At 73.2% G+C, this 111,967-nt stretch carries 103 protein-coding genes and 1 tRNA gene (1 of these 104 cut by a window edge); 49 read left to right on the top strand and 55 right to left on the bottom strand.

Translation table 11 applies throughout. The annotated features are described in order from the left end of the window. From glpK to ACFVVO_RS19450, 3 genes are all read left to right on the top strand, one after another. Window positions 1–1,188, top strand: the 3' portion of a protein-coding gene (gene glpK, locus ACFVVO_RS19460; RefSeq protein WP_390056441.1) for a glycerol kinase GlpK. The gene continues 351 nt to the left of window position 1, outside the view; only the last 1,188 of its 1,539 coding nucleotides appear in the window; the start codon falls outside the window, past its left edge; its stop codon occupies window positions 1,186–1,188. Between the two features lie 40 nt (window positions 1,189–1,228). After that, the gene (locus ACFVVO_RS19455; RefSeq protein ID WP_390056439.1) at window positions 1,229–2,845 is read left to right on the top strand and encodes an FAD-dependent oxidoreductase; all 1,617 of its coding nucleotides are present in this window, start codon (window positions 1,229–1,231) and stop codon (window positions 2,843–2,845) included. A gap of 376 nt (window positions 2,846–3,221) precedes the next feature. Continuing rightward, window positions 3,222–4,232, top strand: coding sequence for a PAC2 family protein (locus tag ACFVVO_RS19450; RefSeq protein WP_390056437.1), 1,011 nt, complete (start codon window positions 3,222–3,224; stop codon window positions 4,230–4,232). Between the two features lie 74 nt (window positions 4,233–4,306). On the opposite strand, the gene mshC is transcribed toward ACFVVO_RS19450, so the two are convergent. From mshC to ACFVVO_RS19430, 4 genes are all read right to left on the bottom strand, one after another. Further along, complete coding sequence (mshC, locus tag ACFVVO_RS19445) at window positions 4,307–5,536, bottom strand: cysteine--1-D-myo-inosityl 2-amino-2-deoxy-alpha-D-glucopyranoside ligase (RefSeq protein WP_390056435.1); 1,230 nt, start codon at window positions 5,534–5,536, stop codon at window positions 4,307–4,309. 93 nt (window positions 5,537–5,629) lie between these two features. Then, window positions 5,630–6,463: an SCO1664 family protein gene (locus tag ACFVVO_RS19440; RefSeq protein WP_390056433.1), complete on the bottom strand. Its 834-nt coding sequence runs from the start codon at window positions 6,461–6,463 to the stop codon at window positions 5,630–5,632. Continuing rightward, window positions 6,427–7,017 carry a DUF3090 domain-containing protein gene (locus ACFVVO_RS19435; RefSeq protein ID WP_390056432.1) on the bottom strand — a complete coding sequence of 197 codons (591 nt, stop codon included), beginning with the start codon at window positions 7,015–7,017 and terminating at the stop codon, window positions 6,427–6,429. Before ACFVVO_RS19435 ends, ACFVVO_RS19440 begins: the two co-directional genes overlap by 37 nt. A 91-nt stretch (window positions 7,018–7,108) precedes the next feature. Beyond that, window positions 7,109–7,795: a histidine phosphatase family protein gene (locus ACFVVO_RS19430; RefSeq protein WP_390056430.1), complete on the bottom strand. Its 687-nt coding sequence runs from the start codon at window positions 7,793–7,795 to the stop codon at window positions 7,109–7,111. Between the two features lie 62 nt (window positions 7,796–7,857). Between ACFVVO_RS19430 and ACFVVO_RS19425 the strand changes: the two genes are divergently transcribed. Then, on the top strand, window positions 7,858–8,859 hold the full coding sequence (locus ACFVVO_RS19425; protein WP_390056428.1) for a magnesium and cobalt transport protein CorA: 1,002 nt from the start codon (window positions 7,858–7,860) through the stop codon (window positions 8,857–8,859). Between the two features lie 155 nt (window positions 8,860–9,014). Here the strand turns inward: ACFVVO_RS19425 and ACFVVO_RS19420 are convergent, their stop codons facing one another. Continuing rightward, window positions 9,015–10,070: an LLM class F420-dependent oxidoreductase gene (locus ACFVVO_RS19420; RefSeq protein ID WP_390056426.1), complete on the bottom strand. Its 1,056-nt coding sequence runs from the start codon at window positions 10,068–10,070 to the stop codon at window positions 9,015–9,017. Between the two features lie 195 nt (window positions 10,071–10,265). Here ACFVVO_RS19420 and ACFVVO_RS19415 point away from each other — a divergent pair, with 195 nt between their 5' ends. Then, window positions 10,266–11,246: an aldo/keto reductase gene (locus tag ACFVVO_RS19415; protein WP_390056424.1), complete on the top strand. Its 981-nt coding sequence runs from the start codon at window positions 10,266–10,268 to the stop codon at window positions 11,244–11,246. Beyond that, window positions 11,243–13,411 (top strand): helix-hairpin-helix domain-containing protein, encoded by a 2,169-nt coding sequence (locus ACFVVO_RS19410; protein WP_390056423.1) that lies wholly within the window; start codon window positions 11,243–11,245, stop codon window positions 13,409–13,411. The genes ACFVVO_RS19415 and ACFVVO_RS19410 overlap by 4 nt, the downstream gene beginning before the upstream one ends. 185 nt (window positions 13,412–13,596) lie before the next feature. Here ACFVVO_RS19410 and ACFVVO_RS19405 read toward each other — a convergent pair whose 3' ends face one another. Next, a complete protein-coding gene (locus ACFVVO_RS19405) occupies window positions 13,597–14,331 on the bottom strand; it encodes a hypothetical protein (protein WP_390056422.1) in 735 nt (244 codons plus the stop codon). Between the two features lie 47 nt (window positions 14,332–14,378). On the opposite strand from ACFVVO_RS19405, the gene ACFVVO_RS19400 reads away from it, so the two are divergent. Then, window positions 14,379–14,567 (top strand): DUF5703 family protein, encoded by a 189-nt coding sequence (locus ACFVVO_RS19400; RefSeq protein WP_043407302.1) that lies wholly within the window; start codon window positions 14,379–14,381, stop codon window positions 14,565–14,567. A gap of 87 nt (window positions 14,568–14,654) precedes the next feature. On the opposite strand, the gene ACFVVO_RS19395 is transcribed toward ACFVVO_RS19400, so the two are convergent. The 3 genes from ACFVVO_RS19395 to ACFVVO_RS19385 form a co-directional block, all read right to left on the bottom strand. Beyond that, window positions 14,655–15,455: a chaplin family protein gene (locus ACFVVO_RS19395; RefSeq protein ID WP_390056421.1), complete on the bottom strand. Its 801-nt coding sequence runs from the start codon at window positions 15,453–15,455 to the stop codon at window positions 14,655–14,657. 143 nt (window positions 15,456–15,598) lie between these two features. Further along, window positions 15,599–15,832, bottom strand: a complete 234-nt coding sequence (gene chpH, locus ACFVVO_RS19390) for a chaplin ChpH (protein ID WP_390056420.1) — start codon at window positions 15,830–15,832, stop codon at window positions 15,599–15,601. 148 nt (window positions 15,833–15,980) lie between these two features. Continuing rightward, complete coding sequence (locus tag ACFVVO_RS19385; protein WP_390056418.1) at window positions 15,981–17,306, bottom strand: M20/M25/M40 family metallo-hydrolase; 1,326 nt, start codon at window positions 17,304–17,306, stop codon at window positions 15,981–15,983. Window positions 17,307–17,505: 199 nt separating this feature from the next. On the opposite strand from ACFVVO_RS19385, the gene ACFVVO_RS19380 reads away from it, so the two are divergent. Next, window positions 17,506–17,593 (top strand) — tRNA-Leu (locus ACFVVO_RS19380). A gap of 92 nt (window positions 17,594–17,685) precedes the next feature. Here ACFVVO_RS19380 and ACFVVO_RS19375 read toward each other — a convergent pair. From ACFVVO_RS19375 to ACFVVO_RS19365, 3 genes are read right to left on the bottom strand one after another with little or no spacing between them, the layout of a single operon-like run. Continuing rightward, window positions 17,686–18,816: a CapA family protein gene (locus ACFVVO_RS19375; protein ID WP_390056416.1), complete on the bottom strand. Its 1,131-nt coding sequence runs from the start codon at window positions 18,814–18,816 to the stop codon at window positions 17,686–17,688. A 9-nt stretch (window positions 18,817–18,825) separates the two neighbouring features. Next, window positions 18,826–20,130, bottom strand: a complete 1,305-nt coding sequence (locus ACFVVO_RS19370) for a phosphoribosyltransferase family protein (RefSeq protein ID WP_390056414.1) — start codon at window positions 20,128–20,130, stop codon at window positions 18,826–18,828. Window positions 20,131–20,141: 11 nt separating this feature from the next. Next, window positions 20,142–20,453, bottom strand: coding sequence for a dsRBD fold-containing protein (locus ACFVVO_RS19365; protein ID WP_390056412.1), 312 nt, complete (start codon window positions 20,451–20,453; stop codon window positions 20,142–20,144). A 134-nt stretch (window positions 20,454–20,587) separates the two neighbouring features. Here ACFVVO_RS19365 and ACFVVO_RS19360 point away from each other — a divergent pair, with 134 nt between their 5' ends. Next, a complete protein-coding gene (locus ACFVVO_RS19360) occupies window positions 20,588–20,962 on the top strand; it encodes a YchJ family protein (RefSeq protein ID WP_390056411.1) in 375 nt (124 codons plus the stop codon). Between the two features lie 40 nt (window positions 20,963–21,002). Here the strand turns inward: ACFVVO_RS19360 and ACFVVO_RS19355 are convergent, their stop codons facing one another. After that, on the bottom strand, window positions 21,003–21,704 hold the full coding sequence (locus tag ACFVVO_RS19355; protein ID WP_390056409.1) for a FadR/GntR family transcriptional regulator: 702 nt from the start codon (window positions 21,702–21,704) through the stop codon (window positions 21,003–21,005). Window positions 21,705–21,844: 140 nt separating this feature from the next. Here ACFVVO_RS19355 and ACFVVO_RS19350 point away from each other — a divergent pair, with 140 nt between their 5' ends. Both ACFVVO_RS19350 and ACFVVO_RS19345 read left to right on the top strand, forming a co-directional pair. Next, a complete protein-coding gene (locus tag ACFVVO_RS19350) occupies window positions 21,845–22,363 on the top strand; it encodes a gluconokinase (protein WP_390056407.1) in 519 nt (172 codons plus the stop codon). A 39-nt stretch (window positions 22,364–22,402) separates the two neighbouring features. Continuing rightward, the gene (locus tag ACFVVO_RS19345; protein WP_390056405.1) at window positions 22,403–23,800 is read left to right on the top strand and encodes a GntP family permease; all 1,398 of its coding nucleotides are present in this window, start codon (window positions 22,403–22,405) and stop codon (window positions 23,798–23,800) included. Between the two features lie 86 nt (window positions 23,801–23,886). Here ACFVVO_RS19345 and ACFVVO_RS19340 read toward each other — a convergent pair whose 3' ends face one another. The 3 genes from ACFVVO_RS19340 to ACFVVO_RS19330 are packed head-to-tail and all read right to left on the bottom strand — an operon-like array spanning window position 23,887 to window position 26,319. Beyond that, on the bottom strand, window positions 23,887–24,513 hold the full coding sequence (locus ACFVVO_RS19340; protein ID WP_390056403.1) for a cytochrome b/b6 domain-containing protein: 627 nt from the start codon (window positions 24,511–24,513) through the stop codon (window positions 23,887–23,889). Continuing rightward, entirely contained in the window at window positions 24,497–25,231 is a 735-nt protein-coding gene (locus ACFVVO_RS19335) for a molybdopterin-dependent oxidoreductase (protein WP_390056401.1), read from the bottom strand. Before ACFVVO_RS19335 ends, ACFVVO_RS19340 begins: the two co-directional genes overlap by 17 nt. Before the next feature lie 53 nt (window positions 25,232–25,284). Then, window positions 25,285–26,319: a hypothetical protein gene (locus tag ACFVVO_RS19330; protein ID WP_390056400.1), complete on the bottom strand. Its 1,035-nt coding sequence runs from the start codon at window positions 26,317–26,319 to the stop codon at window positions 25,285–25,287. Between the two features lie 387 nt (window positions 26,320–26,706). Between ACFVVO_RS19330 and ACFVVO_RS19325 the strand changes: the two genes are divergently transcribed. Genes ACFVVO_RS19325 through ACFVVO_RS19310 form a run of 4 tightly spaced genes read left to right on the top strand, consistent with a single transcriptional unit; the run spans window position 26,707 to window position 28,892 of the window. After that, a complete protein-coding gene (locus ACFVVO_RS19325) occupies window positions 26,707–27,618 on the top strand; it encodes a DMT family transporter (RefSeq protein ID WP_390056878.1) in 912 nt (303 codons plus the stop codon). Between the two features lie 33 nt (window positions 27,619–27,651). Further along, entirely contained in the window at window positions 27,652–28,167 is a 516-nt protein-coding gene (locus tag ACFVVO_RS19320; RefSeq protein ID WP_390056398.1) for an NUDIX hydrolase, read from the top strand. Between the two features lie 21 nt (window positions 28,168–28,188). Beyond that, entirely contained in the window at window positions 28,189–28,581 is a 393-nt protein-coding gene (locus tag ACFVVO_RS19315) for a DUF202 domain-containing protein (protein WP_199209958.1), read from the top strand. Further along, window positions 28,569–28,892 (top strand): DUF202 domain-containing protein, encoded by a 324-nt coding sequence (locus tag ACFVVO_RS19310; protein ID WP_390056396.1) that lies wholly within the window; start codon window positions 28,569–28,571, stop codon window positions 28,890–28,892. Before ACFVVO_RS19315 ends, ACFVVO_RS19310 begins: the two co-directional genes overlap by 13 nt. Before the next feature lie 51 nt (window positions 28,893–28,943). On the opposite strand, the gene ACFVVO_RS19305 is transcribed toward ACFVVO_RS19310, so the two are convergent. Continuing rightward, window positions 28,944–29,891, bottom strand: a complete 948-nt coding sequence (locus tag ACFVVO_RS19305) for an NADP-dependent oxidoreductase (protein ID WP_390056394.1) — start codon at window positions 29,889–29,891, stop codon at window positions 28,944–28,946. Window positions 29,892–30,146: 255 nt separating this feature from the next. Between ACFVVO_RS19305 and ACFVVO_RS19300 the strand changes: the two genes are divergently transcribed. Then, window positions 30,147–31,169 carry a phosphotransferase family protein gene (locus ACFVVO_RS19300; protein WP_390056392.1) on the top strand — a complete coding sequence of 341 codons (1,023 nt, stop codon included), beginning with the start codon at window positions 30,147–30,149 and terminating at the stop codon, window positions 31,167–31,169. A gap of 6 nt (window positions 31,170–31,175) precedes the next feature. Continuing rightward, complete coding sequence (locus ACFVVO_RS19295) at window positions 31,176–32,387, top strand: acyl-CoA dehydrogenase family protein (RefSeq protein ID WP_390056390.1); 1,212 nt, start codon at window positions 31,176–31,178, stop codon at window positions 32,385–32,387. Window positions 32,388–32,441: 54 nt separating this feature from the next. On the opposite strand, the gene ACFVVO_RS19290 is transcribed toward ACFVVO_RS19295, so the two are convergent. The 3 genes from ACFVVO_RS19290 to ACFVVO_RS19280 are packed head-to-tail and all read right to left on the bottom strand — an operon-like array spanning window position 32,442 to window position 35,511. Beyond that, window positions 32,442–33,035, bottom strand: coding sequence for a TetR/AcrR family transcriptional regulator (locus tag ACFVVO_RS19290; protein ID WP_390056389.1), 594 nt, complete (start codon window positions 33,033–33,035; stop codon window positions 32,442–32,444). Between the two features lie 26 nt (window positions 33,036–33,061). Then, the gene (locus ACFVVO_RS19285; protein WP_390056388.1) at window positions 33,062–34,741 is read right to left on the bottom strand and encodes a class I adenylate-forming enzyme family protein; all 1,680 of its coding nucleotides are present in this window, start codon (window positions 34,739–34,741) and stop codon (window positions 33,062–33,064) included. After that, window positions 34,738–35,511: an SDR family oxidoreductase gene (locus ACFVVO_RS19280; RefSeq protein ID WP_390056386.1), complete on the bottom strand. Its 774-nt coding sequence runs from the start codon at window positions 35,509–35,511 to the stop codon at window positions 34,738–34,740. The genes ACFVVO_RS19285 and ACFVVO_RS19280 overlap by 4 nt, the downstream gene beginning before the upstream one ends. A gap of 181 nt (window positions 35,512–35,692) precedes the next feature. On the opposite strand from ACFVVO_RS19280, the gene ACFVVO_RS19275 reads away from it, so the two are divergent. Both ACFVVO_RS19275 and ACFVVO_RS19270 read left to right on the top strand, forming a co-directional pair. Beyond that, the gene (locus tag ACFVVO_RS19275) at window positions 35,693–36,919 is read left to right on the top strand and encodes an exo-beta-N-acetylmuramidase NamZ domain-containing protein (RefSeq protein WP_390056384.1); all 1,227 of its coding nucleotides are present in this window, start codon (window positions 35,693–35,695) and stop codon (window positions 36,917–36,919) included. 80 nt (window positions 36,920–36,999) lie between these two features. Then, window positions 37,000–38,295: a serine-threonine protein kinase gene (locus tag ACFVVO_RS19270; protein WP_390056382.1), complete on the top strand. Its 1,296-nt coding sequence runs from the start codon at window positions 37,000–37,002 to the stop codon at window positions 38,293–38,295. A 49-nt stretch (window positions 38,296–38,344) separates the two neighbouring features. On the opposite strand, the gene ACFVVO_RS19265 is transcribed toward ACFVVO_RS19270, so the two are convergent. Then, window positions 38,345–41,134: a penicillin acylase family protein gene (locus ACFVVO_RS19265; protein WP_390056381.1), complete on the bottom strand. Its 2,790-nt coding sequence runs from the start codon at window positions 41,132–41,134 to the stop codon at window positions 38,345–38,347. A gap of 255 nt (window positions 41,135–41,389) precedes the next feature. Between ACFVVO_RS19265 and ACFVVO_RS19260 the strand changes: the two genes are divergently transcribed. Next, window positions 41,390–41,992, top strand: coding sequence for a hypothetical protein (locus tag ACFVVO_RS19260; protein ID WP_390056379.1), 603 nt, complete (start codon window positions 41,390–41,392; stop codon window positions 41,990–41,992). 531 nt (window positions 41,993–42,523) lie between these two features. Here the strand turns inward: ACFVVO_RS19260 and soxR are convergent. Continuing rightward, entirely contained in the window at window positions 42,524–42,982 is a 459-nt protein-coding gene (soxR, locus tag ACFVVO_RS19255) for a redox-sensitive transcriptional activator SoxR (RefSeq protein WP_390056377.1), read from the bottom strand. A 104-nt stretch (window positions 42,983–43,086) separates the two neighbouring features. Between soxR and ACFVVO_RS19250 the strand changes: the two genes are divergently transcribed. Then, complete coding sequence (locus ACFVVO_RS19250) at window positions 43,087–43,548, top strand: MaoC family dehydratase (RefSeq protein WP_390056376.1); 462 nt, start codon at window positions 43,087–43,089, stop codon at window positions 43,546–43,548. Here ACFVVO_RS19250 and ACFVVO_RS19245 read toward each other — a convergent pair. From ACFVVO_RS19245 to ACFVVO_RS19235, 3 genes are all read right to left on the bottom strand, one after another. Continuing rightward, on the bottom strand, window positions 43,539–44,183 hold the full coding sequence (locus tag ACFVVO_RS19245; RefSeq protein ID WP_390056374.1) for a TetR/AcrR family transcriptional regulator: 645 nt from the start codon (window positions 44,181–44,183) through the stop codon (window positions 43,539–43,541). The two genes, ACFVVO_RS19250 and ACFVVO_RS19245, sit on opposite strands and share 10 nt — an antisense overlap. Window positions 44,184–44,286: 103 nt before the next feature. After that, window positions 44,287–44,574, bottom strand: coding sequence for a YiaA/YiaB family inner membrane protein (locus ACFVVO_RS19240; RefSeq protein ID WP_390056372.1), 288 nt, complete (start codon window positions 44,572–44,574; stop codon window positions 44,287–44,289). 84 nt (window positions 44,575–44,658) lie between these two features. Beyond that, window positions 44,659–45,810, bottom strand: coding sequence for an acyl-CoA dehydrogenase family protein (locus ACFVVO_RS19235; protein WP_390056877.1), 1,152 nt, complete (start codon window positions 45,808–45,810; stop codon window positions 44,659–44,661). Window positions 45,811–45,901: 91 nt separating this feature from the next. Here ACFVVO_RS19235 and ACFVVO_RS19230 point away from each other — a divergent pair, with 91 nt between their 5' ends. The 3 genes from ACFVVO_RS19230 (at window position 45,902) to ACFVVO_RS19220 (ending at window position 48,392) form a co-directional block, all read left to right on the top strand. Further along, entirely contained in the window at window positions 45,902–46,543 is a 642-nt protein-coding gene (locus ACFVVO_RS19230) for a TetR/AcrR family transcriptional regulator (protein ID WP_390056371.1), read from the top strand. Between the two features lie 54 nt (window positions 46,544–46,597). Beyond that, window positions 46,598–47,308, top strand: coding sequence for an ArsR/SmtB family transcription factor (locus ACFVVO_RS19225; protein ID WP_390056370.1), 711 nt, complete (start codon window positions 46,598–46,600; stop codon window positions 47,306–47,308). A 148-nt stretch (window positions 47,309–47,456) separates the two neighbouring features. Then, window positions 47,457–48,392, top strand: a complete 936-nt coding sequence (locus ACFVVO_RS19220) for a DMT family transporter (protein ID WP_390056369.1) — start codon at window positions 47,457–47,459, stop codon at window positions 48,390–48,392. Window positions 48,393–48,411: 19 nt separating this feature from the next. Here the strand turns inward: ACFVVO_RS19220 and ACFVVO_RS19215 are convergent, their stop codons facing one another. From ACFVVO_RS19215 to ACFVVO_RS19170, 10 genes are all read right to left on the bottom strand, one after another. Beyond that, window positions 48,412–49,494 carry a Zn-dependent alcohol dehydrogenase gene (locus tag ACFVVO_RS19215; RefSeq protein WP_390056368.1) on the bottom strand — a complete coding sequence of 361 codons (1,083 nt, stop codon included), beginning with the start codon at window positions 49,492–49,494 and terminating at the stop codon, window positions 48,412–48,414. Between the two features lie 14 nt (window positions 49,495–49,508). Then, complete coding sequence (locus ACFVVO_RS19210; protein ID WP_390056366.1) at window positions 49,509–50,897, bottom strand: aldehyde dehydrogenase family protein; 1,389 nt, start codon at window positions 50,895–50,897, stop codon at window positions 49,509–49,511. Between the two features lie 138 nt (window positions 50,898–51,035). Next, window positions 51,036–52,376, bottom strand: coding sequence for an ABC transporter ATP-binding protein (locus ACFVVO_RS19205; RefSeq protein WP_390056364.1), 1,341 nt, complete (start codon window positions 52,374–52,376; stop codon window positions 51,036–51,038). A 278-nt stretch (window positions 52,377–52,654) separates the two neighbouring features. Next, window positions 52,655–53,317 (bottom strand): class F sortase, encoded by a 663-nt coding sequence (locus ACFVVO_RS19200; protein ID WP_390056363.1) that lies wholly within the window; start codon window positions 53,315–53,317, stop codon window positions 52,655–52,657. Next, window positions 53,304–54,032: a hypothetical protein gene (locus tag ACFVVO_RS19195; protein ID WP_390056361.1), complete on the bottom strand. Its 729-nt coding sequence runs from the start codon at window positions 54,030–54,032 to the stop codon at window positions 53,304–53,306. The genes ACFVVO_RS19200 and ACFVVO_RS19195 overlap by 14 nt, the downstream gene beginning before the upstream one ends. A 99-nt stretch (window positions 54,033–54,131) precedes the next feature. After that, the gene (locus ACFVVO_RS19190; RefSeq protein ID WP_390056359.1) at window positions 54,132–55,376 is read right to left on the bottom strand and encodes an MFS transporter; all 1,245 of its coding nucleotides are present in this window, start codon (window positions 55,374–55,376) and stop codon (window positions 54,132–54,134) included. Window positions 55,377–55,434: 58 nt separating this feature from the next. Beyond that, a complete protein-coding gene (locus ACFVVO_RS19185) occupies window positions 55,435–56,829 on the bottom strand; it encodes a CitMHS family transporter (RefSeq protein ID WP_390056357.1) in 1,395 nt (464 codons plus the stop codon). A gap of 133 nt (window positions 56,830–56,962) precedes the next feature. After that, on the bottom strand, window positions 56,963–59,215 hold the full coding sequence (locus ACFVVO_RS19180; protein ID WP_390056356.1) for a molybdopterin oxidoreductase family protein: 2,253 nt from the start codon (window positions 59,213–59,215) through the stop codon (window positions 56,963–56,965). Window positions 59,216–59,353: 138 nt separating this feature from the next. Next, entirely contained in the window at window positions 59,354–59,971 is a 618-nt protein-coding gene (locus ACFVVO_RS19175; protein ID WP_390056354.1) for a TetR family transcriptional regulator, read from the bottom strand. Between the two features lie 218 nt (window positions 59,972–60,189). Further along, complete coding sequence (locus ACFVVO_RS19170; protein ID WP_390056352.1) at window positions 60,190–60,738, bottom strand: hypothetical protein; 549 nt, start codon at window positions 60,736–60,738, stop codon at window positions 60,190–60,192. Window positions 60,739–60,904: 166 nt separating this feature from the next. Between ACFVVO_RS19170 and hmgA the strand changes: the two genes are divergently transcribed. The 3 genes from hmgA to ACFVVO_RS19155 are packed head-to-tail and all read left to right on the top strand — an operon-like array spanning window position 60,905 to window position 64,215. Next, on the top strand, window positions 60,905–62,242 hold the full coding sequence (hmgA, locus tag ACFVVO_RS19165; protein WP_390056350.1) for a homogentisate 1,2-dioxygenase: 1,338 nt from the start codon (window positions 60,905–60,907) through the stop codon (window positions 62,240–62,242). Between the two features lie 46 nt (window positions 62,243–62,288). Next, the gene (locus ACFVVO_RS19160) at window positions 62,289–63,038 is read left to right on the top strand and encodes a GntR family transcriptional regulator (RefSeq protein WP_390056348.1); all 750 of its coding nucleotides are present in this window, start codon (window positions 62,289–62,291) and stop codon (window positions 63,036–63,038) included. A 25-nt stretch (window positions 63,039–63,063) separates the two neighbouring features. Continuing rightward, window positions 63,064–64,215: a type ISP restriction/modification enzyme gene (locus ACFVVO_RS19155; protein ID WP_390056346.1), complete on the top strand. Its 1,152-nt coding sequence runs from the start codon at window positions 63,064–63,066 to the stop codon at window positions 64,213–64,215. Between the two features lie 192 nt (window positions 64,216–64,407). Here ACFVVO_RS19155 and ACFVVO_RS19150 read toward each other — a convergent pair whose 3' ends face one another. Next, window positions 64,408–64,674 carry a hypothetical protein gene (locus ACFVVO_RS19150; protein ID WP_390056344.1) on the bottom strand — a complete coding sequence of 89 codons (267 nt, stop codon included), beginning with the start codon at window positions 64,672–64,674 and terminating at the stop codon, window positions 64,408–64,410. Between the two features lie 171 nt (window positions 64,675–64,845). On the opposite strand from ACFVVO_RS19150, the gene ACFVVO_RS19145 reads away from it, so the two are divergent. Then, entirely contained in the window at window positions 64,846–66,042 is a 1,197-nt protein-coding gene (locus ACFVVO_RS19145) for a CaiB/BaiF CoA transferase family protein (protein WP_390056342.1), read from the top strand. A gap of 93 nt (window positions 66,043–66,135) precedes the next feature. Here the strand turns inward: ACFVVO_RS19145 and ACFVVO_RS19140 are convergent, their stop codons facing one another. From ACFVVO_RS19140 to ACFVVO_RS19130, 3 genes are all read right to left on the bottom strand, one after another. Next, complete coding sequence (locus ACFVVO_RS19140) at window positions 66,136–66,405, bottom strand: hypothetical protein (RefSeq protein ID WP_351671069.1); 270 nt, start codon at window positions 66,403–66,405, stop codon at window positions 66,136–66,138. Window positions 66,406–66,531: 126 nt separating this feature from the next. Beyond that, the gene (locus tag ACFVVO_RS19135; protein WP_390056340.1) at window positions 66,532–67,344 is read right to left on the bottom strand and encodes an anti-sigma factor domain-containing protein; all 813 of its coding nucleotides are present in this window, start codon (window positions 67,342–67,344) and stop codon (window positions 66,532–66,534) included. Further along, window positions 67,341–67,883 (bottom strand): sigma-70 family RNA polymerase sigma factor, encoded by a 543-nt coding sequence (locus tag ACFVVO_RS19130; RefSeq protein ID WP_390056338.1) that lies wholly within the window; start codon window positions 67,881–67,883, stop codon window positions 67,341–67,343. The genes ACFVVO_RS19135 and ACFVVO_RS19130 overlap by 4 nt, the downstream gene beginning before the upstream one ends. Before the next feature lie 215 nt (window positions 67,884–68,098). Between ACFVVO_RS19130 and ACFVVO_RS19125 the strand changes: the two genes are divergently transcribed. From ACFVVO_RS19125 to ACFVVO_RS19110, 4 genes are all read left to right on the top strand, one after another. Further along, window positions 68,099–69,640, top strand: coding sequence for a DUF4331 domain-containing protein (locus tag ACFVVO_RS19125; protein ID WP_390056336.1), 1,542 nt, complete (start codon window positions 68,099–68,101; stop codon window positions 69,638–69,640). Window positions 69,641–69,733: 93 nt separating this feature from the next. Next, window positions 69,734–71,242 carry a tetratricopeptide repeat protein gene (locus ACFVVO_RS19120; protein WP_390056335.1) on the top strand — a complete coding sequence of 503 codons (1,509 nt, stop codon included), beginning with the start codon at window positions 69,734–69,736 and terminating at the stop codon, window positions 71,240–71,242. After that, window positions 71,239–72,834, top strand: coding sequence for a nickel transporter (locus tag ACFVVO_RS19115; RefSeq protein WP_390056333.1), 1,596 nt, complete (start codon window positions 71,239–71,241; stop codon window positions 72,832–72,834). The genes ACFVVO_RS19120 and ACFVVO_RS19115 overlap by 4 nt, the downstream gene beginning before the upstream one ends. A gap of 46 nt (window positions 72,835–72,880) precedes the next feature. Continuing rightward, window positions 72,881–74,479, top strand: a complete 1,599-nt coding sequence (locus ACFVVO_RS19110) for a serine/threonine-protein kinase (RefSeq protein ID WP_390056332.1) — start codon at window positions 72,881–72,883, stop codon at window positions 74,477–74,479. Window positions 74,480–74,539: 60 nt separating this feature from the next. Here the strand turns inward: ACFVVO_RS19110 and ACFVVO_RS19105 are convergent, their stop codons facing one another. After that, window positions 74,540–75,346: an SGNH/GDSL hydrolase family protein gene (locus tag ACFVVO_RS19105; RefSeq protein ID WP_390056330.1), complete on the bottom strand. Its 807-nt coding sequence runs from the start codon at window positions 75,344–75,346 to the stop codon at window positions 74,540–74,542. A 326-nt stretch (window positions 75,347–75,672) separates the two neighbouring features. Here ACFVVO_RS19105 and ACFVVO_RS19100 point away from each other — a divergent pair, with 326 nt between their 5' ends. From ACFVVO_RS19100 to pelG, 5 genes are all read left to right on the top strand, one after another. Then, entirely contained in the window at window positions 75,673–76,119 is a 447-nt protein-coding gene (locus ACFVVO_RS19100) for a hypothetical protein (RefSeq protein WP_390056329.1), read from the top strand. Window positions 76,120–76,492: 373 nt separating this feature from the next. Then, on the top strand, window positions 76,493–77,314 hold the full coding sequence (locus ACFVVO_RS19095) for a glycosyltransferase family 2 protein (protein WP_390056327.1): 822 nt from the start codon (window positions 76,493–76,495) through the stop codon (window positions 77,312–77,314). Next, window positions 77,311–78,300: a glycosyltransferase gene (locus ACFVVO_RS19090; protein ID WP_390056325.1), complete on the top strand. Its 990-nt coding sequence runs from the start codon at window positions 77,311–77,313 to the stop codon at window positions 78,298–78,300. The genes ACFVVO_RS19095 and ACFVVO_RS19090 overlap by 4 nt, the downstream gene beginning before the upstream one ends. After that, window positions 78,293–79,093 (top strand): polysaccharide deacetylase family protein, encoded by an 801-nt coding sequence (locus ACFVVO_RS19085; RefSeq protein ID WP_390056323.1) that lies wholly within the window; start codon window positions 78,293–78,295, stop codon window positions 79,091–79,093. The genes ACFVVO_RS19090 and ACFVVO_RS19085 overlap by 8 nt, the downstream gene beginning before the upstream one ends. Continuing rightward, entirely contained in the window at window positions 79,086–82,850 is a 3,765-nt protein-coding gene (pelG, locus tag ACFVVO_RS19080; protein WP_390056321.1) for an exopolysaccharide Pel transporter PelG, read from the top strand. The genes ACFVVO_RS19085 and pelG overlap by 8 nt, the downstream gene beginning before the upstream one ends. An 18-nt stretch (window positions 82,851–82,868) precedes the next feature. Here pelG and ACFVVO_RS19075 read toward each other — a convergent pair whose 3' ends face one another. Continuing rightward, entirely contained in the window at window positions 82,869–84,371 is a 1,503-nt protein-coding gene (locus ACFVVO_RS19075; protein ID WP_390056319.1) for a xylan 1,4-beta-xylosidase, read from the bottom strand. A 109-nt stretch (window positions 84,372–84,480) separates the two neighbouring features. Here ACFVVO_RS19075 and ACFVVO_RS19070 point away from each other — a divergent pair, with 109 nt between their 5' ends. Together ACFVVO_RS19070 and ACFVVO_RS19065 are read left to right on the top strand one after the other, a co-directional pair. Next, window positions 84,481–85,575, top strand: coding sequence for a DUF5925 domain-containing protein (locus ACFVVO_RS19070; RefSeq protein ID WP_390056318.1), 1,095 nt, complete (start codon window positions 84,481–84,483; stop codon window positions 85,573–85,575). A gap of 58 nt (window positions 85,576–85,633) precedes the next feature. Next, window positions 85,634–86,404 (top strand): DUF72 domain-containing protein, encoded by a 771-nt coding sequence (locus ACFVVO_RS19065; protein ID WP_390056316.1) that lies wholly within the window; start codon window positions 85,634–85,636, stop codon window positions 86,402–86,404. A 168-nt stretch (window positions 86,405–86,572) separates the two neighbouring features. Here the strand turns inward: ACFVVO_RS19065 and ACFVVO_RS19060 are convergent, their stop codons facing one another. Next, entirely contained in the window at window positions 86,573–86,941 is a 369-nt protein-coding gene (locus tag ACFVVO_RS19060) for a GntR family transcriptional regulator (RefSeq protein WP_390056315.1), read from the bottom strand. 72 nt (window positions 86,942–87,013) lie between these two features. On the opposite strand from ACFVVO_RS19060, the gene ACFVVO_RS19055 reads away from it, so the two are divergent. Continuing rightward, the gene (locus tag ACFVVO_RS19055; protein WP_390056313.1) at window positions 87,014–87,943 is read left to right on the top strand and encodes a GNAT family N-acetyltransferase; all 930 of its coding nucleotides are present in this window, start codon (window positions 87,014–87,016) and stop codon (window positions 87,941–87,943) included. Further along, window positions 87,924–88,424, top strand: a complete 501-nt coding sequence (locus tag ACFVVO_RS19050) for a DUF402 domain-containing protein (RefSeq protein ID WP_390056311.1) — start codon at window positions 87,924–87,926, stop codon at window positions 88,422–88,424. Before ACFVVO_RS19055 ends, ACFVVO_RS19050 begins: the two co-directional genes overlap by 20 nt. 40 nt (window positions 88,425–88,464) lie before the next feature. On the opposite strand, the gene ACFVVO_RS19045 is transcribed toward ACFVVO_RS19050, so the two are convergent. Further along, complete coding sequence (locus tag ACFVVO_RS19045) at window positions 88,465–89,082, bottom strand: class I SAM-dependent methyltransferase (RefSeq protein WP_390056309.1); 618 nt, start codon at window positions 89,080–89,082, stop codon at window positions 88,465–88,467. A gap of 113 nt (window positions 89,083–89,195) precedes the next feature. Here ACFVVO_RS19045 and ACFVVO_RS19040 point away from each other — a divergent pair, with 113 nt between their 5' ends. Further along, window positions 89,196–89,330 carry a hypothetical protein gene (locus ACFVVO_RS19040; protein WP_390056307.1) on the top strand — a complete coding sequence of 45 codons (135 nt, stop codon included), beginning with the start codon at window positions 89,196–89,198 and terminating at the stop codon, window positions 89,328–89,330. Between the two features lie 201 nt (window positions 89,331–89,531). Continuing rightward, complete coding sequence (locus ACFVVO_RS19035) at window positions 89,532–90,527, top strand: lytic polysaccharide monooxygenase (RefSeq protein ID WP_390056305.1); 996 nt, start codon at window positions 89,532–89,534, stop codon at window positions 90,525–90,527. 59 nt (window positions 90,528–90,586) lie between these two features. On the opposite strand, the gene ACFVVO_RS19030 is transcribed toward ACFVVO_RS19035, so the two are convergent. Further along, entirely contained in the window at window positions 90,587–91,447 is an 861-nt protein-coding gene (locus ACFVVO_RS19030; protein ID WP_390056303.1) for an esterase/lipase family protein, read from the bottom strand. 175 nt (window positions 91,448–91,622) lie between these two features. Continuing rightward, on the bottom strand, window positions 91,623–92,069 hold the full coding sequence (locus ACFVVO_RS19025; protein WP_390056301.1) for a MarR family winged helix-turn-helix transcriptional regulator: 447 nt from the start codon (window positions 92,067–92,069) through the stop codon (window positions 91,623–91,625). Between the two features lie 84 nt (window positions 92,070–92,153). Between ACFVVO_RS19025 and ACFVVO_RS19020 the strand changes: the two genes are divergently transcribed. Continuing rightward, window positions 92,154–92,528 (top strand): cupin domain-containing protein, encoded by a 375-nt coding sequence (locus tag ACFVVO_RS19020; protein WP_390056875.1) that lies wholly within the window; start codon window positions 92,154–92,156, stop codon window positions 92,526–92,528. 17 nt (window positions 92,529–92,545) lie between these two features. On the opposite strand, the gene ACFVVO_RS19015 is transcribed toward ACFVVO_RS19020, so the two are convergent. The 5 genes from ACFVVO_RS19015 to ACFVVO_RS18995 all read right to left on the bottom strand — a co-directional run bounded on the left by ACFVVO_RS19015 (window position 92,546) and on the right by ACFVVO_RS18995 (window position 101,239). Continuing rightward, a complete protein-coding gene (locus ACFVVO_RS19015) occupies window positions 92,546–93,520 on the bottom strand; it encodes a hypothetical protein (protein WP_390056299.1) in 975 nt (324 codons plus the stop codon). Continuing rightward, window positions 93,517–97,053 carry a DNA polymerase III subunit alpha gene (locus tag ACFVVO_RS19010; RefSeq protein ID WP_390056298.1) on the bottom strand — a complete coding sequence of 1,179 codons (3,537 nt, stop codon included), beginning with the start codon at window positions 97,051–97,053 and terminating at the stop codon, window positions 93,517–93,519. The genes ACFVVO_RS19015 and ACFVVO_RS19010 overlap by 4 nt, the downstream gene beginning before the upstream one ends. A 218-nt stretch (window positions 97,054–97,271) precedes the next feature. Continuing rightward, window positions 97,272–98,354, bottom strand: a complete 1,083-nt coding sequence (locus tag ACFVVO_RS19005) for a S1 family peptidase (protein WP_390056296.1) — start codon at window positions 98,352–98,354, stop codon at window positions 97,272–97,274. Between the two features lie 384 nt (window positions 98,355–98,738). Next, window positions 98,739–99,641 (bottom strand): S1 family peptidase, encoded by a 903-nt coding sequence (locus ACFVVO_RS19000; RefSeq protein WP_390056294.1) that lies wholly within the window; start codon window positions 99,639–99,641, stop codon window positions 98,739–98,741. Between the two features lie 434 nt (window positions 99,642–100,075). Next, window positions 100,076–101,239, bottom strand: coding sequence for a DUF5685 family protein (locus ACFVVO_RS18995; protein ID WP_390056293.1), 1,164 nt, complete (start codon window positions 101,237–101,239; stop codon window positions 100,076–100,078). A 311-nt stretch (window positions 101,240–101,550) separates the two neighbouring features. Between ACFVVO_RS18995 and ACFVVO_RS18990 the strand changes: the two genes are divergently transcribed. Further along, window positions 101,551–101,988 (top strand): cell division protein SepF, encoded by a 438-nt coding sequence (locus tag ACFVVO_RS18990; RefSeq protein ID WP_390056291.1) that lies wholly within the window; start codon window positions 101,551–101,553, stop codon window positions 101,986–101,988. 37 nt (window positions 101,989–102,025) lie between these two features. Here the strand turns inward: ACFVVO_RS18990 and ACFVVO_RS18985 are convergent, their stop codons facing one another. Together ACFVVO_RS18985 and ACFVVO_RS18980 are read right to left on the bottom strand one after the other, a co-directional pair. After that, a complete protein-coding gene (locus tag ACFVVO_RS18985) occupies window positions 102,026–103,216 on the bottom strand; it encodes an acyl-CoA dehydrogenase family protein (RefSeq protein ID WP_390056290.1) in 1,191 nt (396 codons plus the stop codon). Window positions 103,217–103,319: 103 nt separating this feature from the next. Further along, window positions 103,320–104,942: an MFS transporter gene (locus ACFVVO_RS18980; protein ID WP_390056288.1), complete on the bottom strand. Its 1,623-nt coding sequence runs from the start codon at window positions 104,940–104,942 to the stop codon at window positions 103,320–103,322. Between the two features lie 259 nt (window positions 104,943–105,201). Here ACFVVO_RS18980 and ACFVVO_RS18975 point away from each other — a divergent pair, with 259 nt between their 5' ends. After that, entirely contained in the window at window positions 105,202–106,518 is a 1,317-nt protein-coding gene (locus ACFVVO_RS18975) for a hypothetical protein (RefSeq protein WP_390056286.1), read from the top strand. A 236-nt stretch (window positions 106,519–106,754) separates the two neighbouring features. Further along, a complete protein-coding gene (locus ACFVVO_RS18970) occupies window positions 106,755–107,777 on the top strand; it encodes a phosphatase PAP2 family protein (protein ID WP_390056284.1) in 1,023 nt (340 codons plus the stop codon). A gap of 109 nt (window positions 107,778–107,886) precedes the next feature. Here the strand turns inward: ACFVVO_RS18970 and ACFVVO_RS18965 are convergent, their stop codons facing one another. From ACFVVO_RS18965 to ACFVVO_RS18955, 3 genes are all read right to left on the bottom strand, one after another. Further along, window positions 107,887–108,102: an I78 family peptidase inhibitor gene (locus ACFVVO_RS18965; RefSeq protein WP_390056282.1), complete on the bottom strand. Its 216-nt coding sequence runs from the start codon at window positions 108,100–108,102 to the stop codon at window positions 107,887–107,889. A 297-nt stretch (window positions 108,103–108,399) separates the two neighbouring features. Beyond that, complete coding sequence (locus tag ACFVVO_RS18960; RefSeq protein ID WP_390056281.1) at window positions 108,400–109,401, bottom strand: helix-turn-helix transcriptional regulator; 1,002 nt, start codon at window positions 109,399–109,401, stop codon at window positions 108,400–108,402. Between the two features lie 72 nt (window positions 109,402–109,473). Continuing rightward, window positions 109,474–110,127: a transglycosylase family protein gene (locus tag ACFVVO_RS18955; RefSeq protein WP_390056279.1), complete on the bottom strand. Its 654-nt coding sequence runs from the start codon at window positions 110,125–110,127 to the stop codon at window positions 109,474–109,476. 538 nt (window positions 110,128–110,665) lie between these two features. On the opposite strand from ACFVVO_RS18955, the gene ACFVVO_RS18950 reads away from it, so the two are divergent. Together ACFVVO_RS18950 and ACFVVO_RS18945 are read left to right on the top strand one after the other, a co-directional pair. Beyond that, a complete protein-coding gene (locus ACFVVO_RS18950; RefSeq protein ID WP_390056278.1) occupies window positions 110,666–111,451 on the top strand; it encodes a hypothetical protein in 786 nt (261 codons plus the stop codon). A gap of 79 nt (window positions 111,452–111,530) precedes the next feature. Beyond that, window positions 111,531–111,920: a hypothetical protein gene (locus tag ACFVVO_RS18945; RefSeq protein WP_390056276.1), complete on the top strand. Its 390-nt coding sequence runs from the start codon at window positions 111,531–111,533 to the stop codon at window positions 111,918–111,920. Window positions 111,921–111,967 lie beyond the last annotated feature (47 nt).

Here is a 111,967-nt window from a genome sequence, read left to right as displayed (position 1 = left end):
CGGGATCTGGGCCGCAATGTCGGCCAGGACCGCTTCCGCCGCGAGACCGGCCTGCCGCTGGCCGCCTACTTCGCCGGGCCCAAGGCCCGCTGGCTGCTCGACAACGTCGAGGGCCTCAAGGAGCGCGCCGAGGCGGGCGACATCCTCTTCGGCACCATGGACAGCTGGGTCATCTGGAACCTGACCGGCGGTACCAACGGCGGCCGGCACGTCACCGACGTCACCAACGCCTCCCGCACCCTCCTCATGAACCTGCACACCATGCGGTGGGACGAGAAGATCGCCGAGTCCATCGGCGTCCCGCTGGCGATGCTGCCCGAGATCCGCCCCTCCGCCGAGGTGTACGGCGAGGTCACCGGCGGCAAGCTCGGCGATCTGCTCGGTGGCATCCCGGTCGCCTCGGCGCTCGGCGACCAGCAGGCGGCCCTGTTCGGCCAGACCTGTTTCTCCGAGGGCGAGACCAAGTCCACCTACGGCACCGGCACCTTCATGGTGATGAACACCGGTGACAAGATCATCAACTCCTACGCCGGTCTGCTGACCACCGTCGGCTACAAGATCGGCGAGCAGCCGACGGTCTACGCCCTCGAGGGCTCGATCGCCGTCACGGGCTCCCTGGTGCAGTGGATGCGCGACCAGATGGGCCTGATCTCCACCGCGGCCGAGATCGAGACGCTCGCGCTCTCGGTCGAGGACAACGGCGGCGCCTACTTCGTACCGGCCTTCTCCGGCCTGTTCGCCCCGCACTGGCGTTCCGACGCCCGCGGCGTGATCGCCGGGCTGACCCGCTACGTCACCAAGGCGCACCTCGCCCGCGCGGTCCTGGAGGCCACCGCCTGGCAGACGCGGGAGATCGCCGACGCCATGGTCAAGGACTCCGGCGACGAACTGGTGACCCTCAAGGTCGACGGCGGCATGACCTCCAACAACCTGCTGATGCAGACCCTCTCGGACGTCCTGGACGCACCCGTGGTGCGCCCGATGGTCGCCGAGACCACCTGCCTCGGCGCCGCCTACGCCGCCGGCCTCGCCGTCGGCTTCTGGTCCAGCACCGACGAACTGCGCGCCAACTGGCGCCGGGCCGCCGAATGGACCCCCCACATGGACGCGGAGACCCGCGACCGTGAGTACAAGAACTGGCTCAAGGCCGTCGACCGGACCATGGGCTGGATCGAGGACGAGAGCTGAGCTGAGTTCCGACAGCTCTGACGAGGAGTAAGTACCCGACATGACCAGTCAGTCCACCCTGCAGTCCGTGCCTGCCCTGGGGAAGCACCCGGCCTCCGGCTCCAACCCGAGCCGAGCCGAGACCAGGGAGCAACTCTCCAAGGCGTCGTACGACCTTCTTGTGATCGGCGGCGGCATCCTGGGCATCTCCACCGCCTGGCACGCCGCGCAGTCCGGACTCAGGGTGGCGCTGGTCGACGCCGGCGACTTCGCCGGTGCCACCTCCTCCGCCTCCTCCAAGCTGCTCCACGGCGGTCTGCGCTACCTGCAGACCGGCGCGGTGAAGCTGGTGGCGGAGAACCACTTCGAGCGCCGTGCGGTCTCCCGCCAGGTGGCCCCCCACCTGGCGAACCCGCTCACGTTCTACCTCCCCGTGTACAAGGGCGGGCCGCACGGCGCGGCGAAGCTCGGCGCGGGCGTCTTCGCCTACTCGGCGCTCTCCGCGTTCGGCGACGGCGTCGGCCACCTGCTCTCCCCCGCCAAGGCGGCGCAGGACGTGCCCGAGCTGCGCACCGACAACCTCAAGGCCGTGGCCGTGTACGGCGACGACCAGATGAACGACGCGCGCATGGCGCTGATGACGGTCCGGGCGGCCGTCGAGGCGGGCGCGGTCGTGCTCAACCACGCCGAGGTCACCGGGCTGCGCTTCACCAAGGGCCGGGTCACCGGCGCCGAGCTCAGGGACCGGATATCCGGCTCCGAGTTCGGGGTCAACGCCCGCCTGGTGCTGAACGCGACCGGCCCCTGGGTCGACCACCTGCGCCGGCTGGAGGACGCGAACGCGGCGCCCTCGATCCGCCTGTCCAAGGGTGCGCACCTGGTGCTGAAGCGCACCGCCCCCTGGAAGGCCGCGCTCGCCACCCCGATCGACAAGTACCGCATCACCTTCGCCCTCCCCTGGGAGGACATGCTGCTCCTCGGCACCACCGACGAGGAGTACGAGGGCGACCCGGCGGACGTCTCGGTCACCGAGAAGGACATAGCCCAGATCCTGGACGAGGCCGCGTTCTCCGTCCGGGACCAGCAGCTCCAGCGCGACCTGATGACCTACGCCTTCGCCGGTCTGCGGGTGCTGCCGGGCGGTCCCGGCAGCACCGCCAAGGCCAAGCGCGAGACGGTCGTGACCGAGGGCAAGGGCGGCATGCTGTCCGTCGCGGGCGGCAAGTGGACGACCTTCCGGCACATCGGCCGCACCGTGATGCAGAAGCTGGAGGAGCTGCCGGGTCACCCGCTCGGCGACGACTTCGAGCCGATCTCCTCGCTGCCGAAGAAGCTTCCGCTGCCCGGCGTCGCCAACCCGCGCGCGGTCGCCCACCGCCTGCTGGTGGACAACCCGGCGCCCGGCCCGCGCATGGCCGCCGACACGGCCAGGCACCTGGCCACCCACTACGGCTCCCTGGCCTTCGACATCGCCCGGCTGGCGAACGAGCACCCGGAACTGGCCGCGCGCGTCCACCCGGACGCCCCGGAGATCTGGGCGCAGGTCGTCTGGGCCCGCGACCACGAATGGGCCGAGACGCCGGACGACGTGCTGCGCCGCCGCACCACGCTGACCATCCGCGGCCTCGCGACCGACGAGGTCCGCGCCAAGGTCCAGGACCTGCTCGACGGGAAGTAGGCCCGGACGGCGGCCGGCCCCCTCCCTGACCAGGGCCGGCCGCCGTTGCCGCGCCGGAACCCGCCGCACCGGGTCCGGAAGGGCGGGAGGGGCGGCTCCACGCCGATGGAGCCGCCCCTTCCGGCTGCCCCTTCCGCCTGTCCGCCCGGCCGCCGCGGCAGCAACCCGGCGTGCCCCGGGCCACGTTGGGCACGGCCCCGTCGCGGGCCGGGCCGCCGGCGCAGCGGTGCCGTCCGGCGGGAGCGCGCCGGGTGTTCCGGCATGGCGAACGGGGCAGTGATCCGGGCAGCCCCCCGGTCAAGGGGGTCGCGGGCGCTCCCGCCGGACGCCGTAAGGTTGGGTGGTCAGGCGAGAGCACGTCGGAAGGAGGCACTGGGTGATCGAGCTGGAGGGGGTTCCCGAGCTGATCGACCCAGTCATGGTGGCCGCGTTCGAGGGCTGGAACGATGCAGGTGACGCCGCCTCCACGGCGGTCGCGCACCTGGAACGCGAGTGGAAGGGCGAGGTGTTCGCGGCGCTGGACGCCGAGGACTACTACGACTTCCAGGTGAACCGCCCCACGGTGTTCATGGACGGCGGGGTGCGAAAGATCACATGGCCGACGACCAGACTGTCGGTGGTGCGGGTCGGCGGGGAGAAGCCGCGCGACCTGGTGCTGGTCCGGGGCATCGAACCGTCCATGCGCTGGCGGTCGTTCTGCAACGAACTGCTCGGCTTCGCGCACGAGCTGGGCGTGGAGCTGGTGGTCGTCCTGGGCGCCCTGCTCGGCGACACCCCGCACACGCGTCCGGTGCCGGTCAGCGGGGTCACCTCCGACCCCGATCTGGCGCGCCGCATGGACCTGGAGGAGACCAAGTACGAGGGCCCGACGGGCATCGTCGGTGTCCTGCAGGAGGCCTGCACGCACGCGGGCGTGCCGGCGGTGTCGCTGTGGGCGGCGGTGCCGCACTACGTCTCCCAGCCGCCCAACCCCAAGGCCACGCTGGCCCTGCTCAACCGGCTGGAGGACCTGTTGGACCTGCGCATCCCGCAGGGCGAGCTGCCCGAGGACGCGCGCGCCTGGCAGGTGGGCGTGGACCAGCTGGCCGCCGAGGACAGTGAGGTCGCCGAGTACGTGCAGACGCTGGAGGAGGCCCGGGACACCGCCGAGCTGCCGGAGGCGTCCGGCGAGGCGATCGCCCGCGAGTTCGAGCGGTATCTGCGGCGCCGGGACGTCGGCCCGCCGGGCGGGCACGCCACGGCGGAGGGCGGTGAGGGCGGCTCCTTCCGGCGGGACACGTCCCGTGACACGCCCGGCGGGCGCAGCCGCCCGCCGAGGCCGGCCAAGCCCGACACGGACACCCCCGGCGACGCCGAGGGCGACGACGAGGACGGCGCCGAGGACTGAGCAGGGGCGGTACGCGAGTCGCGTACCGCCCCTTCGCCGTCAGGCCGGGTTCGCCCCCGGACCGGGCGGGTGCGTCACAGGGCCACGCCGAGCAGCGCGTCCACGGCCCGGGTGACCACACCGGAGGCACCGGTGTCGGTGCCGCCCTCCCGCTGCTGAAGGTCGGCCCAGCGGTCGACGGCGGCGAGCGCGGCGGGCGCGTCGAGGTCGTCGGCGAGGGCCGCGCGGATCTCCTCGACGAGCGCGTCGGCGGAGGGGCCGTCGGGCCGGGAGACGGCGGCCCGCCAGCGGCCGAGCCGGTCCTTCGCGTCGCGCAGGACCTGGTCGGTCCACTCCCAGTCGGAGCGGTAGTGGTGGGCGAGCAGGGTCAGCCGGATCGCGGCCGGGTCGACGCCGTCGCGGCGCAGCCCGGAGACGAAGACCAGGTTGCCCTTGGACTTCGACATCTTCTCGCCGTGCAGGGCGACCATCCCGGCGTGCACGTAGGCCTTGGCCATGGGGAACTCGCCGGTGAGCACCTGGGCGTGCGAGGCGCCCATCTCGTGGTGCGGGAAGGCCAGGTCGGAGCCGCCGCCCTGGACGTCGAAGCCCATGCCCAGGTGGTCGAGGGCGATCGCCACGCACTCGATGTGCCAGCCGGGGCGGCCGCGGCCGAGGGTGCCGCCGTCCCAGCTCGGCTCGCCCTCGCGGGCGGCCATCCACAGCATCGGGTCCAGCGGGTTCTTCTTGCCCGGCCGGTCCGGGTCGCCGCCGCGCTCGGCGGACAGCAGCCGCATCGCGGCCGCGTCCAGGTTCGAGACCTGCCCGAAGTGCGGGTCGGACTCGACGGAGAAGTAGACGTCGCCGTCGAGCTCGTAGGCCGCGCCGAGTTCACGCAGCCGCTCCACGAGCGGGACGATGCCGGGTATGGCCTCGACGGCGCCTATGTAGTGCTTGGGCGGGAGCATCCTGAGGGCGGTCATGTCCTCGCGGAAGAGGGTGGTCTCCTTCTCGGCGAGGGCGACCCAGTCGACGCCGTCCCGCTCCGCGCGCTCCAGCAGCGGATCGTCGACGTCGGTGACGTTCTGGACGTAGTGGACCTGCCGCTTGGTGTCGAGCCACACGCGCTGGACGAGGTCGAACGCGTTGTAGGTCGCCGCGTGACCCATGTGGGTCGCGTCGTACGGCGTGATGCCGCAGACGTAGATACGGGCGACGGGACCGGGGTCGAGGGTGACGAGGCCGCCGGTCGCGGTGTCGTGGATCCTCAGGTCGCGGCCCTGACCAGGCAGGGCGGGGACCTCGGAAGCGGGCCAGGCATGCATGTACATGAGCCTAACCGGCCGCGAGCTGCGGATACGAACGGGATCGGCCCGGATGGCCGGTTGTGCGTTCTTGCGCTTCAGGCCGTGATGTGCTCACACGGGCGGCCAGGGGATCGCCGGCCACTCCCCGCCCGGCTCCGGGTGGAGCCCGGTTCCGAGCAGCGCGTCGACACGCGCGCGCGTGGCGTCGATCTCGGCCGGGGTGATCAGCGGGGCCAGGCGCCCGGCCAGCTCACCGCCGCCGGCGAGGGACCCGCGCAGCGCCCGCAGCACCTCCACGGCCTCGGCCGTGAGCGGTTCCCCGGCCCAGCCCCACAGCAGGGTGCGCAGCTTGTCCTCGGTGTTGAAGGTGACCCCGTGGTCGATGCCGTAGAGCCGGCCGGCCACGGTGGGCAGCAGGTGGCCGCCCTTGCGGTCGGCGTTGTTGATCACGGCGTCGAGGACGGCCATGCGGCGCAGCCGCTCGTCGTCGGCGTGGACGAGCAGCGCGGTACGGCCCTCGCCGACGTCGGCGAGCCCGATCGCCTTCCAGCCGGGTTCCGGTTCCTCGGTGTCCACCAGGGCGAGCAGGTCCGCCTCGGCGGCGGCGTCGATCCACAGCTGGCACATGCCCTCGCCGTACGGGCCGTCGCGCAGCACGGTCGGCGGGACCAGTCCCCAGCCGGTGGCCACGGAGACCTCGTAGGCGGCCACCTCACGGCCGGCCAGGGTGCCGTCGGGGAAGTCCCACAGCGGGCGCTCCCCGGCCACCGGTTTGTATATGCAGGAGGCTTCCCGGCCGTCCAGGGCGACCGTGCAGAACAGCGCCGCGTTGGACGCCTCGCGGATGCGTCCGCGCACGGACAGCTCACCGCGCGCGAGCAGCTCGGCGGCGCCGTCGTCCGCGGCCGTCACGCTCCGCGGCGGTATCCGTTCTGGCGCGGACATACGTGTCCTTCCGGGTCGAGTGGGAGGCTGCACAGCGGGCACGGCGGCCGCCCGGCGTTGACGACGTCCAGGGCGCGCTTGGCGAAGGCCCTGGCCTGCGCGCCGGTCAGCCGGACCCGCAGCATCGGGGGCCCGTTCTCCTCGTCCTGGAGCAGCCGCTCCTCGGCCTCGGCGAGGTCCTCCTCGGTGTCGGCGTCCAGCTCCACCAGCGCCTGCGCCTCCACGATCATGCGCTGTTCCTCGCCGTCCCAGGCCAGGGCCATGGTGCCGACCCGGAACTCCTCCTCGATGGGGGTGTCCAGCGGGCCGGAGTCGGCGACCTCCGTGGGCGCCACGGCGGGGACGGCGGCGCTGCCGCCGCTGCGCCGTACGACCTCGTCCAGCAGCTCGTCCATGCGCTCGGCGAGCGCGGCGACCTGGGTCTTCTCCAGGGCCACGCTGGTCACCCGGGAGCCCGCGATGGCTTGGAGGAAGAACGTACGGCGTCCGGGCAGCCCGACCGTGCCCGCGACGAAGCGGTCCGGCGGGTCGAAGAGGAACACCTGACGTGACACGTCCTGTCTCCATTTGGATTCGGGGATTGCTGCGGTGCGGGCCATTGCGGGTGCGACGGGGTGGGTCGCTTCACCCTACTGCGGCCGACGATCACGGTGCGCCCGCACCACCACCGACCGGTGCGTCGCCCTCCCCGGGCTCCTCGCGCGGGGCGAGCGAAGCGAGGTCCCCGGTGTCGCCGAGGCGGACGAGGAACGGCCTGAGGCGGGTGTAACGGATCGCGGTGATGGAACACGGTTCCACGGAGATCCGCTGGAAGAGGTCGAGATGGAGTCCGAGGGCGTCGGCGACGAGCGACTTGATGATGTCGCCGTGCGAGCACATGAGGTAGACGGCGTCGGCGCCGTGGTCGCGCTCCACGCGCGCGTTCCACTCGCGTACGGCCTCGGCTGCGCGGGTCTGCATGGCCCGCATGGACTCGCCGCCCGGGAAGGCGGCGGCCGACGGGTGGGCCTGGACGACCTCCATCAGCGGCTCGTCCTTCAGTTCGGCGAGCTTGCGTCCGGACCAGTCGCCGTAGTGGCACTCACCGATGCGTTCGTCGGTGTGGGCGCGCAGTCCGGGCCGGGCGTCGAGCAGCGGCCGTACGGTCTCCTGGCAGCGTTGCAGGGGGCTCGCGACGACCTCGGCGAGCGGCAGCTCCGCAAGCCGTCCGGGCAGCGCGGCGGCCTGTGCGGCGCCGCGCTCGTCGAGGGCGACGCCTGGCGTCCACCCGGCGAGCACACCCGAGGTGTTGGCGGTCGACCGTCCGTGCCTGACGAGGATCAGCGTGGGCATGCGGCCCAGGGTAAGCGCATCAGTACATGCACTGGTGAACGGGCGAAGGGAGAATGCGCTCCGTGATCGTGGACTGCGCCGTGTACCGGCACGGGCTCCGTACCGAGGGCCCCGAGGACCTGTCCGACGCGCTGGACGAGGCGCGGGCGGCGGGCGGCTTCGTGTGGATCGGGCTGCACGAGCCGTCGGAACGGGAGTTCGACCTGGTCACCCGGGAGTTCGGACTGCATCCGCTGGCGGTCGAGGACGCCCTCAAGGCCCATCAGCGGCCCAAGCTGGAGGTGTACGACGACTCGCTCTTCATGGTCCTCAAGCCGGTGGTGTACGAGCCGGAGGGCGACACCGTCTCGGCCGGGGAGGTCATGGTGTTCGTCGGCGACGGCTTCGTGGTGACGGTCCGGCACGGGGTGGGGGCGCCGCTGGCGGCCGTACGGCGCCGTCTGGAGGAGGACCCGGAGATGCTCGGCACGGGCCCCACCTCGGTGCTGTACGCGATCTCCGACGCCGTCGTGGACCACTACCTGGAGGTGGCGACGGAGCTGCAGACCGACCTGGAGGAGCTGGAGGCGGAGGTGTTCGAGCCGGTGAGCGGCGGTTCGCGGCACACCGCGTCGCGGATCTACGGGTTCAAGCGGCAGGTCCTGGAGTTCCGCCGGGCGACCGGGCCGCTCGCGGTGCCGCTGACCCGGCTGGCCGGCACCGGACCGCTCGGCGGGGGCGGCGGGGTGCGGTTCGTGGACGACAAGGCACGGCCCTTCTTCCGGGACGTGAGCGACCACCTCACGCGCGTGAACGAGTCCGTGGAAAGCCTGGACCGGCTGGTGTCGGACATCCTGTCGGCGCACCTGGCGCAGACGAGCGTGCGGCAGAACGACGACATGCGGAAGATCTCCGCCTGGGCGGCGATGGCCGCGGTGCCGACGATGATCGCGGGCGTGTACGGCATGAACTTCGACCACATGCCCGAGCTGCACTGGCTGTGGTCGTATCCGGTGGTGGTCGTGCTGATGGCCGTGCTGGAGGTGCTGCTGTACCGGCAGTTCAAGCGGCGCGGCTGGCTGTGAGCGGGCCGTCGGAGGGCCGGGAGCGGGCCGACCTCAAGAAGGAGCGCCGGGGGTCGTAACCACCCGGCGTCCGGTGCGTTGTTCTGCGTGACGGCCGTGGCGGGGAAGACCCCCGAGCCCCCACCACGGCCGCAGAACTTCCCGCGCGGCGAGTGCTAGCCGAGGCCGGCGCGCTCCAGGGCCTCGCTGCCGGCCCGCAGCGAGGCGATCCGCTCGTCGAGCGTGAAGCCCGCGGGGGCCAGGGAGAGGGTGGTGACGCCGGCGGCGGCGTAGGCCTTCATCCGCTCGGCGATGCGGTCCACGGACCCCAGCAGCGTCGTCTTGTCGATCAGGTCCTGCGGGACCGCGGCCGCGGCGCCCTGCTTGTCGCCGGACAGGTACTTCTCCTGGATCTCGGCGGCCTCCTTCTCGTATCCCATGCGCTGAGCGAGCCGGTTGTAGAAGTTCTGCTTGAAGCTGCCCATGCCGCCGACGTACAGCGCGGTGTAGGGCCGGAAGGTGTCCGCGAGCCGGGACACGTCCTTGTCGTCGCCGACGGCCAGCGGCAGGGTCGGGCAGATGTCGAACCCGTCGAGGGTCTTGCCGGCCTTCTCCCGTCCGGCGCGCAGATGCGTGATCGTGGTGTCCTCGAGGTGCTCGGCGGACGGGAAGATGAGCAGGGCGCCGTCGGCGATCTCGCCGGTCTGCTCGAGATTCTTCGGGCCGATGGCGGCGATGTACAGCGGGATGTGCTCGCGCTGCGGGTGCACGGTCAGCTTGATCGGCTTGCCCGGGCCGCCGGGCAGCGGCAGCGTCCAGTGCGCGCCCTCGAACGACAGCCGCTCGCGGGTCATCGCCCTCCGTACGATCTCCACGTACTCGCGGGTGCGGGAGAGCGGCTTGTCGAACCTGACGCCGTACCAGCCCTCGGAGACCTGCGGGCCGGAGACGCCGAGGCCGAGCCGGAAGCGGCCCTTGGACAGCGAGTCCAGGGTCGCCGCGGTCATCGCGGTCATGGCCGGCTGCCGGGCCGGGATCTGGAAGATCGCCGAGCCGACGTCGATGCGCTCGGTCTGGGCGGCGACCCAGCTGAGCACGGTGGCCGCGTCCGAGCCGTACGCCTCGGCGGCCCAGCACACGGCGTAGCCCAGCCGCTCGGCCTCCTGCGCGACGGCCAGATTGTCCGCGTCCATCCCGGCACCCCAGTAGCCGAGGTTGATCCCGAGCTGCATGGCCACATCCCCTTACCCATGAGTAACGTCGTTGGCCGCGACCTTAGCGAGCCGGGGCCGTCCCCGCACAGCCCCCGCCCGCCGCTCCCGCCGGTACCGGTGCCGGTGCGGCCCGGGAATCCGGGCGTCCACCGGGGCGGATCCGGTTGTCCACAGGCACCCACGGCACCAGTTCTGGCCAGTAATCTCGCGCACATGGAGCAGAGGCATCTCGGCCGTACCGGCCTGCGCGTGTCCCGGATCGGACTCGGCACCCTCACCTGGGGGCGGGACACCGACGAGCACGACGCCGCGGACATGCTGAAGACGTTCTGGGAGGCCGGCGGCACCCTCGTCGACACCGCGGACGTGTACGGCGACGGTGAGGCGGAGTACCTGCTCGGGCGGCTCATGGAGGGTCTGGTGCCCCGGCGGGACCTGGTGATCTCCACCAAGGCGGGCAGCGTCCCCGACCCGGACCGCCGCGTCGACGGCTCCCGCGGCCATCTGCTCGCCGCTCTCGACGCCTCCCTCGCCCGCCTCGGCACCGACCACGTCGACCTGTGGCAGATCCACGCCCACGATCCCGGCACCCCGCTGGAGGAGACCCTCCAGGCCCTCGACCTGGCGGTGAGCAGCGGCCGGGCCCGGTACGTGGGCGTCGCCAACTTCTGCGGCTGGCAGCTCGCCAAGGCGGCCACCTGGCAGCTCGCCGCGCCGGGGCGCACCCCGCTGGCCGGCACGCAGCTCGAGTACTCGCTGCTCCAGCGCGGCGCCGAGCGCGAGGTGCTGCCCGCCGCGCTCGACCTGGGCGTCGGTCTGCTGCCCTCCTCCCCGCTGGGCCGCGGTGTGCTCACCGGCAAGTACCGGCACACCACTCCGGTGGACTCGCGCGGTGCCTCCGAGCACCTCGCGCCGTTCGTCGAGCCGTACCTCGACGACACCGCCTCCCACATCGTCGACGCCGTCACGACGGCCGCGGACGGGCTCGCGGTCACCCCGCTCCAGGTGGCCCTCGCCTGGGTCAGGGACCGGCCCGGGGTCGCCGCCCCGATCGTCGGCGCGCGCAACGCGCAGCAGCTCACGGCGGCACTGTCAGTGGAGGCGCTTAGTCTTCCTGACGAGATCTGCCGGGCGCTGGACGATGTGTCGGCGCCCGTGCACCGCTATCCCGATCACGACTGGAGCACGCTGTGAGCACGGAGCCGGAGACCACGGAGGACACCGCGCCCGAGGCCCCGGACACCCCGGAGAGCCCGGACACTGAGCGGACCCCGGAGCAGGGCACGGCGACCGGGGACGACCCGGGGAGCACGGGTGCGCAGCCAGCGGGCGACGCGGGCGGGCCCGAGCCGTCCGAGGCGGAGGCCGAGCTGGCCGCGCAGCGGCTGGAGCGGGAACGGATCGAGCGGCGCAAGTCCGAGCGGAAGACGCCCATCGCGAGCGGCACCGCCCTCAGCGGGAAGGCGGCCGACCTGCTCGCCGCGGTCCGGGCGGTGGAGAGCGGCGAGCAGCCGACCGCCGCGGTCTTCGCCGAACCCGCGCCGGTCCCCCGCCGCCCGGCCCCCGAGCCGGTCCGGCGGCCGCAGCAGCCCGCCCCCGCCGCGGCGCCCGCCGCCCACGCGCCCGGGTCCGAGACCGTCGAGGCCGTGCGGCGGGTGCTCGCCGAGGGCGGGGCGCCCGAGGCCCTGGCCGTCCAGGCCGCAACGGGACTCGGCGAGGGCGCCGACACCGTGCTGCGCGAGGACCCCTGGCAGCTGCTGCGGATCGGCGGGGTGCGGCCGGAGCAGGCCGACGGGTTCGCGCGGGCGCTGCTCGGCGCGGAGTGCCGCCCGGACGACGAACGGCGGGGCCGCGCGGTGACCGTCTGGCTCCTGGAGCAGGCGGCGCTCGCCGGGCACACCGCGCTCGAACTGACGGCGCTCACCGCGGCCCTGGCGCAGCGCGGCGTGCCGGACCCGGACGCGGCGGTGCAGAGCACGATCGCCGAGGCGGAGGCGCTGGTCTTCCAGGACGCCCTGGAGGAGCCGGGCGCCCCGGCCCCGCGGGAGGAGGACGGCGAGGAGGAGGAGCGCCCGGTCCGGGTCCTCGCCGGTCTGGAGCGGTACGCGCTCGCCGAGGAGAGCCTCGCCGACGGCCTGGCCCGGCTGGTCAGCTCGTTGCCGAAGGAGACCACCGGGCCGTGGGAGGCGGTCACCGCCCGGGCGTCCGGCGGCGCGGTCGAACTGGCCCGCGCGGTCGCCGGGCACGCTCTGGTGCTGCACACCGGCGGCGAGGCGGCCCGCGCCGAACCGGCCGCGCTGCTCGGTGCGGCCCGGGCCGCCGGGCTGCGTGCCTTCGCCGTCTGCCACACCCCGGGCGGCAGCCGCCGCCTCGCCGCGCTGCTCGGTGACGCAGAGGGCGCCCCGGCTGTCGGCACGGTCGCCGGTGTCCTCTCCGGGACCGAGGGGCCCGGCCGGGACGCGGAGGGCGCGCTGGACATGGATCTGCTGATCGTGCTGGACGCGCCCCAACTCGACGTGGAGAGCGGCGCGATGCTGGTGGAGTCGCTGCCCGACGGGGCCCGGCTGGTGCTCAGCGGCGACCCCGCGGTGCTGTGGTCGGCCGGGCCCGGCCGGGTCTTCGCCGATCTGCTGGCCGCCCGCGCCTGCCCGCAGCTCGCCTCCCGCACTCCCGACCCCGGCCCGCTGGGCGAGCTGGTCTCCGGCATCGGGGCCGGCGAGCTGAACCAGGTGGAGGCGCCCGGCAAGGAGATCGTCATCGTTCCGGTGCGGGACGCGGGCGAGGCAGTGCACCGGACGGTGCAACTGGTCGCGGACTCGGTGCCGCGGGCGATCGGGGTGCCGCCCGAGCAGACGGTGGTGATCACCCCGGGTCACGGCGGCGCCGCCGGCACCCGGGCCCTGAACGCCGCTCTGAAGGAACGCCTCAACCCGGGGCCCGGCCGCTTCGGCGGCTTCGACCCCGGCGACCGGATCGCCTACTCCCCCGCCCCGGGCCGTACGGTGCCGGGCCGCGTGGTGAACGCCGACGCCGACGGGCTGCGTCTGGAGTGCGCGGGCGAGCCCGTCGTCGTGCCCCGGGAGCGGGTGGAGCAGTCGGTGCGGCACGGCTGGGCGCTGACCGCGCATCAGGCGGTGGGCGGCCGCTGGCCGGCCGCGGTGGTGGTACTGCCCGGGGACGCCGCGCAGACCCTCACCAGACCCTGGGTGTACACGGCCTTCGGCCGGGCCGAGCGCCATGTGTCAGTGGTGCACGGTGTGGAACAGGCACTGCCGAGGGCCGTGGCGGAGGTCCCGGCCAAGCCCCGGACGACCCGTCTGCAGACGTTGCTGCGCGCCCAGGTCCCCGCGGCGGGCTGACCGGGCCGCCGGCTTCGCACCCGGCGGAGGCCGGCGGTGGGGGGGGGGGCCGGGGGCGGGGGGGGCCCCCCCCCCGCGGGGCCCCCGCGGCGCCGGGGGGGGGGGCCGGGGCCCGGGGGCCCCCCCCGGGGGGGGGGGGGGGGGCCCCCCCGGCCCCGGCCCCCGGCCCCCACCGCCGGACCGGGTCACCGCTCGGCGTCCAGCGGCTCCAGATCGTCGTCGCCGTCCAGTTCGTCGTCCGCGTCCAGCTCGTCGAGGCCCTCGTCGTCGTCCTCGGGGTCCTCGTGGTCCTCGTCGTCGTCCTCGTGGTCCTCGTCGAACACCGCGCTGACGTCGAACCGGCACAGCACCCGCTCCGGGTCGACCTGGTCGAAGGGGGCCTCCAGCCACTCACCGGGTTCGGCCGGCTCGTCAACGGCGGTGACCCAGAGCGTGGAGTCGCCCTCCTCCAGGCCGAACTCCTTGTGCCGGGAGGCGATCTCGTCCGGTTCGAACTCGCCGAAGAGGACACCGAGCGCCCCGGGGACGGTGGCGGCGGCATCGTCGTTCGCGCCCTCGCCGTCCTCGTACTCCGCCGCCTCGACCCGCTGGGCCTGGGCCAGCAGCCGCTGTGGCTCCGCCACGGAGTAGTCGCGGCGGATCAGCACGCTGACGGCGTTCGGTTCCCCGGGGCCCGCGTACGGCGGCAGCGAGTCCTCCGCACCTGGGATCTCGAACGGCGTGACCTCGTCGTAGCGGTCGTAGAGCAGCTCGTCGTACGTCTCGGCGGCCGACGCCAGCTCGTTGAACGCCTCGTAGACGGCCTGGTCGTCCTCCCCCGTCCTGCGTTCGACCGCGGCCAGGTGACGGTCGAGCGCGGTCTTGACCGCCTCGACGGCGGCGCGTACCTCGGCAGCGGTGGGCTGCGCAGCATCAGACATAGTGCAGACGCTATCCGTACCGGGCACCAGCCCGCACAATAGATGCGATGCCGGAATACGAATTTGTCGACGTGTACGTGCCTCGCGGGGTGTCCCGCAAGGAGGCCACACGCCTGCTGACGGACCATGCCGAGTACGGACACTGGGAGTTGGACCGACTGAGCCTGCTGCGTGACGGCAGCCGCAAGGTGCGGTTGCGCCGACGGATCATCCGCCAGGTGCGGGCCACGTGGTGAGGCAGTCCGCGTGAACAGCGGAGCGGGCCCCGCCGGGACGGCGGGGCCCGCTCCGCTGTTCACGGCCTTCCGGCCACGGCGTTCCGGCTAGGCGGAGGCCCGGGCCTTGCGGTACAGCACCGCGCCCGCGAGCAGCGCGCCCGCGCCGGCCGGCAGCGCGAGCCCGAGCGGCACCTCGCTTCCGGTGTGGGCGAGCTGACCGCCGCCCAGGGACCGCTCCGAGCCGCCGTCCTGCGTCCTGACCTGGGACGAACCGTGCGGCGTCCGGCCGGTGTCGGCGGGCGGAGTGGCCGGCGTTCCCGGGTGACCGGGAGTGCCCGGGGTGCCAGGGTGGCCCGGAGTACCCGGGTGACCAGGCGTTCCGGGATGGCCCGGAGTACCGGGGTGACCCGGAGTGCCCGGGTTCCCGGGGTGGCCCCGGTGTCCGGGGTTGCCGGGCGGGTTGTGGTGCCCGCCGCCGTTGGCGCAGTCGTTGCCCTTGGCGGCGTTGCCGGCGCCCACGACGTTCACGCTGTTGCCGCACACGTTCACCGGGACGTCGACCGGCACCTGGACGGTGTTGCCGGAGCCGACGCCGGGCGAGTGGTCGCTGCGGCCGCTCGCGTGGGAGCCGCCGGACCTGCCGTGGCCGCCCGAGCGGCTGCCGCCGTGGTTGGCGCACGCGTTGCCCATGGCCGGGTTGAGGAGCCCGACCACGTTCACGGTGTTGCCGCAGACGTTCACCGGCACGTGCACCGGCGCCTGCACGGTGTTGCCGGACAGCACGCCGGGCGAACCGGTGGCGGATCCGGCCGCGCCGGCGTCGGCGTGCGCGTAGCCGCTCGCGGCGGCGATCACGCCGGTGGCGGCGGCCATGGTCATCAGACCCTTGCGGGTACTCTGTCGCATTGCGGAATTCCCCCCTGCCTTCGATGATTTCTGCACCATCCGCGAAAAAGGAATTCCGCGGAGAAAGGCCGGTCGGCCCCGGAGCGCATGGCGCGCGCTCCGGGGCCGACGGCTCGTAAAAGACGCCCCTCGGGGAGCCGGCGTCAGTCGTTGACGCAGCCGTTGCCGAAGGCGGGGTTCAGGAGCCCGATCACGTCGACCGTGTTGCCGCAGACGTTCACCGGAACGTGGACGGGTACCTCGATGACGTTGCCGGAGACGACACCCGGCGAGTGCGCGGCGGCACCCTGGGCACCCGAGTCGGCGACGGCCAGGCCCGCGCCCGCGAGAACCAGACCACCGGTGGCGGCCGCGGCAGCGACGACCTTCTTGATCATTTATTCCTCCTAGTTGGCAATGCGATCCCAAGGTGCGGGGATCACATCACCTGTAACGAGGAGGGGGTAATGGGGCTACGAGCTTATCGTCGCATTCACTCTTCTCAGTCGACCTCGCACAGTCGCCCTATTACCTCGGCCCAAGGCGTCACGACGCGTCGATGAACCGGTCGAGCACCCGGACACCGAACTTCAGCCCGTCCACCGGCACCCGCTCGTCCACGCCGTGGAACATGCCGGCGAAGTCCAGCTCCGGGGGCAGCTTCAGCGGCGCGAAGCCGAAGCCCCGGATGCCGAGGTCGTCGAAGGACTTGGCGTCGGTGCCGCCGGAGAGCATGTAGGGGATCGCCTTGGCGGTGGGGTCCTCGGCGAGCAGCGCGGACTGCATGGCCTCGACCAGCGCGCCGTCGAAGGTGGTCTCGACCGCCTTGTCGGCGTGCACGTCCTCGCGGCGGACGTGGGGCCCGAGGAGCCGGTCGAGGTCGCCGAGGAACTCCTCCTCGTGCCCCGGCAGGAACCGTCCGTCGATGTGCGCGGTGGCCTCCCCGGGGATGACGTTGACCTTGTAACCGGCGTTGAGCTGGGTGGGGTTGGCGGTGTTGGAGAGGGTCGCGCCGATGAGCTTGGCGATGCCGCCGAGCTTGGCGAGGGTGGCCTCCATGTTCTCCGGGTCCAGCTCGGTGCCGAGCGCGTCGCCCAGCTCGTCCAGGAAGGCCCGGGTGGTCTTGGTGACCCGGACCGGGAACCGGTGCCGGCCGACCCGGGCGACGGCCTCGGAGAGCTCGGTGATGGCGTTGTCCCGGTGGATCATCGACCCGTGCCCGGCGGTGCCGGCCACGGTCAGCTTCATCCAGTGCATGCCCTTCTCGGCCGTCTGGATCAGATAGAGCCGCCGCTGCTCGTTCACCGTGAACGAGAAACCGCCCACCTCGCTGATCGCCTCGGTGACGCCCTCGAACAGGCCGGGGTGGTTGTCGACGAGGTGGCGCGCGCCGTACGTGCCGCCCGCCTCCTCGTCGGCGAGGAAGGCGACCACGATGTCGCGCGGGGGCCGGCGTCCGCTCCTGAGCCGGTCGCGCACGACCGCGAGGGTCATCGCGTCCATGTCCTTCATGTCGACGGCCCCGCGCCCCCACACACACCCGTCGGCGACCTCGCCGGAGAAGGGGTCGTGGGTCCAGTCGTGGGCGTTGGCCGGTACGACGTCCAGGTGGCCGTGGATCAGCAGCGCGGGCCGGGACGGGTCCTCACCCTCGATGCGGGCCACGGTGGAGGCGCGTCCGGGGTGCGACTCGAAGATCTCCGGCTCCAGCCCGACCTCGGCGAGCTTCCCGGCGACGTACTCGGCGGCCGCCCGTTCGCCGGGCCCCGAGTGGTCGCCGTAGTTGCTGGTGTCGAACCGGATCAGCTCGCGGCAGAGGTCCACGACCTCGTCCTCGCCGGTGACGCCCCTGGCCGTGTCCGTCTCGCTCACGCTGATTCCTCCCACTGTCACTGCTGGTGGTCCTGTCCATCCTCCCCCCGGCCCCTCCCCGCGCCCAAGACCGGACCCGGCCCGTCACGCGCCGTTCACGCCGGACGGGTTCCGTGGACGGGGCGTGATCGGCCGCCCGCGAAAGCCTGGTAGTCTTTCCTTCGTCGCCGCGGGGGAAACCCCGCACGACAGACACCTTGTCCGGGTGGCGGAATGGCAGACGCGCTAGCTTGAGGTGCTAGTGCCCTTTATCGGGCGTGGGGGTTCAAGTCCCCCCTCGGACACCAGCGAGGCCCCTGCTCTGCGGGGGCCTTTTGCATGCCCTGCTTTCGCGTGCCCTGAGGGGCGGACGCCGTCCGGGCCGCGAGACGGACGCTTCTCAGCGGGGCGCGGTGGCGCGCAGGGGCCGTGCGGTGAGGGTGCCGTCGTCGCTCCGCTCGACACGGGTGCCGAGGTCGCGGGCGCACCGGTCGAGCACGGTGCTCAGCCAGGCGGTGTCCTCGGCCGAGGCGTGTTCCAGGCGCATCCGGCGGGCCCGCAGGGGCACCATCCGCAGGCGGGTCAGCCGGCCGGTGCCCTCCTCGAGGGTCACCAGGTACAGCAGGCGCAGGTCGTCACGGTAGCGCTCGTAGCCGCTGATGCCCTCGTAGTCGTCGACGAGGTCGCCGCAGCCGTACAGGACGAGCCGGCCCCGGTACACCTCGGGGGCGCGCGCGTGGTGGGAGGAGTGGCCGTGGACGACGTCCACACCGGCGTCGACCAGGGCGTGGGCGAAGCGGACCTCGCCGCCGGGGACGCCGTATCCCCAGTTGGGGCCCCAGTGGACGGAGGCGACGACGAGGTCGGCGGGCCGCCGGAGCTGGCGCAGGCAGTCGGTGAAGGCGGCCGCGCCGGCCGGGGTCGGCGCCGCGATCAGGGCCACCCCGGAGCGGTCGGCGGTGGCGGCCCAGCCGTGCGGGATACCGCTGGAGGGCATCCCGAAGGAGAAGACGAGGACGCGCCCGCCCGACTTCAGGGGCACGGCGGCGGGCCGCCAGGCCGCGACCGCGTCGAGGCCCGCTCCGGCCGTGCGCAGCCCTGCTCCCGCCAGGCTGTCCAGCGTCTCCGCCAGGCCGGGCGGCCCGAAGTCGAGCACGTGGTTGTTGGCGAGGACGCAGACGTCGGGGCGGGCCGCGGCGAGACAGGAGAGGTTCGCCGGGTTCATGCGGTAGTGGACGGCCTTGCCCGGGGCGAAGTCGCCGTCCTGGGTGACGGCGGTCTCCAGGTTGATCACCCGTACCTCGGGCGCGGCCCGGTCCAGGCAGGGCAGTGCCTCGCCCCAGGGCCAGCCCGGGTCCACCGGTCGGGGTATCGGGCCGTTCACGGCCTCGGCGAGGGCCACGTAGTCCCGGGCGTCGTGCACGTAGTCCTCCCGCAGGGCGGGGTCGCCGGGGTGCGGGAGGATCTGGTCTACGCCCCGGCCGAGCATGACGTCACCGGCGAGGAACAGGGTGACGGCGCCCTCGCGCATGGTCCCGGCCTACACGTGCGCCGGGGCCATGTGGTCGGCGAACCAGTCGCGGGCCAGTTCGGTCACCCTCTCCAGCGTGCCGGGCTCCTCGAAGAGATGGGTGGCGCCGGGCACCACCTCGAGCCGGCTCTCGCAGCGCAGCGCGGCCTGCGCCTCCCGGTTGAGTTCGAGCACCTGCCGGTCGGCGCCGCCCACGATGAGCAGGGTGGGCGCGGTCACTTCGGGCAGCCGGGCTCCGGCGAGGTCGGGGCGGCCCCCGCGGGAGACGACGGCGGCGGGGCGGGCCGACGGTTCGGCGGCGGCCCACAGGGCGGCGGCCGCGCCGGTGCTGGCGCCGAAGTAGCCCACCGCGAGCCCTTCGGTGTCGGGCTCCTCGCGCAGCCACCGGGTGACGTCGGAGAGCCGGCCGGCCAGCAGTCCGATGTCGAAGACGTTGGCCCGGTCGTGTTCCTCGTCCTCGGTGAGCAGGTCGAACAGCAGGGTGCCGAGTCCGGCCCGGTTCAGTCCGCCGGCTACGAACCGGTTGCGGGGGCTGTGCCGGCCGCTGCCGCTGCCGTGGGCGAAGGCCACGACTCCCGTCGCGCCCGCGGGCAGCGTGAGCCGCCCGCGCAGCCGGACGGCTCCGGCGGCGATCTCGACCTCCCGGTCCCCGGGGCCGGTGCCGGCGAAGCGTTCGTGGCGGTGGGCCGCCTGCCGCAGCCAGGCGGTGACCTCGTCGTCGGCGACCTGGGTGAAGTCGCCGTAGAACTGGCCGATCGCGTAGAAGTCCGCCGGGGTGGCCAGGCAGACCAGGTCGTCGGCCTCCCCGGCGAGCCGGTGCGGGAAGTCCCAGGGTGCGACGGGCACCGCGAGCACGATCCGGGCGGCGCCGCGGGCCCGGGCGATCCGGCAGGCGACCCGCGCGGTGGAGCCGGTGGCGACGCCGTCGTCGACGATGACGGCGGTCCGGCCGGCGACGTCGGCCGGCCGGCGGTCGCCGCGGTAGCGGGCGGCGCGCTGCGCCAGGACGGCGCGCTCGTGCGCCTCGACCCGTTCCAGGTCGGCTTCGGATGCCCCGCTGCCGCGCAGCACCTCCTGGTTGATGACGCGGACGCCGTCCTCGCCGATCGCGCCCATGCCCAGCTCCGGCTGGTGGGGCACGCCCAGCTTGCGGACCAGGCAGACGTCCAGCGGGGCGTCGAGGGCCTCGGCGACCTGCGCGCCGACCGGGATCCCGCCACGGGGCAGTCCGAGCACCACGACGTCCTGGCCTCTGAGGTACTCGAGGCGGGCGCCCAGTCGCCGTCCCGCCTCGAGCCGGTCGGTGAAGAGCACGATGGGCTCCCTCATTCCCGGGACAGCCAGAGGGGCACGGGAGCCTCCCGGTCGGTCGCGCCCATGTCCTTCATGTCGCCAGCGGCCGCGCGCAGCAGCACCCGGCCCATGGCGATCAGCGCGCGTCCGGCGGCGAGTTCGTCGCCGATGTCGGGCACCGCCGTGTCGTAGGGGTTGCGGCGGGCCTCGGCGTGGCTCTCCAGGACGTTGTCTCCGGTGTCCAGGACGATCCGGGCGGTGGTGTCCGGGTCGTGTTCGGACAGGTACAGGTTCAGCCGCCATTCCTTGACGGACGGAGGACGGCTGCTCAGGGGTCGACTCATCGTCCGCCTCTCCTCACTGCGCTGCGAGGCCAACGGGACGCACCGCGCGCGCGTCACCCCTTCCACTGTGCACCGGCCGGGCGTCCGCCGCACCGGCGGCGGACCGGCGCGGCGGCTTGGGCAGAATGAGGGGCATGACCACGCGCGCCTGCTTCTGCGGACTTCCCCTGCCCTACGACGCCTGCTGCGGCCGTTTCCACTCCGGGGCGGCCGCAGCTCCGACCGCCGAGGCGCTGATGCGGTCGCGGTACAGCGCGTTCGTCCGGGGGGACGCGGCGTATCTGCTGCGGACGTGGCATCCCCGCACCCGCCCCGAGCGGCTGGAGCTGGATCCCCGGATGAAGTGGACGGGGCTGGAGATCCTGGAGACCGGGGAGGGTTCGGCGTTCCACCGCGCGGGGACGGTGACCTTCCGGGCCTCCTACCGGGGCGGTTCGCTGCATGAGCGGAGCCGGTTCGAGCGGGTGGACGGGGCGTGGGTGTACGTCGACGGGGACTTCCTCGACTGATCCCGGCCGCGGACGTCCGGACCACCGCGGTTCCGGGACGTCAGGGCGCCAGGATGTCCAGTTCCTGGAGGGCGCCCTCGGTGATCTCCCTGGTGAGCCGTTCGGCGCGGGTGCGGTCGCCTTCGCGGACCGCCTCGGCGACCTGGACGTGCAGGGTGACGGCCGCCGGGTCGGGGTCCTCGAACATGACCTCGTGGTGGGTGCGCCCGGCCAGCACCTCCGCGACGACGTCGCCGAGGCGGGCGAACATCTCGTTGCCGGAGGCGGTGAGGATGACCCGGTGGAAGGCGATGTCGTGGACCAGGTAGTCCTGCAGCCGGTGTCCGCGTGAGTTGGCCACCATCCCGAGGGCGCACTCGGTGAGTTCGGCGCACTGCTCGGGCGTGGCGTGGGTGGCGGCGAGGCCGGCGGCCACCGGTTCGACCGCGGAGCGCAGCACGGTCAGGGAGCGCAGCTGGTGCGGGCGGTCGGCGCCCGCCAGACGCCACCGGATGACCTGCGGGTCGTAGACGTTCCACTCGCACTTGGGGCGGACGGTGACGCCGACCCGGCGGCGGGACTCGACCAGGTGCATGGACTCCAGCACCCGGACGGCCTCGCGCATCACGGAGCGTGAGACCTCGAAGTGCTGTGCCAGCTCGTCGGTGCGCAGCACGCTGCCCGGCGGGTAGTCACCCGCGGTGATCGCGGGACCGAGGGTGTCCAGTACGTGGCCGTGCAGCCCCCGGCCCGGTGTGCTCATGGAGTCAGCGTACGGCCTGGATCACGGCGACAAAAAGTCAGACTTATATGTCACACACTCTTGAATTCGTCGTACCTAATAGGTTTCAGTGTGGCGACGCCGAAGTGGCGTCGGATGTCGAGGAAGACAGCGAGGCAGTCATGCGCACCCCCCAGGTCGTCGTCGTGATGGGCGTCGCCGGGACGGGCAAGACCACGATCGGTCCGTTGCTCGCCGCCCGGCTGGGTGTCCCGTACGCCGAGGGCGACGACTTCCACCCGCGGGCCAACATCGAGAAGATGACGGCCGGCGTTCCGCTCGAGGACGCCGACCGGTGGCCGTGGCTGGAAGCCATCGGGCACTGGGCGGACGGGCGGTCCGGGCTCGGCGGGGTGGTCAGCAGCTCGGCGCTGAAGCGGTCGTACCGCGACCGGCTCAGGGCCGTCGCTCCGGGAGTGGTGTTCCTCCACCTCACGGGCGACCGCGAGCTGATCGAGGACCGGATGTCGCACCGGCAGGGTCACTTCATGCCGACCGCGCTGCTGGACTCCCAGTTCGCCACGCTGCAGCCGCTGGAACCGGACGAGGCCGGAGTGGCCGTGGACGTCAGCGGCAGCCCCGAGGAGATCACCGCACGCGCCGTGCGGGCCCTCGACGCGTTTTCCGACACCTCCGAGTAACACCTCACCCCCGTCCCCCGTACCTGCAAGGGAACCCCCGTGACCAGACTCAGCGTCGAGATGCTGGCAGCGGACGCACCTCCGCCGATCACCTCCGCCGGCCATGCCCAGCTCGGCATCGCCGTCCTGGTGGGCATCGCCGTCATCGTGCTGCTCATCACCAAGTTCAAGCTCCATGCCTTCCTCTCGCTGACCATCGGGTCACTGGCGCTCGGCGCGGTCGCCGGGGCCCCGCTGGACAAGGCCATCGTCAGTTTCACCACCGGGCTCGGCAGCACCGTGGCCGGCGTGGGCGTCCTGATCGCGCTCGGGGCGATCCTGGGCAAGCTCCTCGCCGACTCCGGCGGCGCCGACCAACTCGTCGACACGATCCTCGCCAAGGCCGGCGGGCGGTCGATGCCGTGGGCGATGGTGCTGATCGCGTCCGTGATCGGTCTGCCGCTGTTCTTCGAGGTCGGCATCGTGCTGCTGATCCCCGTCGTGCTGATGGTCGCCAAGCGCGGCAACTACTCCCTGATGCGCATCGGCATCCCGGCGCTCGCCGGTCTGTCCGTGATGCACGGCCTGATCCCGCCGCACCCCGGCCCGCTCGTCGCGATCGACGCGGTCAAGGCCAACCTGGGTGTCACGCTGGCGCTCGGCATCCTGGTCGCCATCCCCACGGTGATCATCGCCGGTCCGGTGTTCTCGCGCTTCGCCGCCCGCTGGGTGGACGTCCCGGCTCCCGAGCGGATGCTCCCGCAGCGCCCGTCCGAGGAGCTGAAGCACCGTCCGGGCTTCGGCCCGACGCTGGCCACCGTGCTGCTCCCGGTGGTGCTGATGCTGGCCAAGGCGCTGGTGGACATCGTGGTGGACGACACCGCGAACATGACCCAGCGGGTCTTCGACGTGGTGGGTTCCCCGCTGATCGCGCTGCTCGCCGCCGTCATCGTCGGCTTCTTCACGCTGGGCCGACCCGCCGGGTTCAGCAAGGAGCGCCTGCAGCAGACGGTCGAGAAGGGCCTGATGCCGATCGCCGGCATCCTGCTGATCGTGGGCGCCGGCGGCGGCTTCAAGCAGACGCTGATCGACTGCGGAGTGGGCCAGATGATCCTGGACATCTCCAAGGACTGGTCGATCCCGGCCCTGCTGCTGGCCTGGCTGATCGCGGTCGTGATCCGGCTGGCCACCGGCTCGGCGACGGTGGCGACGGTCTCGGCGGCCGGTCTGGTCGCGCCGCTCGCGGCCGACATGTCGACCACCCACTCCGCTCTGCTGGTCCTCGCCATCGGCGCCGGCTCGCTCTTCTTCAGCCATGTCAACGACGCCGGTTTCTGGCTGGTGAAGGAGTACTTCGGGCTGAGCGTCGGGCAGACCGTGAAGACCTGGTCGGTGATGGAGACGATCATCTCGGTGGTCGCGGGCGGGCTGGTCCTGCTGCTGTCACTCGTCATATAGGCGCGGTACACATAGGCGCTGCACACGTAGGCGCGCAGACACCGCTCACCCCCTCCTCGGCGGCCGAGGAGGGGGTGAGTCCCGTTTCAGGGGCGCCACAGCGGGTGTTCCCGCTCGGCCCACCGTCTGCTCACCGTGCCGGTCCGCAGCCCGCGCCGCGCCTCCGGGTCTCCGAGCGCCATGCCGATGTGGCCGGCCAGCACCACGCCGATGGTCAGGGCCAGCCAGTCGTGCACGAAGGTCGCCGAGGTCCGCCAGACCAGCGGGGTGAGATGGGTGAACCACATCATCAGGCCGGTGCCGAGCATGACCAGCGTGGCACCGGCGATCCAGGCGGCGTAGACCTTCTGGCCTGCGTTGAACTTGGCCGCCGGCCGCGAGGAGCGGCGCTTGTCCCGGCTGAGCGCGGCCCACAGCCAGACGCGGTCGTGCGGGCCGAAGCGGTTGAGGAAGCGCAGGTCGGCTCGGAAGGCGCGGGAGGCGAGGCCCAGCAGCACGGGGACGGGCAGGGCGAGCCCGGCCCACTCGTGGACCCGGACGACCAGTTCGCGGCGGCCGACGAGCACGGCGAGCTGCGGGATATATAGGCAGGCCGCGGTGAGCACGCACACGCCCATCAGCGCGGCCGTGCCGCGGTGCACCCAGCGCTGGGCCGGCCCGAAGCGGCGGACGCGGGAGTCCGGCGGTGCCGGGGTGTCAGCTCGTAGGCTCATCGGTCCGTCCGTTCGACCGGCCGACCCAGGCGTCGACGTCGTAGCCGAGCCGCTCCCAGTAGCCGGGCCGGACGTGGTCGGTCACGGTGATGCCGGAGAGCCATTTCGCGGACTTGTAGAAGTACATGGGCGCGACGTAGAGGCGGACGGGGCCGCCGTGGTCGTGGCCGATGTCCTTGTCCTGCATGCGCAGGGCGACCAGGACGTCCCGGCGGCGGGCCTGGTCGAGGGTGAGGCTCTCGGTGTAGGTGCCGTCGAAGCAGGTGAAGCGGACCGCCCGGCCGGCGGCCCGTACTCCGGCCGCGTCCAGCAGCAGGGAGAGCGTCACGCCCTGGAAGGGGGTGCCCGGGACCCGCCAGCCGGTGACGCACTGGACGTCCCTGACCAGCCGGGTCTGCGGCAGCGCGCGCAGGTCGGCGAGGGTGTAGGTGCGCGGGTGGTCGACCAGGCCGTCGACGGTGAGCCGGTAGTCCGCGGGGCTCTTGTGCGGGACGGACGCGGCCACCGAGTAGTAGCGGAAGCCGCCGCCGTTGGGCAGCAGGCCGGTCAGGCCCGTCGGATCGTCGCCGGAGAGGCCGCCGAGGAAGCCCTCGAGGCCGCGTTGCACCACCGGAGCGGTGGCGACGCCCAGCGCTCCCAGGGCGAGGGTGCCGAGGAAGACGCGTCGGCCGACGGGCCGGCCCTGGGCGCCGGGGTCCTCGGGCGGTTCGGGGTTCACGTGTTCATTCGAGCACTTCCGGCCGGGGCGGGGCCAGCGTGTGCGGGCATCGGTCAGAGTTCCGTAAGGACTTCCCGCCCGGGTGCGGGAGCGCTCCCGCCGCGCGGGTACGGGCGTCCGCCCAGCGCACGGGCGCGGGCCGCGCGGAAGGCCGGCCACGGCTCGCGGTGCGGGTACGACCAGGGGACGGGGGTGGCGTGCCGGCCGATGCGCCGGAACAGGGCCGCCGCCTCGGCCGGGCGGCCGGCGCAGGACACGGCGAAGGCGAGGTGGTTGAGGTCGGTGTGGCGGCGGGGGTGTTCGTCGTGTTCCCACTCCAGCCACCAGTCGAAGGCCGCGCGCAGGACACGGCGGGCCCGCGGGCCCGACCAGTGCCCGCTGCGGGACGGGTCGGCGGGGGCCAGGCCGGTGGCGGCCAGGACGCGGTAGCGCTCGGCGTACGCGACGACCGGGAGGACGGCCAGCGGGGAGTCGGCGGGGGCCTCGGCGGCGGCCCGCTCGGCGAGGTCGTACGCCTCGTGGGACTCGGCCCGGCCGCCCTGGGGCCGCTCGGCGAGCCGGGCGACCAGCAGGTGGTGGGCGTGGTGGTGTTCGGGGTGGCGCTCGCGCAGTTCCGCGAAGGCGCGCAGCAGTTCGCGTTCGGGGCCCAGGGTGCGCGAGAGCAGGAGCAGGCCGAGCCAGGGGGTGGGGTCGGCGGGGGCCAGAGCGGCCGCGGTGCGGCAGGCGGCGCGGGCCCGGTCGGGGCTCTCCTTGCCGCCCAAGGTCCGCCGGACCAGTGCCAGGGCGTGCAGGGCGGCGGCGTCGGGCGAGTCCGGTTCGGCGAGCAGCCAGTCCTGGGCCCAGGCGGCGGCGTACGGCGCGCCGGCGAGCACGGTGAGGCGGTGGCCCCGGCGGTCCCAGTCGTCGCCGGTGCGCCGCAGCAGGGCGCGGGTGGCCTGTCGCCGGCCCTGGGCCAGCGAGGTGCGGGCGGCGAGGAGTTCGGCGTCGTCCGCGGCCTCGTCGAAGGCGCCGGAGTCCTCCGGGGCGGTGTCGCCCGGCTGGTGCGGGAGGGCACGGCGGGCGCCGAGCAGAGACGGGATTGGGGGCACCGCGGGACTTCCTGTTTCTCGGGCTGCCATCGACCGATCACGCACAGCAAACCCCCAGCCAAGGTTTGCGTCAAGCGGAACCGGAGTGTTGCCCTCTTCAACCAGCTTGTGGCGCTGGGCACTTGGGGCACGGACGCGCTGGTCGCCGCCGGATCCGGGTGGCGGGCGGACGGGACGGTGTGGCGTACGCCATGGCACGGTGTCCCGGGAGCGCTACAGTCGGCCACCGGGGTCGTTCCGGCGGATCAGGCCGGCTCCGGGCTCCGGTGTCTTGTCAGTGCTGGTGAGCGGGGCGTGGTGCGTCCAGCCGCCGCAGATGGGCCTGCCACGCCCCGCGATTCCGGCATGATCCGCCGGACAGGCCCCAAGCGCCCGTGGTCCGGCCGGATGATCGAGGTACGCAGCGTGTCCGTTCTGGTTGTCCTGCTCGCTGTGAGCGCCGCCTGCTGCGTGGGCTTCGGGTTCGTGCTCCAGCAGAGCGCCGCGCAGCAGGCTCCCCTCGGCGACTTCCTGTCGTTCCGGCTGCTGCTGGACCTGATGCGGGTGCCGCGCTGGCTGGGCGGCATCGCCCTGATGGTGGCCGGCATGGTGCTCGGTGCCGTCGCCCTCGGCAAGGGCGAGATCTCGCTGGTCGAACCGCTGCTCGCGACGAACCTCCTGTTCGCGCTCGCCCTGTCGCGCCTGCTCACCAGGAAGTCGCTCGGCCGTCAGGGCTGGGCCGGGCTCGTGCTGCTCGCGGGCGGGGTGAGCGTGTTCATCGTGGCGGGCGAGCCACGCGGGGGCAGCGCCGTCACCGACCCGGTGCGGCACTGGCTGATCATCGGCGTGATGCTCGGCGCGGCCCTGGTGCTCACCACCTGGGCGAAGCGGTCCCGGCTGAACGGGGGCCCGGTGCTGCTGGCCACGGCGGCCGGGCTGCTCTACGGCGTGCAGGACGCGCTCACCCGGATCAGCGGCACCCGCTTCTCGGCGGGCGGCTTCACGGAGCTGCTGACCGGGTGGCAGCCGTACGGCGTGCTCGCGCTGGGCGTCACGGGACTGGTCCTGGTGCAGAGCGCGTTCGAGACGGCTGAGCTGCGCATGTCGCTGCCGGCGCTCACCGCGGCCCAGCCGCTGGCCGGCATCCTGTGCGGAGTGGGCTTCCTCGGCGACCGGCTGCGCACCGACACCGGGGCGCTGGCCTGGGAGTCGGCGGGGCTCGCGGCGATCGTCGCGGGCATCGTGCTGCTCGGGCTGCATCCGGCGATGCCGTCCGGCGCGGCGGACGCGGAGCGCGCCCGGGACCTCCAGTCACGCTGAGCCCGCGCGTCGGGCCCCTGCTTGGATACGGGCATGAACCCTGCTGACGAGATCCTCGACATCGTCGACGAGAACGACCGGGTGGTCGCCCGGGTCCCGCGCGGCGAGGCATACGCCCGGGGCCTGCGCCACCGGTGTGTCTTCATCCAGGCCCGGGACGCGGCCGGGCGCCTGTTCGTGCACCGCCGCACCCCCACCAAGCTCGTCTTCCCCTCCCTGTACGACATGTTCGTCGGCGGTGTGGTGGGCGCGGGCGAGTCCTACGACTCGGCGGCGCTGCGCGAGGCCGAGGAGGAACTGGGCGTGTCGGGCCTGCCCCGGCCGGAGTTCCTCTTCAAGTTCCTCTACGACGACGGGGCCGGGAAGAGCTGGTGGTCGGCGGTGTACGAGGTGCGCTGCGACCTTCCCGTGCGGCCCCAGGTGGAGGAGGTGCAGTGGCACGGCTTCCTGTCCGCGGACGAGGTGGAGCGGCGGCTCGGCGAGTGGGAGTGGGTACCGGACGGCGTGGCGGCCTACGAGCGGCTGCGGGCGTTCCGGTCGGCCCGGTGACACCCCGGTAGGGTCCTGCGCGTGAGTGAGTTCGTACGCAACGTCCGGCTCTGGTTCGCCCCGGAGCGGGTGCGCGAAGAGGGCGGTACGCCCGACTACCGGTTCTCGCTGGCCAACGAGCGCACGTTCCTGGCCTGGCTGCGGACCGCGCTCGCGCTGATCGGCGGGGGATTCGCGGTGGACCAGTTCCTGCCGGACCTGCGCTGGGCGTGGCGGGTCGGCCTCGCGCTCGCGCTGCTCGGCGCGGGGGTGCTGTGTTCGCTGCGCGCGGTGAACCACTATGTGCGCTGCGAACGGGCGATGCGGCGGGGCGAGGACCTGCCGGCCTCCCGGTTCCCGGCGGTGCTGAGCCTGGTCGTGGCGGTGGTGGCGGTCGCGATGGTCGTGGTGGTGCTGGTCGGATGGGCGGGGTGAGCACGGCCGGCCGTGATCCGGGTCTGCAGCCGGAGCGCACCCGGCTGGCCTGGCGGCGTACGACGCTGTCGGCCGCCGTGGCCGCCGTGCTCGCGGTGAGGGCCGCGCTGCACGGCGGGGCGTCCGCCACCGCGGTCGTCGGATGCGCGCTGTGCTGTGCGCTCTGGCTGGGCTTCCTGCGGGTGGCCCACCATCGCATCCGCGCCCTGGCGGCCGAGGCCCGGCCGCCCGCGCTCGCGCCGCGGCACGCCACGGCGGCCGCGCTGTGCGCGGTGGCGATGGCCGTGTGCGCGGTCGTGCTGGTGGTCTGAGCGGGCGTTCCCGGTCGCCTGAGGACGTCCCTCGGGAGCGGCCCTCGGACTCTAGGAGGTTCCCTCGGTCTCCCAGTCGACCGTCACCACGATCTTCCCGCGGGTGCGCCCCTCCTGGTTCAGCCGGTGCGCGTCGGCCGCCCGCTCCAGCGGGAAGGCCTCCTGGACGTGCACGGACACCACGCCCTGCTCGGCCAGTTCGGACAGCTTGCGCAGGTCCTCGGCGTCGGGCCGGACGAAGTGGTAACGGCCGCCGAACCCGACCACCTCCGGGTCGGCGATCGACACCAGCCGGCCCTCCGGGGCGAGCAGGTTGGCCGAGACCTTCAGGGTGTCGCCGCCGATGGTGTCGAAGACGGCGTCCACGCCCTCGGGGGCGAGCCCGCGCACCCGCTCGGCCAGGCCCTCGCCGTAGCTCACCGGCTCGCCGCCGATCCCGCGCACGAAGTCGTGGTTGTGCTCGCTCGCCGTGCCGATCACCCGGGCGCCGAGGTGGGCGGCGATCTGGACGGCCAGTGAGCCGACCCCGCCGGCCGCCGCGTGCACCAGGACGGTCTCGCCGCGCTTGACCTCCAGGGCCTTGACCAGGACCTGGTAGGCCGTCAGCCCGGCCAGCGGCAGCCCGGCCGCCTCCTCGAAGGAGAGGTTGCGCGGCTTGCGGGCCAGGGTGCGCACGGGCGCGGCGACGTACTCGGCGAAGGTGCCCCGGGACAGGAAGTCCTCGCGGACGTAGCCGATGACCTCGTCGCCGACGGAGAACTCCGGTACCGAGGCGCCTGGCCGCACCACCACTCCGCTGACGTCCCAGCCGGGGATCACCGGGAAGACGGCGGCCAGGATCTGGTCCAGGTAGCCCTCGCGGCACTTCCAGTCGACCGGGTTGACGGCCGCGGCGCGGACCTTGACCAGCACCGAGTCGGGTCCGACCTTGGGGTCGTCCACCTCGCCGTACTCCAGCACCTCGGGCCCGCCGTAGCGGCTGTAGCTGATGGCCTTCATGCCCACGACCCTCCGGGGTCCTCGTGTGCCACGCAACCGGTATGCCGGGATGTGCACCGTTCGCGTGACAGCGTCTGCGTCGCCCTCACCCGTACCCCGAAGACTGCCGCCATGACCACCCGCCGCGCGCGCGGCGCGGCGATTATCGTGGCTCCGGTCACGTTCGGGGCCAGGTTCGGCACGTGCACTGGACGGCATACCGACCGGTCGGCATCATAAGACGCGTTCCTGTTCACCCGTTCGTAGGAGTGATGTATGAGCGCGGACCACCCGCCCGGACTCGATCTCGACCGGCTGCGCGCGCTGCTCGACCGTGAGCGGCCCGGCCTGGTGAACGGCCCGCTCTCCGGCCGGCTGATCGAGGGCGGACGGTCGAACCTCACCTACGCGCTCTCCGACGGCGCCTCGCGGTGGGTCGTCCGGCGGCCGCCACTCGGTCATGTGCTGGCCACCGCGCACGACATGAAGCGCGAGCACCGGGTGATCAGCGCCCTGCACCCGACGGACGTGCCGGTCCCCCGGCCAGTGCTGCTGTGCGAGGACGAGGAGGTGCTCGGGGCGCCGTTCTACGTCATGGAGTTCGTCGAGGGCACGCCCTACCGCACCGCCCAGCAGCTCGCCCCGCTCGGCGAGGCGCGGACCCGGGGCGCCGTGCTCTCGCTCGTCGACACGCTGGTCGAGCTGCACGCGGTGGACCCGGCGGCCGTCGGCCTCGAGGACTTCGGGCGCCCGGAGGGCTTCCTGGACCGCCAGCTCCGCCGCTGGGGCAAGCAGCTCGACGCCTCCCGCAATCGTGAGCTGGCGGGCGTCGACGAGCTGCACGCGGCCCTCGGCCGCGCCCTGCCCACCTCCCCCGCCCCGGCCGTCGTCCACGGCGACTTCCGGCTGGACAACGTGCTGATCGGCCCCGACGACACGATCAGGGCGATCCTCGACTGGGAGATGTCGACCCTCGGCGACCCGCTCACCGACCTGGGCCTGCTGGTGATGTACAGCACGCCGCTCGGCCTGCCGAGGTCGCCGGTGTCCACGACCGCCGAGGCGCCCGGACACCCCTCGCCCGCCGAGCTGATCGAGCGGTACGCCGCGCGCTCGGGGCGCGACGTCCGCGCCGTCTCCTGGTACACGGCGTTCGCCTGGTTCAAGCTCGCCGTGATCCTGGAGGGCATCCACTACCGGTACACGCTCGGCCAGACGGTGGGCCGCGGCTTCGACCGGATCGGCGAGCTGGTGCCCGTCTTCATCGACCACGGACTGACCACTCTTCAGGAAGGCTGACCGGACATGGACTTCGCGTTCGACGCGCACACCGAGGAGCTGCGCACCAGGCTCCTCGCCTTCATGGACGAGTACGTGTACCCGGCCGAGCCGGTCGCCGAGGAGCAGCGGGCCGCGCTGGCCTCGCCGTGGGACACCCCGGCCGTGGTGGAGGAGCTGAAGGCCGAGGCGCGCAGGCAGGGCCTGTGGAACCTCTTCCTGCCCGACGCCGGCGGTGCCGGGCTGACGAACCTGCAGTACGCACCGCTCGCCGAGATCACCGGCCGCTCCCCGCACCTGGCGCCGACCGCGACGAACTGCGCCGCGCCCGACACCGGGAACATGGAGGTGCTGGCGCAGTTCGGCGACGAGCGGCAGAAGAAGCAGTGGCTGGAGCCGCTGCTGGCGGGTGAGATCCGCTCGGCGTTCGCGATGACCGAGCCGGAGGTGGCCTCCTCGGACGCCACCAACATCACCACGCACATCGAGCGGGACGGCGACGAGTATGTCGTCACCGGCCGCAAGTGGTACATCTCCGGGGCGATGAACCCCGACTGCCGGATCTTCATCGTCATGGGCAAGACGGACCCGGACGGCGCCGACATCCGCCGGCAGCAGTCCATGGTGCTGGTCCCGCGCGACACTCCCGGAGTGACCGTCAAGCGCGCGATGCGGGTCTTCGGCTACGAGGACCACTCCCACGGCGGCCACGCCGAGGTCGTCTTCGACCACGCGCGCGTGCCGGTCACCAACCTGATCGGCGAGGAGGGCGGCGGCTTCGCCATCGCCCAGGCCCGGCTCGGCCCCGGCCGGATCCACCACTGCATGCGGCTGATCGGCATGGCCGAGCGGGCGATCGAGCTGATGTGCCGGCGTGCGGCGTCCCGGACCGCCTTCGGCAAGGCGCTGGCCCAGCAGGGCGTGGTGCAGAACTGGATCGCCGACGCGCGGGTCACCGTCGAGCAGCTGCGGCTGCTGGTGCTGAAGACGGCCTGGCTGATGGACACCGTCGGCAACCGGGGCGCGCACACGGAGATCCAGGCCATCAAGATCGCCACTCCGCGCGCGGTGGTCGGCATCCTGGACCGCGCGATCCAGCTGCACGGCGCCGGCGGGGTGAGCCAGGACTTCCCGCTGGCCGAGCTGTACGCGAGCGCCCGCACCCTGATGCTCGCCGACGGCCCGGACGAGGTGCACCAGCGGTCGCTGGCCCGGCGCGAGCTGAAGAAGTACCTGTAGGGGAACGCGGATGAGGGGCGACCGCCCGGGCGGTCGCCCCTCGTTCATGCCCGGTTACGGGCGCAGCGCCCGCAGCAGCAGGTCGGCCAGGTGGTCGGCGACCTGCTGCGGGGTGAGCGGGCCGTCGGGCCGGTACCAGGTCGACAGGTGGTGCACCGAGCCGAAGTGGTAGTCCACGACCAGGTCGGCCGGGGTCGCGGTGGAGAAGACGCCCTCGCGCTGGCCCTCCTCGATGAGCGCGCGGAAGCCCTCGTGGTAGCGCCGGCGCTCGGCGCGCACCTGCTTGTTCTTCTCGGGGCTCAGATGGTGCATGGAGCGGAAGAAGATCATCGCGTCGTCGAGGTTCTCGATCGTCGTGACGACGACGTCGGCCGCCGCGCTCCTGAGCCGCTTCTCCACCGGCTCGTCCGCGTTCGCGAAGGTGTCGAGGCGCTCCTGCTGGATGCGCAGCACGCGCGCGTACACCTCGTGCAGAAGGTCGTCCTTGGAGCCGAAGTAGTGGTACAGCGCCCCCTTGGTGACGCCGGCCGCCTCCACGATCTCCTGCACCGACGTACGGTCGTAGCCCTGCTCGGCGAAGAGGCGGGTGGCGGCGTCCAGCAGCCGCTGCGGGACGGGCGTCCCGTCTCCGTCCGTCATCCTGGGCACTGCCGCCACCTGCCTTTCCGTCGTGTCTATCGACTGTCGTTCCCGCTGTCCCGCGCCCGGGTGCGCAGTTCCCGCCGGAGGATCTTCCCACTCGCCGTCTTGGGCAGGTCGGGCAGGATCTCCACCTGGCGCGGGTATTTGTAGGCGGCCAGTCTCTCCTTGCAGTACACCGCGAGTTCATCCGGGTCCGGGTCGGCGCCCGGGCGCAGGCTGATGTACGCCTTGACGGTCTCGCCGCGGTAGCCGTCGGGGACACCGACGACGGCCGCCTCGCGCACCGCCGGATGGGTGTAAAGGACGTCCTCGACCTCGCGCGGCCAGACCTTGAAGCCGGACGCGTTGATCATGTCCTTCTTGCGGTCGACGACGTAGAGCCAGCCCTGCTCGTCCATGAACCCGATGTCGCCGGTGCGCAGTTCGCCGTCCGGGAAGGTCTCGGCGGTGGCGTCGGGGCGCCGCCAGTAGCCGGGGACGACCTGCGGGCCGCGTACGACGATCTCGCCCTGCTCGCCGAAGGGCAGTTCCTCGCCCCGGTCGTCCACGATCCGTACCACCGTGTCGGCGCCGGGCAGGCCGACCGAGAGCGTCCCGGAGACCGGGTCGACGGGTGACTCCAGGCCGGGCGGTACGGAGGCGCAGGGGGCGGTGCACTCGGTGAGGCCGTACCCGGTGCGGATGTACGGCCCGAAGCGCTCGCGGAACCGCTCGACCAGGGCGGGCGGCACCGGGGCGCCGCCGGAGGAGATGTTCACGAACGAGGAGAAGTGCTCCGGTGTGACGTCCGGGTGCGCGGCGAGGGCCATGAACGCGGTGGACGGGCCGACCGTGTAGTGCGGGCGGTGCTCGGCGAAGGCCGCCAGGACCGCACCGGGCTCGAAGCGGTAGGTGAGCACCAGGGTGCCGGTGCTGTTCAGGCAGGCGCCGAACTGGCAGACCATCCCGGTGATGTGGAACAGGGGCGCGAGCGCGTAGTAGACGGGCGCCTCGGGCAGCGCGAGGCCGGTCCGCTGGCGCTCGGCGTTGTGCATGATGTTGCCGTGCGTGTTGGTGGCGCCCTTGGGGGTGCCGCTGGTGCCCGAGGTGTAGCTGATCAGGGCGATGTCGCCGGGGCGCGGATCGCGGCCCGCCGGGGCCCGGCCGCCCCGCCGGGCGACGGCCACGAGGTCGTCGGCGTCGGGGGCCTGGGGCAGCCGCTCGAAGGTGAGCACGCGCGCGTCGTCACGGGTCTGGAAGTCCAGCTCGCAGCCGGTGAGCACGATCCGCACCGGCGAGTCGGCGGCCGTGTCCCGCAGGTACGACTCCCAGGCCCGGTCGGAGCAGATCAGCGCGGCGACCTCGCCGTCCCGCAGCACGTGGGCGACCTCGGCCGACTTGTACATCGGGTTGACGGGCACGACGGTGGCGCCCGCCTTCCAGGCGCCGAGGACGGCGAGCACGAAGTGCGGGGAGTTCTGCAGCAGGACGGCGACCCGGTCGCCACGCTCCAGACCGCGCCCGGCGAGGTGGGCGGCGACCGAGTCGGTCAGCTCGTCGACCTCGCGGTAGCCGAGGGAGCCGTCGAAGTAGGTGAGGAAGGTGCGGTCGGGAGCCTCGGCGACGGCGCGGCGCAGGGCGTGCACCAGGGAGTCGGCGGGGTCGACCGGGGCGCGCTGGGCCTCGTCGAGCAGGGCCAGCCAGGGCCGGGCCGCGTAGCGGGAGTCGCTCATCGGTTGGCCTCCCATTTCCGCTGGATGTGGTTCATGCCGGCCAGCCAGCGGTCGGGGGCGGTGGCCCGCGCCTGGTAGAACTCGGCGACCTCGGGGTGCGGCAGGATCAGGAAGCGGTCCTCCTCGATGCCCCGGAACAGGGCGTCCGCGACGTCCTCGGGCTCGAGCGCGGTCGGCTGCAGCACCAGGTCGCCCGCGCTGCCGGTGGCGGCCAGCATGTCGGTGCGCACGCCCTGGGGGCAGATGGCGTGCACCTTGACGCCCCGGTGGCGGTAGGTGAGCGACAGCCACTCGGCGAAGGCCAGCGCACCGTGCTTGGTGACGGCGTAGGAGGGGGCGCCGATCATGGTGAGCAGCCCGGCGGCCGAGACGGTGGAGACGAACCGGCCGGCGCCGCGCTCCAGCCAGCCGGGCAGCAGCGCGTGGGCCGCGCGGACGTGCGCCATCACGTTGACGTCCCAGGACAGCGCCCAGGCCCGCTCGTCCGGGGGCGCGCCGGCTCCGGCGTCCTCGAAGGCGACGCCGGCGTTGGCGCAGTAGACGTCCACGGTGCCGCCGAGCGCGTCACGGGCCTCGTCGACGATGGCCGAGGCGTCGCCGGGCACGGCGATCCCGCCGATCTCCCCGGCCACGGCCCTGGCCTTGTCCGCGTCCAGGTCGTTGACGACCACGCGGGCACCCTCGGTGGCGAACCGCCGGGCCAGCGCGGCCCCGATCCCCCCGCCCGCTCCGGTGACGACCACTCCCGCATCCTGCACGGCTTCCACCATCGGGCTCCTTCGACGCGACGCGACTCGGCTCAGCGACGGCCAGACTAACCGGTCGGTATGTGTGAGGGAAGGGCGGCCGGATCAAACCTAGGGGCGCGGGGCCGTACCGATGTGCGACTCCGCGGCGTGGGCGCGACCCGCCACGCACGGCCCGCACTTCCCCACCCACGGAGGTCTCCTCGTGCACCTGTCCAGACGGAGCGTACTGGCGGCGGCCACGGTCACCGCCGCCCTCCCGGCGGCACCGGCTGCCGCCGCGGAGCACCCGCGCACGGGCTTCGAGCGGCTCGCGGCCGACGGGTACCGCATCCTCGACGGCCGGCGCGTCGGCGTCGTCACCAACCCCACCGGCATCACCCGGGACGCCCGGCACATCGTCGACGTCATGCACGCGGACCCCCGGGTGCGGCTGACCGCCGTCTTCGGCCCTGAGCACGGCTTCCGGGGCACCGCCCAGGCCGGCGGCTCCGAGGGCCGCTACGACGACCCGGCGACCGGGCTGCCGGTCTACGACACGTACCTGAAGAGCGGTCAGCCGCTGGCCGACGTCTTCACCGCCTCCGGCGTGGACACGGTCGTCTTCGACATCCAGGACGTCGGCGCCCGTTTCTACACGTACATCTGGACCCTCTACGACTGCATGGAGGCGGCCCGGCTGGCGGGCAAGAGGTTCGTCGTGCTCGACCGGCCCAACCCGGTGACCGGCCGCTCGGCCCAGGGCCCGGTGCTGCACCGGGAGTTCGCCACGTTCGTCGGCCGGCAGCCGATCGCGCAGGCGCACGGGATGACGGTGGCCGAGCTGGCCCGGCTGTTCAACGGGGAGTTCCTGGACGAGCCCGTCCCGCTGGAGACCGTCCTGATGACGGGCTGGAAGCGCGACCGGTTCTACGACGCCGCCGGCCTGCCCTGGGTGCCGCCGAGCCCGAACATGCCCACCCCGGACACCGCGCTGGTGTACTCGGGCACCTGCATGTTCGAGGGCACCAATCTCTCCGAGGGGCGCGGTACGACCCGGCCGTTCGAGCTGCTCGGGGCGGAGGGCGTCGACGGGCGGTGGGCCGCCGCGGCCAACGGGGCCGGACTGCCGGGCGTGCGGTTCCGGGAGGCGTACTTCGCGCCCACGTTCTCCAAGTTCCAGGGGAAGACGGTGGGGGGTGTGCAGATCCATGTGCACGACCGGGCCGCCTTCGATCCGGTGCGCACCGGGATCGCGCTGCTGGTGACCGCCCGGAAGGTCTGGGACGGCTTCGCCTGGCGACCGGACAACTGGATCGACAAGCTCACCGGCTCCACCCGGGTACGGACGATGATCGACGCGGGCGCGGACACCGACGAGGTCGTCGGCGCCTGGCAGGACGATCTGACGGCGTTCCGGCGGGTCCGCGGGGAATATCTCCTCTACAGGTGAGCCGCCGCTCTGGCCAACTCCCCCGGGCCGCAGGACGATGCGCCCACATCGCACCGTTTCGGGGCACGAGGGAGTCTGTCATGGCGGATCCTGGGATGAGCGTGACTCCCTACTGGGAGCTGACCTTCGACGCGGACGGGGACGTGGACGGCCCCGAACGGGACCGGCTGCGGGCGGGGGTCACGGACCGCGGCGTCCGTGACCTGATCGTCTTCGCGCACGGCTGGAACAACGACCGTTCGGGCGCGACGGCGCTGTACCGCGAGTTCTTCGCCCCGGTCCCGGGCCTCGCCCCGAAGGCCCGGATCGGGTACGTCGGCGTCATCTGGCCGTCGATGCGGTTCTGCGACGAGCCCATCGGGGACCTGCCCCGGTCGCCGGCGGCCGTGGAGGCACAGGCCGTGCCGGGCCCGGCGCTGGACAAGGACACCCGGCGCGCCCTGCTGGGTGCCTTTCCGGACCGGGCCACCGTGCTCGACCGGCTGGCCCGGCTGCTGGACGAGCAGCCGGCCGGGGACGAGGGGCTCGCGGAGTTCGGGCGGCTGGTGCGACTGCTCGCCGAGCCGGGACCGGGCGCGCCCGAGGTGGCGGACGTCCCTGAGGAGGACGGGCCGGCCATGTTCCGCGGCGACCCGGCGGCGGCCTGCGCGGAGCTCGCCGAGGCCCTGGCGGCCCTCGACACGACGGAGGGGTTCACGCTGCCGAACCCCTGGAACGGCGCCAAGGAACTCCTGCGGCAGGCCACGTACTACACCATGAAGCGGCGGGCCGGGACGGTCGGCGAGCACGGGCTGGGGCCGGTCGTCGGGCGGCTGGCCGCCGCGGCGCCGGGCGTGCGGGTGCATCTGGTCGGGCACAGCTTCGGCGGACGGCTGGTGTCGTTCGCGCTGCGCGGGCTGCCCACCGGGGTGCGCACGGTGAAGTCCGTGACGCTGCTCCAGGGCGCCTTCTCGCACTACGCGTTCGCCGCCCGGCTGCCGCACGACCCGGACCGGGCGGGGGCGCTCAGGGACCGGCACAAGCGGATCGACGGCCCGCTGGTGTGCTGCTACTCGCGCTTCGACTCGGCGCTCGCCACGTTCTACCCGCTGGCGTCGCGCTGCGCGGACGACGACCGCTCGGTCGGCGGCCTCGCGCTCGGCCGGATGCTGGGCGCCCGCTGGGGAGCCATGGGCCACGACGGGGTGCAGGGGGTGCAGGGGACCGACGCCCTGGACCTCGCCGCGGCCCTGCGCGGACCGCTGCCCGCGGCGGGCTGCGTGAACGTCGACGTGGCCGCGGTGGTGCGGCGCGGAGGCGCGCCCAGCGGGGCGCACAGCGACATCGTGCACCCGGAGCTGGCGCGGGTGGTGCTGGCGGCGGGCCGTATCGCCTGACCCGCCGCCGTCGCCGGGGCGTCACCGCGGTGATGCCACCGCCGGGGCGTCACCGGTGCGAGGTGTACTCCACGACCTGCTGGAAGGTCGGCCGGTTCTGCCAGCTGATTCGCCCGTGCTTGACGCCGCCCAGGGGGCGCTGCGCGATGGAGTCGGCGCACCACTGGTCGCCCGCCGAGCACTGGTCGTCACCGGGGTAGACCTGGGCCGCGGTCTTTCCGGCCGCCTCCTTCAGGGTGCCGATCAGGACGTCCCGGCAGGCGCCGAGGCTGCCGCCGCCGCAGTACTTCTGGGGCAGGCCGTCCCGCACGGACTCACCGAGCACCGCCCGGATGTCCTTGTCGACATAGCTCCACCAGCCGTACTGGAAGGAGCTGCCGGCGTGCGATCCGGTCGGGCCGTGCCCGGCCGACGGGGCCTCGTCCACGGGGAGGTTGTCAGTGAACGCGGTGTACAGGTCGCTGCCCAGACCGGGTTCGAACTCGGCCTTCACCAGCAGCGGCCACCAGGCGTCCAGGATCCGGATGGCGTCCGCGTCGGCGTACTTCCTGGAACCCGCGGAGGTCTCGGTGCGCCTGGCGCCCGCGGTCACCCACGCCTGGAGCTTGCTCACCGCGGCGGCGGCCGTGGAGTCGGTCACCGGCGAGGAGCCGATCACCCTGAGCAACTCGGGCAGGACGTCCTCGGCGCGCAGGTCGGCGAGGGCCGCGTCCGCCATGGCCTGCACCAGTTCGGTACGGGTCACCCCGCCGGCCGCGACCAGTTTCGCCACCCGGTCGTCGAGCAGGTCGCCGCGGTGCACGGAGCCGTCGCCCCAGGACGCGGTCGTGTAGTCCTTGGCCTGCTTGTTGTTCCAGGAGATGTAGTAGTCCTGGTCGACGGAGTTCGGGTGGGCGGAGGGCGGGGTGTAGTCGGCCGTGTTGGTGGCCGGATCCCAGTTCCGCCACTCGTAGGCGGACTCGGCCGGCACCGGGAACTCGGCGTCGACGCCGCTCGCCCGGACCGGGTTGTCGCCGCTGTTGTAGTACGCGGTGTGCTGCGAGTCGGCGTAGAACCAGTTGAAGGTGTAGTTGATGTGCTGGGCCGCGCTCTGGAAGTCCTTCGGGCCCTTGACGTAGCCGGGGTCGTTGAGCATCTGGAAGCCGATGATCGAGTCGGCCTCGTGCAGGTAGGAGGAGCGCAGGGTGGTGTAGGCGACCTTCTTGCCGCCGACGGTCGCGCGGTACCGCACCGGTCCGTACTTCGTGCGCCACACCCGCATCGTGTACGAGCCCTCGGCGGTGCCGTCGGCGACGGTGGGCTTCCAGGCGTTCTTCCGCTCGACCTGGTCCATGGCCGTGCAGGTGCCGTGGTACAGGTAGTGGTGGTCGTCCTGGCACAGCTCGACGGCGTAGGTGTCGATGATGTCCTGGCCGGAGGTGGTCGCACTCCAGGAGTAGTCCTGGCCGCGGCCGAGTTCGACGTACATGCTCAGTCCCGCGAAGGAGGCGCCGCGGGCGCTGATGCCGGGGCCCTGGATCTCCTGGAGCAGGAGCAGTTGCGGGGCGAAGTAGCCGGTCTGCGGTCCGAACACGGCGACGGGACGGCCGCTCGCGGTGTACTTGCCGCTGACCACGAGGGCGTTGGACATGCCGCGCCGGGCGGAGCCGAGCGAGGTCCTGGCGGCCGCGTCGGAGGCGCTCTTCGCGCTCACGGTGACCGCGCTGCCCGTGCGGTCGTGGACGAGGGGCTCCTCGGTCACCGAGCCGGCGTCGGGCAGCGCCCTGCCCTTGGGGTCGTCGGGCCGGCCGGCGTACGGGAAGCTCGTGCCGTCGTGGACGGTGAGGGCCGCCTCGGCGTCGTTGCGCATCCGGAACGACTCCCAGACCCTGGTGCCCTGTTCCACGCCGTACTTGGACTGGGCGGCGATCAGGGAGAGGGCGTTGTCCACCTCGCCGCCCCCGCCGGAGCCGAACAGCGAGCCGATGACGGAGGCCAGGGCCACCAGGTCGGTGATCTTGAAGTGGTCTATGGTGCCGGCGTTGGTGACGGAGTCCTTGTGCCCGGTCAGGACGTACTCACCGGGGAAGTAGCGGCCGCTGTCGGAGGCGTCGATGTAGGAGTTGATGCCGGCGAGGTAGGCGTCCGCGTCGGTGAGGGCCTGCTGCCCGCGGGCTCCGTTGTGCGCGACGGCGTTGTCGATCTGCGCCTGCAGATCGGCCTCGGTGTACGGCGCGTCGCGGTAGAACTGCTGCTCCAGGCCCTGGTTGGCGGCCGCGCCGCCCGCGAAGCCCGTGAGCTGCCCGCGGCCCACGTGCCGGAAGACGTCCATCAGCCACAGCCGGTCCTCGGCGGCCGCGTACCCGGCGCCGAACTCGGTGCCGTACCGGGTGGTGCCTGTGATGTGCGGCACACCGGTCTTCTTGTCGCGGACGATGGTCACGTCGCCGCGGCCGGCCGGCTTCTCGGTGGAGGCGACCTGGTCGGAAGGAACGCCGAAGGACGCGTCGTTGAAGAAGGTGTTGATCTTCGCGTCGGTGAGCCCCCGGTAGCCGGTCGCGAGGCCGGCGTAGGGGCCGAGCTGGTCCTCGGCGTGTGCGGGCTGGGTGCCGAAGGCCTGGTTGAGCAGGATCTGGGCGAGGGTGGCGTTGCCGTTCTCGCCGGGCGGCAGGATGTCCGAGCATTGGCCGCCGCAGTAGTCGTTCGAGGTGGCGGCGGCCTCCGCGGCGGTGGCCCGGGTGACTGGGGAGAGAAGTCCGGCGACGAGAACGCATATCGACGCCGTCTTCAGGAACCCGGTGAGCCTGCGGGGAGTTCTCAGTTTGTCGAACAGCACGTTGCGTGGGGCGCGCCGTGGCATGGCAGCTCCTCCCGACGGGGGTGGCCCGGACGTTACCGCCGGTATCCCCGGGATTGAAGATGAACATGCGTCAACTTTCGGCGTCACCGGAGCGGCGCCCGGCGGTCAACCCGGGGCGCCTTATGGGAGGGCATCGGAAAACGGATGGAGCCGGATCGCGTGTCGACACGTCTATTCGGCGACGTCGCGAGGAACCCGTACGGCGACGGAGAAGTGACGCAAGAGCGGACGCAGGTGTGACGGAGGTGCATGGCGATGGCCGGATTCCGAAGTCTGGCGAGACAGGTACGAGATCCGCGGTGTGATCTGGCGCTGCGGCGCTACTCACTGCGCAAGTGCCTGGAGCGGTTCGCTCCTTATGGGCATCGGGCGACCTGGGACCATCTGTGCTCCCGGGCCGGTTTCGGTCCGGAGGACCGGTCTCCCGATCCGGTGCGGCTCGTGGCCGCGCTGGAGGAGCTCGAGGAGGCGCGGGCGGTCTGGCTCGGCTACGAGGCCGAGTTCGCCGAGCGCCGCAAGAAGGAGAAGCACGACGGGCTGCGCCGGCCGGGCACGGTGGACGACTGGCACCGGCTGACCTGGGGCGGGTTCGGGGTCGCCTGGTGCGACGATCCCCGGGTCCATCCCGGCGAGCCGCTGGCGGAGGTGCTGCGCCGGCTCATCGCCGCGCTGAACCGCGAACCGGGCGGGTGCTGCCCGGTCTGCGACGGGGAGCGGCTGGTGTGGAGGTACGGCCTCGACCACGAGCCGTCCTCCGGCCCGGTCTGCGCGGACTGCGGCATCCTCGTGCCCCGGCCCGTACTCACACCGCTGGCGCTGGCGTACTCCAGAAGCGAACGCCTGCTGATGTCGGCCTGAACACGGGCCGGCCCGACCGGCGGGGACGCATCGGGGGTGCGCCGGGGGATGCCGCACCCTGATGTGCTCGGCCGCTCCGTCGGTGGCCCCTGGCCCCATCGGGGCATGGTGCAGGTATGTCTCGACGAACGCCGGTCGGCCGCCGACGGCGTGTGCGTGCCGTTGCCCCGGGGGAGTTGGCACGGTCCGCCACCGAGGCCGTAGCGGCGGGCGCCACGGAGGTCTGCTGCGGGTCCTCGCGGAGGTGACGGACCCCGAACGGCGACGGCGGAGGCGACCGCGCACGACCGCCCGTCCTGCTGCGCGGCGAGGAGGGCGGCACCTGGCCGGCGCCGCGGCCGGCCGGACGGCCGGGTCTCGCCACCCGGATCGGCCTGGAGGACACACCGTTCCCGCCGGACGCTGAACGCACCGCGTCCAAAGCTCAGTTGATGGCGGCGGGCTGGTCCGGTACCGGTCGTTCCCGCGCTCGCCGTAAGGCGTGGCCGGCGGTTCGCAGCGGTCGGCGAGGCCGGGTTGACCCGGCCTCCGCTACGGCCGTTCCGGCAGGAGGCGGGAGCCTGTCAGGCGGTTGCCGGAGATGTCGTCCGGGTTGGACAAAACGCAGTTCTCCAGGGACAGGCAGCCGCAGCCGATGCAGTCGGTGAGGTGGTCCCTCAGCCGGTTCAACTGCCGGATGCGTTCGTCGAGTTCGGAGCGCCAGGCCTGCGAGAGGCGGGCCCAGTCCTCGCGGGTCGGGGTCCGCTCCTCGGGGAGCCGGGCCAGGGCCTCGCGGATCGTGGCCAGCGGGATGCCGACCCGCTGGGCCGCGCGGACGAAGGCGACCCGGCGCAGGGTGTCACGGGTGTAGCGGCGCTGGTTGCCGACGGTGCGGCGGCTGGTGATCAGACCCTTGGACTCGTAGAAGTGCAGGGCGGAGACGGCGGCGCCGCTGCGCGCGGACAGCTGTCCGACGGTCAGCTCGTGGACCTTCTCGGGGATCTGGGGCACCCCGCAGAGCCTACCGACCCGGCCGGCCCCTCATCCGTTGACATCGCCCCCGCACCCGACCATGCTAAGCAGTTGCTTAGGAACGCGAGCGAGAGGCCGGGAACATGGCAGAACCGAGGACCTTCACCTCCCCCGACGAGCTGAGGGCCGCCGTGGGCGAGCAGCTTGGCCACACGGACTGGCTGGAGATCGACCAGAAGCGGATCGACCTGTTCGCGGAGGCGACCGGGGACCACCAGTGGATCCACGTGGACCCGGAGAAGGCCGCCGCGGGGCCGTTCGGGACGACCATCGCGCACGGCTATCTCACCCTGTCCCTGCTGCCGCTCTTCGGCCCGCAGCTGCTCCGGGTCGAGGGCGTGCGGATGGGCGTCAACTACGGGACGAACAAGGTCCGCTTCCCCTCCCCCGTCCCGGTCGGCTCCCGGCTGCGCGCCACCGCGGTCATCACCGGCGTCGAGGACGTCAAGGACGGCATCCAGGTGACCCTCGCCTTCACCGTGGAGCGGGACGGCGGGCAGAAGCCCGTGTGCGTCGCGGAGTCGGTGGCCCGGTACTACCTCTGAGCCGGGGCGTCCGGCTGGGCGCCCACCATGCGCAGCACGAGGTCGGCGTAGAGCGCGCCGACCTCCTCGGGCGTGCGGGGCCCGTCCACGCTGAACCAGCGGGCCACGTCGATGCAGAGCGACAGCACCGCGAGGGTGGTGCCCTGCACGTCCGGCACCCGGAACTCGCCCGCGGCGACCCCGTCGTCGATGATCCCGCGCACCTCGGCGTCGACCTGGCGGCGCAGCGCGACGATCTCGGCGCGGGCCGCGGGGCCGAGCGCGTCGAGTTCGTACTGCACGACGCGCGCGGTCGTACGCCGCCCGGCGTGCCAGCGGACGAAGGAGCTGACGGCGCCGGCGAGCCGCTCGGTGGCGGTGCCCTCGCGCCGGGCCGCCGTGCGCAGGATGTCCAGGGCCTTGTCGTGGCCGATCCTGCTGATCCGGTGGAGCAGCTCTTCCTTGGTCTTGTAGTGGATGTAGAGCGCGGCCGGGCTCATGCCGGCACGGCCCGCGATGTCGCGGGTCGTCGTAGCGTGGTAGCCGCGCTCGGCGAAGGCCTCCACGGCGGCGACCAGCAGCCGCCGTGCCGCGTCAGGGGTGACCTGTTCCCACGGCTCGACCTCGCCGCCGGTCGTCTCCTCCGCCGTACTCATCGCTCGCTCGCCCCTCTCGGTGACAGGAGCACCACCATACCGCCGAAGGTGAGCGCTCGCTTAGAGTGACCGCTCGGCGAAGTGCGCGGGCTCCCGGAACCGCTCAGAGCTTCTCGAAGGGATCGTGCTCGGCGAGCAGCTTCTCCAGCCGGGCCTGGTCGACGCGGCTGACGATCTGCCCGACTTCCTGCCGGTCCCGGATCACCTTGGCGAGGGTGAAGGCGGACGTGACGAGGTAGAGAACGGCGATGGCCAGGAAGGAACGCACCCAGGCGTTGGCGTCCAGCCGGAAGATGCCGATGGCGGTGGCCGCCATGGCGACCGCGAAGGAGGCGACGGCCTGACCGTAGAAGGCGGCCGTGTTCTGCTGCTTGACCGGTGTGTCACTCATGGCAACGAGCATCGGCGGACGCGGCCCGCGCCACATCCGCCGGGATACTCAGAACAGCTACTCAGCAGGACCCGGAAGAACGGCTCAGAAGGCGGAGACCCCGGTGAGCGCCCGCCCGATGAGCAGCTTCTGGATCTGGCTGGTGCCCTCGTAGAGGGTCATCACGCGGGCGTCGCGCAGCAGTTTGCCGGCCGGGTACTCGTCGATGTAGCCGTAGCCGCCGAAGACCTGCAGGGCGTTGTTGGCGGCGCGGACGGCGGCCTCGGAGGCGAACAGCTTGGCCTTGGAGGACTCGACGGCGAACGGCCGGCCGCGGTCGATCAGGTCGGCGACCCGCCAGGTGAGCAGCCGGGCCGCGTCCACGTCGACGGCGATGTCGCTGATCAGTTCCTGTACGAGCTGGTGCCGGGCGATGGGCTTGCCGAACTGCTCGCGCTCGCCGGCGTACCGCACGGCCGCGTCCAGCGCGGCCTGGGCTATGCCGACGCATCCGGCGGCGACCGACATCCGCCCCTTGGCCAGCGCGGACATGGCGACCGAGAAGCCCTTGCCCTCCTCGCCGACCAGCGCCGAGGCGGGCACCCGCACATCGTCCAGGACCAGCTCGGCGGTGGCCTGGCCGCGCAGGCCGAGCTTGCCGTGGATGGTGCGGCGGGTCAGGCCGGGGGTGTCCGTGGGCACCAGGAAGGCGGAGACGCCCTTGTGGCCGGGCGCGTCGGTGGACCGGGCGAAGAGGAGCACGACGTCGGCCCAGGTGCCGTTGGTGATGAACATCTTGGTGCCGCTCAGCACGTATTCGTCGCCGTCGCGTACGGCCCGGGCGGAGAGGTTGCCCGCGTCGGAGCCGGTGCCCGGCTCGGTGAGGCCGAAGCAGCCGACGTACTCACCGGCGGTCAGCCCCGGCAGCCAGCGCCGCTTCTGCTCCTCGCTCCCCCAGGCGGCGATCGACTTGGCGACCAGCCCCAGGGACACCGACACGATGCCGCGCACCGAGGAGTCGCCGCGCCCCAGCTCCTCGGTGACCAGGCAGTACGCGAGATGGTCGCCGCCGGAGCCGCCGTACTCCTCGTCGATGGTCAGCCCGAGGAAGCCGACCTCGCCGAGCTTCTTCACGATGCCCCGGTCGACCTCCTCGGCCCGGTCCCAGGCGACCACGTGCGGGGCGATCTCGCGCTCCACGAAGTCCCGGGCGAGCTGCCGTACGGCGGCCTGCTCCTCGCTCAGCTCCAGGTTCACCACGCGATCACCCCACACGGATACGGATCTTGAAAGACGTACATTTAAATTAGCACTGCTAGTTTCCGTTCGCAGCCCTACTATGTGCGCCATGGCCCGACCGCGCAAGCCCCTCCTCAGTACCGACCGGATCGTCGAGACGGCCCGGGAACTCGTGGACGCGGAGGGCCTGGCGGCCGTCTCCACCCGGCGGCTCGCCGCCGAGCTGGGGGTGAGCGGACCCTCGCTCTACAACCACTTCCGCACCAAGGACGAGATCCTGGAGGCGGTCGCGGACTCGGTGAGCGGACAGGTCGATCTGTCGATGTTCGAGGACGGCCGGGACTGGCGGACCGCGCTGCACGACTGGGCCGTCTCCTACCGGACCGCGCTGCGCGACCACCCCAACATCGTCCCGGTCCTCGCCCGCGGGCCCGGCCGCCGCCCCGCCGCCCTGCGGCTGGCCGACGCCGCGTACGGCGCGATGGTCGACGCGGGGTGGCCGCCGGCGCAGGCCACGTCCATCGGCGCGCTGATGCGGTACTTCATCATGGGCTCCGCGCTCGGCTCCTTCGCGGGCGGCTTCGTGGACGACGCGAGTGCGTACGACCCCTCGGACTACCCCCACCTCGGGCAGGCCCATCTGCTCGCCGAGCAGCAGGAGAAGATCGACGAGCGGGCCTTCGAGACCGGGCTGACCGCGCTGCTGGACGGGCTGGCGCAGCAGTACGAGCAGGCACGGCACAGCGTGTGAGGGCACCTGGACACTTCGGCCCGCACCGAAGCGTCGGTGCCGCATGCTGGGTGCATGACCACCAAGGACACCCGGGCCGCCGCTCTCGCCGCGCTCGCCTCTCTGGTCGCCGACGAGACGCGGGCCGCGTGTCTGCTCGCGCTGCTGGACGGACGGGCCTGGACCGCCGGGGAGCTGGCCCGGCACGCCGGAGTGGCCCCCTCCACGCTCAGCGAGCACCTGGGCAAGCTGGTCGCCGGCGGGCTGCTCGCGCAGGAGCGGCAGGGGCGGCACCGGTACGTGCGGCTGGCCGACGCGCGGGTGGCCCAGCTCGTCGAGGACCTGGCCGCCCAGGTGACGCCCGCCGGGACCGCGCGCCCGCGCACGCTGCGGGAGTCGAGCGCGGGCTCCGCGATGGCCCGGGGCCGTACCTGCTACGACCATCTCGCCGGACGGCTGGGCATCGCGATCACGGACGCGCTCACCGAGCGGGGGCTGCTGCGCCAGGACACCGGGTTCGCGCTGACGGACGCGGGACTGCGGTGGTACGGCACGGCGGGGATTCCCCTCGACCGGTCGGCCCGGCGACCCCTGGCCCGGGCGTGCCTGGACTGGACCGAGCGGCGGCCCCATCTCGCGGGTTCGGCGGGCGCCGCGCTGTGCCGCCACGCGCTGGACGCCGGCTGGTGCGTGCGGATCGGGTCCGAGCGGGCGGTGAGGGTGACTCCGTCGGGGGCGCGGGCGCTGAACGAGTTGCTGGGCCTGGAGAGGGAGGCGCTGTGCTGAGCACGGCTTCGGGGGTGGGTCGTCGTGCCGGTCTGCGGGTGCGGGTCCGCCGTGGCTGGTCGCGCCGTTCCCCGCGCCCCTGGGGCGCCTACCGCACTGTCTGATTTCCGCCAGCCGGCATCACACCGTCCCGCCTAGCCTCAGGAGCATGATGAGCAACGCCCCGCGTCACCCCTTGCTGCCCGCCGCCGCTGCCGCCCTCACCGTCGTGCTGTGGGCCTCCGCCTTCGTGGCGATCCGCAGTGCCGGTGACGCCTACTCGCCGGGGGCGCTGGCGCTCGGACGGCTGCTGGCCGGCGCGCTGACGCTGGGCGTCCTGTGCGTCGTCCGGCGGGAGGGGCTGCCGCCCAGGTCGGCCTGGCGCGGCATAGCCCTCTCCGGGGTGCTCTGGTTCGGGTTCTACATGGTCGCCCTGAACTGGGGCGAGCAGCGGGTGGACGCCGGCACCGCCGCCCTCGTCGTGAACGTCGGCCCGCTGCTGATCGCCCTGCTCGGGGCCCGGCTGCTCGGTGATCCGATGCCGCCGAGGCTGCTGGCGGGGATGGCCGTGTCCTTCGCCGGTGCCGTGACCGTGGGGCTGTCCATGTCGTCCGGGGGCGGCGGGGCCTCGCTGCTCGGGGTGGTGGCGTGTCTGCTCGCGGCGGTGGCCTACGCGGCCGGAGTGGTGTCGCAGAAGCCCGCCCTCGGGCAGGCCAGCGCCCTGCAGGTGACGACGTTCGGGTGCCTCGTGGGCACGGTGGTCTGCCTGCCGTTCGCCGGGCAGCTGGTGAGCGAGGCGGCCCACGCGCCCGTGTCGGCGACCCTCGACATGGTCTACCTGGGCGTCTTCCCGACCGCGCTGGCCTTCACGACCTGGGCCTACGCCCTCGCCCGCACGACCGCCAGCCGGATGGGCGCGACCACGTACGCCGTGCCGGCGCTGGTCGTGCTGATGTCGTGGCTGGCGCTCGGCGAGGTGCCGGGGGCGCTCACCCTGGTGGGCGGGGTGCTGTGCCTCGCGGGTGTGGCGGTGTCGCGGTCCCGGGCGGCCGGACGGTCGCGCCGGGTCGCGGCCGGGGAGCCGCGACCGGAGAAGGTCCGCTGAACCGGCGGGCGCCGGTCCTTCAGAACACCACCAGCGCGCGGCCGCCCTTGCCCGCGAGCATGTTCTCGAAGGCCGCCGGGATGCCCTCCAGCGCGATCCGCTCGGTGACCAGCGCCGAGAGGTCCAGCCGGCCCTCGCGCACGTGCTCGGCGAGGACCGGCACGTCGCGGGCCGGGTCGGTGTTGCCGTAGACGCAGCCGGACAGGGTGCGGCCCCAGTGGAAGAGCTCCAGGGCGTTGAAGGTGACCTCCTGGTCCTTGCCGCCGATGCCGACGACGGTCGTCCGGCCGCCCCGGCGGGTGGAGTCCCAGGCGGCGCGGATGCTGACCGCGCGGCCCACGCACTCCACGGCGACGTCGACACCCTGCTTGCCGGTGAGGGCACGGATCTCGCGCGCGGTGCTGTCGGAGGCGAGGACGAAGTCGGTGGCACCGGCCGCGCGGGCCAGTTCCTCCTTCTCCGGCGAGACGTCCACCGCGATGATCCGGGAGGCGCCTGCGATACGGGCCGACTGGAGCGTGGCGAGGCCCACGCCGCCGGCGCCGAACACCGCGACCGTCTCGCCCTGCCGGACCCGTGCCGAGTGGTGGACGGCGCCGTAGCCGGTGAGGACGGCGCAGCCGAGCAGGGCGGCGTCGGTGAGCGGGACGCCGTCGGGCAGGGGCAGCACGCAGGACGCGGCGACCACCGTCTCCTCGGCGAACGCGGCGACGTTCAGACCGGGGTGGAGCTCGGTGCCGTCGCTCATGCGGGCGTGCACGCCCGCCGCGCCGCCCAGGGCGTTGGCGCACAGCCAGACCTCGCCGAGCGCGCAGGCGTGGCAGGTGCCGCAGGACGGCGCCCAGTTGAGGACGACGGGGGCGCCGGGCGCGACATGGGTGACGCCCTCCCCCACGGCAACCACGGTGCCGGCGCCCTCGTGACCGAGGACCGCCGGGACCGGCACCCGCATGGTGCCGTTGGACAGGGACAGGTCGGAGTGGCAGACGCCGGCGGCGGCGAGGCGGACGCGGACCTGCCCGGGGCCCGGGTCGGGCAGCTCGATGCCGGTGATCTCCAGGGGTGCGCCGATGGCGGGCAGGACGGCGGCTCGTACGGCCATGGCTCGCTGACTCCTCAGAACTGCAGGGACTTGGTCTGGAGGTACTCGGCCAGTCCGTGGCTGCCGAGTTCCCGGCCGACCCCGGACTGCTTGTAGCCGCCGAACGGGGCGAGCGGGTTGAACCGGCCGCCGTTGATGTCGACCTGCCCGGTGTCCATACGGCGGGCGAAGGCCACCGCCTCGGACTCCTCCCCGGCCCAGACGGCGCCCGCGAGCCCGTACACCGTGCCGTTGGCGATGCGCAGGGCGTCCTCCTCGTCCTCGTAGCGGAGGACGGACAGGACCGGGCCGAAGATCTCCACCTGGGCGACGGTCATCTCCGGGGTGACGTCGGCGAGGACCGTCGGGCTGACGAAGTACCCCTGCTCGCGAGGCGATTCGGGGCCGCCCGCGACCAGGCGGGCGCCCTCGGCGACGCCCTTCTCGATGTAACCGAGCACGCGGGCCTGCTGCTTGGCGTTGACGACCGGACCGATGCGGTCGCCGTACTTGGCGGCGGCGGCCGCGGCCAGTTCGACGGCCTCGTCGTACTGGTCCCGGTGGACCAGCATCCGGGTCCAGGCGCTGCACGTCTGGCCGGAGTTGGACATCACGTTGGCGACGCCCACGCCCACGGCCTTGGCGAGGTCGGCGCTCGGCAGGATGACGTTGGCGGACTTGCCGCCCAGTTCCAGCGCCACCTTCTTGACGGCGGCGCCGGCCACCGCGCCGATCCGCCGGCCGACCGCCGTGGAGCCGGTGAAGGAGACCAGGTCGACGTCCGGGTGCTCGGCGAGGGCCTGCCCGGCGACCGGGCCGAGGCCGGTGACGAGGTTGAACACACCGGCCGGGACGCCCGCCTCGTGGACGGCCTCGGCGAAGAGCTGGGCGGTGAGCGGGGTGTCCTCGGCGGGCTTGAGGACGACGGTGCAGCCGGCGGCGAGCGCGGGGGCGACCTTGGCGACGATCTGGTGCAGCGGGTAGTTCCAGGGGGTGATCGCACCGACCACTCCGACCGGCTCGTGCAGCACGGTGGAGTTGCCGACCTTCTCCTCGAAGGAGTGGGCCGCGGCCAGCTCGGCGTAGGAGCCCGCGACCGCGATCGGCACGCTCGCGTGCACGGCCTGCGAGAACTGCGGGGGCGAGCCCAGCTCGGCGGTGACCGTCTCCGCGATCTCGTCCTTGCGGGCCACCAGGACGTCGCGGAGGGCGGTCAGGCGTGCGGCGCGTTCGGCCGGGGGTGTGGCCGCCCAGGCCGCGAGGGCCGCGCGGGCGGCGCGTACGGCGGTGTCGACGTCCAGCGCGTCACCGGCCGGGACCCGGCCGATGACCTGTTCGTCGGCCGGGTTCACGACCTCGATCACGTCCCGGCCGGTGGCGGGGCGCCAGGCGCCGTCGATGTACAGGCCGTCGTGTGCCTTCATGCTGCTTCCTCCCGGCGGGTCTCCGTTGTCCGGCACACAAACTAGCGGCGATAGTTTTCGCGCGCCAGACTTGCCCGGATGCCGGCGGTTCCTCGGCACCGGGACGTACCGGGACATCATCGCCGGATCGGGGGCGGCTCACTCCTCCAGATCGGGCAGCCGGGCCGGGGACGGGCAGATGCGGTCGCCGTGCTGGTCGAAGACGAAGAGGTGGGCGAGGTCGACGAGCAGGGGCACCTGCATGCCGTGGCGCAGCCGGATGTCGGGGGTGGTGCGGACCACCAGGTCGCCGGGGAGCCGGCCCTCCGGCGGCGCGGGCTCGGGCACGGTTTCCTGCGGCTGTTCCAGGACCACCACGGGGCCGGCCCGCAGCGACCCGGCCCGCTCCCGCAGCCGGTCCAGCACACCCTGCCCTTCCCGGCGGCGCCGGCGGGCGGCCCGGGCGGCCGGGCGCGGGGCCTCCAGCTCGGGCACGACGGCGGGGCGCGAGCCGGTGTCGAAGTGCACGAGGGTCTCGTGACCCTGGAACTCCATGTGCTCCACCAGCCCGGTCAGCGGTACCTCACCGGGCCGGGCGGCGCTGTGCTTGGCGATGCGCACCGCCTCCGAGCGCAGCCCGACGATGATCTCGCGGCCCTGCTGGACGCGGAGCAACTGGTGGTCGAGGGAGAGGGGTTCGGGCAGGCGCAGGTACTGCTTGCCGAGGCTGATGGTCATGGCGCCGTCGAGCGGGGCGCGGACCAGGCCGCGCAGCAGGTTGATGCGCGGGGTGCCGATGAACGCGGCGACGAAGACGTTGCGGGGCAGCGCGTAGACCTCGCGCGGGGTGCCGACCTGCTGGAGTACCCCGCCGCGCAGCACGGCGACCCGGTCGCCGAGGGACATGGCCTCGGACTGGTCGTGCGTGACGTACACCGTGGTGACGCCCAGCTCGCGGGTGAGCTGGGATATCTCGGCCCGCAGGTGGTTGCGGAGTTTGGCGTCGAGGTTGGACAGCGGCTCGTCCATCAGGAACGCGGAGGGGTGCCGGGCGATGGCCCGGCCCATGGCGACCCGCTGGCGTTCGCCGCCGGAGAGCTGGCCGGGGAACCGGTCGAGCAGGTCCTCGATACCGAGCATGCGGGCGGTGGCGTCCACGCGCGGGCCGGGGTCGGCGGCGGGGGCCTCGATGCGCAGCGGGAAACCGATGTTGTCACGGCTGGTCATGCTCGGGTAGAGCGCGAAGTTCTGGAAGACCATGGCGATGTCCCGCTCGGCGGGCAGCCAGTCGTTGGCGTACTCACCGTCGAGGAAGAGCTCGCCGTCGTCGATCGCCTCGAGTCCGGCGATCATGCGCAGCACGGTGGACTTGCCGCAGCCGGAGGGGCCGAGCAGGACCAGGAACTCGCCGGCCGCGATGTCCAGCGAGACCCGGTCGACCACGCGGGGGCCCCGGGCGTAGGACTTGCTCACGTCGTGCAGAGAGATGGCGCGTGTCATGGGTGCTGCCCCCGGGGGCTGTGCGGAGCGCCGCCGCTCCGTGGTCCGGGGCCCCGTGCGGACGTACGGGACCCAGGGGCACGCCGTCGCGTTCCCGCCGCGCGGCCGGCGGGAAGGGGACGACAGGCCCCACGAGTCACGGAAGTTAACGGAATGTGCCCGGCCGGGGAAGGGTGGCGACGATGTCCGGAAGCGCGCCCCAGGCGAGGGCCGAAACGGAAGGGCGGGTTCGGGCTCCGGGCCTCCCGGTGCGGGCGGCGGGAGGCGGTGCCGGGCGGTCAGCCGGTCGCGGTGAGGTGGGCGAAGACCACCACGTTGCTCGTGTAGCCGGTGCGCCGGCTGTACAGACCGCCGCAGGTGAGCACACGCAACTCCGGGCGCCGGGAGGGGCTGTAGACCTCCTTGTCGGGGAAGCCGGCCTTGTCGTACACCTTCACCCGGTCCACGCTGTAGACGGCGGTACGGCCGTCCGCGCGCTTGACCTCGATCGGCTTGCCGGGCTCGACCTGGGCCAGCGCCGCGAAGACGGCGGCGCCGGTCCGGGTGTCGCGGTGGCCGACGGCGACCGCGGTGCCGGTCTCCCCCGGCGTGGGACCGCCCTGGTACCAGCCGACCTCCTTCGGCCGGTCCAGCGGCGGTGTCGACAACTGCTGTTCGCGGTCGAGTCGCAGACCCATGACCGGGGCGTCGATGCCGAGGGACGGGATACGGAAGTCCGTCGGCCGGGACCGGGTGGACAGGGGGCGGGGCGGGGGTGCCTGGTCCGCGGACTCCCCCTGCCGTCCGTCGCCGCCGGTCCGGCCACCCGCCTGGGCCGGTCCGTCCGGTCCGCCGCACCGGACCCCCACCGTCACCAGGACGCCCGCGAGCAGGGCGGTCCTGGCGAGGCGGTAGGCGCGGGTCCGGTACCACGGCCTGGGTCGGCGCCTACGCGGCACCATGGGGCCGCCGGCGGATCAGCCGGATGTACACCGCGCCGCTGACGGCGACCAGTCCGACGGCCGCGGCGGCCGCCACCGGTGAGAACCCGCCCGTCGTGTCGACGAGGCCGCCGCCGCCCGCGTGCACACCGCCCTTGGGGCCGTCGTTGTGGTCGCCGCCCGAGCCCCAGGCAGAGTCGCTCTGCTGGTCGTTGTTCTGCTGTTCGTTGTTCTGCTGGTCGTGGTTCTGCTGGTGGTCCTCGATCTGACCGCCCGGACCGTGCTGCCCCTCCAACCGGCCGTCACGGCAGTTGACGCGGAAGACCTTCTCCTTCAGGGCCGGGGGCGTCCCCACAGTCCAGCTGATCTTGTACTGCCCGTCCGCGAGTCCCAGCGGGTCGGTGTGGCCCGCGCCGCCGGCGAGCTGGATGCTGCCCGTCACGATGGCGGCGGTGGGCAGCGGGGGCTGGGGCGTGATGGTGTAGGTGACGCCGGGCAGCGAGTCGAAGTTGACGGCTTCGAGGAAGAACTTGCAGACCACCGGGTCGTCCTTCGCCGAGCCGATGAACGACGGCGGGTTGGTGGAACGCGCGTTGTGGATCCTGATGTCGCCGTTCTCCCCCTGGGCCGCCGCGCCCGGGGCCACTACCCACGACGCGCCCGCCGCCGCGAGGGCGGTGAGGAGGACGGTGGCACCCGCGCGGGAGAAGGTCCGTGGAAGTGTCAGGGTGGGCATGCAAGCTCCTCCGAGTTAGACGATTTTCATACAAATCGCTCTTCTCTGGACTGTCACGCATGCGCTCCACGGCCCGCGGCACCAACGCCGGACGCGCCGTCAGATATCGCTCGTGCGGCGCAATGCCGGTCCCTTCCGGTCCGTCTCCGATGCCGCACCGGCCTCCGGGGACCGCTTTCCGCCCTCCGGCGACCGCACCGCCACAACCGAGGACAGCAGCAGCAACGCCCCCAGCATCACGAACGGCGCGGCCACTCCGGCCACGCCCGCGACCAAACCCGCGGCGGCCGGTGCGGCGACCTGGCCGAGCCGGTTGCCGGTCAGGCGCAGGGCGAGCGCGGTGGAGCGGGCGCCGGCCGGGGCGGCCTGCACGACCGTCGTCATGGACAGCGGCTGCCCGACGCCGAGGCAGAAACCGAGGACGGCGAGTATCACGCCGAGCGCCCACACCGGCAACGGCACGGCCACCCCCGCGCACAGCAAGGCCGCCAGGAAGCAGGTCACCGTGAGCAGCGCGGGGCGGCCCAGCAGCCGCAGCAGCGGGGTGAGGACGAGCCGGCAGGCGATGGTGGCCCCGGCGCGCAGACTGAGCAGGACACCGATCACCGCGGGGGCGATGCCCCGGTGCTCGCCGACCACCGGGAGATAGGCGGTGAGGATGTCGGTGGCGGAGAGCACGGAGAGGCTGATGAACATCCCCGCGGGCACGCCCCGGGCGCGCAGGATCCCGCCGACCGGCACTCTGCCGCCCTGCGGGGATGGGGAGTTGACGGCCGTGCGGTCCTCGATGCGCCACAGCGAGGTGAGCGCGAGCGCCCCGCCCGCGCCCGCCACGACGAGGGCGAGCGCGCTGCTGCCGGCCATGTCGGGGCCGCCGATGAGGGCGCCCGCGGCGATCGGCCCGACGAGCTGGCCGAGGGAGGCACCGATGGTGAAGTGCCCGAAGTTGCGGTCCTGTTCGTGCGGTGCGGACTGCCGGGCCACCAGCGACTGGGCGCCGATCACGAAGCCAAGGTGCCCGAGCCCCATCACCCCGCTCCACAGGGCCGTCGCCCACAGGGAGTCGACCAGTCCGCTGAGTACGCAGCCCCCGGAGATGAGGACGACGCCCACCGGGAGCAGCGGAGCGCAGCGGCCGTGGTCGGTACGGCGGCCGAGCGGTACCGCCGCGAACAGCGGGAGCAGGGCGTACACCCCCGCGATGACACCGACCGCCCGCTCGTCGGCGCCCAGGGCGAGCGCCCGGTAGGAGACGGCGGGCCGGGCCATCGACACGGCCCCCTGCGCGAGACCGAAGGCGATGACGAGGCGGAGCAGCCAGCCGCGGTTCCCACCGGGCGCCATGAGACCTTGTCCTTTCGGGAGGGTTTCCGGGTGACTTGCCGGATGACTTCCCGGGAGATCAGACGGTGCCGAAGGCGACGCCCGCACCGAGCACCACCAGGGAGGTGAGGACGGCCCACTTCACGACGAACCGGGTGTGGTCGCCGAACTCGACCTTGGCCATGCCGACGAGGACGTACACGGCCGGGACGAGCGGGCTGGACATGTGCAGCGGCTGGCCGACGATCGAGGCGCGGGCGATCTCCACGGCGGAGACGCCGTGGGCCTGGCCCGCCTCGGCGAGCACCGGCAGGATGCCGAAGTAGAAGCCGTCGTTGGACATGAAGTACGTGAGCGGGATGCTCAGTACGCCCGTGACGAGGGCCATGTGCGGGCCCATGCCGTCGGGGATGTTGCGCACCAGCCACTCGGCCATGTGGTCCACCATGCCGGTTCCCTGCAGCACGCCGGTGAAGACGGCGGCGGCGAAGACCATGCCCGAGACGTTGAGGACGTTCTCGGCGTGCGCGGCGATCCGGGCCCTCTGGGCCGGCATGTACGGGAAGTTGACGGTCAGCGCGAGCGCGGCGCCGAGCAGGAACAGCACCGGGATCGGCAGCCACTCCATGATCATGGCGGTGAGCAGGGCGACCGTGAGCAGCGCGTTGAACCAGTACAGCTTCGGCCGCAGGGTCGCGCGGTCGGGGTCCAGGCCCTGGAAGCCCTCGTCCTCGGGCGCCTCGGGCAGGCTCCCGCCGGAACCGGCGCCCCCGGTGCGCGCCGGGGTGCCGCCGGAACCGGTGCCGACCAGGACGGTCTCCGTCTCGGGCGCCTCCACCAGTGCCTCGTCCAGGGTGAGCACGCCGAGCCGCTTGCGCTCGCGCCGGCCGAGGACGTAGGCGAGGACGAGGACGAACAGCAGGCCCGTGGCCAGGGCCGGGATCATCGGGACGAAGATGTCGCCGGCGTCCAGCTTCAGCGCCGTCGCGGCGCGCGCGGTCGGCCCGCCCCACGGGAGGGTGTTCATCACGCCGTTGGCCATGGCCGCCACGCCGGTCATCGTGACCAGGCTCATCTTCAGCCGCTTGTACAGCGGGTACATCGCCGAGACGGTGATCATGAAGGTGGTGGAGCCGTCGCCGTCGAGGGAGACGATCGAGGCCAGGACGGCCGTGCCGACGACGATCCGCAGCGGGTCGGCCCTGCAGAACCTCAGGATGCCGCGGACGACCGGGTCGAAGAGACCGACGTCGATCATCACACCGAAGTAGACGATCGCGAACATGAGCATCGCCGCGGTGGGGGCGAGACCGGTGACGCCGTCGATGACGTAGTCGCCGAGGTGGGCGCCCTTGCCCACGAAGACACAGAAGAGTGCCGGTATGAGCACGAGCGCCGCGATCGGCGACATCTTCTTCAGCATGATCAGGACCAGGAAGGTCGCGATCATGGCGAAGCCGAGGATGGTCAGCATGTGGATACCTAACGTTCGCCCTTGAACATCCCACCTGGGGCCGGCGGTGCGACGACGTTAGGTCCCGTCAAACGGCGTTAACAAGTGGTTGACACGCGAGCAATAAGCGCGAAAGTCCAGGTCACAGCTTTGCTCAGGTCAGCGTGGTGAGCTTTTCGGGCACGGCCGCCACCTCGACCGGCACTCCGTTGAGGACCGCGTTGCCGGAGAGCGGGTCGAGCAGGCTGCCGTCGAGGAGCTGGTTGACGTTGACTCCGGGGTCGGTGCCGGCGTGGCTCAGCCGGACGCCGGGGCGGTCGTGGCCCCAGCCGTGCGGCAGGCTCACCACACCCGGCCGGACCGCGTCGGTGACCTCGGCGGGCGCGGTCACCTCTCCACCGGCGCCCTTGACCCGCACCCGTTCTCCGTCCTCTATTCCGAGGCGGGCGGCGTCCTGCGGGTTGAGCTGCAGGGTGCAGCGGTTGCTGCCGCCGGTGAGGGCGGGCACGTTGTGCATCCAGCTGTTGTTGGAGCGCAGATGGCGGCGGCCGACGAGGACCAGTGACGCGGGGCGCTCGCGCAGGGCCTCGCGCAGCCGGGGCAGGTCGCCGGCGATCGGCGCGGGCAGCATTTCGACCTTGCCGCTCACGGTCTTCAGGGGCTGCGGCAGGCGCGGGCGCAGCGGGCCGAGGTCAATGCCGTGCGGGTGGTCGAGCAGCTTGCGCAGCGTCAGCCCGTCGGGCCGGGCGCCGAAGCCCTCGCCGTAGGGGCCGAGGCGCAGCATCAGGTCGAGCCGCCGCTCGGGGCCGCTCTCCCCGGTGAGCTGTGCGGCGAGTTCCCTCGGATCGCGGCCGTGCACCGGGGAGTGGGGTTCCTGGACGGCCTTGCCGAGGGTCTGGTCGACGACCATCGCGTCCACGGCGGCCGGGTCGGCGCCGTGCATGCCCGTCGCGGCCAGGACCAGCCGGGCGAGGATCTCGGTCTCGGCCATGCGGCCGGGTTCGAGGGGAACGGCGGGGCGGCTGTAGCGGACCTGGTTGCGGACGGCGAGGGTGTTGAACGCGAAGTCGTGGTGCGGGCTCTGCGAGGGCGGCGGCGGGGGCAGCACGACGTCGGCGTGGCGGGAGGTCTCGTTGAGGTACGGGTCGACGCTGACCATGAAGTCAAGCGAGTGCAGGGCCTTGTCGAGGCGGTCGCCGTCGGGCGCGGACAGCACCGGGTTGGCCGCGACCACGACGAGTGCGCGGACCGGCTCGCCCTCGTCGGTCGCGGTGTCCATCTCCTCGGCGAGCGCGGAGAGCGGCAACTCACCCTTCGCTTCGGGCAGATGCCGTACCCGGGAGTGCCAGCGGCCGAGGGCGAAGCCGTGGCCGGGGCCGGCCGGCCGGGGGGTCCGGTCGGTGGCGGCCTGCGGGAAGAGGGCGCCACCCGGCCGGTCCAGGTTGCCGGTGAGGACGTTGAGGACGTCGACCAGCCAGCTGGCGAGGGTGCCGTGCGGGACGGTGCAGCTCCCGATGCGGGCGTAGACGGCGGCGGCGGGGGCGGCGGCGAGCTCGCGGGCGAGGGTGCGGATGAGGTCCGCGTCCAGGTCGCAGGCCGCGGCCACCGCCTCGGGGGTGAAGTCCCCCATCGCCTGCCGGAGTTCCCCGACTCCCTGGACGTGCGGGGCGAGCGCGCCGAGGTCGGTCAGCTCCTCCTCGAACAGCACGTTGGCCAGCGCGGCGAGCAGCAGGGCGTCGGTGCCGGGGCGGATCGCGAGGTGCCGGTCGGCGAGTTTCGCGGTGCGGGTGCGGCGGGGGTCCACCACGGTGAGCCGGCCGCCGCGGGCCCTGAGGGCCTTGAGCCTGCCGGGGAAGTCCGGGGCGGTGCACAGACTCCCGTTGGACTCCAGGGGGTTGGCGCCGATCAGCAGCAGGTGGTCGGTGCGGTCGAGGTCGGGGACCGGGATGGCGTTCGCGTCGCCGAAGAGCAGGCCGCTGGAGACGTGTTTGGGCATCTGGTCGACCGTGGAGGCGGTGAACAGGCTGCGGGTGCGCAGGGCGGCCAGCAGGACCGGCGGGTAGAGGGCACCGGCCATCGTGTGCACGTTGGGGTTGCCCAGGACCACACCGAGGGCGTGGGGCCCGTACCGCTCGACGACCGGGCGCAGACCAGCGGCGACCGCGTCGAAGGCCTCCTCCCAGGTGGCCTCGCGCAGCGCGCCGTCCTCGCGGACCAGCGGCACGCGCAGCCGGTCGGGGTCGCCGTCGACGGCCCCGAAGGCGGCGCCCTTGGGGCAGATGAAGCCCTTGCTGAAGACGTCCTCGCGGTCGCCGCGGGCGCCGGTGACCCGGGTGCCCTCGACGGTGAGGGTCAGCCCGCAGGTGGCCTCGCACAGTGGGCAGATTCGCAGGGCGGTGCGGGGCACGGGTCCTCCCGGAGGATCGGCGGCGGTGCCGGGCCCGCCCCGGTGGGCCCGGGCGGGCTTCGGCGGGCTCGGGGGGTGAGCATACCGACCGGTAGGCATGGAGGGGAGCCCCCGCGGCGGCCGCGACCGCGGGCCGGCTCAGTCGAGGACGCGCGCCAGGTACGCCCGCAGCAGCTCGCGGGTCTCGTGGATGATCGCCCCGTCCCCCTCGGGATCGACCCGGAAGGCGAGCTGCACGAGGGTGTCGGCGCTCTCCACGGCGACCAGGAAGACGCGGCGCAGCTCCTCGCCGGGACTGCGGCCGAGGTAGCCGGAGAGCAGGTCGGTGAGCCGGTCGGCGACCCGGGTGTTGGGCTCCGCCTGCCGGACGCCGACCGGGATCTGGTTGCCGAAGTCCACGAGGGAGAAGCCGGGCGCGGTGCGCTTCATGGCCAGGTACTCGTCCAGTACGGCGTCCACGGCGGCCCGCCAGTCGCCCCGCCGCTCGCCCTTCAGCCGCTCCGTGACGCGTTCGGCGTACCGCTCCAGGTTGCGCTGGGCGAGGGCGTCGGCCATCTGCCGCTTGTTGCCGAAGAAGCGGTAGACCGAGCCGATGGGCACCTCGGCGCGCGCGGCCACCGCCCGGGTGCTCAGGGCGTCGTAGCCGGCCTCGTCGAGGAGGTCGGCGCAGGCGTCGAGGATCCTGGTCAGCCGTTCGGCGCTGCGCCGCTGGACGGGCGCGCGGCGAAGCGATGTCGCGTGGGGCACGGACTTCATGATGCCTCTCCGCCGGGGTCGGGTGAACCTCGCCCCCCAGTACGGAAAAGGGTGGTCGTTGCACTCATCGGTGGTACGGGACCGGGCGCCCGTCGCGCCGACCGGCAGGACGGAGAGGGCCAGCCTCGCCGCTGGTGCTGCGACCGGAAAGGTTCACCGGCTCGGCAAACCCTTCCGGCCACCGCACCAGCCGGCGGGCGGCGCGGGACCGGCCGCGCTCAGGACCCGGCGGTACCGGTGTCCGTGGCCGGCCGCGCCTCCGCGCCGGACGCGGTGATGTCGGCGGTGCTCTGCACCGGCCGGCCGCGGACGGCCCACACCGTGCCGTCGTCGGCGTACAGGCGGGCGGTGACGTGGTGGGTGCCGTGCGGGACGAGCCGGCCGGCCAGGTGGTACTCGTGTGCGCGCAGCCCGGTCACCCGGCGGCCGTCGACGAAGAGGCAGGCGAGCCCGTGTCCGGGCACCGCCCGCGGCCGGGCGTCCGGCACGGAGAAGCGGAAGTGGCGCAGCGTCAGCCGGACGTCCCAGCCGCCCGCGGCGCCCGGGGCCACCTCGACAGCGACCTCCGGGGCGCCCCGGCCGCCGGCCTCGCGCAGATGCCGGCCGGCCTCGTCCGTGCCGGCCAGGACCTCACCCACCGGCGACGGCGCGACGGCACCGGTGCGGTCGTGCGCCTCGCCGGTCCCGCAGCCCCCCGCTCCCAGCGGCAGCAGAACCGAGACCGCGAGTGCGGTGAGGGTCCTGCCCGTCCATGACCTCCATGACATGCCCCGGAGGCTAGAACAACGTACCGTCACCCCGAATCCCCCTGAAGTCTGGTTCCCGGCCTACCCCTTCGGGTGGACCCGGCGCCAGACCCCACGACCCTCTTGCGCCCGTCCCCCACCATTCCTACGGTGATGCATAGGAATCACGAGCGCAAGGGAGCGATCAATGAGCGGGGACGCACGGAAGACCGCCGAGGGACTGTCGTACCTGACCGGGTTCGGCAACGAACACGCCTCGGAGGCGGTGCCGGGCGCCCTGCCCGAGGGCCGCAACTCGCCGCAGCGCGCGCCGCTCGGGCTGTACGCCGAGCAACTGAGCGGCACGGCGTTCACCGAGCCGCGGGCGCACAACCGCCGCTCCTGGCTGTACCGCGTCCGCCCGTCGGCCGCGCACCCCGCGTTCACCCGCACCGGCAACGGCGCGATCCGCACGGCGCCCTTCACCGAGACCGTGCCCGACCCCAACCGGCTGCGCTGGAACCCGCTGCCCGAGCCGCCGGCCGGCACCGACTTCCTGGCGGGCCTGTGGACGGTGGGCGGCAACGGCGACGCGACCCAGCGCACCGGCATGGCCGTGCACCTGTACCACGCCAACGCCTCGATGGAGCGGGTCTTCTCCGACGCCGACGGGGAGCTGCTGATCGTGCCGGAGCGCGGCGGCCTGCTGCTGCACACCGAGTTCGGCCGGCTCCATGTGGAGCCCGCGCATGTGGCGCTGATTCCGCGCGGGGTGCGCTTCCGCGTGGAGCTGCTCGATACGGCATCGGATGACGGGCAGAGCCCGACCGCCCGCGGTTATGTGTGCGAGAACTATGGGGCACCGTTCCAGCTCCCCGACCTCGGGCCCATCGGCGCCAACGGGCTGGCCAACGCCCGGGACTTCCGGGCGCCGGTCGCCGCGTACGAGGACGTGGAGGGGCCGGTGGAGGTGGTCAACAAGTTCTGCGGCAACCTCTGGACCGCCACGTACGACCACTCCCCGCTCGACGTGGTCGCCTGGCATGGCAACCATGTGCCGTACGTCTATGACCTGCGCCGTTTCAATGTGATCGGCACCATCTCCTATGACCACCCCGATCCGTCCATCTTCACGGTGCTGACCTCCCCGTCGGACACCCCGGGCCTGGCCGGCGTCGACTTCGTGGTGTTCGCCCCGCGCTGGCTGGTGGGCGAGGACACCTTCCGGCCGCCGTACTTCCACCGGAACGTGATGAGCGAGTACATGGGGCTCGTCGAGGGCGCCTACGACGCCAAGGCCGAGGGGTTCGTGCCGGGCGGCGGCTCGCTGCACAACATGATGTCGGCGCACGGCCCGGACCGGGAGACGTTCGACCGGGCGAGCGCGGCCGAGCTGAAGCCGCAGAGGGTCGACGACGGGCTGGCGTTCATGTTCGAGACGCGCTGGCCGTTGACGCTCGCCCCGCAGGCGGCCGGGGCCGGCCACCTCCAGCAGCGGTACGACGACGTCTGGCAGGGTCTCGAGCGTCACTTCCGCGCGCTGTGAACGGCTCCGTTGCACCGAACGATCCCGAACAGGTACCGATAGCCCCGTGACCTCCTTCGCTCCGGATTCGATCGTCCTGAACCGCAAGCTGCCGCTGTGGTACCAGGTGTCGCAGTCGCTGCGCGCCTCGATACTCGGCCGCTCACCGCGGGACCCGCTGCGTCTGCCCACCGAGGAGCAGCTCGCGGAGCACTACGGGGTGAGCGTGCTCACCATGCGCCAGGCGCTGAAGGAGCTGGAGGACGAGGGGCTGATCAGCCGGCACCGGCGGCGCGGCACGTTCATCGAGCCCGATGCGCGGCGCGGCGCCCCGGTGCGGCTGCTGGGCTCGGTGGACGCGATCGTCGCCCAGCAGTCCGGCATGACGACCGAACTGCTGGAACAGGGCAGCACTCCCGTGACCGGCGAACTCGCCGAGCACTTCCCGGACCTGGCGGAGGTGGCGACGTACCACCGTCTGCGCAGCGACGAGAAGACCGGCGAGCCGACCAACCACGCCCGCAACCACGTCCGCCCCGAACTCGCCGCGCGCATCGACGTACGGGACCTGGTCCGGTGGCCGATGACGAAGGTGCTGCGGGACGTCGTCGGCGCGGACATCAGCCGCATCACGGACACCGTGGAGGCCCGGCTCGCCGACCCGGAGACCGCGCGGCTGCTCCAGGTGCCGCTGCTCAGCCCGATCCTGCACTACACGGGCGTGACCTACGACGCCGGCGGCCGGGCGCTGGACGTGGTGGTCATTCAGTACCGGGGCGACCGCTTCTCCTTCACGGTGACCCTGGACGCCACCTGACCCGGCGTCGCCGGCAGGCTCTACGATGCCCAGCGTGACGCACGACGACGCTCCGCCGCTGGCGGACCTCATGCCGTGGTCCGTCGCACCGCTGCGGCCGGGCCGCGCCTGGCCGACGGCGCCCGATCCCGCCTCCCTGCGGGCCCGCTGGGACGCGCTGCTCAGGGCCCCGGGCCCGGACCGGGAGACCCTGTTCGAGCCGACCCGCTCCCGCACCACGCACTCCGCGGTGGGCCAGCTCCCCGGCCAGTCCACCGGCACCGAACGGCTGGCGCGCGCGGAGGGCCCCTGCGCGGAGCCGGTACCGGTGCTGGCGGCGCCCTTCGACGAGCAGTGGCTGATCCCGGACCACCGGCTGCTCGACGTGGCCCGTCCGGAGCTGTGGCGGGTGGCGGGCGAGCGGCAGGTGTTCGTGGTCGAGACGGGCGACGACGGTCCGCTGCTCGCGACCTCGCTCCTGCCGCTGCTGCGCCCCGGCCGCGTCCGGCCGCTGTACCGCCGCCCGGACGGCACGGAGCCGAACCTGGCGCCCGGTCTGCTGGACCACCTCGCCGCCCTGCTGGGGGAACGCCCCGCGGCCACGGACGTGCTGGCCTGGATCCTGGCGGCGGTCCGCCCCGGCCGCACCGTCCCGCTCACCCGGGACGCCGGGGTCTGGGCCGCCGGCGTGGAGCTGGGCCGCCGCATGCTGTGGCTGATGCGCCGCGACGGCGAACGTCCCAAACTGCCCGGCGGCCGCCGCCCCTATGTCCGCGCGCCCCTGCCCGCGCGGCCCCTCACCCTGCACTACGACCGCGAGGACGAGGCGCTGCACCTCGACGGGGGCCGGGTCTCCCCCGTGCCGCCGGAGGCCTGGGACCACGAGGTGGCCGGGGTCCGGGTCCTGGAGGCCTGGTTCGCGGCCCGCACCGCTCCGGCGGAGCCGGGCACCCTGGCCGCGCTCCGCCCCGCCACCTGGCCGCAGACGTGGACGTCGGAGCTGCTGGAGCTGGTCACGGTACTGGCCCTGCTGGCGGAACTGCGTCCACGCCGTGCCGCCCTGGAGGTCGCCTCACCGGTCACCGCGGCCGAACTGCGCCGCGCGGGCGTCCTCCCGGTCCCGGCTTCCGCCCGCCGCCCCGCCTCGGTCCTGGACCACCATGAGGAGGGCCCGGACGGCCAGTTCGCCCTGCTGTAGGCCGTGGTCCGGCCTGATCCGGACGAAAGGGCCCGGCGATCGCGCAGAGCGGCCTCCAGCCGGGCGACGTCGGCGGCGTCCTTGGCCCGGCGCGGCCGCGAGGGGCCCCGGACGGGCATCATGCGCTTGATCCCGATCTGGACCCGCGGAGCGAAGACCGGCGGCGCCGATTCCCCGATCCGGCCCGGTTCCTCACCGAGCGGCCCCTCGGGCCAGGGCGTCCCGGCCCAGGGGCCGCCCGCGACGACGATCCGGCCCTCGGCGTCCCTGTCCAGCAGGGGGAAACTGCTGGACAAGGCCGTCCTTGGTGAAGTCGAGCCGGAGGCCGGGCGGTGGCCCGGGAACCGGCCGGTGCCCGGGCCGGGTCAGGGCGCCGGTGAGGGCCGCCGCGCCCCGCGCCCAGGCGAACCAGTCGACGTCCCCGTGATCCCGGGTGACCTCGCCGAGGAAGAAGTCCACCGCCCGGCCGCCGCGCAGCCACCGGGCCGGACCCGCGCCGCGGGTGGCCGCCAGTACCCCGGCGGTCAGGGCGAGTTGGCGCCCCGCGCGGTCCCCGTCCGTGCGGTCTGGGTACGGGGCGTGGTGACCGGGTACTGACAGGACCGCCGGTCAGGGGAGATCATCCGGCTCATGGATCATCTGCCGCTGCCCCTGGAGGGCATCACCGTCGTCGCCGTCGAACAGGCCGTGTCCGCGCCCTTCGCCACCCGGCAGCTCGCCGACCTGGGCGCCCGGGTCGTCAAGGTGGAACGGATCGACGGCGGTGACTTCGCCCGGGGATACGACACCGCCGCCGGGGGTCTCGCCTCGCACTTCGTGTGGTGCAACCGCGGCAAGGAGTCCATCGCCCTGGACCTGAAGGACCCGCGCGGCCTGGCGGTCGTACGGCGGCTGGTCGCGGACGCGGACGTGTTCGTGCAGAACCTCGCCCACGGGGCCGCCGCCCGGCTGGGGCTGGACGCGGCCACGCTGTGCGCGGCGCACCCGCGGCTGATCGCCGTGGACATCTCCGGGTACGGCGGCTCGGGCCCGTACGCGGACAAGCGGGCGTACGACATGCTCGTGCAGTGCGAGGCCGGGCTCGTGTCGGTGACCGGGACGCCCGGGCAGCCGGTCAAGGCGGGCATTCCGGCGGCGGACATCGCGGCGGCCATGTACGCCTTCTCCGGCGTGCTGGCCGCGCTGGTCCGGCGGGGCACCACCGGCCGGGGCGGGCCGGTGGAGGTGTCGATGCTGGAGGCGCTGGCGGAGTGGATGGGGCATCCGCTGCACCACGCGATGCACGGGGGCGAGCCGCCGGCCCGCACCGGCCTCGCGCACGCCGTCATCGCGCCCTACGACGCCTATCCGACGGCGGACGGCGGACGGGTGCTGCTGTCGGTGCAGAACGACCGGGAGTGGCGTCGGCTGGCCGAACAGGTCATGGGGAGCCCGGAGTTGGGGACGGACCCGGACTTCGCGACGAACGCGGCCCGGGTGGCGAACCGGGGACGGACCGACGAGCTGGTCGCGGAGGCGCTGGGAGTGCTCGGCGCCGACGAGGCGCTGGCCCTGCTGGAGAAGGCCGGGATCGCCTGCGCGCGGCTGCGTGACCTGCACGAACTGGCGGACCATCCGCAGCTGGCGGCCCGGGAACGGTGGCGTCGGGTGGGTACGCCGGTCGGGCCGCTGAAGGCGCTGCTGCCGCCCATCACGCTGCCGGGCGGGGACGAGGCACGGATGGGCGACGTACCCGCGCTCGGACAGCACACCGGGACCCTGCTGCGTGCCGTGGGAATGACGGACGACGAGATCGCAGCGTTGCGCCGGGACGGTGTGGCGATCTGAGCGCGGGCCCCGGAGGGGCTCCGGGACCGCCGGCCTGCTCAGGGACCCCGCGGGGCCTCGCGGGGTTCGCTCGGTACGCGGCTCGGCGCCGGCTCAGTGCCCGCCGAACAGCGAACGGCGCAGCCGGCGCAGCGGCGCGAACAGGGAGACCCGGCTGACCCGCCGGCCCCGGTCGCTGCGCTGGTGCGCGGTGTCACGTGCCGTCAGCTCAAGCATCAGCGAGGTGGCCTCGGCCGTCTCGACCTGCGGTATGGCGGGACCCGCCAGTACCGACAGATGGCGGTCGAGGCGCGAACTGGTCGCGCTGCTCCCGCAGGTGATCGCAGGGACCCTGGCCCTGCTGCGCACTGTTATCTGCTCCATGTCACTCCCCACCCGTACGAGTCCACCCGGCCCGGGCAGGGTAACCCTATCGCCCCGGTGGAGCACCCGTGTATCTCGCCCACAGGATTCACCTTCCCCACAAGGAGGTTGACCATTCGTCACTGACTACTCTCCGAATCCGACCGCTTTCAGGGTGAGTTGAGCAACCGGCTGACCAGTGGGCTGCGCCGATCCGCCGCCGGGCTCGACGGTCACGGCGAGTGACGTGGACGATCTGCCGAGACCCTTGGCGACCAAGGGCGTGTCGCCCGCGAGGAGGCCCAGGGAACGCGGTAGCGCATGGGGACGCATGAGCCAGAGCTGGTGCACGCGGCCACCGGAAGGGGTGCCGTATCCGCTGAGGGTGACGACGGCCCGCCCCTCCGAGGCGGAAGCGATCACTCCGATACCGCGGCCCCGGGCGTCCTCGCTCGCGACGGCGCGGGCGTCGGGAGCGGCGAGAACGTGGGCGATCTCACGTGCCCGGCCCTGTTCCGCGTCGAGCCGGTCCTGGGTGCGGTTCGCCTGGACGGCGAAGAGGGAGGCGACGACGAGGGCCGCGGCGGCGGTCGCCGTGGCGAACGGGACGAAGAGAGAGCGCGCCCGGGGCGTACGGGCGCGCGCGGGCGGGGGCTGGCCGCCCCAGACGTGCGGCGGCAGTTGGGGCGCGCGCTCCCGGGTGGGCGACTGCTCCTGGGGGGTGGCGCGGACGGCGGCCAGAACCCGGTCGCGCAGGGCGGCCGGGGCGGGGGCGGCCGTGGACCAGGCGAGGCGTACCGCGTCCTCGGACAGCGCCCGCGCCTCCGCGGCGCAGCGGTCGCAGTTCCCCAAGTGCTTCTCGAAGCGGCGCCGTTCGCCAGGTTCGAGGGCGTCGAGCGCGTAGGGCGCGGCGAGGGAGTGCAGGTCCTCGCGGCCCAGCAGGCGGCCGAAGATGCTCACGCGGTACCTCCCAGGCACTCGCGCAGCCGGGTGAGCCCGTCACGCATCCGGGTCTTGACCGTGCCGAGCGGCAGCGAGAGCCGCTCGGCCACCTCACGGTAGGTGTAGCCGTCGTAGTAGGCGAGGGTGACGGACTGGCGTTGCAGCGCCGTCAGCCGGTTCAGGCAGCGGCGCACCCACTCACGCTCCAGACCGGCCTCCACCTCCTCGGCGACATGGTCGAAGGCCGGTTCCCCGGCGCGCAGGGCCTCCCGCTGCTCGCGTTCGCCGGCCGCGCGTGCGCTGCGCACCCGGTCGACGGCGCGGCGGTGGGCGAGGGTGAGGATCCAGGACAGGGCGCTGCCCCGCCGGGGGTCGAACCGGCGTGCGGAGCGCCACAGTTCGAGCAGTACCTCCTGGGCCACCTCCTCGGACTGCGAGGGGTCGCGCACCACCCGCCGCACGAGCCCGAACACCGGTCCGGACACCAGTCCGTACAGATCCTCGAACGCCCTCTGGTCGCCGCCCGCCACGAGCACCAGCAGTTCGTCCGCCTCCACCCTGGTTCCCCCTCCGTGGCCGCAGCCGGCCCGGCCCCCGCCTCTGACTCCACGCATCCGCACGAGCGCACACCTCCGGCGGTTGATACGCATCAGCGGGCCGAAAACGCGGGTCCCGGAAGGTCCAAAAGAAATTCCCCGGCCGACCAATCCGATCGGCGATCCCGCTCCGTATACCCGTCCGTCAAAGCAAGTCGGTACTGAGGACGGACGGCATGACACCTCTCTTCTCCAGGAGCGGCACCGGTCGCAAGGGCCTGGTCACGCTCATCTGTGGTGCGCTGGCCGCCGGGGGGCTCGCAGCCGCCGGCGTCGCCACGCTGGAACCCGGGGCGGCTTCCGCCTCCTCCCACCGCGAGGCCCCGCTGATCTCGGGGACCCCGCAGTACGACAACACGGACCTGTACGCGTTCGCCAGCCCGGACAAGCCCGACACCACGACGATCGTGGCCGACTGGATCCCGTTCGAGGATCCGGCCGGCGGCCCGAACTTCTACACGTTCGCGGACGACGCGCAGTACGACATCCACATCGACAACAACGGTGACGCGCAGGGCGAGCTGCTGTTCCGCTACACCTTCAAGACGCACACGAAGAACGGCGACACGTTCCTGTACAACACCGGTCCCGTCACCAGCCTGGACGACCCGGACCTCAACGTCACGCAGACGTACGACATCGACCTGATCCGGCTGAAGAACCAGCACGAGGTGTCGAGGACGAAGCTCGCGGACGACGTACCGGTGGCACCGTCGAACGTGGGCAAGGCGTCCATGCCGGACTACGGCAAGCTGCGCTCGCAGGCCGTGTACAAGGCGGCTGGCGGTGCCGCCACCTTCGCCGGCCAGGCCGACGACCCGTTCTTCCTGGACCTGCGCGTCTTCGACCTGCTGTACGGCGGCAACCTCACCGAGGTCGGCCGGGACACGCTCAAGGGCTACAACGTCAACACGATCGCCCTGCAGGTGCCCAACGACCTGATACGCGAGTCCGGCGAGCAGCCGGTCGTCGGCGTCTGGTCGACCACCCAGCGCCGCAACGCGCAGGGCTACTACTCGCAGGTCTCGCGCCTCGGCAACCCGCTGGTGAACGAGGTCGTCAACCCGCAGAAGGACAAGGACCGGTTCAACGCGTCGCAGCCCTCGTACGACGGCCAGTTCCTGAAGAACGTGACCAACCCCGAACTGCCGAAGCTCATCGAGGGCATCTACAAGATCAAGGCGCCCGCCGAGCCGCGCAACGACCTGGTAGACGTCTTCCTCAAGGGCGTCAAGGGCCTCAACCAGCAGCCGAACGTGAAGCCTTCGGAACAGTTGCGGCTGAACACCTCGATCAAGCCGAGCATGCATCCCAAGCGGCTGGGTGTCCTGGACGGTGACAACGCGGGCTTCCCGAACGGCCGCCGGCTCACCGACGACGTGATCGACGAGGCGCTGCAGGTCATGGAGGGCGAACTGGTCGGCGCCAAGAACGACCTGGGTGACGCGGTCGACAAGAACGACAAGAAGTTCGAGAAGTACTTCCCGTACGTCGCCGAACCCACCGCCGGTTCGCGCGGCGCGCTCGCCAAGGGCACGACCAAGGGCGCGGACGTGCGCAGTCAGCTCGGCGACGCGCTGCGACCGGCCGGGTCCGGCTCCTCCGGCTCCGGGAACACCGTGCTGATCGCCGCCTCGGCGGCCTCGGGCGCGGCCGGCATCCTGCTGATCGGCACCGCCCTCGCCTGGTGGCGCCGCCGGATGCAGCGCCCGTACTGACACACCCCCGAACCGGCGCGGCCCGCTTCCCTTCCCCCACGGCGGGCCGCGCCCTTCCGCTTCCGACCGGCACCAGGCGACCCAGGAGACGGCATGGCCCCGCGCACGAACGACGAGGAGACCGGCGGGCGTACGACCCGCACGGCCGGGTCGGGCACCCCGCCGCCCGGCACCGAACCCGCACCACGGCCCGAGTCCGGTACACCGCCGGACGAACCGCGGAGCGAGGCCGGTGCCGAGGAGCGGGTGGCCGCCGTGCGGCGGGTCGGGGCCACGGGGCGGCGGTGGCGGGCCGCGCGGCTCGCGGGGTCGGCGGCACTGCTGGCGGTCGCGTTGACCGGTGGCGCGATCGCCGTCGGGGCCGCGCGGGACGGCCGGCCGGTACCGGCGGCGGCCTCCAGTGCCGTAGATCCCGGGGTGCTGGGCGGCGGGAACCTGGACGCGGCCGTCGCCGCCCTCCAGGCCCATCTGCGGTCGCAGCCCCGGGACCACGGCGGCTGGGCCACGCTCGGTCTGGCCTATGTCGAGCAGGCGCGGACCACGGGCGACCCGGCCCGGTACCCGCAGGCCGAGAAGGCCCTGGAGCGTTCCCTGGAGCTGACCCCCGGCAACGACCAGGCGCTGGCCGGCCGGGCCGCCCTCGCCGCCGCCCGGCACGACTTCGCCGGCGCCCTCACCTACGCGGACCGGGCGCTGCGGCAGAACCCGTACAGCGAACGCGCCCTGTGCTCCCGTGTCGACGCCCTGGTGGAACTCGGCCGGTACGGGGAGGCGTCCCGGGCCGCCGGCACCGCCGACGAACGCAGGCCGGGCGTGCCGGTCTTCACCCGGTACGCCTATGTGCGCGAGCTGAGCGGTGACGCGGTGACGGCCCGGCGGGTCCTGCGGCAGGCCCTCGACGCGGCCGGCTCACCCGGCGACGTCGCCTACGTGGCCGCTCAGCTCGGCCAGCTCGCCTGGAACCAGGGCCAGTACGCGTCCGCGCTCGGCTACTACTCCCGGGCCCTGGCCGCCGACGACACCTATCTGCCGGCGCTGGAGGGCCGGGCCCGGGCGCAGGCCGCGAGCGGGCACCGGGACGAGGCGATCCAGGGGCTGCGGTCCGTGGTCGCCCGCTATCCGCTGCCCGGCCCGCTGGTCGCGCTCGGTGAGCTGTACGAGGCCCGTGGCGCGGCCGGCGACAGGGCGCGGGCGCGCGAGCAGTACGCGCTCGTGGACGCCTGGATCGCCCTGGCCCGGGCCAACGGTGTCGACGCCGACCTGGACACCGCGCTGGCCGCCGCCGATCACGGCGACAAGGCGTCCGCGCTGCGCGCGGCCCGTGCCGAGTGGGCGCGCCGGCACACCGTGCACACCGCGGACGCCCTCGCCTGGGCGCTGCACGTCAACGGCCATGACGAGGAGGCCCTTCCGCTGGCCCGCCGGGCCACGGCCACCGGCTACCGCAACGCCCTCTTCCTCCATCACCGCGGCATGATCGAGCTGGCCACGGGCCACACGGCGGACGGCCGTGCCTCGCTGCGGGCGGCGCTGCGGCTGAACCCCGGCTTCTCGCCGCTGGGCGCGGCGGAGGCCCGAAAGGCACTGGAGGCCGCGAAGTGACGCTCCGCCGCCCGGTCGCCCTGGCCGCGGCCGTCCTGACCGCCGCCTGCGGCCTCGCGCTGCTCCCCGCCGCCACGGCGAGCGCGCACCCCCTCGGCAACTTCACCGTGAACCGGTACGACGGGCTCATCGCCGCCCCCGGGCAGCTCCGCGTGGACCATGTGGAGGACCTCGCGGAGATCCCGGCGACCCAGGCCGGCCCCGCCGTCCGGCGGCTGGGCCTGAGCGCGTGGGCCGAACGCCGGTGCGCCGAGGCCGCCGAGGACAGCGCGCTCACCGTCGCGGGACGCGCCACCGCGCTGACCCCCGCGAGCGCCCGGGCCCGGCTGCGGCCCGGTCAGGCGGGTCTGCACACCCTGCGTCTGGAGTGCCGGTTCACCGCGCCGCTGCCCGAGGGCAGGCCGGTCGCCCTCGGCTTCCACGGCGCCGCGGCCGGCGGCGGGCCCGGCTGGCGGGAGATCACCGCCCGCGGCGACCGCATGACGCTCACCGCGACGGACGTGCCGAAGCGGTCCGTCTCGCACGAACTGACCACGTACCCCAAGGACCTGCTGTCCTCGCCGGCCGACACCACCGGCGCCTCCCTGCGGGTGCGCCCCGGTGGACCGGCCCTCGCCGGGGAGCGGCAGGACGCGCCCGGCGCGGCCGTCCTGCCCCGGGGCGCCGACCGCTGGACCCGCGCCCTGGACGATCTGGTGGCCCGGCACGACCTCACCCTCAGCTTCGCCGCGCTGGCGCTGCTCATCGCGGTCGTCCTCGGTGCCCTGCACGCCCTCGCCCCGGGGCACGGCAAGACCCTGATGGCGGCGACGGCGGCGGCCCGCGGGGGCCGGTCCCGGCTGCGGGACGTGCTGCCCCTGGCCGCGTCGGTGACGGTGACGCACACCCTCGGCGTGGTCGCCCTGGGTCTGCTCGTGACCGCCGGTTCGGCGGCCACGCCCTCGGTGATCGCCTGGCTGGGCATGGCCGGCGGCGCCCTGGTGCTCGCGGCGGGCGCCGGCCTCGTGCGCCGGGCCTGGCGCGACCGGGCGCACACGCGTCCACACCCGCGGGCTCAACAGGATCCGGAGGAAAGCCGGTTGGTCCTGGTGGGCGCGGCCGGGGAAACCGTCGGCGCCGGCCACCCGCACCACGACCATCACCACGACGGACACCACCATCACCACCCCCACGAGGAGCACCACCACCCTCACCCCGGCGGCGTGGTGCACACCCACGGCGGCCACACCCACAGCCACCCCACCGCCCCCACCCTGCGCGGCACGATCCTGCTCGGGTTCGCCGGCGGTCTGGTGCCGAGCCCCTCCGCCGTGGTCGTCCTGGTCGGCGCCGCGGCGCTCGGCAAGGCCTGGTTCGGACTGCTGCTCGTCGTGGCCTACGGCGCGGGTCTCGCGCTGACGCTCACGGCGGCCGGGTTCGCGGTGGTCCGGCTGGGCTCGGGCGTCGCCCGGGTCCTGGACCGGCGCCCGCGCTGGACGTCCCACCCGGTGGCCGGACTGGTCCGCCGCACCCTGCCGCTGGCGTCCGCGCTGGTCGTCGTGGCCCTGGGCGCCGGAATGGTGCTCAAGGGGGCCGCATCCGCGGTCGGTTGAGCTACGTTTGTGGAGAAATCACGTCAGATGCCGTGGGGGGGCGCCCGTGTCCGAAGAGCCGGGACGTGAACGCGTGATCGCGGGCCGCTACCGTCTGCTGTCCCCGCTCGGCGAGGGCGGCATGGGCACCGTGTGGCGCGCCCGCGACGAGGTGCTGCACCGCGAGGTGGCCGTCAAGGAGGTACGGGCCCCGGCGGGACTGCCCGCCTCCGACGTCGAGCGGATGTACGCGCGCCTGGAGCGCGAGGCGTGGGCGGCGGCCCGGGTCGCCAACCGCAACGTGGTCACGGTGTACGACGTGGCGCTGGAGGGCGGCCGCCCCTGGATCGTGATGGAGCTGGTCCGCGGGCTGTCGCTGGCCGACCGGCTGGAGGGCGAGGGCCCGCTGCCGCCTCGGCGGGCCGCGCACATCGGCGCCGAGGTGCTGGCCGCGCTGCGCGCCGCGCACGCGGCCGGGGTGCTGCACCGGGACGTGAAGCCGGCCAACGTGCTGCTGGCCGAGGACGGCCGGGTGGTGCTGACCGACTTCGGCATCGCCACGGTCGAGGGCAGCTCCGCGCTGACGATGACCGGAGAGGTGATCGGCTCGCCCGAGTTCCTCGCGCCGGAGCGGGCGCTGGGGCGCACCCCGGGTCCGGAGTCGGACCTGTGGTCGCTGGGCGTTCTGCTGTACGCGGCCGTCGAGGGCAGTTCCCCGTTCCGGCAGGACACCCCGCTGAGCACCCTGCGGGCCGTCGTGGACGAGGAGTTGCCGCCACCGCGCCGGGCCGGGCCGCTGGCCCCGGTCGTCGAGGGGCTGCTGCGCAAGGACCCCGCCGAGCGGCTGCCCGCCGAACAGGCCGAGCGGGACCTGCGGATCGTCGCGGCGGGCGGTGCGGCGGCGACCGGGGCGGCGGCCTCGCCGTACGCCACGACGCGCGCGGCCCGGCCGCACCGGCCCTCCCCCATCCCGCCGACGCCGCTGCCGGCGGGGCATCCGGAACCCGGGACCACGGCTGCCGGGCCGGAGCGCGGCCGGCGCGCCGGGCCGGTGCTCGTCGCCGGTCTGCTCGCGGTCCTGCTGGCGGTGGCGGGACTGACGTACGCCCTCCACGACCGCGGCAACGGCGGCCGGGCGGACGACGGCACGCACACCAGCCGGGCGAGCGGCGCGCACTCCGGCGCTCCCGGCACCGCTACGGACACGGACACGGACACGGGCACCGGGGCGCCGCCGCCCGCGCCGAGCAGCGGTGCGGCGAGCAGCCGGCCCGCCCAGTCGGTGCACGTCACACTGACCGGCGCGAACACGGAGTACTCCGGGAGCTGTCCGCCGCCGGACGCGCAGGCGCCCGCGTTCACGGCGACGTTCACCGTCGGGCGGCTGCCGGCGCGGGTGGAGTACCGGTGGGTGCTCGCGCACGGGTCGGTCTCCGAGCCGGGGTGGAAGACGCTGCCCTTCCCTGCGGACGGCGGGAGGAGCAGGCAGGTGCGGGTGACCGTCAGCGCGTACGCCGACGGCGGGACGGTGGAGAACGAGATCAGCGTGGAGGTGCGCGCTCCGGTGCGGACCACGTCGAACGCGGTGCCGTTCTCGGTGACCTGTACGACTGCGACGGAGACCCCGTCGGACGGGGCCTCCGCGTCACCTTCGGGCTCGCCCTGAGAGTTCACTCCCTCGGGGCGGCCCCGGAGGAGCCTTGGTTGACGGCCTCACCCGCCCGGCTCAGGCCGCGTTGGTGAGCACCGGCAGATAACCGCTGGACTGGCCGGTCGCGGTCGGGTGGTACGACTCGCCGATGTCGAGCCAGTTGACGCTGTGGAGCCAGGAGCTGCTGGAGCAGATCTCGTGGCCGGTGAACGTGGTGCGTACGTCACCGAAGACGAAGTTGTGGTCGAGGGCGCGCTTCTGGACGGCGTTGTCGAGATAGTCGGCCGCGTCGTTGATCGCGGACCGCTTGGTCTCGGAGAGGCCCAGGCAGGTCTGCCCGAGCTTGTAGAAGCGGGGGTAGCCGATGACGACGACCCGGGCGGACGGGGCTTTGGCGCTGATCGCGTCGTAGACGGTGTCGAGCTTGCCGGGGAGCGTGGAGTCGACGTACGCCTTGGCGGTGTTGATCTTGGCCAGGCAGGTGCTGTCGGACGAGGTGACACAGGTCGTCATGACGTCGGCGAAACCGGCGTCGTTGCCGCCGATGCTGATGGAGACCAGGCCGGTCGAGGAGTTGAGCGAGCCGAGCTGGTTGGCCAGCACGTCGCCCGTCTTGGCGCCCGAACAGGCGTTGAAGGCGAACGAGGACGGGCCGTGGGCGGCGTTCCACAGGTACGGGTACGCCTTGGTGCTGCGGTCGCAACTGCCGCTGGAGCTGATGTAACTGCCCGATCCGACCCCCGAGGAGTAGGAGTCGCCGAGCGCCACATAGCCGCCGGTCACGGCCGTCGAGGAGGCCTGCGCCGTGGCCGCCCCGGTGAGGGTGAGGCCGGTGGCGAGGAGGAGCGAGGTCACGAATCCGGAAAGTCGGGAACGTCTCATGGAACCTCCCTTTAGCAGGATCTCTGCCACAACTGTCGTAGCAACTACGCGTGTTGACTGGAAGTGTCCATGCCAAAACTTTTTCGGACTCAACGACTTCTCACGACCTCTTGACGCAATCACCCCAGGACGTTCACCGCCCGGTGTATTGCACGCCCGCGCCCCATCCGCCCGACGGGGCGTCAGCCGGCCCCGCGGACACCCCCGGCACAGGCCTCACGACCGCCCGCGGAACAGGCGCTCGAAGAGGGGTGCCGTCTTGACGGCCCACGCGGGCTGCGCGACATTGAGGCCGACATCAGGCGCGCCGGGGGGCGAAGTCGCCAATGCAGACCTCACGCATCGAGACACCTTCACCGGACGGCGGTACGGACGACGCCGAGCGGGCCGGGGCAGGGCCGGGGAGGGACCTGTCGCCGCTGCTCGCGGGGGCCGCCACCGCCGTCGGCGCGGCCGGCGCGCTGCTCACGCTCACCGGCACCGACTCACCACTGCGCGGCCCGTGCACGCTGTTCCTCCTGCTCGCCGCGCCGGCCGCGGCGGTCGGGTCGGGCCTGCGCGGGCTGGAACCCCTCGGCCGCGCGATCGCCGCGCTCGCGGGCGCGGTCGCACTGAACATGCTGGTCGCCCAGGGCATGCTCGCCGTGCACCGCTGGTCGGTCCGCGGCGGTGTCGTCGCGGTGACGCTCCTCAGCCTGCTGCTGCTCCTGTCCGTCCTCGCCGGGAGGACGATCCGGTCGAGGAACCGACCCAACAGTGACAATACGGACTGAAGTTACGTAACGGTCCAATCAGAGAAACGTGATAACTGCTTCCAGGTCTTGCGATTCTGCTTGAATCGCCAATACCGTCATACAACTCACCCGCAACGGTCCGTCGATACACGGTTCAGGGGAGGGCTCGGGGCCGAGACGTTCCGGCGCGGGGCGCGGTAGGGGGGTGCCGTGCTCGGTGACCGCACTTGTGACCGAGTCGTGCCGCGCGACCGGCCGCCGTCCTTTCCGGCGGCCCGGCGAGCATTGCCAGCGCGTCGGCGTGCACGGAGAAGCAGTTCGCCGTGCCGAAGACGAGAACCCCCCTTTCGAACCGGACACAGAGCGGGCCGCCCAGGGGCGGGCGGTCCACCGGACGAGAGGGACCACACCCATGAGTTCTGTCCTGCATCCCCCCGGTTCGGACCGGGATCCGTTACTGACCACCCGCTACCGGCCCATCTCCTCGCACCTGGCGATCACTCCGCCGGTGAGCGTGGTGATCCCCGCCATGAACGAGGCGGAGAACCTCCCCTACGTCTTCAAGTCGCTTCCGGACTGGATACACGAAGTCGTCCTCGTGGACGGCGACTCCACCGACGACACCGTCGAGGTCGCCCGCTCGCTGTGGCCCGCGGTGAAGGTCGTCGGACAGCGCGGCAAGGGCAAGGGGGACGCCCTGATCAGCGGTTTCGAGGCGTGCAGCGGCGACATCATCGTGATGGTCGACGCGGACGGCTCGGCCGACGGGGGCGAGATCGTGTCGTACGTCTCCGCCCTGGTCTCGGGCGCCGACTTCGCCAAGGGCTCGCGCTTCGCCAACGGCGGCGGCACGGACGACATGACCTTCGTCCGCAAGCTCGGCAACTGGGCGCTGTGCACCGTCGTCAACCGCAAGTTCGGCGCCCGCTACACCGATCTCTGCTACGGATACAACGCCTTCTGGCGGCACTGCCTGGACAAGATCGAACTCGACTGCACCGGCTTCGAGGTCGAGACGCTGATGAACATCAGAGTGGTCAAGGCGGGGCTGAGAGTGCAGGAGATCCCCAGCCACGAGTACCTGCGCATCCACGGCACGAGCAACCTGCGGGCCGTGCGGGACGGGCTCCGGGTGCTGCGGGTCATCCTCGGGGAGCGGTCCAACCGGCGTGCCCTGCGCCGGCGCGGCCACCGCTCCCCGCTGCTCGGCGCCGGGCAGGGAGAGGCGTCTTGAGAGATCCCGGCATCTCCGTCGTGATCTGCGTGTACACCGAGGACCGCTGGGAGGACATCCTCGCGGCGGTCTCCTCGGTACGTGCCCAGTCGTACCGGGCCCTTCAGACGCTGCTGGTCGTCGACCACAACGCCGCCCTGCTGGACCGGCTGGCGCGTGCGTACCGGGAGGCGGCCGACGTGCTGGTGCTGCCCAACGCCGGCCCGCGCGGGCTGTCGGCCGGACGCAACACGGGCATCGCGGCCTCCCGGGGCGAGGTCGTCGCCTTCCTGGACGACGACGCCGTGGCAGAGCGGGACTGGCTGCGCCGCTTCGCCGAGGGGTACGCCGACCCGCGTGTGATGGCGGTCGGCGGCCGCACGGTGCCCGTCTGGGCCTCGGGCCGGCGCCCGGCCTGGTTCCCGGAGGAGTTCGACTGGGTGGTCGGCTGCACCTACCGGGGGCTGCCGCCGGGCCGGGCCCGGGTCCGCAACGTCCTGGGCGGCAACGCCTCCTTCCGGCGTACCGCGTTCGAGGCGGCGGGCGGCTTCGCCACCGGCATCGGCCGCGACGGCGACCGCCGCCCGCTGGGCTGCGAGGAGACGGAACTGTGCATCCGCCTCACCCGCGCGCGCCCCGGCGCCGTGCTGCTCATCGACGACCGCGCGGTGATCCACCATCGGGTGCCCGCCGCGCGCGAGCGCTTCGCCTACTTCCGCGCCCGCGTCTGGGCGGAGGGCCTGTCGAAGGCGCTGGTCGCCCGGAGCGTCGGCGCGGGCGAGGGCCTCGCGTCCGAGCGCCGGTACACCACCCGGGTGCTGCCCGCGGGCGTCGCCCGCGGACTGCGGGACGCACTGCTCGCCCGGCCGGGCGGCGCCGGGCGCGCGGGCGCGATCGTCGCGGGGGTGCTCACGGCGGCCGGCGGCTACGCGGTGGGCAGTGCGCGGGCGCGCCGCGGCCCGGCCGCGTTCCGCGTGGAACGGATCGAGGGGGACGCCCATGTCTGACGCACCGGTGCCGATCCTCATGTACCACGCGGTGGCCACCGCGCCGAACGAGGCCACCCGGACCCTGTCCGTCGCCCCGGAGGCGTTCGCCGAGCAGATGGCGCTCATCGGCGACCTCGGCCTGACCCCGCTCACCACCGCCGGCCTCGCGGCGCGCTGGCGCTCCGGCCGGCCGCTGCCCGCCCGGCCGGTGCTGATCACCTTCGACGACGGCTACGAGGGCGTCCACCGGCACGCCCTGCCCGTGCTCGCCGAGCACGGCTTCCCGGCCACGCTGTTCGTCTCCACCGGCTGGATCCGGGGCGTCCACGACACCGGCGGCGGCCTGGACACCATGCTCGACTGGCCGCAGGTGCGCGAACTCGCCGAGGCGGGCGTCGAGATCGGCGGGCACAGCCACACCCACCCGCAGCTCGACCAGCTCGACGACCCCGCGCTGGCCTCGGAGCTGACCCGCGGCACCGAGATCCTCACCGGCGAACTGGGCGTCCGGCCGGTGTCGTTCGCCTACCCGTACGGCTACTCCAGCCGCCGGGTCCGCCGGGCGGTGCGCGAGTCGGGGTACGGCCAGGCGCTCGCCGTCGGCAACGGGCTCGCCCGCCGGCGCCAGGGGCCGTACGCCCTGGAGCGCGTCACCGTCCGGCGCGCCACCGGCGTCGAGGAGTTCGAGCGGCTGCTCCGGGGCCGCGCGATCGCCCGCACCTTCGCCCGGGACCGCGCCCTCACCCAGGGGTACGCCCTGGTCCGCAGAGCACGCCAGGTCCGCCGGAAGGCCATCCGCTGCCGTGTCTGACACGACCACCACCACCGGGGCCACGACGCCCGGGACCGAGGCGCCCGAACGGTCCGGGCGCCGGCTGCGGCTGCCCGGGACCGGGCTGCCGCCCGGCGGCAGCCCGCTGTTCCGCAACGCCTACGCGCTGATGCTCAACACCGGCATCTCCGCCGTCCTCGGGCTGGGCTTCTGGCTGGCCGCGGCGCGCCACTACTCCGAGTCGGCGGTCGGGCAGGGCTCCGCCGCCATCGCCGCGATGAAGCTGCTCGCCGGGCTGACCGCGGTCACCCTGACCGGGGCGCTGGCCCGGTTCATCCCCGTCTCCGGCCGGCGCACCGGACGGCTCATCCTCCGTACCTACGCGGGCAGTTCGCTGGTCGTCGCGCTGGCGGCGGGTGTCTTCCTGCTGACCCTGGACGTGTGGGGGCCGTCGTACCGCTTCCTGCACGGGCCGGTGAACGGGCTCGGCTTCGTCGCGGCCGTCATGGCCTGGAACGTGCTCACGCTCCAGGACGGGGTGCTGACCGGGCTGCGCAGCGCGCCCTGGGTGCCGGTGGGCAACACCGCGTTCTCGGCGGTGAAACTGGGACTGCTGGTGGCGTTCGCCGTCGCCATCCCCACCACCGGGGTCTTCGTGTCGTGGGTCGCGGCGATCGCCACCTCGGTGGTGCCGCTGGGCTGGCTGGTGTTCCGGCGGCTGGTGCCCCGGCACGCCGGGGCGACCGGGGACGGCGCGAGGCCGCCGACGCTGCGGGAGATCGGGCGGTTCCTCGCCGGGGACTGCACCGGCTCGCTGTTCTCCCTCGCCGTGGTCTACCTCGTCCCGGTGATCATCGCCGCGCAGGTCAGCTCCGAGGACAACGCGTACTTCTACATCACCACCACCATCGGCGGCACGACCAACCTGCTCGCCATCAACATGGGCGCCTCCCTGACCGTGGAGAGCTCGCACGACCCGGGGCGGCTCGCCGCCAACGCCCGGGCCGCGCTGCGGCGGATGGCCCGGATCATGCTGCCGATCGCGGCCGTGCTGTTCGCCGGCGCGCCGTGGATCCTGGGCCTCTTCGGCGCCGGCTACGCGGAGGCGGCGACGCCGCTGCTGCGCTGGTTCGCGGTGGGCGCGGTGCTGCGGGTGGTCATGGAGACGTACTTCGCGGTGCTGCGCGCGCAGAGCCGCACCGCCGGACTCGCCTGGCTGCAGGCCCTGTTGTGCGCGCTCGTGCTCGGTCTGACGCTGCTGCTCCTGCCCCGGATGGGCCTGGCCGGCGCGGGCGTGGCCGAGATCTCCAGCCTCGCGGTGATCGTGGCGATCGCGGCGCCGAGGCTGCGGCGGACGATCCGGTCCGCGCCGTCCGCCGCACCGGAGACGGCGGCCCCGGACGGCGATCTCGCCGACCTGGGGGCATACGACGCCCCGGCCGGCCTTCCCGGGCGCCGGCGCGGCCCGGCCTGGGCGCACGACGACCCCACCCTCGGCCTGGGCGTCCATGCCGGCCTCGACCACGTCGAACGCCGGCCGGACGTCCGTCCGGGCCCCGGCACCCCGCCCACCGGCACGCCGGCACCGCCGCCGACTCCGTCGCCCGCCGAGGCGACCGAGGAGCCGGAACCGGGTGCCGAGGCCTCGATCGGCCCGGCGGAGGCTGCCCTGTCGCCGCAGACGCAGGTGGACGCGCCGTTCGAGACGGCGGCACCCGCCCGCGCCGTGGCGGACGACCCGGTTCCGGAGGAGCCGCCTCCGCCCGCGCCGCGCGAAGGCCCGCTGCCCACCCGTACCGGCGTCGTCCTCGGCTGTCTGCTGATCGTCGCGCTCCTGCTGTACTGGGTGCCCGCGCTGCGGCTCGACGAGGCCGATCTGGACCGGATGGGCGGGCTCGGACTGGTCTCCGTGCTGCCGCTGCCGACGCTGGTGGGGGCCGCGCTGCTGGTCACGGTGTTCACCTCGCTGCTCTGGCTGCGCCGCGAGCACCGGGCCCTGCTGCTCGTCACCCTGCTGGCGACCGTGGTCTGTCTGCACGCGCTGCCCGCGGTGCTGGAGAGCGAGCCGCGGTTCCCGACGGCCTGGCAGCACCTGGGGTTCATCGACTACGTCGACCGCACCGGGTCCGCCGTACCGGACCTGGACGCCCGCTGGAGCTGGCCGGGCTTCTTCGCCACGGCCGCCTTCGTGGCCCGGGCGTGCGGGGCCGGCGACTTCACCGGGATCATCCGCTGGTGGCCCACGGCGATCCAGCTCGCCTACGTGGCACCGCTGTTCCTGCTCACCCGGTCGCTGCGGGCGGGCTGGCGGGCCAAGTGGACCGGCGTGTGGATCTTCGTGCTGAGCGGCTGGGTCGGCCAGGACTACTTCTCCCCGCAGGGCTTCACATATCTGCTGTACCTCGTCTTCGTGGCGATACTGCTGGTCTATTTCCGCGCCCCGCATGTCATCCGGACCCGGTTCCGCCCGGGCGAGGCCGAGGTGGAACCCACCGGCCGGCGGCAGCGGGCGGTGCTGCTGCTGGTCCTGATCGGCCTGTACGCGGCGAGTGTGCCCGCGCACCAGCTCACCCCGTTCGTGATGCTCGGGGTGCTAGCGGCCCTGGTGCTGTGCGGCCGCTCGGAGCTGCGCGAGCTGCCGCTGCTGTGCGCGGTGCTGGTCGCGGTCTGGGTCGGTTTCATGGCCGAGCCGTACTGGTCCGGTCACTTCGACGACCTGTTCGGCGGGGTCGGCGGGGTCGGCGGCAACGTCTCGACCTCCGTCTCCGGGCGTATCGAGGGCGGGAGTTCGACGCACAAACTGGTGCTGTACACCAGGGTCCTGCTGGCCGGCTCGGTGCTGGGTCTCGCCTGCTGGGGCTGGTGGCGGCGCCGCTTCCACCGGTACCGGGAACGCTCGCTGCCGGTCCTCGCCTTCGTCCCGTTCCTCGGCTTCGGCATGCAGTCGTACGGCGGTGAGATGGCGCTGCGCGTGTTCATGTTCGCGCTGCCCGGCGCCGCCCTGCTCGCCGCCCTCGCCCTCTTCCCGCGCACCGGCGCCACCCGGCAGGAGCGCGAGAGGGACCGGGTGAGCCTCGCTCCGCTGGCCGCGCTGCTGGCCGGGCTGCTGCTGATGGGCGGCTTCCTGGTGGCCCGGTGGGGCAACGAACCGTTCGAGCGGACCCGGCCCGGCGAGGTCGCGGCGATGGACTGGGTGTACGCCCACGACGAGCCGACGGTGCGGCTGCTGTGGCTGAGCCAGGACCCGGTCGACGACGTGACCCCGGCGCTGCCGTGGGGCGCCCGGGACATGGAGCGGGTCGACTACCTGCCGACTCGGGCGCCGGTGGACCCGGTGCTGGTCTCGGGCCTGGTCAAGGCGCTCGAGGACGCGGGCCCGAACTCCTATCTGATGGTCAACGAGAGTCAGGTCGGGTATCTGCGGCTGGCCGCGGGCTACCCGGCGGCCTGGGAGTCCCGGCTGCTGCGGACCCTGGACGCCCGGCCGGAGCTGGCGAGGGTCCTGGTCAACGAGGACGTCACGGTGTACGCGCCGCGCGGGCGGCCGGCGGGCGCGGTGCCGGAGCCGGACCCCGGGCCGATCGGGCCGCGGATCACCTGGACGCCCTGGTCGGTGGTCGGCGCGGTGGCCGCCGTCGCGCTGGTGCTGCTGCTCGGCGCGCGCGAGGTGGTCCGGGTCGCGGCGCGGCCGAGTGTGCGCCGGCTGCGGTGGCTGCAGGGTGGCTTCTGGTTCGCGCTGCCGCTGCTGGCGGTGGTGCTGGCCTCGCTGGTCCAGCGGTTCCTGACGTTGAAGTGACGGGTGGGGAGGGGTGGTTCAGCGCGTCAGCCACCTCACCTCGTAGGCGTGCATGTCGAACCGCCTGCCGTCGACCCGCGCGCTGATCGCCCGGTTCAGGGTGTTCACCACCAGGACGGTTCCGGCGCCGGCCAGCACCCGCACGTCGGGGACGTCGTCCGGGGCGACGGACACGGTCTCGAACCGGGTGCCCGGCGGGAACGCGCGGTGGAACCTGGACACCAGGCCGTACATGGGCAGTTCCCGCCCGCCGCCGGTGCCGGTGGTCGGCGTCCACAGGCAGCCGGGGCAGTCGGCGCCCGTCTCGTCCTCGGGGTTCCAGTAGAAGCCGGAGTCGGCGCCGCCCCGGGCCATGGCGATCATCCCGGTGGCGTGGACGGCGAGGCGGTGGGCCTCGGACCAGCCGGTGCGTTCGCCGTCGCCGTCGGCGGGCTCGACGTAGTACTCGGCCCACCACAGGGGCAGGTCGTGGGTCTGCCGGCGTACCCACTCGCTCACGGCGGTGAGCTTGTCGGTGGCCGCGAACTCGTCGGGCAGCGGTTCGTCGTCGTTGGCGTAGCTGGAGCCGTCCACGACCACGAAGTCGGCGCCGGCCCGATGGGTGTTCCAGTAGCCGAAGGCGTCGAGGACCCGCTGGTCCATGGCGCCCCAGGGGCCCCGGAAGCCGGCCGAGGCGTTCTCTTGCTGGTGCGGGCCGAGACTGTCCATGACCAGGTACGGGCCGCCGACCATGATGTCCTCGTCGACCTTCTTCAGGGCCTGGTACACGAGGTTGTACATCCTCGTGTAGCCCTCGTAGTCCCAGCGTCGCTCGCCGTCGTTCCAGAAGCCCTTGAACTCGTTCCAGACGATGAAGTGCCGTACGTCGGGATAGCGCCGGGCGACGGTCGCGGCCAGGTCGGCGAAGTCCTGGTAGTGCTCCGGGGTGGGCGCGGTCTCCAGGGCGGCCCGGCTCCAGTCGGTGTTGCCGGCGCCGGGTCTGCCGCCCTTCATCCAGTCCGGCGCGCAGCACAGCGTGATGACGGGGGTGCCGCCGGACTCGCGGATGAAGCCGACCCGGCGGTCCATCGCGCCGAAGTCGTACCGCCCCTTCACCGGCTCGGGGTTGTCGGCGCCCCAGCCCATCAGGGCCTGGACCTGCGGCAGCCCGCGGTCCTTCGCCAGCCGCCCGGCGACCCGCCCGGTGGCGGTGGCGCTGCCCTCGTCGGCGCTGTACCGGGTGTGGGTGAAACCCCACCCCACAGCGGGCTCAGGACGCCCGCGCGGCGCGGCGGGCGTGCCGTGCGCCCTGTCACGGTCGCGCGAGGTGCCCGCGGTGCTCGCGCCGCCTCCGGGCAGCGTGCCGAGCAGGGTCACCACCAGGGCCAGCACGGCCGCCGACACACCGAGCAGGGCGGTGAGCCGCCACCGCCCGGGTCGGGTCCGCGAAGTCGCGTCGTCCGCCCGCGCGGCGGGCGTCGCGGCGAAGGCGCGACGTCGCGGACCCGACCCAGCCCCCGTAGACCACTCATGACGTCCCATCAAGGACCACAGTAACGGCGGGATCCGGGCTCGCGGCAGGTGTGGGGAACACCCTGACAAGGGGTGGAAATGCCGTGCGCCGAGGGCATCGGTGCCGGATCATGGCGGCATGTCTGCGAACCCACACGACGCTCTGCCGATCCGGCTCCACGTCGACGACTCCGACTCGCCGTCCGACGTCGTCGACGCGCTGTTCCTCGGCCGCTTCGCGACGGGCGAGCAGCCTTACTCCCACGCGGTGAACATCGACCGCGTGCGCTCCGGCGCGACCCTGCTGCCGGACGGCGCCCGGGTGCTGCGGGCCGCCCGCGACGACGACCGCAGCGCCACCCTCGCCGAGGGCGACGGCTGGACGCTGCTGGTCTCCCGCTGGAACCGGGGCGCGGACGTCACGGTGACCGCGACCAGCGCCGAGCTGGCGAAGACGGTCCTGGACCGGGCGACGGACGGCGCGGCCGACGAGCCGGAGCCCCAGCCGGAGAACGTGACCATGGGCTTCTGGTACGTCTCCCCGCGCCGCGGCCCGCACCGCACCACCCGGCAGATCTCGGCGGGCACCTGGGACGAGGTCCGGCCCAACTACACGGCGCCCGTCGCAGACGCGATGGACCGTCTGATGAAGACGACCCCGGAGGACATCGCCGGCCGTCTGCTCCTGCTGCACGGGCCGCCCGGCACCGGCAAGACCTCCGCGCTGCGCACGCTCGCCCGTGCCTGGCGCGACTGGTGCCAGGTGGACTGCGTGCTCGACCCGGAGCGGCTCTTCTCCGACGTCGGTTACCTGATGGACATCGCGATCGGCGAGGAGGACGCGGCCGGCAAGGGCCGCTGGCGGCTGCTCCTGCTGGAGGACTGCGACGAGTTGATCCGGGGCGAGGCCCGGCACACCGCGGGCCAGGCCCTGTCCAGGCTGCTCAACCTCACCGACGGCCTGCTCGGCCAGGGCCGCAACGTCCTGGTCGGCGTCACCACCAACGAGGACCTGGAGCGGCTGCACCCGGCCGTAGTACGGCCCGGCCGCTGTCTGGCCCGCATCGAGGTGGGCCCGCTGACCCGCGCCGAGGCTGTCGGCTGGCTCGGCACCGAGGAGGGGGTCGGCCGGGAGGGCGCCACCCTGGCCGAGCTGTACGCGCTGCGCCGGGGCACGGCGCCGACGTCGGTTCCGGGGGCGCGGGAGGGGGCGGACGCGGGGCTGTACCTGTAGCCGGCGGCCCCGGGCCGGCGGATCTGTGGACGGCGGCTCCGGGTGCTTTCATGGCCGTATGACCGTGTTCGTCGGCACCTCGGGATGGCAGTACAAGGACTGGCGGGACGTCGTCTACCCGGCGGGGGTTCCGACGCGGCTGTGGCTGGAGGAGTACGCGCGCCGGTTCCTGACCGTGGAGATCAACAACGCCTTCTACCGGCTGCCGTCCTACGACAACTTCGCCGCCTGGCGGGTGCGGGTGCCGCCGGACTTCGTGGTCGCGGTCAAGGCCAGCCGCTATCTGACCCACATCAAGCGGCTGAAGGAGCCCGAGGAGCCGGTGCACCGGCTGATGACCCACGCGGCGGGCCTGGGCGACCGGCTGGGCCCGGTCCTCCTCCAGCTCCCGCCGACCCTGCGCGCGGACCCGTCCCTGCTGGACGCCTGCCTGGCCTGCTTCCCGCCGGGTACGAGGGTCGCCGTCGAGCCACGGCACGACTCCTGGTGGACGGCCGAGGTGCGCGAGGTGCTCTCGTCCCGGGGCGCCGCCCTGTGCTGGGCGGACGTCCTGGCCCGCCCGGTCACCCCGCTGTGGCGCACCACCGGCTGGGGCTACGTCCGCTTCCACCAGGGGCGCGCGCAGCCGTGGCCGCGCTACGGCAGGCGGTCACTGGAGACCTGGGTGGACCGGATCGCGACGACCTGGCCCGAGGGGGAGGACGTGTACGCGTACTTCAACAACGATCCCGGGGGCGCGGCGGTCCAGGACGCGGTGACGTTCGCGGGGGCGGCGCGCCGGGCGGGCCTGGCGGTGACCCGGACACCGGAACCGGCGCGGCTCCGCTGACCGGCTAGTGCTGTGGCCGGAAAGGTTTGCCGGGAAGCTCGCGGCGTCCGGTGCGGTGCGTCGCAAGGCGGAGCATCGCCCGCGTACTGGATGTACTCGGGTGATGCGACAACGCGGCGAGGTGCCGTGCCGGGCGTCGCGAGCCGGTGAACCTTTCCGGTCGCAGCACTAGTCCCCGTAGGCCGCCCGCAGGGCGTCCCGTACGGCGGCCAGGGCGTCCTCCTCCCCCAGCCCGAGCCGGCGCGCCCGCTCCGCGTAGGCCTGGGCGGCCGACGCGGCCTCGCGCACCGCGGCCGGGCCGGCGGCCGCCACGACCGTGCCGTTGCGGCCCCGCGTCTCGATCACCCCGTCACTCTCCAGCGCCCGGTACGCCTTGGCCACCGTGTTCACCGCGAGCCCCAGCGACTCGGCCAGCCCTCGCACGGTGGGCAGCCGGTAGCCCACCGGCAGGGCCCCGGACCGTGCCTGCTCGGAGATCTGCGCCCGTACCTGCTCGTACGGCGGCGCACTGTCATCGATGTGGATCTTCAGGCTCACAGGGCCGATTGTCCCGCACCCGGCGGAAAATGGGAGGCACCCCCGGGGCCCCGGCCCGTACGGTGCCTCCACATGACAGTGATCGTGCGCGATCTGCGCCCCGACGTCCCGGCCGACACAGAGGGCTACGCCCGGGTCCGCCATCTCGCCCTGCCGTACATCCTGTTCACCCCGGAATCGGTCCGCCACCTCGTCACCCACAGCCATCCCGAGGCCCACTTCCGCTCGCTGGTCGCCGTCGAGGACGGCGAGGTGATCGGCGCCGCCGGGGTGTCCCTGGCACACGACAGCCCGGAGCCGGGCCAGGGCTTCCTCAACGTCTACGTCCGCCCGGACCGGACCGGCCGGGGGGCCGGCCGGCTGCTGGTCCGCGCGGCCGAGGAGCACCTCGACGCCGTCGGCGCGACCAAGCTCTACACCTGGGTCCTCGACGAGCCCGCCAACCGCGCCTTCGCCGAGCGGCACGGCTTCACCATGGGACGCCCGGCCCACTTCCTCCGCCTCGACCTGGCGAACGGCACCCTCCCGCCGCTCCCGGAGACCCCGCCGGGCGTCGAGCTGCGCACGGCCGCGGACTTCGCGGACGACCCGCGCCCGCTGTTCGAGCTGGACGCGGCGACGGTGACCGACGAACCGGGCATGGTGCCCGTCGAGTTCACGGACTACGACGCCTGGCTCGAGCAGAACTGGCGGCATCCGCTGCTGAACCACGAGCTGACCACCGCCGCGGTCGTCGACGGCCGGCCGGTCGCCTTCACCGTGGCCTACACCGACGGCGGTACCCGCTACAGCACCTCGATGACCGGCACCCTGCGCGCCCACCGCGGCCGTGGCCTGGCCAAGCTCGCCAAGGTCCACTCGCTGCACCGGGCCCGCGCCGCCGGCATCACCGAGGCCTTCACGGGCAACGACGCCGGCAACGACCCGATGATCGCGATCAACAAGTGGCTCGGGTACGAGATCTGCGCGACGGAGGTGCGCTATGTCCGCGCTGCCGGCTGACCCGGCCGGCCGGGTGGAGGTGGTCCTGGTCAAGGGCGGCCGTACGAAGATCCGTTACCCGGCGGAGCTGCTGCACGAGGACGGCGTCCGGGTCTCGGTGCGGGCCTCGTGGGCGGGCGAGGGCGTGCGCGACTTCGGGTTCGTGCGCTTCGAACCGGGTGACGTGTTCACCGAGCACTACTGGCTGGACCGGTGGTACTCGGTGAAGGAGGTCCGGGCCGGGGACGGCACCCTGAAGGGCTGGTACTGCGACATCACCCGGCCGGCCACCCGGTCCGGTACCGAACTGGTCGTCGAGGACCTCGACCTGGACCTGTGGCGCTCCGCCGACGGGCGGGACGTACGGAGGCTGGACGAGGACGAGTTCGCCGAGAGCGGGCTGGCGGAGCGGGACCCCGCGGCCGCGTCCGCCGCCGTGGCCGCGCTGGACGAGCTGGAGGCGCTGGCCCGCGAGGGCGGCTTCGACGACCTGCTGGCCTGAGACCGCCGAGGGGCCCCGCCGGCCCGGACTCCGTCCGCCGCTACACGGTCGCCAGCACCGCGTACCGCTCGTCGTCCACGGCCCTGCCCCACAGCACCGGGTCGCCGGACAGCCGCTCCACACGCGCGTGGAGGGCGACCGGCTCCAGCAGGGACACGAGCCGGGCGGCGGGTATGCCCACCGGGCTGAGAGTCCCCCAGACACCCTCGACCAGCACGAACCGGCCGCCGGGCCGCACCAGGGTCCGCCAGTGGCGCAGGACGCGCGCGGGGTCGGGCAGCGTCCACAGCACATGCCGGACCAGGACCACGTCGTAGCGCCGCTCGCCCACCGGCGGTGACGCGGCGTTCCCCCGGAGGACCACCGCGTCGCGCCCGGCGAGCTTGGCGCGGGCCAGTCCGACCATGGCCGGGGAACCGTCCACCCCGGTCACCCGGTGTCCCTGCTCGGCGGCGAGGAGCGACAGGCTGCCGGTGCCGCAGCCGAGGTCGAGGACGTCGGCGGGGTGTCCGGGCAGCCAGTCGCGCAGCCGGTCCGCCCAGGCGGCACGCACCTCGGGCGCCCGCAGGCCGTGGTCCGGCTCGTCGTCGAAGGCGGCGGCCTGCGCGTCCCAGTCCACCTCGGCGTCCGCGGTCCGCCGGTCGCTCTCGTTCGTCATGTACCGAAGAGTGACATCCGCCACTGACAATCCGGCATCGATGAGCAAGTCTCCCCAAAAGCGTCTATCTCCGTGGCGACGCGGAACCCGGTAGGCCATGCGAGGAGGCAGCCATGCGCCGTGTGACCGTGCAGAAGCCGCTGAAGAGGACGGACAGCCGCCGGCTCCGCGATGAGGCGGAAGAGCGCCCGGTGGGGCGTCCCGAGGTGCGAAAGGACATCGCACGCACCTGGTGGCCCGACGGGTAGGCCCGTCGAGGGCCGGCCCACACGCGTTCGCCGTGTCACTCGCGGCGGCTGCCTGAGCCCAGCCTCAGCGCTCCCTTAACGCCACCATAAGGATCTCCCGGAACCGCTCTCAGCAGGCGATTTCACGGCTCCCCGGGGCTAGCTTCGGAACACCCCACGGGATCCGACCCGCCCCAGAGGACCGTTCCAAGGAGTTCCCCCATGCCCGCACGCCGCAAGGCCGCCGCCGTCACCGTCGCCGCTCTCGGCATGACCGCGCTCGCCGCGGTGCCCGCGTCCGCGCACGGCTCGATGGGCGACCCGGTCAGCCGGGTCGCGCAGTGCTACGCCGAGGGCCCGGAGAGCCCGAGGTCGACGGCGTGCGGAGCGGCCGTGGCCGCGGGCGGCACCCAGGCGCTCTACGACTGGAACGGCATCCGGATCGGCGACGCCGCCGGGCGCCACCGGGAGCTGATCCCCGACGGAAAGCTGTGCAGCGCCGGGAACGAGGAGTTCAAGGGGCTGGACCTGGCCCGCTCCGACTGGCCGGCGACGAGCGTGCACAGCGGGACGTACACCTTCAAGTACCGGGTGACCGCCCCGCACAAGGGCACCTTCAAGGTGTACGCGACCAGGTCCGGTTACGACCCGGCGAAGCCGCTCGCCTGGTCCGACCTGGACCTGCAGCACCCGGTCGCGACGGCCACCGACCCGGTTCCCTCGGGCGGCTTCTACACCTTCGCCGGCACCCTTCCCGAGCGCACCGGCAGGCAGCTGCTGTACGCGGTCTGGCAGCGCTCGGACAGCCCGGAGGCCTTCTACTCCTGCTCCGACGTGGACTTCGGCGGCAGCGGTGGCGCCGGCACCACCACCGGGAGCGGCACCTCCGGCGGCGGCACCACCGGCAGCGGCTCCACCCCGGCGCCGAGCGCCTCCGCGCCGTCCGACGAACAGATCGAGGCGGGCGCCGGCAGGTCGACGATCGAGCACCACGGCCACGGGGACGACGACGCGAGCACGTCCGCGCGGCCCACCGCGGCGGTGGCCGGGGCCAACCGGCCGCAGGCCGCCGGTACCGCGCGGAACCTGGCCGAGACGGGCGCCGCCACCGGCACCTCGTACGTCGCGGTCGGCGGGGCGGCGGCACTGGCGCTCGGCTCGGCGGCGCTGTTCCTCTCGGTCCGGCGGCGCGCGGCGGGTGGCCGGCCGGGCCGCTGAGCCCGGCGGAACTCCGGGGCCTGTCCGGCGGCTCAGGCCGGACGGGCCCCGGCGGCGCGTCAGCTGAAGACCGACGCGCAGGTGGTGGCCGTGGCGTGGGCCGGGTCGAGGGCGTTGGTCACCTCGTGGAAGGCGATCCGGTCGAACAGGGCGATCGCCACGTGCTCGGACAGGTCGAGCGGGCACAGGTCCTGGAGCAGGAGGTTGCGGACGTCCGGGCCGCTCAGGTACTGGTTGCGCCAGGGGGTGGCCACCTCGTCGTACTTGGTGGCGATGACGGTGTAGTGCACTCCGGGGACGGTGTCGCCGCCCGCGTTGAGCTTGGTGAGGAAGACGGAGCCGGCGATCTGGTCGGCGAGGCCGGGGGTGGTGGCCTTGATCAGGTCGCCGGCGCCCGGGAAGTAGGGCAGCAGGTTGGTCAGTCCGCTCAGGTCGGTGCCGTGGTTGTCGGGGGCGAGGCCGACGAGGGCGTTCACCTTGGCGGCGCCGCCGAGGAACCTCAGGTAGTAGCGGGGCATCATGCCGCCCTGGGAGTGGCCGACGAGGTCGGCCTTGGGTGCGCCGGTGGCGGTGAGCACCTTGTCGACGTAGGCGGCGAGCTGCTCGGCCGACTTGTCGATGGGGCCGAGGCCGTGGAAGAGGGGGACGCCGGGCAACTGGCCGTAGTCGAGGGAGAAGACGCAGTACCCGCGGTGCTTCAGGTACGGGGCGAGGGAGAGCCAGTTGTCGACGGAGTTGCCCAGGGTGCCGTGGACCAGGACGACCGGGCGGGGGTGGGCGGCGGAGGGCTTGCAGGAGTAGTCGTTCCAGCCCGAACTGGGGGCGGTGTCGGCGTGCGCGGCGGCGGCCGGGACGACGGCGACGGCGGCGGTGAGGAGCAGCGCGGCGAGGGGTCTGAGCACTCGCTTCCAGGGCAGCATCGTGTGATCTCCTTGCGGCTCAAGGGGAGGTGCGGGGGACGACCTGTCCCTGTGATCCGGATCACGAGGATGCTGTTCACTCGTCAAGTTACGGGCGAGTAGTGCAGGTGTGAAGTTACGCGTGAGTAAAAACTTCCAGTGATAGCCACGGGCCCGCCCCAGTGTTGACGAACCGTCACCAGGCAGGCCGTACGGGGCCGTAGGGCGCGATCCGCAGCAGACGCTTCCGCAGCGCGGCGATCTCCCCCTCGCCCAGCAGCTCGGCCCACGCCCCCACCACCTCGGCGGCCGCCGCCTCCGCGGCCCGCGTGCACTCCCATCCCCGCCCGGTGAGCACGACGAGCCGGGCCCGCGCGTCCACGGGGTGCGGGCGCCGCTCGGCGTACCCCTTGCGCACGATCTCCTCCACCAGCTGGCTGGCGGCCTGCTTGGTCACCCCGAGATGCGTGGCGAGGTCGGTGACGGTGGCGCCGTCCGGCGCGAGCCGCGCGAAGGCGAAGCCGTGGGCGGGCCGGAGATCCGTGAAGCCGCGGGCCACGACCCCGTCATGGATACGCCGGGTGAGGTCGCCCGCCACGGCGAGCAGGGCGGCGGACAGGGCCATGGCTTCGGAGTTCTGCACGGAGGCATTGAAACATCCTTGACGAAAAGGTCAAGCAGATTGACCATATAGACAAGCTGCTTGACCACTCGAACGGAGACCACCATGCCCGTAGTGCGCTCGGCCGAGGCCGTGACCCACGAGATCCACGGCGCCCGCTTCGTCTCGTACGCCACCCCGCTCACCGGGAGCAGGGAGTTGTGCGCGTGGCGGGGCGAGATTCCCGCCGGGACCAGGGCGCCGGCCCACACCGTCGACCGGGAGGAGATCTTCCACCTGCTCGTCGGCGAACTGCTGATCACCCTCGACGGCGACACCGAGCGCGTCCGCGCCGGTGACACGGTGATCGTCGGTGCCGGCGCGACCCTGACCGTGGAGAACCCCACCGACCACACCGCGATCTCCTGGGTCACCACCTCGGTGGGCCTCACGGCCCGGCTGGCCGACGGCACGCTCCTCACTCCGCCGTGGGCCAACTGAGCCGGGGAGCGGCTGACTCAGGCGGCCAGCGTCCCCGGCATCACCGCCCGGGGCCCGAACTTCGCCCGGGCGCGGTCCGCGACCTCCTCGATGCGGCGGACCTTCTCGTCCACGGGGTCGAAGGTGAGCTGGTGGGCGGCCTGATCGGCGGAGGTCAGGCCCTCGGCGCGCAGGGCGAGCGCGCGGACCCGGGCACGCTGCAGGCCGAGCGCCTCGTACATGCCGTAGGCCGCCCTCGTCAGCGCCGCCGAGTGCGCGGTCGGCTCCGCCAGGGTGCGGCTGCGGGTGGTCGAGGTGCGGTCGGCGTAGCGCACGGTGAGGGTCAGGGTGCGGCAGACCTTCTCCACCGCGCGCAGCCGGGCGCCGATCTCCCCGGCCGCCGAGAGCAGCGCCCTGCGGTGCCGGCCGGGGTCCAGCTCGTCGAGGTCGAAGGGGCGTTCGGCGGCGAGAGACCGGGAGATGGTGTTCGGCACGACCCGGCCGCGGTCGACGCCGTTCGCCTTCTCGCGCAGCTCGCGGCCCGCCTTCGCGCCGATCAGCCGCTGGAGCGTGGACGGGGGCGCGCCGGCCACCCGGCCGAGCGTGTCCAGGCCGTACTCGCACAGGGTGCGGGCGGTCGCCGGACCCACGCCGGGCAGCGCGGCCACGGGCCGGTCGGCGAGGAACTCCGCGATGGCGTCCGGCTCCTCGGGGACGGCGCGGGTCACCCCGGGGCGGGCGTCGCGCAGCGCCATGCGGGCCAGCATCGGACCCGGTCCGGCGCCGATCACACAGTCGACGCCGTGCAGCGCGAGGGCGCGGACCCGGATCACCGAGGCCAGCTCCACCGCGCTGCGCCCGAAGTACCGTTCGGCGCCCCGGAGATCGGCCAGCGCCCCGTCCGGCGGCAGCGCCTCCACGACCGGGGTGAACTCCTCCAGCAGCCCGAGCAGGCCGGGCAGGGCCGCCTCGTACATCGGCGGCGGCTGGAAACGTACGCAGAGGATGGTCATCCCGCACTCCCCGGACTCTGGTGCCACAACTTCCTTCCCACCGCGGGCCCTTCGCCCGCGGGGCGCAGATCGGCCCAGGGGTGCATCTCGTACCCCGTGGACATGCGGATCGTCCGGCCCTCCATCGGGTCACGGGCCGCCGAACCGGCCGGCCGGGGCAGCCCGCCCGAACCGGCGGTCCGGGCCCGGGACGGACCTGAGCCGTCCCCCGGCGCGGGGCCGTCCGCCGGCACGGGGCCGTCCGCCGGCACGGGGCCGTCCCCGGTGCCGCCGGGCGGCCCGGCCAGCCGGGCGGCGACCCCGTCGAGGCCCTCCTCGCGGCGCACCTCCAGCAGTTCGGCGAGGTTCCAGGCGGCCGAGCCCACCACGCTGAGGCTGCGCGGACCGCGCCGCTGCACCACGCCGCGCACCAGCAGCAGCCAGGAGTGGAAGACGGTGTGCGCGCAGGCGTCGTGGGAGTCGTCGAAGAAGGCGAGGTCGACCAGGCCCGTGCCGTCGTCCAGCGTGGAGAAGATGACCCGCTTGCCGGACCGGATGGGCGGGGTCTGGGTGGCCGCCTTGGCGCCCGCGACCAGCACCGTCTCCCCGTGCCGGGCATCGCGCAGCCGGCGCGCCGGCACCACGCCCAGCTCCTCGAGGAACTCCCGGTGGTCGTCCATCAGATTGCGCGAGGCGTCCATGGACAGCACGCCCAGCTCGGCGCTGAGCCGCTCCTCCGGGGTCAGGTCGGGCAGGCCGGCCGAGGCGGTCTTCCGGCCTCCGGCGAGAGGGAGCTGGCCCCCGCCGCCGCCCCGGGCGCCCCGGTGCAGTTCGGTCAGGTGAAGTTGCAGGTCACGGCGGTTGGCGCCGAACGCGTCCAGCGCGCCCACCTGGGCCAGCCGCTGGGCGAGCGGGCGGCTCGGGCGGGCCCGCTCCCAGAAGTCCAGCAGGGAGGCGTACGGCTGTCCGGCCGCGATCCGCTCCGCCTCGGCCTCGCTGATGCCGTGCACGTCGCAGAGGGCGAGCCGGAGTCCCCACACCCCAGATTCAGACACCAGTTCGATCCTGTGTGCGACCCCGGACACGTTCACGTCCAGCGGCAGGACCGGCACGCCGCGCCGCCGCGCGTCCGCCAGCAGCAGCCGCTTGGGGTACATCCCGGGGTCGTGCGTGAGCAGCCCGGCGTAGAAGGCGGCCGGGTGGTGCGCCTTCAGCCATGCCGACTGGTAGGTCGGTACGGCGAAGGCGACGGCGTGGGCCTTGCAGAAGCCGTAGGAGCCGAAGGCCTCGACGATCTCCCAGGTCCGCCGGATCGTTTCCGCGTCGTATCCGTTCGCCGCCGCGGCCTGCGCGAACCACACCTTGATCCGCCCCTGCGACTCCGGGTCGGACAGTCCGCGCCGGACCCGGTCCGCCTCACCCCGCCCGCAGCCGGTCAGAACGGAGACGATGTCGATGACCTGCTCGTGGAAGACGACGACCCCGTACGTGTCCTTCAGCGCCCCCTCCAGGTCCGGATGCGGGTAGCGGACGGGCGCCCGCCCGTGCCGCGCCTCGATGAACGGCCGCACCATGTCGGCGGCGACCGGTCCCGGCCGGAAGAGGGAGATGTCGACCACCAGGTCGTGGAAGGTGCTCGGCTGCAGGCGGCCCACCAGGTCCCGCTGGCCCGGCGACTCGATCTGGAAGCAGCCCAGCGTCTCGGCGGACCGGATGAGCCCGTACGTCGCCGGGTCGCCCGGCGCCACCGCGTCCAGGTCGATCCGCTCCCCCGCGGCCCGCTCCACCTCCGCGACCGCGTGCGCCATCGCCGACTGCATCCGCACACCCAGCACGTCCAGCTTGAGCAGTCCGAGGTCCTCCACGTCCTCCTTGTCGAACTGCGACATCGGCAGCCCCTCGCCGCTGGTCGGCACCACCGGCGTACGGGCGAGCAGGGAGGCGTCGGACAGGAGCACCCCGCACGGGTGCATGGCGACTCCGCGCGGCAGGGCGTCGAGACCCTCGACCAGCTCCCAGAGCCTGCCGTACTTCTCCCGCTCCCCCGCCAGCTCCTTCAGCTCGGGCAGTTCCTCCAGCGCCGCGCGGGCGTCCCGGGCCCGGATGTGCGGGAAGGACTTGGCCACGCGGTCGATCTCGGCCGGGTCCATGGACAGCGCGGCCCCCACGTCCCGGATGGCGTGCCGCACCCGGTAGGTCTCGGGCATGGAGACGGTCGCGACCCGCTCGGTGCCGAACCGGCCGATGATCGCCCGGTAGACCTCCAGCCGGCGCGCGGACTCCACGTCGATGTCGATGTCCGGCAGGACCACCCGCTCCTTGGACAGGAAGCGCTCCATCAGCAGCCCGTGCTCGACCGGGTCGGCGTGGGCGATGCCGATGAGGTGGTTGACGAGGGAGCCGGCGCCGGAGCCCCGGGCGGCCACCCGGATCCCCATCCCCCGCACGTCGTCGACCACTTGGGCGACCGTGAGGAAGTAGGAGGCGAACCCGTGGTGGGCGATGATGTCCAGCTCGCGGTGCATCCGCTCCCAGTACTCGCGCCGGCCGCCGTGACCGAGCCGCACCATCCCGGCCGCCGCCCGCGAGGCGAGCGCCCGCTGGGCGGTGCGGCGGCCGGCCCCGACGAGGTGCGCCTCGGGGAAGTGGACGGTGCCGATGCCGAGGTCGTCCTCGGGGTCGACCAGGCACTCGGCGGCCGTGGCCCCGGTCTGCTCCAGCAGCCGGTGCGCGGTGTCGCGCCGGTAGCCGGCCGCCTCCACGACCCGCTCGGCGACCGTCAGCATGGCCTGCGCGTCCTTCAGCCAGGCCTCGCCCGAGTCCAGCTCCTTGCGGGGGTCGATCGGCACCAGCCGGCGGGCGGCGTCCAGGACGTCGGCGACCGGCCCCTGACCGGGGTCGGCATAGCGGACGGCATTGCTGAGCACCGGCCTGACCCGCTGCTCGGCGGCGAAGCCGACGGTACGGGCGGCCAGTCGCAGGGAGCCGGGACCGGTACCCGCGCGGTCGTGCCAGACGGCCTCCAGCCGCAGCGCGTCACCGTAGACCTCGCGCCAGGGGGCGAGCAGCCTCACGGCCCGGTCGGGGCGCCCGGCGGCGAGGGCGCGGCCCACGTCCGATCCCGGCCCGAGCAGCACGGTCAGGCCGTCGCCGTGGTTGCCGGACCAGGGCAGCAGCGGCGTGCCCTCACCCTCGTGCGCCGCCGTGACGATCCCGCACAGGTCGGCCCAGCCACGAGCGCCGTCCCGGGCGAGGAAGGTCACCCGGGGGGTCGACTCGTCGATGAAGGCGCCGCCCCGCACCGGGGTGCGGCGCCTCTCCCGCCGGGCGGTCTCCGGCCCGGCCACCGCCAGGTTCACGCCGAACAGCGGGCGGACCCCCTCCTTGGCGCACGCCTTGGCGAAGCGGACCGTTCCGGCGAGGGTGTCGCGGTCGGTGAGGGCGAGGGTGTCCATGCCCCGTTCCCCGGCGCGCCCGGCCAGCCGCTCCGGGTGGGAGGCGCCGTACCTCAGGGAGAACCCGGAGACGGTGCGCAGATGCGCGAAGCCCGGCACACGCACCTCCCGCACTCGTGAGCCCCGAACGGCTCTCGAACATCAGTTCCCTACTCCGTCATCCACCATACCCCCATTCTCGAACAAGTGTGCGACATCGCGATGACCCCCTCCCACCTGCGCAAACACCCCACCGACCGGACACCTGGGCGCCGGCAGCACGAAGCCCCGCCCCCTCGCGCGCGGGGGCGGGACTTCGAAAGCGGGCGTCGTCCGGGTCAGCCGATCTGCGAGCCCGTGGCGGACAGCGCCTCGGTGACCGGCTGGAAGAAGGTCTCCCCGCCGGAGGTGCAGTCGCCACTGCCGCCGGAGGTCAGACCCACGGCCTTGTCGCCGGAGAACAGCGAGCCGCCGCTGTCCCCGGGCTCGGCGCACACATCGGTCTGGATCAGACCGCTGACCGTGCCCTCGGAGTAGTTGACGGTGGCGTTCAGGCCGGTGACCGTGCCGTCGTGCACCTTGGTGGTCGAACCGCTGCGGGTGACCTTCATGCCGACGGTGGCCTCGGCCGCGCCGGTGATCTGCCGGGCGGAGCCGTCGTAGAGGTCGACCTCGCTCGGGTGGTCGACCTGGGCCGTGTACTTGACCAGGCCGAAGTCGTTGCCCGGGAAGCTGGACTGCTCGTTCTGGCCGATGACGTCACCCGAGGAGTCGGACCAGCTCGAGATGGCCTCGGTGCAGTGGCCCGCGGTCAGGAAGTACGGCTGACCGCCCTTGACCACGTTGAAGCCGAGCGAGCAGCGCCCGCCCGATCCGCTGATGGCGTCGCCGCCGGCGATGAAGGGCTTGTACCGCCCCTCGGAGCGCTTCAGCTCGGCCTTGCCGCCGAGCCCGTCGACGACCTTGCCCAGCCTGGTCCACTCGGCCCCGGACACCGTTCTGTCGGCGGTGACGACGACCTTGTTGGTGACCGGGTCGGTCGCCCAGGAGGTACCCGGGATGGTCGCGTCCCGCTTCAGCGCCGAACGCGCGCCGTCGAGTTCGGCGATCGAGTTGGCGACGACTCTGGCCTTGGCGCCGGCCGCCTCGACGGTCCTGGCGGCCGTGGCGTCGAGCACGTTGACGACAAGGCTCTTCGCCCGGGCGTCGTAGTAGCTGCCGGCCGCGCCGGAACCGAGGTCCCGCACGAGCGTGGAGGCGAGCTCTCCGGCCGCCGGGGCGGACTGGATCCGCGCCTGCGGGGCGGACTTGGCGGGCTCGCTGGCGTTCGCACTCTGGAAGGTGACTCCCGCGGCGACCAGTGCGGCGATTCCCGCGCCGGCCACGGCGATCCGCCGCCCGGGTATGCGTCGGTGCTTCAACTCATGTCCTCCTGTGGGGGATCGGCTCCGCGGGTTGTGGGGACCGCACGGGCCGGAAGGCTGGTTGACGGGCGCCCACTCTTCCGAACGGCACAGGGAGCACACAAGGTCGACTTCAGGACGCGCGTACGGAGGACGCGTGCGCCCCCACTCCGCTTGACGGTTCACGGCCACCCCAGGGAATTCGCACTGCAAACACCCGGTGCGAGTAACAGCTCTGCGGACGGTGACCGTTGCCGCTGGCCGGAATTCGATCCTCCGCATCGGGGCCGCCGGCGGCGGACAGACGGAAGCCCCCGCACGCGAGGAGCGTGCGGGGGCTCGGTGCCGTCACGACGCCGTCACGGCCGCGTCCGGCCGCGGGACACGGAAGGCGGTCCGGTCCTAGTAGACGTGGACTCCATAGGCGCTCAGCGCCTCGGTGACCGGCTGGAAGAAGGTCGTACCGCCGGAGCTGCAGTTACCGCTGCCGCCCGAGGTCAGACCGTACGCCGTGGTTCCGCCGTACAGCGGGCCGCCGGAGTCGCCGGGTTCGGCGCAGACGGTGGTCTGGATCAGGCCGTAGACGATGTCGCCACCGCCGTAGTTGACCGTCGCGTTCAGCGCGGTGACGCGGCCGCTGTGGGTACCGGTCGTGGATCCGCGGCGGTAGACGGTCGTGCCGACCGAGGGCGTCGCGGCGCTGGTGATGTCCTGGCTGCCCACGGCACCCGACTTGGTCACCGAGCTGTTGGTGTAGCGCACGATGCCGTAGTCGTTGCCGGGGAAGCTGGAGCCGGCCGTGGAGCCGAGCGTGGTCGAGTGCGAGGAGTTCGACCACCAGGTGCCCGCCCCGTCGGTGCAGTGACCGGCGGTCAGGAAGTAGTAGTTGCCGCTGGAGTCCTGGACGTTGAAGCCCAGCGAGCAGCGCCAGCTGCTCGCGTAGATCGCGTCGCCGCCGGAGATCAGCTTGTTGAACTTGCCGGACGTGTGCTTGACGACGAGGGCGCCCGAGTCGCTGCCGGCCTGCTGCTTGATCTTGGCGATCTCGGCCTGGGACACCGTGCTGTCGACGGTGACGACGACACGGTCGGTCTTGGCGTCCACCGCCCAGGCCGTGCCGGGGATGTCGGCCTTGAGGACGGAGTCGCTCGCCCTGGTGAGCTGGTTGGCGCTGAACGTGTGGGCGTCGCTGGCGTTCGCGGTGGGGGCGGCGAACGCTGCCGCGGCCAGGAAGCCGGTCGCCACGGCGGTCAGCCGGGTCCGTCTTGCGATACCGCTGCGGGGAGTGGTGCGCTTGATCCTCACGTTGCATTCCCTCCCAGGGGAAGTCGAGGGCCCGCGTGGGGTCGGGGCCCGGTGAGGCGCAGTCAGGGACTCGTTCGGGGTACCGAACAATGTTTCATGCCCCTGACAAGCACTGAGGGGGAGTATTCGGCCGAACGGCCGGTCGGCACAAGGGTGCCTTTCGGCCGTCAAGCTTTGAACCACCTATGCGCACCGGCCCCTTGACGCCGCCTCGGCGACGGGGCGGCCGACGGGCACCGCCCAGGCCCGGCGACCGGTGGTGCCAGGTCGATTCCGGCCAGGGTGAAGGCGGGTCCACCGGCGGGGACGCGGCCGCGCACGCGTCCACCGGTGCCACCCACCCACGGCCTGGCCGGTGACGGTGAACACCACACCGTCGCCATCGGCCGGCCCTCTCCCGGGCGTGGCCGGAATTCACCCCTCCGGATGGTCCCCTAGCAGTCGCAGCACGAGCAGCACTCGCAGCATTCGCAGCACTGGCAGGCCTCGCAGCACGAGCAGTCGCAGTCGCCGCACCAGCCCTCGCGCTTCTTCCGGGACCAGGGGCCCTCGTACTCGTCGGCGCAGCACACCTTGCAGGTGCAGCACACCCCCAGGGCGGCCGCGCACCCGGCCCAGAAGCCCCGCTTGTCCGGGCGCGGCGGCTCGCCCCCGAAGGGGTTGCCGTACGGGTTGCCCGGCGCCGGGGGTGCCTGGTGCCCCGGGGGCGGCCCGAAGGAGGCCTCGGGCGCGTGTCCGCACGAGTGGCCGCCGAACGCCCGGTCCACCGACCGGCTCAGCTCGTGCGCGAGCAGCAGATGGACCAGCCTGCCGTCGGTGAACTCCGCCTCGCGCAGCGCCAGCCGGATGCCGTGCAGAGCGTCGTCGGCGAGCCGGCGGGCCTCGGTGAGGGAGGTGCCGGTGGCGGTGAGCGGGTTCCAGGCGCCCGAGCGCGCGTCCGCCTCCCGGTCCTCCACGGCGTCCAGCAGGTGCGCGAGCCGGCCGAAGAGGCGGCCGGCCTCGGCGAGCGGGTCGGCGTTGCCCGGCCGCCCGGCCAGCACGGCGGTGTGCGCGAAGGCGGCCGCGGTCGCCGTCTCGGTCGGCTCGGTGACCGTCAGCAGCGGGGTGCCGTACCCCGCCAGGGCCTCGATGCCGGTCTGCCGTTCGACGGCGTCGACGAGGACGGCGGTGTCGAACCCGACGGCGGCGCCGCTGTGCGCCCCGGCCTTCCCCCAGCTCGCCGCGACCCGGCGCGCCGCGAGGGCGACCGGCCTGCGGGCCAGCAGCCCGTCCCGGTCGGCGACGTGGTCGCGCACCTTGGCCGAGGCGAGGATCAGCGAGACGGCCGCGGCGAGCCGGGCGCCCTCGCCCTGGGCGACGGACGCCGTCCGCATGCCGCGCAGCGCGCACGGCCCGGCGGTGCGCCGGGACCCCTCCACCGGGCCCGCCTGAGCTTCCGCCAGGACGGATATCAGCAGGCCGTCGTAGTTGGTCACGACGCGGGCGAACTGTCCGTGATCACGGCGCAGGGCGAGACACAGCCCGCACAGATGCGCCATCCACTGGGCCCTCAGACCCTCCCCGAGCCGGTGACTGCACGGCCGTACGATTCCGAACACGCCGATCCCCCGTGATGTGCCGCGACGTCGAGCCGGGGCATCGTATCGACCGACTGTCGGCTCGTATCAGGTATGCCGTTCACCCGTACGCTCCGTATATCACCCACCCGCCGACGACAATCATATTTCACTCACAGTCAGCAGCCGTATGAGTCAAGACCCTTGGGGTACAAGGGCTCTCGACGTATCCGCTGTGCACCAGTACCGTCACAAACCCCCCGCGCGGCGTCTATCCACTTGGCGCGCCGTCCGCATCATGGATGACCATAGGGATGCGGAAAGCAAGAAGACAGCTGTGAGAGGAGGCGTCCATGGGATCGGTACGCAAGGCGAGTGCGTGGCTCGGCCTCGTCGACGACAACGATGACGAGCGTTACTACGACGACGACTACTCCGAGGGCACCGGGTCCGCGGACGCCTGGGTCACGGACCCCCGGGTGAAGGTGGCTACGGACACGGCCGAGGAGACGGGCCGCCGGATCGGCACGGTCACCCCGGACAGTTTCCGGGACGCCCGCGCCATCGGCGAACTGTTCCGGGACGGCGTCCCGGTCATCATGAACCTCACGGCGATGGAGCCCGCCGACGCCAAGCGCGTGGTGGACTTCGCGGCCGGGCTGACCTTCGGCCTGCGGGGCACGATCGAGCGGGTCGCGAACCGTGTGTTCCTGCTGACGCCCTCGAACACCGAGATCGTCAGCGGTGAGCCGGCGGCACGCCGCGAGGACGGCTTCTTCAACCAGAGCTGAGGCAGGGCCGCTCACCGGCCCTGCCGCCTCCGGGGACTCACCGGAAGGCGTCGAGCCCGGTGAGCGCCTTGCCCAGCACGAGCTGGTGCATCTCGACGGTGCCCTCGTAGGTGAGCACCGACTCGAGGTTGGTCGCGTGCCGCATGACGGGGTACTCGAGGGAGATCCCGTTGGCACCGAGGATCGTCCGCGCCGTACGGCAGATCTCGATCGCCTCGCGGACGTTGTTGAGCTTGCCGAAGCTGATCTGCTCGGGACGCAGGCGGCCGGCGTCCATCCGCCGCCCCAGATGGTGGGCGAGCAGGATCCCCTTGTGCAGTTCCACCGCCATGTCGGCGAGTTTCGCCTGGGTGAGCTGGAAGCCGCCGATGGGCCGCCCGAACTGCTCCCGGGTCTTCGCGTACTCCACGGCCGCCTCGAAACTGCTGCGCGCCGCGCCCATGGCGCCCCAGACGATGCCGTAGCGGGCGTGGGAGAGACAGCCGAGCGGTCCGCGCAGGCCGGTGACCTCCGGCAGCACCGCGTCGGCGGGCAGTCGTACGTCGTCCAGGACCAGCTCGCTGGTGACGGAGGCGCGCAGGGACCACTTGTGCTTGATCTCGGGCGCCGAGAAGCCGGGGCGGTCGGTCGGCACGACGAACCCGCGGATGCCGTCCTCGGTCTGCGCCCAGACGACGGCCACTCCGGCCACCGATCCGTTGGTGATCCACATCTTGCGCCCGTTGAGCACCCAGTCGCCGCCGTCGCGCTTGGCGTGGGTGCGCATGGAGGCGGGGTCGGAGCCGTGGTCGGGCTCGGTGAGCCCGAAGCAGCCGATCACCTCGCCGGCGGCCATCCGCGGCAGCCACTCCCGCTTCTGCTCCTCGCTGCCGAACCGGTGGATCGCGTACATCGCGAGCGAACCCTGCACGGAGACCAGGGACCGGATGCCCGAGTCGGCGGCCTCCAGCTCCAGGCAGGCGAGCCCGTACTGCACGGCCGTGGCGCCGGCGCAGCCGTAGCCGGTCAGGGACATGCCGAGCGCGCCGATGCCGCCCAGTTCCCGGGCGAGCTCCCGGATGCCGGGCAGCTCGCCCTTCTCGTACCAGTCGGCGACGTACGGCAGCACCCGGTCGGCCGCCCAGCCGCGGACGGTGTCCCGGATCGCCAGGTCCTCCGGGTCGAGCAGGTCGTCGATCCCGAGCGGGTCGGCGGCATCGAACGGGGGCAGCTTCGCGGACGCGGACATGGGACACCCTCCGGAACACTGGAACTCACCAAAAACTAGCAGCGCTAGTTACGTCTCTCCGGCCGACGTTACGGTGCGGTGTCCCGCACGTCCAGAGCGGGGGTCAGGCCGACACCTTCGGCTTCTGCGGCTCCCGCGGGGAGGGCACCGCCCCCACTGCGGGGACCTCGTCCGCACTCGGCTCGCCGCACTGCATGATCCGCGGCAGCCGCAGCGCCATCATCGCGCCCAGCAGCAACAGCACGGCGCTGACCACCAGGGTCACATGCAGCCCGTGCACGAAGGAGTCCCGGGCGGCCCGGCGCAGGGCCTCACCGGCGGGCCCACCCAGGCGCCCGGCGACCTCGTAGGCCTCGCCGAGCGAGTGGCCCGCCGCCCGTGAGGCGCCCGAGGGGACGCCCGGCACCGGCGTGAGGCCCGGCGCGTAGGCCTTGTTCATCACGCTGCCGAGCAGCGCGATCCCGATCCCGGCGCCGAGCTGGTACGAGGTCTCGCCGATCGCCGCCGCCCCGCCGGCCTGCTCGGCCGGGGCCTCGCTGAGCATCGACTCGTAGGCGCCGAAGAGGGTGGTCTCCAGGCCGAAGCCGAGCAGTACGAAGCCGCAGAGCAGCAGCCTCGCGTTGTCCTCGCCGCCCATCGCGGTCAGCGTCACCACCGCGGCGGCGGTGAGGCAGAAGCCGGCGCAGACCATCCGGCGCGGTCCGAAGCGGCGCAGCATCCGGGCGCCCGCGAGGCCAGCCGCCATCGCCGCGACGGTCAGGGGCAGCAGCCGCAGGCCCGTCTGCAGCGGCGACAGACCCAGCACCAGTTGCAGGTACTGCGCCGCGATCAGCTCGAGGCCGACCAGCGCGAGCATGGCCAGCACGATGCAGCCCACCGAGGTGCTGAACGCCGGCCGCCGGAACATCCGCAGGTCGACCAGCGGGTGCGGGCGGCGCCCCTGGCGCCGGACGAAGAGGAACAGCAGCGCCGCGCCCAGCAGCAGCGGAACCGTGGTGAACGGGCTCGCGGCGGACTCCCCGCCGCCGAGCCGCTTCACGCCAAGGACGACGCCGAACAGGCCGGCCGCCGCCATCAGCGCGCCGGTGACGTCCCAGGGGCCGTCGCGCTCGCCCCGGGACTCGGGCAGCAGCATGCGCCCGATCGGCAGGCTGACCAGCATCAGCGGGATGTTGACCAGGAAGACCGAGCCCCACCAGAAGTGCTCCAGCAGGAAGCCGCCGAGCAGCGGGCCGACGGCCGCGCCGACGGCGGCGACCGCGCTCCAGATGCCGATGGCCAGCGCCCGCTCACGCCGGTCGGGGAAGACCTGGCGGAGGATCGACAGGGTCGCGGGCATGATCATCGCGCCGCCGATGCCGAGCAGCGCGCGGGCGAGGATCAGCGTATGGGCGCTCGGCGCGAAGGCGGCCACGGCGGAGGCGACGCCGAACAGGGCGTAGCCGAGCAGCAGCACGCGCCTGCGTCCGATCCGGTCGCCGAGCGTGCCGAAGAGGATCAGCAGCGAGGCGCAGACCAGCGGGTAGACGTCGACGATCCAGAGCAGTTCCACGGCGCCGGGTCTGAGGTCCTCGGTGACGGCGGGGACCGCCACGTGCAGCACGGTCGAGTCGAGGGCGACGAGCAGCAGGCTGAGGCAGAGGACGACCAGGACGACCCAGCGGTTGGCACCGGCCCCGGCCGCCCGACGGCGCGGCCGAACGGCAGCCGTGGTCGTCCCGGACATGTACGTACCTCCCAGATGATCCCTCGCGTGCGGCGGATCGGCGGAGTGGGGACTCTCCGTCGTACGGCCGGAGAGGAGCGGGGTCTCCGGCCCGCGCAAACCCACGCGGGTGACTCGTCAGCGTACGCGAGTCCGTCGTGGGCACACGTGGCGGACCTCTCACACGCGGGACCGAACCCGTGTGGCGTAGGCCACCTCGCACGTCGTGGCGCATGCCCGGCGGGCGGCCCGGTTGCGGGCCCGGTCGATAATCGAGCCCGTGACCGACCTTGCGACGCGCGCGGCCCCGGCCCGCGACACCCTCCTGCGCCGGGCGGCCCCGGCCCTCCTCGGGTACGCGGCCGTCCGTTTCCTCGGCCTGCTCGTGCTGGCCGCGTGGAGCGCCGCGCGCGGCAAGAGCGCGCTCACGCTGCTGGGCGCGCGCTGGGACTCCCTCTGGTACAGCCGGGTGGCCGAGCTGGGCTACGGCTACGAGGTGCGCCTGCCGAACGGCGACGTCCACTCCAACCTGGCGTTCTTCCCGCTGCTGCCCTGGCTGGAGCGGCTGCTGCACACCGTCACGCCGCTGTCGTACGCGCACGCCGGCCTGGTCGTCGCCCTGCTCGCCTCGCTGGCCGCGGCCGGGGGGATCTTCGCGGTGGCGGAGTGGGTGTACGGGCCCCGGGTGGGGGTCTGCGCGGTGCTGCTGTGGGCGGTGCTGCCGGTCGGGATCGTGCAGTCGATGGCGTACAGCGAGTCCCTGTTCACCGCGCTGGCCGCCTGGTCGCTGTACGCCGTGCTGACCGGCCGGTGGGTGGGGGCGGGTGTGGCGGCGGCGCTGGCGGGGCTGACCCGGCCGGTAGGTCTCGCGGTGGTCGCGGCGGTGTGGGTGGCGGGCGTGCTCACGTTCCTGCGCGAGCGGGGCGCGCGCGACGCGCGCGAGGGCGACCGGGCTCCCGGCCCGGCGGCCGGGGTGCGAGCGGAGCGCATCGCGCGTACCGGCGGCGCGCACGATCCGTCGTGCGCTCCCTCCACGCCAGGGGGCGTGCACGACGCGATGCGCGCTCTGTCCCGCACCCCTTGCGCTCCCTGCGCGCCCGCATGGCGCCGCGTGCTCGGGCTGCTCCTCGCCCCGCTGGGCGCGGCCGGCTATGTGCTGTGGGTCGGCCACCGCACCGGCAGGGGGCCGCTCGGCTACCTGGACGTGCAGGCCGGCTGGCGCAACGGGTTCGACGGCGGGTACGCCTTCGCCCGCTTCGTCGCCGACAAGTTCACGTCATTCCCGTCGGCCCTCGCCGGAGCGGGCCTGATCATCGGGGTGGCCCTGCTGATCATGCTGTACGTGACCGGCGTACGGCAGCGTCAGCCCCTCCCGCTGCTGGTGTACACGGGTGTCGTCCTCGCCCTCGCCCTGTGCGCCTCGAGCTACTTCGGCTCGAAGCCGCGGCTGCTGATGCCGGCCTTCCCGCTGCTGTTCCCGCTCGCCCGCGCCCTGGCCCGGCCACGGACCTCCCGATCGGTGCTGGTCACGGCGGGGCTGGCCGTGGCGACGGCGGTGTACGGCGCGTTCTGGCTGAACGGCTCCGGTCCCCCGTGATCGACTCCGGCTGCCGATGAGCACACCCTGAATTCCACCCCATGATTCGGTGAACGAATTCATAAGCGCCATATAACCGGCGCCCGGAATGATCAAAGGAATTGCAGGAAGCAGGTTCACCGGATTGCGGAATCGCAGGAATTCAGCGGCTCCTGAGAGGTTTCCCACATCACATCGTCATCACAAAGCCGCTGTTTCGACCGGGAACAGAGCGCACTCACTGTAACGTCGATCGGGTGCGTACCGAACTAAACCTCACCCGGCGTCTGGACCGGGTGTTCACCAGGCTGGACCGTGAGCCGGAACGGCCGGCCCACCTCGATGTGCCGCGGATGAGCAGGCACCGGGTCGTGCTGTTCACCGCGACCCTCGCCTTCTACCTGGCGATCGTCTGGGCCGTGGTGATCACCTCCTGGCTGGTCCGGCTCGACTGGCAGGTCATGTTCTTCCGGCCGTACCAGCAGTGGTCGGAGATCCACTGGTTCGTCGACTACTACGTGGTGCTCGGCCAGCGCGGCCCCACCGCCGTGATGGTCGCCGCCTGGCTGGGCTGGCGCTCCTGGCGGCAGCACACGCTCCGCCCGCTGCTGACTCTCGGCGCCTCGCTGCTGCTGCTCAACATCACGGTCGGCGCCGCCAAGTACGGCATGGGCCGGCTCGGCCCGCACTACGCCACCGTCATCGGCTCGAACGAGATGGGTCTGGGCGGCGATATATTTCCCAGCGGCCACACCGCCAACGCCGTGGTGACCTGGGGAATCCTGGCGTATCTGGCCTCCACCCCCACCGCGCGCCGCTGGCTGTCCGCCGTGTCGGCCGTGACCTCGCTGGGCGTCGGTATGGCCACCGTCTACCTCGGTACGCACTGGCTGAGCGACGTGCTGCTGGGCTGGGCCGCGGGCCTGCTGATCCTGCTCGCGCTGCCGTGGTGCGAGCCGCTGATCGCCCGGGCCGAGACCGCGATCTTCGACCTGCGCGACCGCTGGCGCGCCCGCCGCGGCCGTACGGTCCCGGCGCCGGCCGTGCCGGTCCCGGTGGTGCTCAAACCGCGCACCGCGCCCGCCGGGCAGTCCGCACCGGCCCGCGAGCCGGTGGCGTCGGTGCGCGGGCCCCGGGCGCCGATCCATCTGGCCCCCGGCCCGCACACGGCCCGTTCGGAGCGCACTCCGGTCACTCCGGTGGGCAGCCGCCGGCCGCCGCACGCCGACCGGCTGCCGCGCGGCGCCTCCCAGCCGGCCCGTCCCGTCCCGGGCGGCTGACACCCGTCCGGGCGGCGGGGGTCCGGGTACGCACGACCGACCCCTCACGTACGGCGAAGGCCCCGTCTCCCCTTCCGGGAGCGGGGCCCGCGCCGTACGTGAGGGGTGTTCAGCCCTTCCAGGCGCGGGTCACCAGGCCGTCCCGCACCTCGAAGTTGAGCCGGCCCACCCGGTACTCCATGGTGATGATCGCGCCCGGCGGCAGCGACCGAACCGTCGACCACCCGCGCTGCCGGGCGAGCCGCTCGGCGTTCGAGGCGTCGAGGCCGACGTACCCGTCCGGACTGTCCTGGGGCTCCGCTGGCGGAGTGGGAATCGGTGCCATGCGGCCACGCTAGGCCGCATCGGGCGGCGACGGAAGCCGCGGTGGCGGCAGGCCTCCCGGTCTCCCTCCTGTCACGCTTCTGTCACAGGTTCCCGAACCCGTTTTCTTCGAACTCCGTCACACGATCGGGGGTTTCCGTGTCGTTCGCCGGGGTATTCGAACAGAATTCTTGCGCGCCGGACCACCCTCCCGAATTGGCCGACGGAAAGCGCCGGGGCATCGATCGGGGCCGGTCCGCGACATGATTCCGCGTCGAATGCGCGGCGGTGCCGGGAGAGCTGACGCCGCCCGGGTATTTCATGGATTCGGCGGGCCGGCGCCGTGCGGCCCCGCCGAGCGGTCCAGGGCCCCGTCGAGCCGGTCGCGGATCCGTCTGATCGACTCGGTCAGCTCGGCGGGCTCCAGGACCTCGAACGGGAAGCCGGTCATCATGATGTGAATCACCATCACTTCCAGGCTCGGCGCACCGCTGCGCAGGACGCAGGCGTCCGGGCCGTCGGCCTCCAGCGTCCCGGCCGACGGCGAGATCCGCTCGGCGGCCTCGTGCAGCGGCACCAGCAGCCGGACAGCGGACCGCTCGGCGTACGCGCGCGTGGAGACGCCCTCGGAGACATGGGCGGCGAGGTCCTCGGCGGGCGGCTCGCGCGCGGTGAAGCGGGGCCCGTGCGGCGGCCTTGGGGTGATGCGGTCCACCCGGAAGGTCCGCCAGTCCGCCCGGTCGACGTCCCAGGCGACCAGGTACCAGCGCCGCTCGGTGCAGACCAGCCGGTGCGGTTCGACGGTGCGGCGGCTCGCGGCACCGTCGTGCGTGCGGTATTCGAAACGCAGCCGCTCGGCGTCCCGGCACAGATGGGCGATCTCGGTGAGCAGCGCCGGGTCGACCGGGGAGGCCGGCGGACCGCCGCGCAGCATCGGCACGGTGAAGGCGTTGAGCGCGCCCACCCGGCGGCGCAGCCGGTTCGGCAGCACCTGTTCCAGCTTGGCCAGGGCGCGTACGGAGGTCTCGCCGATTCCCTCGATGCCCTGGCCGGCGGCGGTGCGCAGGCCGACGGCCACGGCGACGGCCTCGTCGTCGTCCAGCAGCAGCGGGGGCAGCTCTGCGCCCGCGCCGAGCTGGTAGCCGCCGCCCGTGCCGGGGCCGGCGTTGACCGGGTAGCCCAGCTCGCGCAACCGGTCCACGTCCCGGCGGACCGTGCGCGGGGTGACGCCGAGCCGGTCGGCGAGTTCGGCGCCGGACCAGTCGCGGTGGGCCTGGAGCAGCGAGAGCAGGCGCAGCAGTCGTGCCGAGGTCTCCAACATGGGGCCGAGTCTGCCGGCCGATGCGGACAGCCGCTGTCCTCGACGGGACAGCGGCTGTGGTGCGCGGCTCGCTCAGAGCGCCAGGCGCCGGCCGGGCACGATCAGGTTCGGGTCGTCGCCGATGACGTTCCGGTTGGCGGCGTAGATCCGCTGCCAGGTGGTGCCGTGCCGGGCGGCGATGGCGCTCAGCGTGTCGCCCTCACGGACGGTGTAGTCGCCGCGGGCCGCGTCCCGGCCGGTGTGGGCCGCCGTGCGCTCGGGCTTCGCCGCCGGCGCCGGCTTCGTCGTCGCGCCGCTCTTGGCCGCCGCACCCGAGGCGGCCGCCGGGGCGGTCCCGGTGGCTCCGGCCCGGCCCGAGCAGACCGGCCAGGCGCCCCAGCCCTGGGCGTGCTGGACCTTGGTGGCGACGGCTATCTGCGCGCTCCGGGACGCCTGGTCGGCCGTCGGGGCGTAGGCGCCGCCGCCGTACGCGCGCCAGGTGCCGGCGGAGAACTGGAGCCCGCCGTAGTAGCCGTTGCCGGTGTTGATGTGCCAGTCGCCGCCGCTCTCGCACTGGGCGATGCGGTCCCACACCCCGTTGTCCGCGGCGGTCGCGTCGCCGGTGGCGGCCAGCAGTCCCAGCGGCGCCAGTAGTGCGGCTCCGGCCAGGGTGGCCGCTGTCGTACGGCCCTTTCGGGCGCCGTCGGGACGGGCGGTGCGGCGGGTGGTATCGGCACAATCGGACATGTGGTTCCCTCTCCACGAACCCGGGCTCCCCCGGGCGGAGCGCGCCTCGCCGCGCAGGACCGCGGTTCCTCGCGCCCGCCCCGTCCGCCGCGGCCGGTGCGGCGATCGTGCTCTGCCTGGCCGGCCGGCGGACGTTCCCGAGCGGTGCTAGTTGCACACGGCGGAGGAATGTAGAGAGGGCGGGCGGGCTGTTTCAACCAAGTCGCCGTCGTTCCAGGCCAGTTCGCGGTTACCTCAGGTATCGGCGATTTTCGGCCAGCCATTTCATACGTGGATTTCGTGATTTATCAACCACGCACACGAGTGGCGAGTGACCTACTTCACTCGTTCAAGTGCCTTGACGGGACACGGACTTGACGGTGAGTGTCCGCTTCCGCACTCGCGGTGACCCTGTGCGGTGGATGGTTCGATTCCGTTGCCCCGGGGGCGTGACCCCCACCACAGGACGCCCGTTGTCTTCTTCATGAGCCCGGAACCCCGGGGCTCAGCGGCCGGGAGCCACCCTGCCGACCCAGCACCGCATCCCGAGGGAGCCCCCGTGCCGCGCATGCTCGACGTCAGTGACGCAGTACGCGCCGAGATCGGCGACGAAGAAGCCAACCGGCTGCTCGCCGGAGAGAACGCCCCGGGCAGTTACGACTGCACGTCCTGCCGCACCCCGGGCGACTCCGAGCAGGAGCGCACCAGCACCGTTCTGTTCGTCGGCGACGAGACCGCCGTCCTCGCCTTCGCCCACGCCGGCTGCCTGCCCTCGCAGGTCGTCCAGGTCACCGAGGAGCAGTTGCAGGGCGCCGTCCGGTCCATCGGCGGCCGCCCGGCCGCGGACGGCGCCCCGCAGCGGTCCGTGCCCGAGCAGGCCGTGCTCGGTGTGACCAGCGGACTGGTCCTGATCGAGGGCGAGTTGCACCCCGCGCTCGTCGTCGAGCCGACGGCGCCCATCGTGCGCCCCGGCTCCTTCGGCGCCGGCGACGACTTCCTGCCGCTCCTCATCGAGCAGGGCTTCATGCCGGTGATGGAGCTGGTGTCGGTCCCGCCGGTGCTGCACGGCTGGTCGGTCCTGCTCGCGATGGGCCAGCTGCACGCGGTGCTCCAGCCCGGGGTGGGCGGCGGCCAGCCGGTCGCCTGGTGGCAGGCGCACCAGCCGCTGCAGGTGACGGACAGCTGGCGGGCCGCCGCCAACAAGCACCAGCAGGTGCTGATGTTCGCGGCGCCGGTGGGGTCCATCGGACGGCAGCCCCGGGAGGACCTGCTGCGCGGCTCCCTCGACCGGGCCGCGGCGAGCGGCAAGCTGGTGGCGGTGGCGCTGCCCCTCGCGGGCACGTGAGGTCCGCCCGGCGGCAGGCCGGGAGCGCACCCCACTTGTACGACCGCATCCCTTTGAGATTCCGGTCGTTTGGACATACGTGCACGCATACGACACTCCTCCTCCCCGCCGGTCCGCCTTCGCCTCCGTTCCGTCCGCCCGGGCGGGGGAGAGTTCGGTCGCGCCATCGGCCACGCCGATCTACGACTCGCTCTACACGGAGTGGGTCAAGGCCTTCCGTACGCTGCCGGGTGACCGCAGTGGTGAGGAGGAGCTGGGGTTCTGCGCCTTCGGGAACACCCCGCACAGCACCGGCTCGTACCGCATGACCTCCTACAGCGCCTACAGCGCGGGGGCCTACAGCGCCCGGCAGAGCGGCGGCCAGCAGCAGCCGCAGTGGCAGCGGGTAGGCACGCTGGGGCGGCAGCAGGACACCGGGATGCATCACGTTCCGGCGGGGCTGCCGCCCGCTCCGCGGCGCGGCGCCTGAGGCATGGCGAAGGGCGGCCCCCCGTTCTCCGGGGGCCGCCCTTCGCC

The organism is Streptomyces sp. NPDC058145 (assembly GCF_042884245.1).
In the GTDB taxonomy this organism is placed as follows: domain Bacteria; phylum Actinomycetota; class Actinomycetes; order Streptomycetales; family Streptomycetaceae; genus Streptomyces.
This window is presented reverse-complemented; position numbering and strand designations above follow the sequence as displayed.

What these genes read in the sequence shown, in the direction of transcription:
- ACFVVO_RS19455 (WP_390056439.1), top strand. Translation starts at nt 1,229, where the DNA reads ATGACCAGTCAGTCCACCCTGCAGTCCGTGCCTGCCCTGGGGAAGCAC.
- mshC (WP_390056435.1), bottom strand. Translation starts at nt 5,536, where the DNA reads ATGCATGCCTGGCCCGCTTCCGAGGTCCCCGCCCTGCCTGGTCAGGGC.
- ACFVVO_RS19440 (WP_390056433.1), bottom strand. Translation starts at nt 6,463, where the DNA reads ATGTCCGCGCCAGAACGGATACCGCCGCGGAGCGTGACGGCCGCGGAC.
- ACFVVO_RS19430 (WP_390056430.1), bottom strand. Translation starts at nt 7,795, where the DNA reads ATGCCCACGCTGATCCTCGTCAGGCACGGACGGTCGACCGCCAACACC.
- ACFVVO_RS19420 (WP_390056426.1), bottom strand. Translation starts at nt 10,070, where the DNA reads ATGCAGCTCGGGATCAACCTCGGCTACTGGGGTGCCGGGATGGACGCG.
- ACFVVO_RS19415 (WP_390056424.1), top strand. Translation starts at nt 10,266, where the DNA reads ATGGAGCAGAGGCATCTCGGCCGTACCGGCCTGCGCGTGTCCCGGATC.
- ACFVVO_RS19405 (WP_390056422.1), bottom strand. Translation starts at nt 14,331, where the DNA reads ATGTCTGATGCTGCGCAGCCCACCGCTGCCGAGGTACGCGCCGCCGTC.
- ACFVVO_RS19400 (WP_043407302.1), top strand. Translation starts at nt 14,379, where the DNA reads ATGCCGGAATACGAATTTGTCGACGTGTACGTGCCTCGCGGGGTGTCC.
- ACFVVO_RS19395 (WP_390056421.1), bottom strand. Translation starts at nt 15,455, where the DNA reads ATGCGACAGAGTACCCGCAAGGGTCTGATGACCATGGCCGCCGCCACC.
- chpH (WP_390056420.1), bottom strand. Translation starts at nt 15,832, where the DNA reads ATGATCAAGAAGGTCGTCGCTGCCGCGGCCGCCACCGGTGGTCTGGTT.
- ACFVVO_RS19375 (WP_390056416.1), bottom strand. Translation starts at nt 18,816, where the DNA reads ATGCGCGAGGGCGCCGTCACCCTGTTCCTCGCCGGTGACGTCATGCTC.
- ACFVVO_RS19365 (WP_390056412.1), bottom strand. Translation starts at nt 20,453, where the DNA reads ATGAGTCGACCCCTGAGCAGCCGTCCTCCGTCCGTCAAGGAATGGCGG.
- ACFVVO_RS19360 (WP_390056411.1), top strand. Translation starts at nt 20,588, where the DNA reads ATGACCACGCGCGCCTGCTTCTGCGGACTTCCCCTGCCCTACGACGCC.
- ACFVVO_RS19355 (WP_390056409.1), bottom strand. Translation starts at nt 21,704, where the DNA reads ATGAGCACACCGGGCCGGGGGCTGCACGGCCACGTACTGGACACCCTC.
- ACFVVO_RS19350 (WP_390056407.1), top strand. Translation starts at nt 21,845, where the DNA reads ATGCGCACCCCCCAGGTCGTCGTCGTGATGGGCGTCGCCGGGACGGGC.
- ACFVVO_RS19340 (WP_390056403.1), bottom strand. Translation starts at nt 24,513, where the DNA reads ATGAGCCTACGAGCTGACACCCCGGCACCGCCGGACTCCCGCGTCCGC.
- ACFVVO_RS19325 (WP_390056878.1), top strand. Translation starts at nt 26,707, where the DNA reads ATGATCGAGGTACGCAGCGTGTCCGTTCTGGTTGTCCTGCTCGCTGTG.
- ACFVVO_RS19320 (WP_390056398.1), top strand. Translation starts at nt 27,652, where the DNA reads ATGAACCCTGCTGACGAGATCCTCGACATCGTCGACGAGAACGACCGG.
- ACFVVO_RS19310 (WP_390056396.1), top strand. Translation starts at nt 28,569, where the DNA reads ATGGGCGGGGTGAGCACGGCCGGCCGTGATCCGGGTCTGCAGCCGGAG.
- ACFVVO_RS19305 (WP_390056394.1), bottom strand. Translation starts at nt 29,891, where the DNA reads ATGAAGGCCATCAGCTACAGCCGCTACGGCGGGCCCGAGGTGCTGGAG.
- ACFVVO_RS19300 (WP_390056392.1), top strand. Translation starts at nt 30,147, where the DNA reads ATGAGCGCGGACCACCCGCCCGGACTCGATCTCGACCGGCTGCGCGCG.
- ACFVVO_RS19295 (WP_390056390.1), top strand. Translation starts at nt 31,176, where the DNA reads ATGGACTTCGCGTTCGACGCGCACACCGAGGAGCTGCGCACCAGGCTC.
- ACFVVO_RS19285 (WP_390056388.1), bottom strand. Translation starts at nt 34,741, where the DNA reads ATGAGCGACTCCCGCTACGCGGCCCGGCCCTGGCTGGCCCTGCTCGAC.
- ACFVVO_RS19280 (WP_390056386.1), bottom strand. Translation starts at nt 35,511, where the DNA reads ATGGTGGAAGCCGTGCAGGATGCGGGAGTGGTCGTCACCGGAGCGGGC.
- ACFVVO_RS19270 (WP_390056382.1), top strand. Translation starts at nt 37,000, where the DNA reads ATGGCGGATCCTGGGATGAGCGTGACTCCCTACTGGGAGCTGACCTTC.
- ACFVVO_RS19265 (WP_390056381.1), bottom strand. Translation starts at nt 41,134, where the DNA reads ATGCCACGGCGCGCCCCACGCAACGTGCTGTTCGACAAACTGAGAACT.
- ACFVVO_RS19260 (WP_390056379.1), top strand. Translation starts at nt 41,390, where the DNA reads ATGGCCGGATTCCGAAGTCTGGCGAGACAGGTACGAGATCCGCGGTGT.
- ACFVVO_RS19250 (WP_390056376.1), top strand. Translation starts at nt 43,087, where the DNA reads ATGGCAGAACCGAGGACCTTCACCTCCCCCGACGAGCTGAGGGCCGCC.
- ACFVVO_RS19245 (WP_390056374.1), bottom strand. Translation starts at nt 44,183, where the DNA reads ATGAGTACGGCGGAGGAGACGACCGGCGGCGAGGTCGAGCCGTGGGAA.
- ACFVVO_RS19240 (WP_390056372.1), bottom strand. Translation starts at nt 44,574, where the DNA reads ATGAGTGACACACCGGTCAAGCAGCAGAACACGGCCGCCTTCTACGGT.
- ACFVVO_RS19230 (WP_390056371.1), top strand. Translation starts at nt 45,902, where the DNA reads ATGGCCCGACCGCGCAAGCCCCTCCTCAGTACCGACCGGATCGTCGAG.
- ACFVVO_RS19225 (WP_390056370.1), top strand. Translation starts at nt 46,598, where the DNA reads ATGACCACCAAGGACACCCGGGCCGCCGCTCTCGCCGCGCTCGCCTCT.
- ACFVVO_RS19220 (WP_390056369.1), top strand. Translation starts at nt 47,457, where the DNA reads ATGATGAGCAACGCCCCGCGTCACCCCTTGCTGCCCGCCGCCGCTGCC.
- ACFVVO_RS19215 (WP_390056368.1), bottom strand. Translation starts at nt 49,494, where the DNA reads ATGGCCGTACGAGCCGCCGTCCTGCCCGCCATCGGCGCACCCCTGGAG.
- ACFVVO_RS19210 (WP_390056366.1), bottom strand. Translation starts at nt 50,897, where the DNA reads ATGAAGGCACACGACGGCCTGTACATCGACGGCGCCTGGCGCCCCGCC.
- ACFVVO_RS19205 (WP_390056364.1), bottom strand. Translation starts at nt 52,376, where the DNA reads ATGACACGCGCCATCTCTCTGCACGACGTGAGCAAGTCCTACGCCCGG.
- ACFVVO_RS19200 (WP_390056363.1), bottom strand. Translation starts at nt 53,317, where the DNA reads ATGGTGCCGCGTAGGCGCCGACCCAGGCCGTGGTACCGGACCCGCGCC.
- ACFVVO_RS19195 (WP_390056361.1), bottom strand. Translation starts at nt 54,032, where the DNA reads ATGCCCACCCTGACACTTCCACGGACCTTCTCCCGCGCGGGTGCCACC.
- ACFVVO_RS19190 (WP_390056359.1), bottom strand. Translation starts at nt 55,376, where the DNA reads ATGGCGCCCGGTGGGAACCGCGGCTGGCTGCTCCGCCTCGTCATCGCC.
- ACFVVO_RS19185 (WP_390056357.1), bottom strand. Translation starts at nt 56,829, where the DNA reads ATGCTGACCATCCTCGGCTTCGCCATGATCGCGACCTTCCTGGTCCTG.
- ACFVVO_RS19175 (WP_390056354.1), bottom strand. Translation starts at nt 59,971, where the DNA reads ATGAAGTCCGTGCCCCACGCGACATCGCTTCGCCGCGCGCCCGTCCAG.
- ACFVVO_RS19170 (WP_390056352.1), bottom strand. Translation starts at nt 60,738, where the DNA reads ATGTCATGGAGGTCATGGACGGGCAGGACCCTCACCGCACTCGCGGTC.
- hmgA (WP_390056350.1), top strand. Translation starts at nt 60,905, where the DNA reads ATGAGCGGGGACGCACGGAAGACCGCCGAGGGACTGTCGTACCTGACC.
- ACFVVO_RS19155 (WP_390056346.1), top strand. Translation starts at nt 63,064, where the DNA reads ATGCCCAGCGTGACGCACGACGACGCTCCGCCGCTGGCGGACCTCATG.
- ACFVVO_RS19145 (WP_390056342.1), top strand. Translation starts at nt 64,846, where the DNA reads ATGGATCATCTGCCGCTGCCCCTGGAGGGCATCACCGTCGTCGCCGTC.
- ACFVVO_RS19140 (WP_351671069.1), bottom strand. Translation starts at nt 66,405, where the DNA reads ATGGAGCAGATAACAGTGCGCAGCAGGGCCAGGGTCCCTGCGATCACC.
- ACFVVO_RS19125 (WP_390056336.1), top strand. Translation starts at nt 68,099, where the DNA reads ATGACACCTCTCTTCTCCAGGAGCGGCACCGGTCGCAAGGGCCTGGTC.
- ACFVVO_RS19120 (WP_390056335.1), top strand. Translation starts at nt 69,734, where the DNA reads ATGGCCCCGCGCACGAACGACGAGGAGACCGGCGGGCGTACGACCCGC.
- ACFVVO_RS19105 (WP_390056330.1), bottom strand. Translation starts at nt 75,346, where the DNA reads ATGAGACGTTCCCGACTTTCCGGATTCGTGACCTCGCTCCTCCTCGCC.
- ACFVVO_RS19100 (WP_390056329.1), top strand. Translation starts at nt 75,673, where the DNA reads ATGCAGACCTCACGCATCGAGACACCTTCACCGGACGGCGGTACGGAC.
- ACFVVO_RS19095 (WP_390056327.1), top strand. Translation starts at nt 76,493, where the DNA reads ATGAGTTCTGTCCTGCATCCCCCCGGTTCGGACCGGGATCCGTTACTG.
- ACFVVO_RS19085 (WP_390056323.1), top strand. Translation starts at nt 78,293, where the DNA reads ATGTCTGACGCACCGGTGCCGATCCTCATGTACCACGCGGTGGCCACC.
- ACFVVO_RS19075 (WP_390056319.1), bottom strand. Translation starts at nt 84,371, where the DNA reads ATGGGACGTCATGAGTGGTCTACGGGGGCTGGGTCGGGTCCGCGACGT.
- ACFVVO_RS19070 (WP_390056318.1), top strand. Translation starts at nt 84,481, where the DNA reads ATGTCTGCGAACCCACACGACGCTCTGCCGATCCGGCTCCACGTCGAC.
- ACFVVO_RS19065 (WP_390056316.1), top strand. Translation starts at nt 85,634, where the DNA reads ATGACCGTGTTCGTCGGCACCTCGGGATGGCAGTACAAGGACTGGCGG.
- ACFVVO_RS19055 (WP_390056313.1), top strand. Translation starts at nt 87,014, where the DNA reads ATGACAGTGATCGTGCGCGATCTGCGCCCCGACGTCCCGGCCGACACA.
- ACFVVO_RS19050 (WP_390056311.1), top strand. Translation starts at nt 87,924, where the DNA reads ATGTCCGCGCTGCCGGCTGACCCGGCCGGCCGGGTGGAGGTGGTCCTG.
- ACFVVO_RS19045 (WP_390056309.1), bottom strand. Translation starts at nt 89,082, where the DNA reads ATGACGAACGAGAGCGACCGGCGGACCGCGGACGCCGAGGTGGACTGG.
- ACFVVO_RS19040 (WP_390056307.1), top strand. Translation starts at nt 89,196, where the DNA reads ATGCGCCGTGTGACCGTGCAGAAGCCGCTGAAGAGGACGGACAGCCGC.
- ACFVVO_RS19035 (WP_390056305.1), top strand. Translation starts at nt 89,532, where the DNA reads ATGCCCGCACGCCGCAAGGCCGCCGCCGTCACCGTCGCCGCTCTCGGC.
- ACFVVO_RS19030 (WP_390056303.1), bottom strand. Translation starts at nt 91,447, where the DNA reads ATGCTGCCCTGGAAGCGAGTGCTCAGACCCCTCGCCGCGCTGCTCCTC.
- ACFVVO_RS19020 (WP_390056875.1), top strand. Translation starts at nt 92,154, where the DNA reads ATGCCCGTAGTGCGCTCGGCCGAGGCCGTGACCCACGAGATCCACGGC.
- ACFVVO_RS19015 (WP_390056299.1), bottom strand. Translation starts at nt 93,520, where the DNA reads ATGACCATCCTCTGCGTACGTTTCCAGCCGCCGCCGATGTACGAGGCG.
- ACFVVO_RS18990 (WP_390056291.1), top strand. Translation starts at nt 101,551, where the DNA reads ATGGGATCGGTACGCAAGGCGAGTGCGTGGCTCGGCCTCGTCGACGAC.
- ACFVVO_RS18985 (WP_390056290.1), bottom strand. Translation starts at nt 103,216, where the DNA reads ATGTCCGCGTCCGCGAAGCTGCCCCCGTTCGATGCCGCCGACCCGCTC.
- ACFVVO_RS18980 (WP_390056288.1), bottom strand. Translation starts at nt 104,942, where the DNA reads ATGTCCGGGACGACCACGGCTGCCGTTCGGCCGCGCCGTCGGGCGGCC.
- ACFVVO_RS18965 (WP_390056282.1), bottom strand. Translation starts at nt 108,102, where the DNA reads ATGGCACCGATTCCCACTCCGCCAGCGGAGCCCCAGGACAGTCCGGAC.
- ACFVVO_RS18960 (WP_390056281.1), bottom strand. Translation starts at nt 109,401, where the DNA reads ATGTTGGAGACCTCGGCACGACTGCTGCGCCTGCTCTCGCTGCTCCAG.
- ACFVVO_RS18955 (WP_390056279.1), bottom strand. Translation starts at nt 110,127, where the DNA reads ATGTCCGATTGTGCCGATACCACCCGCCGCACCGCCCGTCCCGACGGC.